This is a genomic window from Caulobacter ginsengisoli (genome assembly GCF_030814835.1).
Taxonomy (GTDB): domain Bacteria; phylum Pseudomonadota; class Alphaproteobacteria; order Caulobacterales; family Caulobacteraceae; genus Caulobacter; species Caulobacter ginsengisoli.
This window is the reverse complement of record NZ_JAUSVS010000012.1, coordinates 56,670-139,417: the sequence shown is the minus strand read 5'-3', so window position 1 is coordinate 139,417 and position 82,748 is coordinate 56,670. Positions and strand designations below refer to the sequence as shown.

At 68.5% G+C, this 82,748-nt stretch carries 86 protein-coding genes, 1 tRNA gene and 1 riboswitch (1 of these 88 only partly in view); of the genes, 43 read left to right on the top strand and 44 right to left on the bottom strand.

Annotated features, from left to right (window positions below; all coding sequences use genetic code 11):
• Positions 1–296: 296 nt before the first annotated feature.
• Positions 297–752 carry a GNAT family N-acetyltransferase gene (locus QO010_RS21980; protein ID WP_307352735.1) on the top strand — a complete coding sequence of 152 codons (456 nt, stop codon included), beginning with the start codon at positions 297–299 and terminating at the stop codon, positions 750–752.
• Here QO010_RS21980 and QO010_RS21975 read toward each other — a convergent pair.
• The 4 genes from QO010_RS21975 to QO010_RS21960 form a co-directional block, all read right to left on the bottom strand.
• Entirely contained in the window at positions 749–1,201 is a 453-nt protein-coding gene (locus tag QO010_RS21975; protein WP_307352734.1) for a VOC family protein, read from the bottom strand. The genes QO010_RS21980 and QO010_RS21975 overlap by 4 nt on opposite strands.
• A gap of 18 nt (positions 1,202–1,219) precedes the next feature.
• The gene (gene phoB, locus QO010_RS21970) at positions 1,220–1,906 is read right to left on the bottom strand and encodes a phosphate regulon transcriptional regulator PhoB (RefSeq protein WP_307352742.1); all 687 of its coding nucleotides are present in this window, start codon (positions 1,904–1,906) and stop codon (positions 1,220–1,222) included.
• 2 nt (positions 1,907–1,908) lie between these two features.
• Positions 1,909–2,598 carry a phosphate signaling complex protein PhoU gene (phoU, locus tag QO010_RS21965; RefSeq protein ID WP_307352733.1) on the bottom strand — a complete coding sequence of 230 codons (690 nt, stop codon included), beginning with the start codon at positions 2,596–2,598 and terminating at the stop codon, positions 1,909–1,911.
• A 133-nt stretch (positions 2,599–2,731) separates the two neighbouring features.
• The gene (locus QO010_RS21960) at positions 2,732–3,949 is read right to left on the bottom strand and encodes an ATP-binding protein (RefSeq protein ID WP_307352732.1); all 1,218 of its coding nucleotides are present in this window, start codon (positions 3,947–3,949) and stop codon (positions 2,732–2,734) included.
• 176 nt (positions 3,950–4,125) lie between these two features.
• On the opposite strand from QO010_RS21960, the gene QO010_RS21955 reads away from it, so the two are divergent.
• Positions 4,126–7,587, top strand: coding sequence for an autotransporter outer membrane beta-barrel domain-containing protein (locus tag QO010_RS21955; RefSeq protein WP_307352731.1), 3,462 nt, complete (start codon positions 4,126–4,128; stop codon positions 7,585–7,587).
• A 471-nt stretch (positions 7,588–8,058) separates the two neighbouring features.
• Positions 8,059–8,343, top strand: coding sequence for a SemiSWEET family sugar transporter (locus tag QO010_RS21950; RefSeq protein ID WP_307352740.1), 285 nt, complete (start codon positions 8,059–8,061; stop codon positions 8,341–8,343).
• Here QO010_RS21950 and QO010_RS21945 read toward each other — a convergent pair.
• Positions 8,315–8,788, bottom strand: a complete 474-nt coding sequence (locus QO010_RS21945) for a hypothetical protein (RefSeq protein ID WP_307352730.1) — start codon at positions 8,786–8,788, stop codon at positions 8,315–8,317. The genes QO010_RS21950 and QO010_RS21945 overlap by 29 nt on opposite strands.
• A gap of 158 nt (positions 8,789–8,946) precedes the next feature.
• Here QO010_RS21945 and QO010_RS21940 point away from each other — a divergent pair, with 158 nt between their 5' ends.
• On the top strand, positions 8,947–9,738 hold the full coding sequence (locus QO010_RS21940; protein WP_307352729.1) for a WecB/TagA/CpsF family glycosyltransferase: 792 nt from the start codon (positions 8,947–8,949) through the stop codon (positions 9,736–9,738).
• A gap of 48 nt (positions 9,739–9,786) precedes the next feature.
• On the opposite strand, the gene QO010_RS21935 is transcribed toward QO010_RS21940, so the two are convergent.
• On the bottom strand, positions 9,787–10,968 hold the full coding sequence (locus QO010_RS21935) for an elongation factor Tu (protein ID WP_307352727.1): 1,182 nt from the start codon (positions 10,966–10,968) through the stop codon (positions 9,787–9,789).
• A 570-nt stretch (positions 10,969–11,538) separates the two neighbouring features.
• Positions 11,539–12,696, bottom strand: coding sequence for an MFS transporter (locus tag QO010_RS21930; RefSeq protein WP_307352726.1), 1,158 nt, complete (start codon positions 12,694–12,696; stop codon positions 11,539–11,541).
• 187 nt (positions 12,697–12,883) lie between these two features.
• On the opposite strand from QO010_RS21930, the gene QO010_RS21925 reads away from it, so the two are divergent.
• Positions 12,884–13,705 carry a hypothetical protein gene (locus QO010_RS21925; RefSeq protein WP_307352725.1) on the top strand — a complete coding sequence of 274 codons (822 nt, stop codon included), beginning with the start codon at positions 12,884–12,886 and terminating at the stop codon, positions 13,703–13,705.
• Positions 13,706–13,752: 47 nt separating this feature from the next.
• Here the strand turns inward: QO010_RS21925 and QO010_RS21920 are convergent, their stop codons facing one another.
• Positions 13,753–14,721 carry an SDR family oxidoreductase gene (locus QO010_RS21920; protein WP_307352724.1) on the bottom strand — a complete coding sequence of 323 codons (969 nt, stop codon included), beginning with the start codon at positions 14,719–14,721 and terminating at the stop codon, positions 13,753–13,755.
• A gap of 52 nt (positions 14,722–14,773) precedes the next feature.
• Here QO010_RS21920 and QO010_RS21915 point away from each other — a divergent pair, with 52 nt between their 5' ends.
• A complete protein-coding gene (locus QO010_RS21915) occupies positions 14,774–14,989 on the top strand; it encodes a DUF5961 family protein (protein WP_307352723.1) in 216 nt (71 codons plus the stop codon).
• A 3-nt stretch (positions 14,990–14,992) separates the two neighbouring features.
• On the opposite strand, the gene QO010_RS21910 is transcribed toward QO010_RS21915, so the two are convergent.
• The 3 genes from QO010_RS21910 to QO010_RS21900 all read right to left on the bottom strand — a co-directional run bounded on the left by QO010_RS21910 (position 14,993) and on the right by QO010_RS21900 (position 16,877).
• On the bottom strand, positions 14,993–15,319 hold the full coding sequence (locus tag QO010_RS21910; protein ID WP_307352722.1) for a plasmid stabilization protein: 327 nt from the start codon (positions 15,317–15,319) through the stop codon (positions 14,993–14,995).
• A gap of 30 nt (positions 15,320–15,349) precedes the next feature.
• Positions 15,350–16,009, bottom strand: a complete 660-nt coding sequence (locus QO010_RS21905) for a BON domain-containing protein (protein WP_307352720.1) — start codon at positions 16,007–16,009, stop codon at positions 15,350–15,352.
• Positions 16,010–16,160: 151 nt separating this feature from the next.
• Positions 16,161–16,877 (bottom strand): Crp/Fnr family transcriptional regulator, encoded by a 717-nt coding sequence (locus tag QO010_RS21900; RefSeq protein ID WP_307352719.1) that lies wholly within the window; start codon positions 16,875–16,877, stop codon positions 16,161–16,163.
• A 473-nt stretch (positions 16,878–17,350) separates the two neighbouring features.
• Between QO010_RS21900 and QO010_RS21895 the strand changes: the two genes are divergently transcribed.
• The 6 genes from QO010_RS21895 (at position 17,351) to QO010_RS21870 (ending at position 19,444) form a co-directional block, all read left to right on the top strand.
• Positions 17,351–17,467 carry a hypothetical protein gene (locus QO010_RS21895; RefSeq protein WP_307352718.1) on the top strand — a complete coding sequence of 39 codons (117 nt, stop codon included), beginning with the start codon at positions 17,351–17,353 and terminating at the stop codon, positions 17,465–17,467.
• Positions 17,468–17,474: 7 nt separating this feature from the next.
• Positions 17,475–17,723, top strand: coding sequence for a hypothetical protein (locus QO010_RS21890; protein ID WP_307352716.1), 249 nt, complete (start codon positions 17,475–17,477; stop codon positions 17,721–17,723).
• A gap of 6 nt (positions 17,724–17,729) precedes the next feature.
• Positions 17,730–18,794, top strand: a complete 1,065-nt coding sequence (locus QO010_RS21885; protein ID WP_307352715.1) for a sensor histidine kinase — start codon at positions 17,730–17,732, stop codon at positions 18,792–18,794.
• A 117-nt stretch (positions 18,795–18,911) separates the two neighbouring features.
• Complete coding sequence (locus QO010_RS21880; RefSeq protein WP_307352714.1) at positions 18,912–19,049, top strand: hypothetical protein; 138 nt, start codon at positions 18,912–18,914, stop codon at positions 19,047–19,049.
• Complete coding sequence (locus tag QO010_RS21875; protein ID WP_307352713.1) at positions 19,046–19,249, top strand: hypothetical protein; 204 nt, start codon at positions 19,046–19,048, stop codon at positions 19,247–19,249. Before QO010_RS21880 ends, QO010_RS21875 begins: the two co-directional genes overlap by 4 nt.
• Positions 19,250–19,252: 3 nt before the next feature.
• Complete coding sequence (locus QO010_RS21870) at positions 19,253–19,444, top strand: hypothetical protein (RefSeq protein ID WP_307352711.1); 192 nt, start codon at positions 19,253–19,255, stop codon at positions 19,442–19,444.
• 191 nt (positions 19,445–19,635) lie between these two features.
• Here QO010_RS21870 and QO010_RS21865 read toward each other — a convergent pair whose 3' ends face one another.
• The 4 genes from QO010_RS21865 to QO010_RS21850 all read right to left on the bottom strand — a co-directional run bounded on the left by QO010_RS21865 (position 19,636) and on the right by QO010_RS21850 (position 23,748).
• Complete coding sequence (locus tag QO010_RS21865; RefSeq protein WP_307352709.1) at positions 19,636–20,040, bottom strand: VOC family protein; 405 nt, start codon at positions 20,038–20,040, stop codon at positions 19,636–19,638.
• Positions 20,041–20,143: 103 nt separating this feature from the next.
• Positions 20,144–22,066 (bottom strand): PAS domain-containing protein, encoded by a 1,923-nt coding sequence (locus tag QO010_RS21860; protein ID WP_307352707.1) that lies wholly within the window; start codon positions 22,064–22,066, stop codon positions 20,144–20,146.
• Positions 22,067–22,393: 327 nt separating this feature from the next.
• Positions 22,394–23,086 carry a VOC family protein gene (locus QO010_RS21855; protein WP_307352706.1) on the bottom strand — a complete coding sequence of 231 codons (693 nt, stop codon included), beginning with the start codon at positions 23,084–23,086 and terminating at the stop codon, positions 22,394–22,396.
• Positions 23,083–23,748, bottom strand: a complete 666-nt coding sequence (locus QO010_RS21850; RefSeq protein WP_307352704.1) for a TetR/AcrR family transcriptional regulator — start codon at positions 23,746–23,748, stop codon at positions 23,083–23,085. Before QO010_RS21850 ends, QO010_RS21855 begins: the two co-directional genes overlap by 4 nt.
• Before the next feature lie 48 nt (positions 23,749–23,796).
• On the opposite strand from QO010_RS21850, the gene QO010_RS21845 reads away from it, so the two are divergent.
• Positions 23,797–24,951, top strand: a complete 1,155-nt coding sequence (locus tag QO010_RS21845) for an alpha/beta hydrolase (protein ID WP_307352703.1) — start codon at positions 23,797–23,799, stop codon at positions 24,949–24,951.
• On the opposite strand, the gene QO010_RS21840 is transcribed toward QO010_RS21845, so the two are convergent.
• The 3 genes from QO010_RS21840 to QO010_RS21830 all read right to left on the bottom strand — a co-directional run bounded on the left by QO010_RS21840 (position 24,948) and on the right by QO010_RS21830 (position 27,458).
• Positions 24,948–26,390: an HWE histidine kinase domain-containing protein gene (locus tag QO010_RS21840; protein ID WP_307352701.1), complete on the bottom strand. Its 1,443-nt coding sequence runs from the start codon at positions 26,388–26,390 to the stop codon at positions 24,948–24,950. The genes QO010_RS21845 and QO010_RS21840 overlap by 4 nt on opposite strands.
• Positions 26,391–26,457: 67 nt before the next feature.
• Positions 26,458–27,048: a GNAT family N-acetyltransferase gene (locus QO010_RS21835; protein WP_307352700.1), complete on the bottom strand. Its 591-nt coding sequence runs from the start codon at positions 27,046–27,048 to the stop codon at positions 26,458–26,460.
• Positions 27,045–27,458 carry a VOC family protein gene (locus QO010_RS21830; RefSeq protein ID WP_307352699.1) on the bottom strand — a complete coding sequence of 138 codons (414 nt, stop codon included), beginning with the start codon at positions 27,456–27,458 and terminating at the stop codon, positions 27,045–27,047. The genes QO010_RS21835 and QO010_RS21830 overlap by 4 nt, the downstream gene beginning before the upstream one ends.
• 148 nt (positions 27,459–27,606) lie before the next feature.
• On the opposite strand from QO010_RS21830, the gene QO010_RS21825 reads away from it, so the two are divergent.
• Positions 27,607–28,212, top strand: a complete 606-nt coding sequence (locus QO010_RS21825; RefSeq protein ID WP_307352697.1) for a pyridoxamine 5'-phosphate oxidase family protein — start codon at positions 27,607–27,609, stop codon at positions 28,210–28,212.
• A 3-nt stretch (positions 28,213–28,215) separates the two neighbouring features.
• Here QO010_RS21825 and QO010_RS21820 read toward each other — a convergent pair whose 3' ends face one another.
• Both QO010_RS21820 and QO010_RS21815 read right to left on the bottom strand, forming a co-directional pair.
• The gene (locus tag QO010_RS21820; protein WP_307352695.1) at positions 28,216–30,264 is read right to left on the bottom strand and encodes a hybrid sensor histidine kinase/response regulator; all 2,049 of its coding nucleotides are present in this window, start codon (positions 30,262–30,264) and stop codon (positions 28,216–28,218) included.
• Positions 30,265–30,352: 88 nt separating this feature from the next.
• Complete coding sequence (locus tag QO010_RS21815) at positions 30,353–31,342, bottom strand: helix-turn-helix transcriptional regulator (protein ID WP_307352694.1); 990 nt, start codon at positions 31,340–31,342, stop codon at positions 30,353–30,355.
• 82 nt (positions 31,343–31,424) lie between these two features.
• Here QO010_RS21815 and QO010_RS21810 point away from each other — a divergent pair, with 82 nt between their 5' ends.
• From QO010_RS21810 to QO010_RS21795, 4 genes are all read left to right on the top strand, one after another.
• The gene (locus QO010_RS21810; RefSeq protein ID WP_307352693.1) at positions 31,425–31,916 is read left to right on the top strand and encodes a DUF1579 domain-containing protein; all 492 of its coding nucleotides are present in this window, start codon (positions 31,425–31,427) and stop codon (positions 31,914–31,916) included.
• The gene (locus QO010_RS21805; RefSeq protein ID WP_307352691.1) at positions 31,913–32,677 is read left to right on the top strand and encodes an NIPSNAP family protein; all 765 of its coding nucleotides are present in this window, start codon (positions 31,913–31,915) and stop codon (positions 32,675–32,677) included. The genes QO010_RS21810 and QO010_RS21805 overlap by 4 nt, the downstream gene beginning before the upstream one ends.
• Before the next feature lie 61 nt (positions 32,678–32,738).
• Positions 32,739–33,083, top strand: coding sequence for a c-type cytochrome (locus QO010_RS21800; protein ID WP_307352690.1), 345 nt, complete (start codon positions 32,739–32,741; stop codon positions 33,081–33,083).
• A 59-nt stretch (positions 33,084–33,142) separates the two neighbouring features.
• Positions 33,143–33,601, top strand: a complete 459-nt coding sequence (locus QO010_RS21795) for an SRPBCC family protein (protein WP_307352689.1) — start codon at positions 33,143–33,145, stop codon at positions 33,599–33,601.
• Here QO010_RS21795 and QO010_RS21790 read toward each other — a convergent pair.
• The 3 genes from QO010_RS21790 to QO010_RS21780 form a co-directional block, all read right to left on the bottom strand.
• Entirely contained in the window at positions 33,598–34,212 is a 615-nt protein-coding gene (locus tag QO010_RS21790; RefSeq protein ID WP_307352687.1) for a glutathione S-transferase family protein, read from the bottom strand. The genes QO010_RS21795 and QO010_RS21790 overlap by 4 nt on opposite strands.
• 262 nt (positions 34,213–34,474) lie before the next feature.
• Positions 34,475–35,287: a transglutaminase-like domain-containing protein gene (locus QO010_RS21785; protein ID WP_307352686.1), complete on the bottom strand. Its 813-nt coding sequence runs from the start codon at positions 35,285–35,287 to the stop codon at positions 34,475–34,477.
• 24 nt (positions 35,288–35,311) lie between these two features.
• On the bottom strand, positions 35,312–36,262 hold the full coding sequence (locus QO010_RS21780; RefSeq protein WP_307352685.1) for a transglutaminase family protein: 951 nt from the start codon (positions 36,260–36,262) through the stop codon (positions 35,312–35,314).
• 11 nt (positions 36,263–36,273) lie between these two features.
• Between QO010_RS21780 and QO010_RS21775 the strand changes: the two genes are divergently transcribed.
• A complete protein-coding gene (locus QO010_RS21775) occupies positions 36,274–37,053 on the top strand; it encodes an N-formylglutamate amidohydrolase (RefSeq protein WP_307352684.1) in 780 nt (259 codons plus the stop codon).
• 336 nt (positions 37,054–37,389) lie between these two features.
• Here QO010_RS21775 and QO010_RS21770 read toward each other — a convergent pair whose 3' ends face one another.
• Complete coding sequence (locus QO010_RS21770; protein WP_307352683.1) at positions 37,390–37,746, bottom strand: hypothetical protein; 357 nt, start codon at positions 37,744–37,746, stop codon at positions 37,390–37,392.
• 118 nt (positions 37,747–37,864) lie between these two features.
• Between QO010_RS21770 and QO010_RS21765 the strand changes: the two genes are divergently transcribed.
• Entirely contained in the window at positions 37,865–38,578 is a 714-nt protein-coding gene (locus QO010_RS21765) for a hypothetical protein (protein ID WP_307352682.1), read from the top strand.
• Positions 38,579–38,797: 219 nt separating this feature from the next.
• Here the strand turns inward: QO010_RS21765 and QO010_RS21760 are convergent, their stop codons facing one another.
• Together QO010_RS21760 and QO010_RS21755 are read right to left on the bottom strand one after the other, a co-directional pair.
• The gene (locus QO010_RS21760) at positions 38,798–39,172 is read right to left on the bottom strand and encodes a DUF427 domain-containing protein (protein ID WP_307352680.1); all 375 of its coding nucleotides are present in this window, start codon (positions 39,170–39,172) and stop codon (positions 38,798–38,800) included.
• Between the two features lie 48 nt (positions 39,173–39,220).
• Positions 39,221–39,610: a DoxX family protein gene (locus QO010_RS21755; RefSeq protein WP_307352679.1), complete on the bottom strand. Its 390-nt coding sequence runs from the start codon at positions 39,608–39,610 to the stop codon at positions 39,221–39,223.
• 129 nt (positions 39,611–39,739) lie between these two features.
• Between QO010_RS21755 and QO010_RS21750 the strand changes: the two genes are divergently transcribed.
• The 4 genes from QO010_RS21750 (at position 39,740) to QO010_RS21735 (ending at position 41,595) form a co-directional block, all read left to right on the top strand.
• Positions 39,740–40,162 (top strand): CBS domain-containing protein, encoded by a 423-nt coding sequence (locus QO010_RS21750; protein WP_307352678.1) that lies wholly within the window; start codon positions 39,740–39,742, stop codon positions 40,160–40,162.
• 36 nt (positions 40,163–40,198) lie between these two features.
• Positions 40,199–40,603 carry a PaaI family thioesterase gene (locus QO010_RS21745; protein WP_307352676.1) on the top strand — a complete coding sequence of 135 codons (405 nt, stop codon included), beginning with the start codon at positions 40,199–40,201 and terminating at the stop codon, positions 40,601–40,603.
• Positions 40,604–40,635: 32 nt separating this feature from the next.
• Positions 40,636–41,235, top strand: coding sequence for a hypothetical protein (locus QO010_RS21740; RefSeq protein ID WP_307352675.1), 600 nt, complete (start codon positions 40,636–40,638; stop codon positions 41,233–41,235).
• A 90-nt stretch (positions 41,236–41,325) separates the two neighbouring features.
• On the top strand, positions 41,326–41,595 hold the full coding sequence (locus tag QO010_RS21735; RefSeq protein WP_307352674.1) for a hypothetical protein: 270 nt from the start codon (positions 41,326–41,328) through the stop codon (positions 41,593–41,595).
• A gap of 4 nt (positions 41,596–41,599) precedes the next feature.
• On the opposite strand, the gene QO010_RS21730 is transcribed toward QO010_RS21735, so the two are convergent.
• Entirely contained in the window at positions 41,600–42,130 is a 531-nt protein-coding gene (locus QO010_RS21730) for a transporter family protein (RefSeq protein WP_307352673.1), read from the bottom strand.
• A gap of 118 nt (positions 42,131–42,248) precedes the next feature.
• Between QO010_RS21730 and QO010_RS21725 the strand changes: the two genes are divergently transcribed.
• Positions 42,249–42,848, top strand: coding sequence for an SRPBCC family protein (locus QO010_RS21725; protein WP_307352672.1), 600 nt, complete (start codon positions 42,249–42,251; stop codon positions 42,846–42,848).
• Here the strand turns inward: QO010_RS21725 and QO010_RS21720 are convergent.
• Positions 42,845–43,258 (bottom strand): DUF1801 domain-containing protein, encoded by a 414-nt coding sequence (locus QO010_RS21720; protein WP_307352670.1) that lies wholly within the window; start codon positions 43,256–43,258, stop codon positions 42,845–42,847. The genes QO010_RS21725 and QO010_RS21720 overlap by 4 nt on opposite strands.
• 55 nt (positions 43,259–43,313) lie before the next feature.
• Positions 43,314–43,865 (bottom strand): hypothetical protein, encoded by a 552-nt coding sequence (locus tag QO010_RS21715; protein WP_307352669.1) that lies wholly within the window; start codon positions 43,863–43,865, stop codon positions 43,314–43,316.
• A gap of 166 nt (positions 43,866–44,031) precedes the next feature.
• Here QO010_RS21715 and QO010_RS21710 point away from each other — a divergent pair, with 166 nt between their 5' ends.
• The 6 genes from QO010_RS21710 (at position 44,032) to QO010_RS21685 (ending at position 48,785) form a co-directional block, all read left to right on the top strand.
• A complete protein-coding gene (locus QO010_RS21710) occupies positions 44,032–44,442 on the top strand; it encodes an SRPBCC family protein (RefSeq protein WP_307352668.1) in 411 nt (136 codons plus the stop codon).
• 12 nt (positions 44,443–44,454) lie between these two features.
• Complete coding sequence (locus QO010_RS21705; RefSeq protein ID WP_307352667.1) at positions 44,455–44,673, top strand: hypothetical protein; 219 nt, start codon at positions 44,455–44,457, stop codon at positions 44,671–44,673.
• Between the two features lie 9 nt (positions 44,674–44,682).
• On the top strand, positions 44,683–45,096 hold the full coding sequence (locus tag QO010_RS21700) for a DUF1801 domain-containing protein (protein ID WP_307352666.1): 414 nt from the start codon (positions 44,683–44,685) through the stop codon (positions 45,094–45,096).
• 31 nt (positions 45,097–45,127) lie between these two features.
• A complete protein-coding gene (locus QO010_RS21695) occupies positions 45,128–45,556 on the top strand; it encodes a DUF1801 domain-containing protein (RefSeq protein ID WP_307352665.1) in 429 nt (142 codons plus the stop codon).
• Positions 45,557–45,591: 35 nt separating this feature from the next.
• Entirely contained in the window at positions 45,592–46,863 is a 1,272-nt protein-coding gene (gene cytX / locus QO010_RS21690) for a putative hydroxymethylpyrimidine transporter CytX (RefSeq protein WP_307352663.1), read from the top strand.
• Between the two features lie 263 nt (positions 46,864–47,126).
• Positions 47,127–48,785: an eCIS core domain-containing protein gene (locus QO010_RS21685; RefSeq protein ID WP_307352662.1), complete on the top strand. Its 1,659-nt coding sequence runs from the start codon at positions 47,127–47,129 to the stop codon at positions 48,783–48,785.
• Between the two features lie 13 nt (positions 48,786–48,798).
• On the opposite strand, the gene QO010_RS21680 is transcribed toward QO010_RS21685, so the two are convergent.
• From QO010_RS21680 to QO010_RS21655, 6 genes are all read right to left on the bottom strand, one after another.
• Positions 48,799–51,108 carry an alkaline phosphatase family protein gene (locus QO010_RS21680; protein WP_307352661.1) on the bottom strand — a complete coding sequence of 770 codons (2,310 nt, stop codon included), beginning with the start codon at positions 51,106–51,108 and terminating at the stop codon, positions 48,799–48,801.
• 247 nt (positions 51,109–51,355) lie between these two features.
• A complete protein-coding gene (locus QO010_RS21675) occupies positions 51,356–51,784 on the bottom strand; it encodes a PaaI family thioesterase (RefSeq protein WP_307352660.1) in 429 nt (142 codons plus the stop codon).
• 109 nt (positions 51,785–51,893) lie between these two features.
• Positions 51,894–53,498: an amidase gene (locus QO010_RS21670; protein ID WP_307352659.1), complete on the bottom strand. Its 1,605-nt coding sequence runs from the start codon at positions 53,496–53,498 to the stop codon at positions 51,894–51,896.
• Between the two features lie 171 nt (positions 53,499–53,669).
• Positions 53,670–53,746 (bottom strand) — tRNA-Arg (locus QO010_RS21665).
• 88 nt (positions 53,747–53,834) lie between these two features.
• Positions 53,835–54,851 (bottom strand): P1 family peptidase, encoded by a 1,017-nt coding sequence (locus QO010_RS21660; protein ID WP_307352657.1) that lies wholly within the window; start codon positions 54,849–54,851, stop codon positions 53,835–53,837.
• 10 nt (positions 54,852–54,861) lie between these two features.
• Complete coding sequence (locus QO010_RS21655; RefSeq protein ID WP_307352656.1) at positions 54,862–55,902, bottom strand: ribonucleotide-diphosphate reductase subunit beta; 1,041 nt, start codon at positions 55,900–55,902, stop codon at positions 54,862–54,864.
• Positions 55,903–56,038: 136 nt separating this feature from the next.
• On the opposite strand from QO010_RS21655, the gene QO010_RS21650 reads away from it, so the two are divergent.
• The 4 genes from QO010_RS21650 (at position 56,039) to QO010_RS21635 (ending at position 59,420) form a co-directional block, all read left to right on the top strand.
• A complete protein-coding gene (locus tag QO010_RS21650; RefSeq protein WP_307352655.1) occupies positions 56,039–56,689 on the top strand; it encodes a glutathione S-transferase family protein in 651 nt (216 codons plus the stop codon).
• A 266-nt stretch (positions 56,690–56,955) separates the two neighbouring features.
• Positions 56,956–57,372 (top strand): rubrerythrin family protein, encoded by a 417-nt coding sequence (locus tag QO010_RS21645; protein ID WP_307352654.1) that lies wholly within the window; start codon positions 56,956–56,958, stop codon positions 57,370–57,372.
• Between the two features lie 74 nt (positions 57,373–57,446).
• Positions 57,447–58,817: a (Fe-S)-binding protein gene (locus QO010_RS21640; RefSeq protein ID WP_307352653.1), complete on the top strand. Its 1,371-nt coding sequence runs from the start codon at positions 57,447–57,449 to the stop codon at positions 58,815–58,817.
• 9 nt (positions 58,818–58,826) lie between these two features.
• Positions 58,827–59,420, top strand: a complete 594-nt coding sequence (locus QO010_RS21635; protein WP_307352651.1) for a DUF3501 family protein — start codon at positions 58,827–58,829, stop codon at positions 59,418–59,420.
• 198 nt (positions 59,421–59,618) lie between these two features.
• Here QO010_RS21635 and QO010_RS21630 read toward each other — a convergent pair whose 3' ends face one another.
• Both QO010_RS21630 and QO010_RS21625 read right to left on the bottom strand, forming a co-directional pair.
• Positions 59,619–61,481 carry a ribonucleoside-diphosphate reductase subunit alpha gene (locus tag QO010_RS21630; protein WP_370873843.1) on the bottom strand — a complete coding sequence of 621 codons (1,863 nt, stop codon included), beginning with the start codon at positions 61,479–61,481 and terminating at the stop codon, positions 59,619–59,621.
• Positions 61,482–61,726: 245 nt separating this feature from the next.
• Positions 61,727–63,508, bottom strand: coding sequence for an SLC13 family permease (locus QO010_RS21625; protein WP_307352650.1), 1,782 nt, complete (start codon positions 63,506–63,508; stop codon positions 61,727–61,729).
• A 76-nt stretch (positions 63,509–63,584) separates the two neighbouring features.
• Positions 63,585–63,681: riboswitch (yybP-ykoY riboswitch) on the top strand.
• A 93-nt stretch (positions 63,682–63,774) separates the two neighbouring features.
• Here QO010_RS21625 and QO010_RS21620 point away from each other — a divergent pair.
• On the top strand, positions 63,775–64,335 hold the full coding sequence (locus QO010_RS21620; RefSeq protein WP_307352649.1) for a TMEM165/GDT1 family protein: 561 nt from the start codon (positions 63,775–63,777) through the stop codon (positions 64,333–64,335).
• Between the two features lie 178 nt (positions 64,336–64,513).
• Here the strand turns inward: QO010_RS21620 and QO010_RS21615 are convergent, their stop codons facing one another.
• Entirely contained in the window at positions 64,514–67,510 is a 2,997-nt protein-coding gene (locus QO010_RS21615) for an L-glutamate gamma-semialdehyde dehydrogenase (protein ID WP_307352648.1), read from the bottom strand.
• 110 nt (positions 67,511–67,620) lie between these two features.
• Between QO010_RS21615 and QO010_RS21610 the strand changes: the two genes are divergently transcribed.
• From QO010_RS21610 to QO010_RS21600, 3 genes are all read left to right on the top strand, one after another.
• On the top strand, positions 67,621–68,082 hold the full coding sequence (locus QO010_RS21610) for an Lrp/AsnC ligand binding domain-containing protein (protein WP_307352646.1): 462 nt from the start codon (positions 67,621–67,623) through the stop codon (positions 68,080–68,082).
• Positions 68,083–68,133: 51 nt separating this feature from the next.
• A complete protein-coding gene (locus QO010_RS21605) occupies positions 68,134–69,588 on the top strand; it encodes a sensor histidine kinase (RefSeq protein WP_307352644.1) in 1,455 nt (484 codons plus the stop codon).
• 81 nt (positions 69,589–69,669) lie between these two features.
• Complete coding sequence (locus tag QO010_RS21600; RefSeq protein WP_307352643.1) at positions 69,670–70,029, top strand: response regulator; 360 nt, start codon at positions 69,670–69,672, stop codon at positions 70,027–70,029.
• Positions 70,030–70,436: 407 nt separating this feature from the next.
• Here the strand turns inward: QO010_RS21600 and QO010_RS21595 are convergent, their stop codons facing one another.
• From QO010_RS21595 to QO010_RS21570, 6 genes are all read right to left on the bottom strand, one after another.
• A complete protein-coding gene (locus QO010_RS21595; RefSeq protein WP_307352642.1) occupies positions 70,437–71,489 on the bottom strand; it encodes an OmpA family protein in 1,053 nt (350 codons plus the stop codon).
• Between the two features lie 192 nt (positions 71,490–71,681).
• Complete coding sequence (locus tag QO010_RS21590) at positions 71,682–72,812, bottom strand: ABC transporter permease (protein WP_307352641.1); 1,131 nt, start codon at positions 72,810–72,812, stop codon at positions 71,682–71,684.
• The gene (locus QO010_RS21585; RefSeq protein ID WP_307352639.1) at positions 72,809–73,726 is read right to left on the bottom strand and encodes an ABC transporter ATP-binding protein; all 918 of its coding nucleotides are present in this window, start codon (positions 73,724–73,726) and stop codon (positions 72,809–72,811) included. The genes QO010_RS21590 and QO010_RS21585 overlap by 4 nt, the downstream gene beginning before the upstream one ends.
• Positions 73,723–74,694 (bottom strand): HlyD family secretion protein, encoded by a 972-nt coding sequence (locus tag QO010_RS21580; protein ID WP_307352638.1) that lies wholly within the window; start codon positions 74,692–74,694, stop codon positions 73,723–73,725. The genes QO010_RS21585 and QO010_RS21580 overlap by 4 nt, the downstream gene beginning before the upstream one ends.
• Positions 74,695–74,704: 10 nt before the next feature.
• Positions 74,705–75,346 carry a TetR/AcrR family transcriptional regulator gene (locus tag QO010_RS21575; protein ID WP_307352637.1) on the bottom strand — a complete coding sequence of 214 codons (642 nt, stop codon included), beginning with the start codon at positions 75,344–75,346 and terminating at the stop codon, positions 74,705–74,707.
• A gap of 244 nt (positions 75,347–75,590) precedes the next feature.
• Positions 75,591–77,369 (bottom strand): cation:proton antiporter domain-containing protein, encoded by a 1,779-nt coding sequence (locus QO010_RS21570; RefSeq protein ID WP_307352636.1) that lies wholly within the window; start codon positions 77,367–77,369, stop codon positions 75,591–75,593.
• A 48-nt stretch (positions 77,370–77,417) separates the two neighbouring features.
• Here QO010_RS21570 and QO010_RS21565 point away from each other — a divergent pair, with 48 nt between their 5' ends.
• From QO010_RS21565 to QO010_RS21550, 4 genes are all read left to right on the top strand, one after another.
• Entirely contained in the window at positions 77,418–77,960 is a 543-nt protein-coding gene (locus tag QO010_RS21565; RefSeq protein ID WP_307352635.1) for a copper chaperone PCu(A)C, read from the top strand.
• A gap of 272 nt (positions 77,961–78,232) precedes the next feature.
• The gene (locus QO010_RS21560) at positions 78,233–79,879 is read left to right on the top strand and encodes an AMP-binding protein (RefSeq protein WP_307352633.1); all 1,647 of its coding nucleotides are present in this window, start codon (positions 78,233–78,235) and stop codon (positions 79,877–79,879) included.
• A gap of 289 nt (positions 79,880–80,168) precedes the next feature.
• Positions 80,169–82,247, top strand: coding sequence for a M13 family metallopeptidase (locus tag QO010_RS21555; protein ID WP_307352632.1), 2,079 nt, complete (start codon positions 80,169–80,171; stop codon positions 82,245–82,247).
• A 169-nt stretch (positions 82,248–82,416) separates the two neighbouring features.
• On the top strand, positions 82,417–82,748 hold the start of the coding sequence (locus QO010_RS21550; RefSeq protein WP_307352631.1) for a M13 family metallopeptidase. 1,795 nt of this gene lie beyond the right edge of the window; only the first 332 of its 2,127 coding nucleotides appear in the window; the start codon lies at positions 82,417–82,419; the stop codon falls past the right edge of the window.

Here is an 82,748-nt window from a genome sequence, read left to right as displayed (position 1 = left end):
CTCCCGTGAACGGCATCCCCAGCCTCCTTCCGAAGGCCGGAAAACTGTCACGGATGTCCCCGAACGCTTGTCACGGATGTCTCCGGTCCAAACAGATGGAGGAGGGGCAGGGGTGGTGGTGTGCGCTCGGGATTTGGGGGAAGGGTGCGGGGTGGCGACCACGCCTCCCTGAGCGCTTCCAGAAACGCTGTGCCACCACCACCATCCCCGCCCTTCCTCCATCGAGGAGGAAGGGAGAAATAATCCGTCTTCCACTGTGACTCGCCGCCTGTACGTTAAGACCGTAGACAACCCTCATGCCCCTCACCATCCGCCCCGCCCGCTTCGCCGACCATGACCAGTGGCTGCCGCTGTGGGACGGCTACAACGCCTTCTACGGCCGCGCCGGCGAGACCGCCCTGCCCGCCGAGATCACCGCCACGACCTGGGCGCGGTTCTTCGACGAGGAGGAGCCGATGTGGTGCCTGGTCGCCGAGCAGGACGGCCGGCTGGTCGGGCTGGTCCACTACCTCTTCCACCGCAGCACGACGAAGATCGAGCCGACCTGCTACCTGCAGGACCTCTTCACCGACGCCGCCACGCGGGGCAAAGGTGTGGGCCGGGCGCTGATCGAGGGGGTCTATGCGCGGGCCTCGGAGGCCGGTCTTCGATCCGTCTACTGGCACACCCACGAGACTAACGAGACTGCCATGCGGCTCTACGACCAAGTGGCGGTGAACGGGCGGTTCTGGGTCTATCGGCAGGCCGTCTAGCGGCCGATCCAGCCTTTCACGGTCGCCATGGCCCCTTCGCTAGGCGTCGTCCCCGCCCCGGTCGGAGGGGTGGTGATTTCCAGGATCACCCCGGAGGGGTCGGCGAAATAGAGGCTGTGCTGGCCGCCGTGGTCCTCTTCCCAGAAGTCGTGGCCGGCCGCCTGCAGGCGCTCGCGCCAGCTGTCCTGCTCAGCCAGCGTGTCGACGGCCAGGGCGTAGTGGCGGGAATCGGCCGGCAGGCGGGTCTCATCCGGCGGCTGCGCGCCGCGCAGCACGACCAGCACGATCTCGCGGCCGTCCTGAAGCCCGAAGATCATCATCAGCCAGTCGAAGCCGCCCCAGTCGTCGCCCTCATGGGCGGCGATCAGCGGCAGGCCGAGCAGGCCGCCGTAGAAGTCCAGCGTGGCCTGGGCGTCGTAGGCCCGGATGACGACATGGTCGAGGCGCATGCCCCGAGCCTCGCGCCGTTAGCCCTCGAGGTCCAGCGCGTAGCCGGCCGAGCGCACCGTGCGGATCGGGTCGGGCAGCTTGTCGCCGTTCAGCGCCTTGCGCAGGCGCCCGATATGGACGTCGACCGTGCGGGCCTCGACATAGACGTCCGAGCCCCAGACCGCGTTGAGCAGCTGCTCGCGGGAAAACACCCGGCCGGGATGCTGGATCAGGTGGTCGAGCAGGCGAAACTCGGTCGGGCCCAGATGCACTTCCTGCCCAGCCCGGCGGACGCGGTGCGAGACCCGGTCGACCAGGATGTCGCCATGGTTCAGCCTGTCGTCCGCCAGGCCCGGCCGGATGCGGCGCAGCACCGCGCGGATGCGGGCCAAAAGCTCGGTCATCGAGAACGGCTTGACCACATAGTCGTCGGCGCCGGTGTCCAGGCCGCGGACCCGGTCGGTCTCTTCGCCCCGGGCGGTCAGCATCAGGATCGGCAGGTTGCGGGTCTCGGCCCGCTGGCGCAGGCGGCGGCAGACCTCGATGCCGCTGACCTTGGGCAGCATCCAGTCCAGCAGGATCAGGTCGGGGACCTCCTCGTCGGCGCGGATCAGCGCCTCCTCGCCGTCACCGGCCACGGCGACGCGGTAGCCTTCCTTCTCCAGATTGTACTGCAGCAGGGTGGCCAGGGAATCCTCGTCCTCGGCCACCAGGACATAAGGAATGCTCACGGCACGCCCTCAAGCTTGGGCCGCTGGTCGCCCAGCTGGGTCCCGGTGTACTCGTAATGGACGATCTCGGCGATGTTGGTGGCGTGGTCGCCGATCCGCTCGAGGTTCTTGGCCACGAACAGCAGGTGGGCGCCGCCGGTGATGGTGCGCGGATCGCCCATCATGTAGGTCAGCAGCTCGCGGAACAGGCTCTCATAGTGGCCGTCGATCTCGTCGTCGCGCGACCAGACCGAGACGGCGCCGGCCACCTCGCCCGAGGCATAGGCGTCGAGCACTTCCTTGAGGCGAGAGGCGACCAGCCGGCCCATCCGCTCGATGGAGCGGGCGAAGGGGGTGACCGGGTCGGATTCGGCCAGCACAAGCGAGCGCTTGGCGATGTTCTTGGCCAGGTCGCCGCAACGCTCGAGGTTGGCGGCGATCTTCATGGCTGAGACCACCCGGCGCAGGTCGTTGGCCAGAGGCTGGCGGCGGGCGATCAGGGCCACGGCGGCCCGCTCGATCTCGATTTCCAGGTCGTCCAGCACCTTGTCCCGGACGATCAGGGTCTGGGCCAGGGGCACGTCGCGGCGCACCACGCAGGTGACGGAGTCGCCGACCAGGGCCTCGGCCAGGCCGCCCAGCCGCGCCACGTCGGCGGTCAGGTGGTTCAGTTCCTCTTCGAAGGATCTGACGATGTGTTCGTTCATGTCTGCCCTGCCCGGCGATGCGGAAACGAATCAAGCCTTGCGACCCGACTGATCGACGTGTCCTGCCGGGCGTTGGCGGCCCCCATGCGACAAATCGATGACAGTTTTATAACACCGCCCGGCGCGGGCGCCCTCAGGGTTTGGACGTCAGACGGAAGCAGGCGGTGAAGGCCGTTCCATGCCCCTCGCGGCTCTCGACCATCAGGGCCCCGCGGTGGCGGTTGACGATGTGCTTGACGATGGCCAGGCCCAGGCCGGTGCCCGAGCGCTCGCCGCTCTTCTGGCCCTCGACCCGGTAGAAGCGTTCGGTCAGCCGCGGCAACCGGTCGCGGGGAATGCCGGGCCCATCGTCGGCGATGCGCAACGCCGCATAGCGGACCACATCCCCCCGCGCCGGTTCGACCAGCACGAAACGCACGGCCTTGGGATCGCGGGGCTTAAGGGCGGATTCGATCGACTCGGCGATCGAGACCTCGATCCGCACCGTCCCGCCGATGGGCGCGTATTTGACGGCGTTCTCGACCAGGTTCTGGGCCACCTGCACGATCTGGTCGCGGTCGCCCTCGACCACCGCCTGGCCGCGGGGCGGCAGGCTGGGGCTGAGCGTGACCGTCTTCTCGCGGACCAGCGGGACCAGGGCGTCGACGACGTCGGTGGCGGCCAGGGCTAGGTCGACCCGGCCGGCCGGGGCGATATGCTCGTTCAGCTCGATGCGCGAGAGCGAGAGCAGGTCGTCGATCAGCCGGGCCATGCGCTCGGCCTGGGCCTGCATGATCCCCAGGAACTTCTCGCGGGCGCCGGCGTCGTCGCGGGCATGGCCGCGCAGGGTCTCGATGAAGCCGCTCAGCGAGGCCAGCGGCGTGCGCAGCTCGTGGCTGGCGTTGGCCAGGAAGTCGGCGCGCGTGCGGTCGGCTGCGTGCAGCTCGGTCTCGTCGCGCATGGCGATCATGGCCAGGCGCTCGCCGCCGGGCAGTTCGCCGGCCGGCCGGGTTCGGACGCTCCACTGCCGCTCGCCGTCCTGGAAGGCGGCCTCGCCCGACGCCCCGAACAGCGATTCGTCGACCGCCTCGAGGATTTCCGGCCGGCGGATGGCGGCGGTCAGCCGCGCGCCCGGGGCCGCCGCCCGGAACAGGCGCTGGGCGGCGGCGTTGGCGAACACCACCCGCCGGGTCGAGCGCTGGTCCGGCAGCCCCGCCACCACGACCAGGGGATCGGGCAGGGCTTCGAGAATCGCCCGGAACGAGGCTTCGTCCGCCGAGGGGTCATTGGCTTCGGAGTCCGGCGCATCCGGCTGGATGGGCCCGAAAAGACTGCGCCACCGTGGCGGAGATGTCGCATCGGGCGGCGGCATGGCCCTCGATTCCTCTGAGTGGCGCGGCTAGAGTGGGTTCCATATGGCGCCCAAGGGGGCCTTGCGATAGACGGGTTTGACGGCCTCAAGGCCACCGAGCCTGCGGCCGACGCAATTTCGCCGCATCGCGAGGTGACGAGGGTGTCGCCGTTCAGGTTTCCGGGGTGTGTCTTCCCATGATCCGTTTGCGTCTGGCTGCTTCCGTCGCGGTCGCCCCTCTGTTGATGTTCGCCGGAGTCGCTCATGCGACGACCGACATCAGCGACACGCGCACCACCGGCGTGCAGACCGCCACGATCGGGACCGGCAACACGCCCGACAACATCAACGTCACGGCGAACGGCAAGTTCAAGCTGACCACGGACGTCGCGGCCATCACCCTGAACAGCAACAACACCGTCACCAACCTGGGTGACATCTCGACCAAGGCGGTCAACGGTTCGATCGGCATCCTGGTCCAGGGCGGCAACACCGGCAGCGTGTCCAACCAGAACACCATCACCATGGACGACGACTACACGCCGACCGACACCGACAGCGACGGTGACCTGGACGGCGTGTTCGCCCAGGGCACGGACCGCTACGGCATCAAGATCATCGGCCCGGGCGTCTTCACCGGCAACATCACCAACGCCCTGGGCGCCACCCTCACCATCACCGGCAACAGCTCCTACGGCATCTACCTGGACACCGGGCTGACGGGCGTCCTGGCCAACAACGGCTCGATCGTGATGACCGGCGACAAAAATGACGCCATCCGCATCACCCCCAATGGCGTGGTCAATGGCAACGTCAAGATCCAGGGCAGTATCGCCGTGGTCGGCGGCAATTCGCGCGGCGTGGCGATTGAGGGCGCGGTCAACGGCGGCGTGGCGCTGCAGGGCTCGGTCAGCGTGACCGGCCTGCGCTACACCACCCGCCCGACCCTGGCGACCGACCGGGCCAAGCTGGACGCCGACGACAAGCTGAGCAGCGGCCCGGCCGTGCAGATCTCGGCCAATGTCACCGGCGGCGTCATACTGGACGCCCCGCCGGCCAACCTGATCACCGACGTTTCCCCCGCCCCCACCCCCGAGGAGGGCCACCCTAACGCCAACGACGAGGATGGCGACGGCGTCCTGGACGCCAGCGAGGGCACGGGCAGCATTTCGATGTACGGCCGCAGGGAGGTCGCCGATCCCAACCATCCGGGCCAGGTCATCTACGTGCCCGGCGTGGCCCTGCTGATCGGTTCGACGACCCAGGCCGTCACCCTCGGCGTCGTGGGGCCCGACCTCACGGGCCCCTCCGACAACAACTACGGCCTGGTCATCAAGGGCGCGATAGGCGCGAGCGGCATCTATGACAACTTCGCCGCGACAGCCGTGCAGATCGGCGAGGACTTCGTCGTCCAGACCAACCTCAGCCTCCAGACCACCACCATCAACAACGGCATCCGCATCACCGGCGGCGTGGCCGCGTCGACTTACAGCGCCAATGCGACCGGCCTGCTGCTGAACGGCGGCGCCAGCACCCCGACCCTGTTCATCGACAAGGGCTTGATCAGCGCCAACACCATCGAGGCCTCGGCGCCCGGCCTGACCCCCGGCTATGACGCGACGGGCGTGCTGATCCGCGCGGGCGCCACCCTGACGAGCCTAACCAACGATGGCACGATCACGGCCAGCGCGCTCGGCGAGAACAGCGGCGCCTACGGGGTTCGCGATCAGTCGGGCGCCCTGGTCACCATCACCAACACCAGGACCATCCAGGCGGTCGCCGCCCGCACCGACGACGCTGACGACACCGACGACACCGACACCAGCGCCGACAACGAGGCGGTCGGCCCGGGCTTCGTGGCCGTGGCCATCGATGTCAGCGCCAACACCACCGGCGTCACCGTCACCCAGAAAGGCGTCGACGACGGGGACGACGCCGCCGACGGCGTCGCGGACGCCGACGCCGATGGTGATCATGTCGACGACACCGACGAGCCCAGCATCTTCGGCGATGTCCGCTTCGGCTCGGGCAATGACAGCTTCCTGGTCCAGAACGGCACCGTCGACGGGACCATCTCGTTCGGCAACGGCAACGACCAGCTGATCATCTCCGGCACCGGCGATGTGTTCGGCGACGTCACCCACGGGACCGGGACCTTCAAGATCGACGTCGACAACGGCGTCCTGACCCTGACCGGCACCTCGGTGATCGCCGGGACCGACTTCCACCTGGGCGGTTCGGACTCCCAGCTGGTGATCACCGCCGATCCCCAGGCGGTCGGCCAGAAGAACTCGCAGCTGAACTTCACGACCGCCACCCTCGACGCCCAGTCGAAGCTGGGGCTGCGGCTGACCAGCCTGATCACCAACTTCACCGACGCCGACCATGACGGCGTGGTCGACAATGCCGTCTTCACCGTCATCCATACCGCCACGCCCGGCGGGCTGACGGTCGGGGCCGGGGTCGATGGCGGGCTGGTGTCGGGCGACACCCCCTTCCTCTACAAGAGCGCCGTCAAGGTCGACGCCGCCGCCGGCGACGTGAACGTCCAGCTCACCCTGCGCACGACCGCGGAACTGGGCCTGAACGCCGAGGGCGCGGCCGCCTTCAACTCGTTCTACACCGCCCTGAACGGCGACTCCGGGGTGACCGACGCCATTCTGGAGCAGACCACCCAGAAGGACTTCCTCAAGCTCTACAACCAGTTCCTGCCCAACCCGGGCGAGGGCATCTTCGCGGCCCTGGACATGACCTCGCGCGCCGTCGGCCGGATCATCGCCGACCGGCCGGACCGGGCCGAGCGCTATGGGCCAGACAGCCTGTGGATCCAGGAGGTCAACGCCGACGTCATGCGCGACGCCGGGGTGGGCCTGGGTTCGGACACCAAGGCGTTCGGCTTCGTGGCCGGCTATGAGAGCATGGGCGATGACGGCGGGGCGCTGGGCGCCACCCTGGCCTATGTCACCGCCGAAGAGCATGACAAGGACGCCCAGGTCGGCGAACAGGTCTCGGTCTCCAACGTCGAGGCCAGCGTCTACTGGCGCAGGGCGATCGGCAACTGGGTGTTCGCGGCCCGCGGGGCCGGCGGCTATGTCTGGTTCGACGGCGACCGCCGCTTCGTCTATCCCAGCGCCGCCTCGACCACCTCGGTGCTGCGCGAGTATGACGCCGGCTGGACCGGCTACACCCTGGCCGCCAACGCCAGCGCCTCCTACGAGGCCCGGTTCGGCCGCTTCTACCTGCGGCCGCAGATCAACTTCGACTATTTCTACCTCAACGAAGAGGGCTACAGCGAGACCGGCGGCAGCAACAGCCAGCTGGGCCTGATCGTCAACAGCCGCACCTCCAACCGCTTCTCCGCCTCGGCCGAACTGGCCTTCGGCGCCACCTTCGGCCGCGACCTGTGGTGGCGTCCGGAAGTCCGCCTGGGCTATCGCCAGACGGTGAACGGCCAGATGGGCGACCTGACCGCCCAATTCCAGGGCGGCGGCGGCTCCTTCCTGCTGCCCGGCCAGGAGCCGGACGGCGGCGCGGCCATCCTGGCCCTGGCCCTGAAGGCCGGCACCGCGATGAGCTACGTGGCCGTGCAGGGCGAGGTCGAAGCCCTCGACAGCGAGACGCGCTACAACCTGCGCCTCGAAGGCCGGATGATGTTCTAAGGCGACGGCCCGGCCCTTCGGGGCGGGGCGTCTGCTGATCTGCTGGATCGCGCCGTGAGGCGGCGAAGCCGCAAAGAATTTGACCACGAACAACAAGGACGGGCGGGCCCGCGGGCCAGCGCCGTGGGATTCTGGCGGCCTTAAGGTTTAAACGCGAACAACGCGAACAGCGCGAACGGGCCCGCGCTGAAGGAGCCATCTCGTCCCCGCCGTCAGTTGAAGAACAGGGCTTCGCCCGAAGGGCTCTCATTGGGACCGCAGGTGGGAGACTGGCTCCCGTTCGCGCTGTTCGCGCTGTTCGCGTTTAACCCCTTGCGGGCAGCCAAGCCGCACCGACCTCACCAGGCCCACCCGTCCGTGTTGTCCGTGTTGTCCGTGGTTGAATCCCTACTCTCGGCGCAGCCCGCACAGCGCCCGACGCGAACCCCCTCCCCTTCCAGGCGTTGACGCCCAAGGCCCGGAGGATTTCCGCTGCAAACCCCATCCATCGTCGATCTGGTCGGATCGGCCGCCGCCCTGTGCTCGATGACCAGCTTCACGCCGCAGATCTTCAAGATCTGGCGCGAGAAGCACGCCGACGACGTGTCGCTGCGGATGTTCCTGCTGACCGTCACCGGCTTCGTGCTGTGGACGGTCTACGGACTGCTCAGCCACAGCTGGCCGGTGACGGCGAGCAACGCCGTCTGCCTGGGGCTCGCGGCGGTGATCCTGTTCCTGAAGCTGAAGTTCAGCCGGCGGAAGCGCGAGTCGGCCTGACCCAGAGCGACAGGACCAGGCCCAGGATCAGGGCCAGCAGGAAACCCAGATTGATCAGCAGGGCGACGCTGATCCCGCCCTCGCCCGACGTCGCCACCGGATGCAGCAGGAACAGCAGCTTGCGGCCGACCTGCTCGAGCAGCAGCAGCAGGAAGACGATCGGGACCATGGTCCGGTAGCGGACCAGCGCCAGGATCGCCAGCAGGGCCAGCAGGGCCTGGCCCAAACCCCAGACGGCGAAGAAGACGATCACGGTCTGGGCGGCCGCCGGGTCGTAGCTATCCAGCGGAATGTGATCGACGGTCGCGGCCACGAAGGCCGGCTGGATCATGCAGTTGACGCCCATGGCCAGCTTCATGGCGGCCAGCAGCCCTAGCAGCCAGAGGGCCGGGAGCCTGCCGCGATAGGCATTGTCGAGCCGGGCGGGAAACGGATTGGCGAACATGGCGTGCGGGCTCCCCGGACGATGAGGCCGGCAGCTTCCCATGCCCCATTCTCCACCGCCATGATCGCAGGACTCACCGGCGTGGCCTGAAAACCTTCATCCCCGCTTAACCACGCTCCTCAACCCCGCCGAAAGCGGCGCCGTGCCACGCTGACGGCATGACCAGCCAGACCGCCCAGAATTCGACCTCCGTTTCGACCGGCCGCCTGCGCCTTCTGGGTGGCGAGGTGGACGCGGTGACGCCGGCCGAGATGCTGACGGCGGCCGAGATCTTCCTGGAGGGCGGCGGCACGGCGGTGATCGCCAACCACAACGCCCACAGCCTGTTCCTGCTGCCGCGCGCGCCGGGCCTGAAGGCCTTTTTCGACGACGCCGAGCTGGTGCAGATCGACAGCCTGCCGATGATCCTCTGGGCCCGGCTGCTGGGCCTGCCGGTCAGCCGGGGGCACCGCTCCACCTATCTGGACTGGCGCGAGAGCTTCTGGGCCAAGGCCCGCGACAATAACTGGCGGGTCTTCCATCTGGGCGGGGCGCCGGGCGTCGGCGACAAGGCCTGGGCGGCCATCACCGACCGCTGGCCGGGGGTGAATCTCGCCGTCCATCACGGGTATTTTGATCAAAGTGGCGCGGAGAACGAGGCCGTCCTCAAGGCCATCGCCAAGTTCGACCCCGACATCATCCTGGTCGGCATGGGCATGCCGCTGCAGGAGGGCTGGATCGCCGCTAACCGCGACCGCGTCAGCCGGGGCGTATTCTTCCCGGTCGGCGCCGCCTTCGACTACGAGGCCGGCGTCCAGACCGCCGCCCCGCGCTGGACCGGCCGGCTGGGCGTCGAATGGCTCTACCGCCTGGCCTCGCAGCCCAAGCGCCTCGCCTGGCGCTACCTGGTCGAGCCCTGGTTCCTGGCCCCGGCCATGCTGGCCGACCTGAACGCGGCGATGAAGCGGTAAGCCCCCGACCCCGGTCGCCCGGGATCGGGAGCCTTTCTCACGACATACCTAGGCCACCTCGGTGACCAGGCCGGCGCCGACCGTCTTGCCGCCCTCGCGGATGGCGAAGCGGACGCCGGGCTCGATGCCGACGGGCTTGGTCAGCTCGAAGGCGATCTCGGCCTGGTCGCCGGGGCTGACGCTCTCGCCGTCCTGGGTGATCAGGACGCCGGTCACGTCGGTGACCCCGAAGTACAGCTGCGGCCGGTAGCCGGACGGGAACGGGGTATGGCGCCCGCCCTCGGCCTGGGTCAGGACGAAAATCTGCGCCCGGCCCCTGGTGCGGGCGGTGATCGCGCCCGGGGCGCTGAGCACCTGGCCACGGGTCACCTCGTCACGCTTCAGACCGCGGAGCAGCAGCCCCACGTTCATCCCCGCCCGGGCCTCCGGGACGTTCTTGCGGAACGCCTGGGTCCCGGTGACGATCACCTCGGCCCCGCCGTTGTCGAGACCGACGATCTCGACCGCGTCGCCGACCTTGAGCACCCCGCGATCGACCCGGCCGGAAACCACCGTGCCGCGGCCCGGGATGGTGTGCACCCCTTCGATGGGCATCAGGAAGGGCCCGTCGAAGTCGCGCACCGGGTCGGGGATGGACGTGTCCAGCGCCGCCACCAGCTCGCCGATGGCCCGGACGTCGGGGTCGTCCAGGTCGCCCCGGCGCACCGCGTCCAGCGCCTTCAGCGCGCTGCCGAACACGAAGACGGCGTTCTCGTAGCCCTGAGAGGCCAGCAGATCGCCGGTTTCGAGCTGGATGATCGCCTGCATGTCCTCGCGCTCGTCGGGCGCCAGCATGTCCATCTTGTTCACGAACACCACCATGTGGCGCACGTTCACCTGGCGGGCCAGAAGCACGTGCTCGATGGTCTGCCTGGCGGCGCCCTTGGTGGCGTCGACCAGCAGGATCGCCCCGTCCATCTGCGAGGCGCCGGTGATCATGTTCTTCACGTAGTCGGCGTGACCGGGGCAGTCGATGTGGGCGTAGTGCCGGGTTTCGGACTCGTATTCCACATGGGTGGTGTTGATGGTGATGCCGCGGGCGCGTTCCTCCGGGGCCTTGTCGATCTGGTCGAACGACAGGCCCTGGCCGCCGAAGCGGGCGGCCTGCACCTGGGTGATGGCCGCGGTCAGGGTGGTCTTGCCATGGTCGACGTGACCGATGGTGCCGACATTCACATGGGTCTTAGGCATGGTTCTCTCCTGCCTGTTGGGGTCGCCGCCGGGACTGACTGGCCAAGCCAGTCTCGGCGGCAGGGTTATTGGCGCGCGCCAATGGGGGGACGGGCCTTTGCGGGGCCCGGAAACGAAAAAGGCTCGCCGGTCCGGCGGGACCTGCGAGCCAATTTCGATTGGCCTGAAGTCCCGAGGGGCTCCAGGCGATGGGGCTGGAGCCTAGAAGGCGAGCGGCGCCTCGGCCGTAAACAGCGCGCAGGCGTCATCGCGCCGCGTGGCGTTGCCCAGGAAGAGGGGGGCGGGGGCGGTCGTGTTCAGCGCGAGACCCATCGGTCTGCTCCTTGGCTGGCGGGCGAACCCGAAAAGAAAAAACCCTGGAGGCGGGCGCCTTCCAGGGTCTTTCGAGCCGGGGGAGGCGACGCCTCCCGATGACCGGAGGCCTTAGATTTCCACGCCGTACAGCGCCTCGACGCCGGCTTGCGCCGTCGTGTCAAAGGCTGGGCATTGGATCGTCGAAGGCTTCATGGGTCTCGTCGGGTCGTTGAGGGGCGGGCTGGTAGCACCGGTGTTCGGTGAGCGCAAGCGCGGCTACCGCCGGCGCACCGCCAGGAACATCAGCCCCACCCCGCCCGCCACACAGACGATGGCCAGGGCCAGGGCGCCATGGGCGTGGCCGTCGCGGACCACCACCGAGGCGGCCAGCGGCCCGAGAGCCGCCCCGAGCAGCTGGGCCCCGCCGCTGAGCACCGCCGCCCGGCGCGTCGGGTCCGCCTCGATGATCATCGGGGCCAGATAGGGGGTCATCGCCATGCCGGCGAAGCCGCTGACCGCGAAACAGGCCACGAAGATGGCCGCGCCGGGATCGGTCGCCAGGACCGCGAAGCAGGCCAGGGCCAAGGTCCCGCCGATCGGGATGATGATCCGAAAACCCAGCCGGCCCGCCAGCAGGTTGGCGACCACGGCCCCGAACACCTGCCCGCCCAGCGAGGCGCCGACCGCTGTCCCGACCACGCCCTCGCCCAGCCCCGCCTGGGCCGCCAGCGGCTGAAGATAGATCCACACCGCCGTCCCACCGGCCACATAGACCAGGGTGGCCAGCAGGGCGACCCAGCCCTTGAGGTCGGGCAGGCGCTGGCCCTCGGCGTTGCGCGGCAGGGTGGGAAAGGCGTGGGGGATGAACAGGCCGGCCCCGACGGCCAGCAGGGCCGCCGCGACCAGCACGCCAAAGCCGCCGGCCAGCGATCCGCCGGGAATCCAGCCGGCGGTCAGGGCCGAGGCGACGGCGAGCTGCACGACGGTCTGGGCGGCGAAGAAGATGGCGGCCCAGCGCTCCGGGGTCGCCTGGCGCACGATCATGCCGATGGTCACCCACAGCAGCGCCCCCTCGGCCAGGCCGGCCAGGCCCCGGGCGATGACGGCCATCTCGCCGGCCAGCTTCAGCCCGGCCAGATCGAGGCCGGCCAGGGCCAGGCCCGAGGTCACGGCCACCCAGCGCAGATGCCGCCCGTCCAGCCAGGCGCCCAGGGCCACCGTCCCCAGGCCCATGGCCAGCAGCTCGGCCATGGCCGCGCGGCCGATCTGATGGACGTCCAGCCGGCCGGCTTCAGCCAGCGCGCCCAGCAGGATGGGCTGGATGCCGGTGACCAGCAGGGCGACGACGCCCAGCGTCAGAACCGCGACGCTCTGGCCCAGCGGCAGGTCGAGGGCGAAGGCCGGCGCGGTTGCTGTGGTCGAATCGTCGCTCAAGGCGCTGGGCCCTCCCCGACTCACCCTGGCCGATCCCCCGATGGAACGGAAGCGTTCCAAGGATCGTTGCGGGTGAAACCAAGGCTGTTCTGGAGGAAACCATGGGCCGTTCCATTCTGCTTCTGCTGCTGGGCGTTCCGCTGCCCATCATCATCCTGCTCGCCCTGATCTGGCACTGAGCCCGGCCATGAGCAGCACCGACCTCACCACCGACGACTTCGCCGACGGCGATTGGCCGGCGCCAACCGTCTCCTGGGCGGCCATCGCCGCCGGCACGGTCAGCGCCATCGCCGCCACCCTGATCCTGATGGCGCTGGGCGCCGGCCTGGGCTTCGCCGCCGCCTCACCCTGGGGAGATCCCGGCGAGCACGCCGGCGCCTTCGCGGTGATGACCGGCGTGTGGATCATCATCACCCAATGGCTGGCCTCGGGCCTGGGCGGCTACATCACCGGCCGGCTGCGCGAGCGCTGGGTCGGGACCCATACCCATGAGGTGTTCTTCCGCGACACCGCCCATGGCCTGGTGACCTGGGCGACCGCCACCGCCATCGTCGCGGCCCTGACCGTCTGGGCGGGAGTCGGCGGCGGCAGCGCCGCGGCCAAGGCGGCGGCCGCCGAGCTGGCGACGGCGCACCTGGCCTACGACGCCGACGCCATCTTCCGCTCGCCGACCGGCGACAGCGCCGCCCTGGTCGTGGCCCGCAATGAGGCCAGGACCATCCTGGCCACGGCGGCCAGCGACGGCCAGATGTCGCCTGTCGACCGCGACTACCTGATCGCCTCGGCCAGCGCCCGCGCCGGGATCGCCCCGGCCGACGCCGCGGTCCGGGTCGATGCGGCCCTGGCCCGCGAGCAGGCGGCGGCGGTCAAGGCCAGGGAAGCGGCCGACACCGCCCGCAAGGCTGCCTCGGCCCTGGGCTTCTTCACGGCTCTGTCGATGCTGATCGGCGCCTTCATCGCCTGCGTGGCGGCGGCGCTGGGCGGGCGTCAACGCGACGAGCACGTCTGACACAAGCGAGGGACATGATCGGCCGCAGGCCGCTCGTGTCCCTTGTCTCAGTAGCCGCCGACGATCGGCAGGATCTCGCCGGTGATGTAGCTGGAGAGCTGGGGCGAGGCGAGGAAGACATAGGCCGGCGCGATCTCTTCCGGTTGCGCCGGCCGCTTCATCTTCGACTGCGAGCCGAACTGGGCGACGTCCTCAGCCTCCTTGTCGGCGGGGTTGAGCGGGGTCCAGACCGGGCCGGGGGCGACGGCGTTGACCCGGATGCCCTTGGGAATCAGCTGGCCCGACAGCGAGCGGGCGAAGGCGTGGATCCCGCCCTTGGTCATCGCATAGTCCAGCAGATGCTTGCTGCCCTCCAGCCCGGTGACCGAGCCGGTCATGACGATGGCCGAGCCCGGCGGCATGTGCGGCACCGCCGCCTGGGCCATGTGGAAATAGCCGTAGAGGTTGGTCTTCAGGGTCTGGTCGAAATGCTCCTCGGTCAGGTCCGCCAGGTCCTTGGCGTGATTCTGGAAGGCGGCGTTGTTGACCAGCACATCCACCCGGCCGAAGCGGGTGACGACCCGCTCGACGGCCCCGAAGCACCAGTCGCGGTCGCGCACGTCGCCGGCCAGCAGCATGCATCTGCGGCCCTCGGCCTCGACCGCCCGGCGGGTCTCCTCGGCGTCCTCGTCGGCCGAGAGGTAGAAGACCGCGACGTCCGCGCCCTCCCTCGCGAACAGCACCGCCACGGCCCGGCCGATGCCGCTGTCGCCGCCGGTGACGATGGCCACCTTGTCCTGCAGCTTGCCCGAGCCCTTGTAGTAGGGGGCGTCGTACATCGGCTGGAGCTGGAGGTCCGCCTCGCTGCCGGGCTTGTCCTGATGCTGGGCCGGCAGGGGCGGTTCGGGATATTTCCGCGCCCCGGCCTGCATGGCGCCGAATGACTTTTCCTCGGGGGCCAGCCTGTCGGCGGCCTCGACCTGGTCCTGGATGGCGCGCTGCTGGCGGACGGTTTCTTCGGGGTTCGAATGGGTCATTTCTGAATCCGTTTGCGGGCTGGCGCGTTCCTCAAGGCTGAGGAGCCACGCCATGACCCAGTTCAATGTTCGCCCCCGCGACGACGGCCGCCACGGCCGCACCATCGAGGAGGAAAGCTTCGAGGCCGCCGCCCTCGCCTACGTCGAGGTCTGGCCGCTACCGGTGACCGACGCCGATCTGTCGGTGGTCGTCCGTGACCTGGAGAGCGGGCGCGAGCAGTGCTTCCGGGTCGACCTTGAGAGCGGCGACACCCAAGCCTGCGGCTAGTCTTCAGGCGTGGCTGGGATGGCCATGCTCGGCGTTGCGCTTGCGGGTCGCCGCGGCCTTCTTCGCGGAGGCCGAACGGTCGGCCGCCGAGCGTGAGGCCGAGGCCTTGCCGCCCTTCTCGCCGCCCTTGTGCGCGGCGGGATGACCGGTGTGCTTGCCCCGTCCCGAGCCGCCCGGCTGCTTGCCGCCGCCGTCGTCCTTGTTGACCGTCGCCCAGGCCCGGCTCTCGGCCTCCTTCCTGGAGACGCCCTTGGCCTCGTAGCCCTCGGCGATGTGGTCGGCCTTGCGCTCCTGCTTGTCGGTGTATTTCGATTTGTCTCCACGCGGCATGGCTTGCTCCTGTACTGAAAGCTGGAGGGTTCAGACCGTCGGGCCCGAGGGTGGCTGGCGGACCCGCAGGTTGTTCTGCACATGGCCGACGCCGCCGACCTCATCGGCGATGTCCTCGGCCCGGCGCTTGTCGGCCCGGCTGGCCACCGTGCCGCCCAGGGTGACCTCGCCGCCCGTGCAGGCGACCTCGATATCGCCGGCGTCGAGGTAGGGGTCCTCGGTCAGGCGATCGTTGAGATCCTCCATGATCCGCTCGTCGGTGCGGCGGAAATTCTTGGGGCCCTTGCCGCGATGCTCGCCGAACTCGCGGCGTCCGCCAGAGCCGAGCGGCGGCCCGTTGCGCTGGCCCTCGGCGCCGCGGCGATAGAGGTTGTTGAACGACTCGTCGCTGACCTGGCGGGGGAACCAGCTGCGGTCCTCGCCAGGGTCCGGGCGCCCGCGGCCGCGATAGCCCGCGCCGCCCCGACGGTCGTCGCCGAACCCCCGCGGGTCCTGGCCGTCGTCGTAGCCGCCGACCGGGGTGGCCGTGGGATGATGGCCGTAGCCCGGTCCATAGCCGCCCCGGTTCAGCGCCCTGCGGGAGGGCGGGCGTCCAGCCCGACCCAGCTCGTCGAGATCGTCGTCGCGCACATAGCGCCCATCATCGGGGCGCCCACCGTCGCGGTCATCGTCCATCCAGCGGTCCGACATGGCCTGGGTCCTTTCCCGGGATGACGGCCGGCCTCTTCCCACCGGCCCGATGCAGGCGAAAACCCGCGAACGCCGAGAGGGTTCCAGACACTAATACATTGATTTTATTGTTCTACAGCTGACGCGAACGCCCCCAGGACGAGGGTGTGGGCTAGCCGCCGCCCGGCCTGGCCGCGCCCGACGGGCGAAGGCCATCGAACAGGGTCCGGATTTCGCCATAGCATTCGCAGGCGCGGCGCTCGAGGCCCGCGCGGTCCAGGATGTTCACCTGCCCGCGGGTGTAGGCGACCAGACCGGCGGTCTTCAGCCGCGCCGCCGTGGCGCTGACGGTGGTGCGCTGGGCGCCGGTCATCACCGCCATATAGTCCTGGGTCAGCATGAAGCGGTCGCCCCCGACCCGGTCGGCGGTCATCAGCAGCCATTTGGCCAGCCGGCGATCCAGGTCGTGCAGCATGTTGCAGGCGACGTGCTGTTCGGTCTGCCGAGCGTTGGCCCGGGCGTGCCGCAGCGCCAGCCGCAGGAAGTTGGGGCTTTGCGTAAGGCGCTCGCGAAACACGGACGCCGGCAGGCGGATCGCGCTGCCGGTGATCTGGGTGAAGACGCGGCTTTTGACCGGTTCGTCGATGGCGGCGTCCAGCATGGCCACGCCGCTCTCGTGGCCGATCGTCGCGGTCTCCACGCAACGCCCATCCTCCATGACCGTAACCACGGAGATCACCGCGCTGCCGGGGAAGACCACGTGGGCTGGCATGTCGCCGACCTCGAGCACCGCGTCGCCGCGCTGAAGCGAGATTTCGAGCAGATGGGGTGAAATGACGCCCAGGTCGGCCACATCGACGGCCGCCAGGAAAGCGTTCCTGAAGTTCAAGGCGTGGCCACGTTAATCATCACGGTCCTGAATAAGCGCCTGCTCTAGACCAGTCCAATCATTTCAAGGGCACCTGATAATTAGCCACAATAAATCAGTCAACGAATTCAATAGGATGTCAGGTAGTCGACGTTATATGTTATTTATCGACATAGGATGTTTACTTCCAGACGTTGCCCACGCGCCCGGTCGATGGCCGGTGGAATAGTTCGCGAAGCTCATCCCTGGCCTGTTCCAGCAGCTTGCCGCGCCCGGCCGGCGGGGCTCAGGCCAGCAGGGTCAGGGCCCGCTCCACCGCCGACGATGGCGATGTCGAACTCGTCCTTCATGCCGATCCTTCGCCTTCGGTATCTGTCGGCTCGCAGACAAGGAATATCCTGGTCCGGGCTCTGGATGTGATAGAGCTACATACCGGCCCGCCCCCCAACACCTTCTTGGGGCTCGTCGCACCACCCGACAACGAGGAGACGGCCATGGCCAAAGGCCAGAAGAAGAGCAACAAGGAAGTCCGCAAACCCAAGGCGGCCAAGGCCGCTCCGGTCGCCGCCGCGCCCTCCTTCCTGGCGCCGCCGTCGAAGAAGAAGCCTTAGGGCCTGCATGGCCCGGGAAACCGTCCACCTGGTGCAGTGCTATGTCGCCGGCCGCGGCGCTTCATTGCGGGCGGAGCAGGCCATGGGCTGCCAGACCGCCGAGGACGCCCGCCGCAAGGCCGAGCGGCTGGCCCCGCTGCGGCTGGGGGTGGTCGCCTATTCCGCCTCGGCCGACGTCGAGATGGGCGATTATGACGAGAACCCGGTGATCCTGTTCAAGGCCGGACGGCTGCCGCCGCCCTTCGACGAGGCTTGAGCGGCGATGACTCTCAAGGCCGCCACCATCAGCCGTCTGCGCGGCATTGCCGAGGCCCAGACCCTGGCCGAGGCCATCGTCCACACCCTGCACGAGCCCTTCCTGGTGCTCGACGCTCAGCTTCGCGTGCTGGCCGCCAGCCGCGCCTTCCACGAGACCTTCCAGGTCGAGGCCGCCCAGACCGAGGGCCGGCTGCTCTATGACCTGGGCGACGGGCAGTGGAACATCCCGGCCCTGCGGCTGCTGCTGGAGACCATCATCCCCGAGCAGGCGGCCATGGACGGTTTCGAGGTCGACCATGAATTCCCGGGCCTGGGCCGGCGGATCATGATGCTGAACGCCCGCAAGGTGATCTACGAGACCATCGCCGACACCACCATCCTGCTGGCCTTCACCGACATCACCGACCGGCGCATCGTCGAACTGGAGAAGGACGAGCTGCTGGCCCGCACCGAGGACCTGCTGCGCCAGAAGCGGGTGCTGCTGCAGGAGATGGAGCACCGGGTCGCCAACAGCCTGCAGATCATCGCCAGTATCCTGATGCTCAAGGCCCGGGCGGTGAGTTCGGACGAGTCGCGCCAGCATCTGCGCGACGCCCATCAGCGGGTGATGTCGGTGGCCGCCGTGCAGTCGCATCTGCACGCCACCGAGGGGATCGACCTGATCGCGGTCGCCCCCTATCTGGAAAAGCTCTGCGCCAGCCTGGTCGCCTCGATGATCGGCGAGGACCGGCCGATCGCGATCAGGGTCATCGCCGACGACGGCAAGATCGGCTCGGCCCAGGCGATCAGCATCGGCCTGATCGTCACCGAGCTGGTGATCAACGCCATCAAATACGCCTTCCCGCAGGCGTCGCCGGATTCGGTCATCGAGGTCATCTACCGCAGCGAAGGCGACGACTGGGCGCTGGCCGTGGCCGACAACGGGGTGGGCCTGGCGGCGGTCGGCGCCGGCGGCGGCGGCCTGGGGACGGTCATCGTCCAGGCGCTGGTGAAACAGCTGGGCGCCCGGCTTGAGACCCGCAACGACGCGGCCGGCATGCAGGTTTCGATCACCCACGCCGCCGCCTAGATAATATCGTAAGCGCGGGCTTTTCGTCGCCGGAAGCGCTATGGTGCGGCGAGCCTGCCTTGACCCGCGACCTGCGGCGCCAGCCGGCCCGAAAGCCAATCGGCTTGAAAGGACTCCATGTCCGTCTTCCCGAGATTCAGCGCCGAACGCCCGCCGCCCCGGCCGGACGCCAGCCTCAACGACCCCCGCTCGACCGGCGCGGTCCGCCGTCTGCCGCCCAAGGATGTCCAGGGCCTGCGCGGGACCAAATCGTGAGCCTGCGCGCCCGCCTGATGAGCTTTCTGGGCTTCAACTCGATCACCCGGGCCGAGGTGCGGGCCGAGACCTGGGCGCTGGGCAGCCGGCACCTGGGCGAAGTGGTGGCCGGGGCGCGGCGCGAACTGCAGCTGCCCGGCCTCAGCCCGCGGCGGGGCGTGCTGCTGCGGGCGGTGATCCGCAGCCAGGGCGAATACTGACCCATGACCGCACTGAACGAGCGGCAGCGGACAGCGCTTGCCAACCTGGCCCGCAAGAAGGCCGGCGAACTGGTCGACTGGATCAACATCGCCGACGCCCGGGCCCTCACCGACCTGGGCTTCGCCGAGCGCAGCCAGGAGGGCTGGGACATCACCCCGGAAGGTGAAGCCGCCCTCAAGGCTGAACTGGGCTAGGCGCCTTCAGCCTTCACTTTTCAATGTCGTCATGGCCGGCCGAAGTGCCGGCCACCCATAGACTCGGCATGTGAGGAAGTTCTCGGCCAAACCCGCCGTCAACCGTCATCTCCGGTGTCTATGGGTGGCCGGGACAAGCCCGGCCATGACGACTTAGGAGTGGTGAGAACCCTTGGCGACCGAAACCTCGACTAGGCCTTCGGGGTCTGTCCCAGCGACCACATGAAGCCGAAGGGGTCCTTCAGCTGGCCGTAGCGGTCGCCCCAGAACATCAGCTCGACCGGCATGGCCACCGTGGCGCCCGCGTCGACCGCCCGCTTCCACCAGGCGTCGATGTCTTCGACCTGCAGGTGCAGCACCACCGCCTGGGGCGGCAGGGCCGGATGGCCGTGTTCCGGGAAGCCGTCGGACAGCATCAGGGAGGCGCCGTTCAGGCGCAGGTGGCAATGCATCAGCCGCTTGCCGTCCTGGGCCTTCATGCGGGCCAGTTCCTCGGCCCCGAACGCCTTGATGTAGAAGTCGGCGGCGGCGTTGGCGTCGCTGGGGGTCAGATAGGGGCTGATGCCGCCGGGGGGTGTGGGGGGCGGAATGTCCATGGCATGTCTCCATCATCGGCCGGGCGCTGAACGCCGGCTTCCATCTGGAAGACGATGTGGAGCAGCCGCGGCCGACAGGGCAACCCGGATTATTTTCGCGGGATCAGGCCGCGACCGCCTCATCGGCCTGGTCCAGCACCTCTTCCAGCACCGAGAGCAGTTTCTCGGCGTTGATCGGTTTGTCCAGGTGGCGGTCGGCGCCGCACTCGGCGCTGGCGGCGACGTGTTCGGGCAGGGCGTTGGCGGTCAGCATGATCACCGGGGTGCGGGCCGCGCCCAGGCCGAGTTCATGGCGGCGGATGGCGCGCACGGCGGAAAGCCCGTCCATGACCGGCATCTGCATGTCCATCAGCACGGCGTCGAACTGGCCGTCCTGGAAGGCCTGCACCGCCTCGGCGCCGTTCTCGACCGAGCAGATTTCGGCCACGCCCGCCAGCATCAGCTCGACGACCTTGCGGTTGATCGGGTGGTCGTCGGCCAGCAGGATTCTCAAGGGGCGGTCGAACTCCGCCTCCTGGGCCTCGACGGCGGCGGCGGCCTGGGCCGGACGGACCGGCATGGGCAGGTCGAACCAGAACTGGGCCCCTTCGCCCGGCTTCGAGGCGCAGTCCAGGGCGCCGCCCATCAGCTCGACCAGCTGACCGGAGATGGCCAAGCCCAGCCCGGCGCCGCCAAAGCGACGGGTGATAGAGGTGTCGGCCTGCTGGAAGCGGCCGAAGATGCGGCTCTTGTCGCTGTCGTCGAAGCCGATGCCGCTGTCGCGCACGGCGATGCGCACGGCGCCGTCGGCGACCAGGCCGGCGGTGACGACCACCTTGCCCGCGTCGGTGAACTTGACCGCGTTGCTGACCAGGTTGGTGATCACCTGACGCAGGCGGGTGGGATCGCCCTGGGCCTCGCCCTCCAGTTCCGGCGCGATCTGGACGGTGACCGACACGCCCTTCTCGTCGGCCTTCAGCCGGCCGAGCGCGGCGACCGAGCGGATCAGGTCGCCCAGGTGGAAGGGGGTATATTCCAGGCGAACGGCCCCGGCCTCGATACGGGCCAGGTCGAGGATGTCGGTCAGCAGGGTCTGCAAGGACCCGCTGGAACTGCGGATGATCTCGACCAGCTCGGCCATCTTCGGCGATAGCGGCTGGCGCGACAGCATGTCGGCCCCGGCGACGATGCCGTTCAGCGGCGTGCGGATTTCATGGCTCATATTGGCCAGGAAGGCGCTCTTGGCGCGGCTGGCCTGCTGCGCCTCCTCCAGCGCCGCCTGCAGCGACTGGGCGGCGGCCCGGCGGTTGGTGACGTCCTCGCCCATGGCCACCAGGTGGCGCGGGCCGTCGTCATCATAGGTGGCCAGCTTCTTGGTGGTGAAGTAGCGAAGTTCGCCGTCGACGCTGATCGGCTCCTCTTCCGAGATGCAGACGCTGCCGGCGGCGATCACCGCCTTGTCCTCGGCGGTGAACAGCTCGGCCTCGCTTTGCGGGAAGAGGTCGAAGGCGCTCTTGCCCAGGATGTCCTCGGCCGCCACGCCCAGCATGTCCTCGGCGGCGCGGTTGACCAGCACATAGCGGCCGTCGGCGGCCGACTTGACCAGCAGGGGGTTGGGCAACAGGTCGATGATGGTGTCGCAGAAGCTGCGGGTCTCGACCTCGGCGGTCACATCGCGCGAGGTGGCCAGCAGGCGGATGACCTGGCCATCGCCGTCGCGCACGGGCGTGACCACGGTGTCCCAGCATTTGCGCACCCCGCCCAGCGTGGGACAGATGGCGCGGAAGCTGGCCACCTTGCCGGCCCGGGCGTCGCGGACGGCGCGGTGCAGCATGTGGCGGGTCTCGGCCGGCCACAGCTCGCCCCAGATCTTGCCGCGGTGGCCCTCGTAGTCGGTGATCCCGAACAGCGCCTGGCCGCGGCGGTTCATGTATTCGATATGGCCGTCCAGGCTGAGCACACGGATGCAGTCCTGGCTGGCCTCCACGACCCCCAGGAAGTATGCGCCTACATGCTCAAGGCCCGCTTCGGACCCATGCTCTGACATGCCTTACTCCGCACCCCCGACCGCGCACAGTCGCAGGCCGTGTTGAACGAGGCGTAAACAACGGGCGCGGCACGACGACACGGTTGTGGACCATTCCGCCCCCGCCGGGGGCGGACGGCAGCACGAGGCGCGCCTGCAGCGCGCCCGATGCCCGGCCAGGTGAGGGTTTCAAAAGCCGTGCGCAGGCCTCTTCCGAGGCTCACCGGCTAACGTGGTAGGCGCCAAGCCCAAAAGCCGAAGCCAATCCCAACGACCAAACACGGCCCTGGAAACCCTCACCGGACCTCGCTCTGGCGAGGTCGTCCGCTCCCGCCGGGAGCGGGTTGCTTAAGCCGGAACCGGCGGCTCGGAATAGCTGGCCGAGGCGGTGATCATCTCGTCCGGGGCGCCCAGCATGCGCAGATAGACCTCCTTGGGATAGGCCATGTGCGGCTTGTCCGGGTCGTAGGGCGGCTGGGGGGCGGGGCTGGGGCCGGCATAGGGGGCGGGCGATTTGAAACGGGCGGCTTCCTCGTCGCTGATCCCGGCCTTGGCCAGGGTGGTCGGGTCGATCCAGCGGGCCGGGTCGATGGCGGCCTGCGAGGTGGCGACCTCCAGGGTCATCTGGTCGGGGCCGGCGAAGTAGATCGAGCGGCACATGCCGTGGTCGATGGGGCCGATGACGTTGACCCCGTGGCCGCGGATGCGGTCGCGCATCGCGATCAGGTCCGCGTCACTGTCCACCCCGAAGGCCAGGTGCTGCAGCGTGCCCGGCGCGCTGGGCAGGGCGCCGTTGCCGGCGTGGGTGGCGCCCAGCTGGATCGGGATCTTGTCGACGTCGGGCAGCTGGACGATCGAGAAATAGCTGTGGTCGTTCATCCGGAGGAAGGCGTGCAGTCCGCCCGGCACGCCGTGCATGTCGAACAGGGCCACCAGCGGGCAGCCCATGACCTCGGAGAAGAAGGCGATGTGTTTCTTGATGTCGCCGGCCATGAAGGCGAGGTGATGGATGCCGGTAGGCTGAACTTGGGTCGCGGTCATGGGCGGGTTTCCTCGGTCTTCCTGTTGACGAAGCCATCGAAGACGGCGGCCAGGATCATGTCCAGATGGGCGGCGCGGCCGGCGGCGGAATAGGCCAGCACCCCGAAATTGGCCCGCATCAGCGGCTGCAGGTTGATCAGGCCCGCGGCGGCGGCCTGCAGGGTGACGACGATCTGCTCGGGCGGAAAGGGCTTGAGGTCGCCCTCGGCGATGGCCCGGGCCGCCAGGTGCGCCAGCCGGCGGTTGCGGTCACCCAGCAGGTTTTCCACCAGCCAGGCCAGCCGCTCCCCCCCCGCCATACCTTCCAGCGCCACTATTCGCCCCAGGGCCGGGTGGCGCCAGGAGATCTCGACGAACAGCCGCATGGCCATGCGCAGCTGGTCGATGGCCCGGGCGTCGCGGGCCGCCGTGATGGCCCGCTCCTCCTCGGCGATGTGGGCGGCGAGATCCAGCATGGCGCTGCGCCACAGCTGGGCCTTGTCCTGGAAATGATAGTGCAGGGCAGCCTGGGACACGCCGGCCTCGCGGGCGATCTCGCCCATGGTCGTCCGCTCGAAGCCCTGTCGGGAAAACTGCTCCAGCGCCGCGGCGCGGATGCGGGCGGCGACGCGCTCGCCCTTGGTTCCGATCTGCAGAGCTGCTGTCAAGAAGTTGACTTTCAAATCAGCTTTCCTGATTTTGTAGTCAAGATTGGTGGGATGCACAAGACGATGAGAGTGGTCCGGGAACCCTATGGCTTCGTCCATGTCGACCCCAGCCCCCTGAAGGAGGTCTATGGCGGCCCCAGCGGCCAGGTCTTCGTCGAGTGCATGCGCATCAGGCCGGAAACCGGCGAATCCGGGACCGTGGTGATCTTCAGCCACCCGATCGGCGGCGGTTCGTTCCTGCCCCTGGTTACCGCCCTGGCGGCGGCCGGCCATCACGTCATCTACTGCAACCCGCGCTATCGCGGGAACGACACGGCGCTGATCCTGGAAAAATGCGTCCTGGATCTGGGGGCCTGCATCGCCGACGCCAGGAAGCGGTTCGGCTATGACAAGGTGCTGCTGGGCGGCTGGTCGGGCGGCGGCTCGCTGTCGCTGTTCTACCAGGACCAGGCCGAGCACCCGACCATCACCACCACGCCCTCCGGCGAGGCGCTGGACCTCAGGGGCGCGAACCTGCAGCCGGCCGACGGGATTCTGCTGCTGGCCGCCCATATCAGCCGCTCGGTCACCATGACCGAATGGCTGGACCCCTCGATCCTCGACGAGGACAGGCCCTACGAGCGGGACCGGGAGCTGAACATCTACGACCCCGACTGTCCCAACCAGCCGCCCTATTCGCCGGAGTTCGTTGCGAAGTTCCGCAAGGCCCAGATCGCCCGCAACCGCCGCATCACCGCCCGGGCCAAGGCGACGCTCGCCGAACTGAAGGCCCAGGGCCAGCCCAACGCCGAGCGCCCCTTCATCGTCGCCGGCACCATGTGCGATGTCCGCTGGACCGACCCGACCCAGGACCCCTCCGACCGCAGGCCGGGGACCTGCTACCTGGGCGATCCGAAGATCGCCAACGACGGCCCCGTGGGCCTGGGCCGCTTCACCACCCTGCGCTCTTGGCTGTCGCAATGGAGCTATGACGAGAGCCGCGCCAATGGCGTGATCAACGCCGGCGCCATCTCCTGCCCGGTGCTGGTTATCAACAACACCGCCGACCTGGCCTGCACCCCCAGCCACGCCCAGCGGCTGTTCGACGCCGTGGCCTCCCAGGACAAGACGCTGGTCCAGATCGAGGGCGCCGACCACTACTATGTGGAACGGCCCGACCTGCTGCCCACGGCGGTGACGACCTTGACGGTCTGGATGGCCGAGCGGGGGTTCGCCTAACCGGCCGGCGTCCGCAGGGTGCGGAGTTCGGCGTCGAGCAGCCGGGCGCTGACCGGCTTGCGCACCACCGGACAGTCGCCGTAGCGGGCGTCGATCTGCTCGTAGCCGGTGCAGAAGATCAGCGGCACGCCGCGCGAACGCAGCTGGTCGGCCAGGGGATAGACCAGCCGGCCGCGCAGATTGACGTCCAGGACCGCGATGTCCGGGGTCGGCGAGGCGGCCAGCAGCTGGGCGGCCTCCTCCAGGGTTGTCGCCGGGCCGATGATCTCCCAGCCCAGGGCGGCCAACTGTTCGCAGAGATCCATGGCGACCAGGGCGTCGTCCTCGACCACCAGCACCCGTCCGTTCTGAGCCGGGGTGGCGGCGGGTTCCGGCGACGCCGCATCGGCGAGGCGGTTCGGCGCGGATCCGGGACGATAGGCCGAGCGCGGCAGGACGGCGGTCAGGCGCAGGCCGCGGCTGAGCCAATCGACCTCGACGCTGCCGCCCAGCTGGCGGGTCACCAGGCGGGTCATCAGGGTGGAGCCAAACCCTGTCACGGCGGGCGGCTCGACGGGCGGACCGCCGGTTTCGGTCCACCGCAATTCCAGCGATTCGTCCGGTCGTATGGCGGTCTCGATATCCACCCGGCCCGTCTCGACCGAGAGGGCTCCGTACTTGGCGGCGTTGGTGGCCAGCTCGTGAACCAGCAGGCTGACCGGCTGCACGGAGTCGGGGCCCAGTACGACCGCTGGCCCGCGGATATGCACCTGGCCCTGCCGCTGGTAAGGCTCGGTCTCATCGGCGAGGATGCTGGCCAGATCGCCCCCCTTCCAGCGGTTCAGAGCCAGCAGCGAGTGGGCGCGGCCCAGGGCCGACACCCGGCCGCGGACGGCGTTGACGAACTCCTCCTGGGTCGAGGCTCGGGTCAGCGAGACCAGGGCCTGCACCACCGCCAGGGCGTTCTTGGCCCGATGGTCGACCTCGCGGGCCAGCAGTTCGCGAGCCTCCTCGTTGGCGATCCGCTCGGTGATGTCGCGGAGGATCACGGTGGCGAAGCGGGCGCCGCCGACCTCGACCTGGGAGATGGAGGCCTCGATCGGAAATTCCTCGCCGTCGGCCCGAAGGCCACTGATGGTGCGCGTGCCGAGCACCGTTCCGGCCGGCCCCATGGCCTGGTTGGCGGTGGCCGAACCGAGGAATCTCGCCACATGGTCGGCATGGACGGCCCGATAGCGCTCAGGAATGAAGCGCCAGAACGGCTGGCCCACGACCTGGTCGGCGGCGATCTGGAAGATGGCTTCGGCCGCGGGGTTGAACAGGACGATCCGCTGATCGGCGTCGACCGTGATGATGCCATCCATCGCCAAGGCGAAGATGCCTTCCATCAGGCGCAGGGCTTCGGCGTCGCTTCGAGTCCCAGGGCTCGGCGGGGCGCACGAAAGCACGCTGTCTGACATGGGAATGGTCTCGGACGCGGAGGACTCCCAGCCTAGCGGCGACAGCGGCGAGGCGGCTTGACCTGGATCAACCCGCCCGCGCCGGCCGCAGCATCGGGATCAGCCCCGGGAAGTCACCCGGCGCGATCCGGCCCAGCGCCTCGAAACCGAACCGCTCATAGAGCGGCACGTTCTTGGGGTTGGAGCTTTCCAGATAGGCGGGCAGGCCGTCGGCGTCGCAGCGGGCGAGGCCCGCCTTCAGCAGGGCCGAGCCCAGGCCGCGCCCCTGCCGGGCGGGATCGACGCCCAGCATCGACAGATACCAGTGCGGCTCGTGCGGGTGGAAGGTCCGCATCTCGGCCCCGATCTGCGCCCCGACCTCAGGCGTGGGGTGGTCGGCGGCGAACCGCTCGATGACCGCGCCGATGGCCTCGCCGTCCTGGTCCACCCCCGGCGGCAGCCACAGGGCGGCGGCCGCGCCGTCCTCGGCCAGATAGAGGCCCTCGTGCGTCATCCCCACGCCCATCTGGGTGACGAAGGGCTTGAAGGCGGCCAGGAAAACGTCCGGCCGGCGGAAGGTCCAGCGCATGCAGGGATCGCTCGCGAAGGCCAGCATCAGCGTATTGAGCACGCTGTCGCTCCGGTCGAACCCGACCGCCTCAATCCTGTAGGGGCTCACTTGAAGCGGACCATTTCGATCTCGTGGCCTTCCGGGTCGGCGACGAAGGCCACTCTCATGCCCGGTACATCGAAGGGCTCGCGCACCGCGACCGCCCCCTGCACGATGGCGTGGGCGAAGGCCCGGTCCACGTCCTCGACCGCCAGCCCGACCGGGCCATGGGCCGAGCCGACGGTCAGCGGCCGGCAGTCCTTGTGGAAATAGAGGATCAGGCTGGGGCCCTTGTCGTCGGCTGACCGTTGAAGAATCACCTCCTTGAGGTCGTCCATCTCGATGGTGCGCGTGGCCACCAGGCCAAAGGCGCGCTGGTAGAAATCGACCATGGCGTCCAGGTCGGCGACGACCAGCTTGAGGAAGATCATCTTGGCGGGACGCAGGGCGGATGGGGCCTGGACAGCGGCGTTGGTCATGGCGTTTCCCTTTATGTCGTTGACCTCAACCTAACTCGGCCCGGCGCGGCAGGCCCAGGAAGAAAAACTATGTCCGGCGGACCCTGCCAGTCCGTAGCCTTTCAGAACGGTCTTGGCCGCCCTATCTGCGGGGCCAAAGGAGGCGCCCATGCCCTACGGATTTCTCGACACCCTCGCCACGCCGTCGGTGCGGGCGGCCCAGGCGGCCAACGGCAGCGGCGGGCTGTTCGACGATCCGGGCATCGACCGGGCCTTCGACCGGTTCAGCGAGAACGAGGCCGCCTTCATCGCCGCGCGGGACAGCTTCTTCCTGGCCAGCGTCTCGGCCAGCGGCTGGCCCTATGTGCAGCATCGCGGCGGGCCGGCGGGTTTTCTGAAGGTGCTGGACGAGACGACGCTGGGCTTCGCCGACTATCGCGGCAACCGGCAATATATCAGCCTGGGCAATGTCGCCGACGACGACCGGGTGGCGCTGATCCTGATGGACTATCCGAACCGGGCGCGGATGAAGATCCTGGCCCATATGAGCGTTTCGGACGACCCGGCCGTGATCGAGGCGCTGACGGACCCCGGCTACAGGGCCCGGCCCGAGCGGGCCTATCGGCTCAGGCTGCACGCCTTCGACTGGAACTGCGCCCAGCACATCACCCCGCGCTTCACGGGACCGGAGATCGCCACGGTGGTGAACCCGCTGCGGGCCCGGGTCGCCGAGCTGGAGGCGGAGGTGGCGGCGCTAAGGGCGCGAGGAGCGTAGAGCTCAAACCGCCGCCAACAACCGCCCCTCCACCGCTTCCATCGCCCGATTGATGCCGCCGAGCAGGCTGTCCAGGGTCACCGGCTTGGCGATATGGACGTCGGCGCCGGCCTGCAGGGCGGCAACCTCATGCTCCTCGCCGACATTGGCGCTGAGCATGGCGATCGGCAGCCGGGGGCCCCGCTCGCCGGCCCGGATCAGCCGGATGGCGGTCAGGCCGTCCATGACCGGCATCTGCATGTCCATCAGCACCACATCGAAGGCCTCGCGACCCAGGCCTTCCAGCGCCTCCAGCGCTTCGCGGCCATTCTCGGTAAAGGTCAGGTCGAAGCCGAAGGGCTCGAGCATCAGCTGCAGGACGTGGCGATTGATCGGATGGTCCTCGACGACCAGGATGCGCAGCGTCGCGTCCATCGGCGTCGCGGCGGGCTGCGGGGCGCGGACCGGCTCGGCGGCGGGCCGCAGGGGCAGCTCGACCTGGAAGCGGGCGCCCCGGCCGGGCTCGGACTCCACGGTGATCTCGCCATCCATCAGCCCGATCAGCTCGCGGGTGATGGCCAGGCCCAGGCCTGTCCCACCGAAGCGGCGGGTGATCGAGCCGTCGGCCTGTTCGAAGCGCTCGAACAGCCGGCCGGCGATCTCGGGCGCGAAGCCCGGGCCGGTGTCGGCAACCGCGATCCGCACCGGGCGGCGGCCTTGCGGGTCCGGCGCGCCGGCCCTGGTCAGCGCCACCCGCACCCCGCCCTGGGCGGTGAACTTGACGGCGTTGGAGATCAGGTTGGCCATCACCTGGCGGATGCGAACCGCATCGCCCAGCACCGCCTCCTCCAGCCCCTCCCCGATCCAGACTTCGAAGGCCAGGCCCTTTTCCTCAGCCTTGAGGCGGAAGATATCGCAGAGGCTCAGCGTCACCTCGTCCAGCCGGATGGCCGTCTCCTCCAGGCTGAGCCGGCCGGCCTCGATGCGCGACAGGTCGAGGATGTCGGAGAGGATGCGCTCCAGCGAGCGGGCCGAGTCGGCGACCAGCCGGACCATCTCCTGCTGGCGGGGATCCAGCTCAGTCTGGGCCAGGGCGTCGACCACCCCGACCACCCCGTTCAGCGGCGTGCGCAGTTCGTGGCTCATATTGGCCAGGAAGGCGGTCTTGGCGCGGCTGTGGGTCTCGGCCGCCGCGAGCCCGGCGGCGGTGGCCCGGCGGGCGGCCTCCAGGTCGGCGATCAGGGCGGCCTGGCGGTCCTGGGCCTCGGTCTGGCTGGTGATGTCGGCGAAGGTGGCGACCACCTGGGTCGGCGGAGCGTCGGGGCCGTCGGCGAACAGGGGCTCGGCATTGACCCGCAGCCAGCGCCGGCCCTCGCCGGGCGCCTCGATGCTGACCACGAAGTCGCGGGCCGGCCGGCCGGTGCGGACCACCTGCATGGTCGGATGATTGTCGGCGGTCAGGTCCTCGCCCGACTGGGTGGTGGCCCGCCAGCGCGGATCGGCGGCCTTGCGGCCCAACAGCACGTCGCGGCTGACCCCCAGAATGCGGGCGGCGGCGGGATTGGCGTCGATCAGCTGACCGTCGGCGGCGTGCAGCACCACACCATCCGACAGCACCGCGATGATGTTGCTGTCGCGGGCGGCGTCGGCCAGCCGGTCCTGGGCGGCGCGGCGGCCGGTCTGCAGGCCGATGAGGCCGGCGGCCAGCCGTCCCTGGCGACCGAAGGCGGTGACGGCTTCCGCCGACCAGACGCGGGGGCGATAGTCGAAAACCATCAGGGCGCCCAGGACCTGGCCTTCCCAGACCAACGGCGCGCCCAGGAAGGCGCGGACGGTCGGCTGGCCGGCCTCCTGCCGCACCCCGCTGAACTGCCGGTCGGCCAGCAGGTCGCCGACGATGAAGTGCCTGTCGCGCCCGACGATCCGGTCGCGGAGATCACCAATCCAGCCAGCCCCGCCCGGATCGGTCCCGCAGACCCAGCGGCGGTCGTCGCCCAGGGCGATCAGGACCGATGGCGCGTCGCAGATCGTCCGAACGGTCTGGGCCAGGTCCTCGAAGCCCTCGGAGTCCATGCAACGCCTCCCGGTACGCCCATTCGTACGTTCGGCGGCGGAGTTTGACCGAAAAGGGATAATACAAGGCAAAAGCGAAGGGCGGGTCTCAGTCGCTTTCCCCAACGTCGCTTTGGGGGGCGGCGCCATAGAGACGCAGGACGTCGGCGGCCATCCGGGCCAGCTCGCGGCGCAGGGCCGGCGGCGAGACCACCTCGACGGCGTCGCCAAAGCCCAGCAGCAGGCCGGCGGCGTGGCCGGCGCTCTCGATGGGGACCTGGGCCTCGCGCCAACCCTGGCCGTCCGGGACGGCGGCGCGGATCGGCTCGGAGAAGTCGGCGCCCAGCCGGTCCAGCCGCGACAGGGCCCGGCTGTGGACCCGCAGCACGGCGGTGTCGCGGCGCAGGTCGGCCTCGAACCGCTGCACCTCGGCCCGCCAGTGTCTGGCCAGGTCGAAGCCGGCCGGCCGCTCGAAGGTTTCGTCCAGCACGGCGATATCGAGCACGTTCGAAAGCCGGTAGGTGCGCGGCTGCTGGCCGTAGCGGGCGACCAGGTACCAGGCGCCGGCCTTGACCACCAGGCCGAGCGGGTCGAGCCGGCGGCGGACGGTGGCCTTCCAGCTCTCATAGCCGATCTCGATGCGGCGGCCCTGCCAGACCGCCTGGGCGGCGGCGGTCAGGTTGGGCGGCGGGGTGGTGCGGCGGAACCATTCCAGCGGGTCGAGGTGAAAGCGGTCGGCGACCTTCAGCGCCCCGGCCCCCGCTCCGGCCGGCAGGGCCGCCAGCAGCTTCATCCGCGCCGCCGCCGCCGGCTCGGCCAGGCCCAGGTCGTCGGCCGGGCCCGGCAGGCCCATCAGCAGCAGGGCTTCGGCCTCGGGGGCCGACAGGCCGGTCAGCCGGGTGCGGTAGCCCTCCAGCAGCTGGAAGCCGCCGCCCGGTCCGCGGTCGGCATAGACCGGCACCCCGGCGGCGCTGAGCTCGTCGATGTCGCGGTAGATGGTGCGGATCGAGACCTCGAACTCTTCGGCCAGCGCATGGGCGGTGACCCGGCCACGGACCTGCAGGGTGATCAGGATGGAGAGCAGTCGGCTGGCGCGCATGAATCCACTCTAGCCGAAATATCCTGACAGTGGGTGTCAGCTATGGGGTCGTAGGACGGGGATCGACTTGACGGAGTTCCCGATGCTGCCCCTGCTTGAAACCCTGCCGCCCGGCGCGGACGCCTTCGACTTCTTCCCCGGCCATTGGACCGTGCGCCACCGTCGGCTGGACCGCCGCCTGGCCGGCTGCCAGGACTGGACCGAGTTTCCCGGGCGAACCGTCGTCGAGCGCATCCTCGGCGGTCTGGGCAATATCGACGACAACACCCTGGACATTCCCGGGCGCCCCTACCGCGCCGCCACGGTGCGCAAGTTCGATACCGCCAGCGGCCTGTGGTCGATCTGGTGGTACGACGCCCGCTATCCCGGGCTGGAGCCGCCGGTGCATGGCCGGTTCGAGAACGGGGTCGGGACCTTCCTGGGCGACGATGTCTTCGAGGGCCGGCCGATCAAGGTGCGCTTCATCTGGTCGGGGATCACGGCGAAAACGGCCCGCTGGGAGCAGGCCTTCTCCGAGGACGGCGGCGAAAGCTGGGAAACCAACTGGATCATGGATTTCGAGCGGACCGCATGAACCGCCGCGCCGTTCTCGCCGCCGCTCTCGGCGCCGCCCTGCCCCTCTCCGTGAAAGCCAAAGCCATGACCAGCTTCAATCCCATCGTCGAGCTCCGCCAATACACCCTGCGCGGCGGTCATCGGGACGGTTTCACCGACCGGTTCGAGGCCAGGTTCATCGAGTCGCAGGAGACCCTGGGCGCCCGCATCATCGGCATCTTCCGCGACCTGGACGATCCCGACCGCTTCGTCTGGATGCGCGGCTTCGAGGGCCTGGAAGCCCGCTACAAGGCCCTGGGCGGCTTCTACACAGGCCCCGTCTGGCAGGCGAACCGCGCGGCGGCCAATGCCGACATCGTCGATTCCGACAACGTTCTGCTGCTCCACCCCGCCGGGCCGGGCGAGCTGCCGGGGGCGGCCAAGGCGGGACTGATCGTCGCCAGCATCCAGTATCTGCCGGCCGCTCTGGCCGGGCTCTATCGCGACCTGTTCGAAACCACCCTCCGTCCCCGCATCGCCAGAGCCGGCGGCCAGGTGTTCGGGACGCTGGAGACCGACCCAGGCCCCAACAGCTACCCGCGCCTGCCGGTCCGTGAGGGCGAGAGCGTCCACATCTGGTTCGGCCGCTTCGAGGACGAGGCCGCCCATCGCGCCTTCGCCCAGCGGCTGGCCGACCAGGCCGGCTGGCAGGACGCGGCCCCCGAGGCGGTGCTGCCGGCCCTGATGCGCAAGCCGGAGGTCCTGCGCCTGGCCCCGACCGCCCGCTCGCGGCTGCGTTGACCTCGATCAAGGCCCGCCGGGGCTGACGGCCTATCCTGTGGGCCGGGTGAGGAAAACCGTCATGTCCCGCGAACTCCTGTCCTGGATAGCCGCCGGTCTGGCGGCCTGCCTGCTCTTCGTGGGCGCCGCCGCCAGCCAGGTCCCGCCCCCGAACCTTGCCAACGGCCAGGCGATCGCCCAGGCCAGGTGCGCGGCCTGCCATGCCATCGGCCCCAGCGGCGACAGCCCGCTGGCCGACGCGCCGAAGTTCCGCGACCTGCACAAGCATTTCGACGTGGCCGATCTCCAGGAGGCCCTGGCCGAGGGCATCATCGTCGGCCACGGCCCGATGCCGGCCTGGGCGCTCTCGGCCACCGATGTCCGCGACCTGGTCGGCTATCTGAAGAGCCTGGATCCCAAGGCCTGAGGAACCTGTTCGGCAACCGCGCGCTCCCACCGCGGAGGGGCCAGCCACGGGAGTAAGCCATGCCACAATCCGCCAGCCCTGAGCCGACCGCCCAGGTCTCCAGGACCGTCACCGCCTCGCCCGACGAGGTCTATGAGGCCCTGACCGACAAGGCCAAGCTCAAGCAGTTCTTCTTCGGCGCCGATGTCGACAGCGACTTCAAGGTCGGCAGCCCGGTGCGGATGACCGGCGAGTTCAACGGCAAGCCCTACGAGGACAAGGGCGAGGTTAAGGAAGCCGTGCCCGGCGAGCGCCTCAGCTTCTCGCACTGGAGCGGCGCGTCAGGCCAGCCCGATACGCCGGAGAACTATCACCTGGTCACCTTCAAGCTGGAACCGGCCGGCGAGGCGACCAAGGTCACCCTCAGCCAGGCCAACCTGACCGGCGGCGTCACCGCCTCGGATCGCGAACACCGGGCCGAGTACGAGAAGAACTGGCAGGGGGTGCTGGACGGCCTGGCCAAGACCGTCGGTCATTAACCTGTGACCGCCGCCCTGGCCCTCTGGTAGGCCGGCCGCTGGGCCAGGCGGTCCAGCCAGGCGGCGAGGTTGGGCGGCGCGGTCCTGTCCAAAGCGCCGCGCCAGACGCCCAGGATCGAGGCGATGCAGATATCGGCCAGGGTCAGGCTGTCGCCGACCAGGTAGTCGCGCTCGCCCAGGCGCGAGGCGATCAACTCGACCGCCTGATCGACGCGGCCGCCCGCCATGCGGGCTGACCAGTTTCCCTTGTCCGCCTCCGGGGCCCCGAAACGCTCGGCCAGCAGGGTGTTGACCCCCGAGCCCAGGGTCGCCTCGCTGAACACCGTCCACTCCAGCACCTTGGCCAGATCCGGATGGCCGGGCGCCGGCAGCAGCGGGGTGGGGCCGTGGGCCTGGGCGATATAGAGGCAGATGGCCGCCGACTCGCCGATCGCCGCGCCGGTGGCGTCGTCCTCGAGGAAGGGCACCGTGCCCATCGGATTGAGGGCCAGGTATTGCGGGCTGGGCGGATAGGTCACCGCCGCCATCCGGTATTCCAGGCCCATCTCCTCGCACAGCCAGGCGACCCGCTGGCCCCGGCCGCCGCGCGGGAAGTTGTGGATGGTCAGCATGGCGTCAACTCTCGGCTTCCCCGGACATAGGCCATGCTAACCGGATGCCGCCGTACGGCTAGGGGCTCGCACGGCGACGGCCCAATCCACACCGTCATCCTAGGCCTTGTGCCTAGGATCCCGCGTTCAGCCCGCTGCAAACCCTTGAAAATAAAGCCGAACCGCCGCCGCCCCACGACCCCGCTCCCGTGCGGCCGATGGCGGGATCCTAGGCACAAGGCCTAGGATGACGGTGGTTTGGGGTGGTGAGGCAGGTGGGCAATTACCCCTCGCCAATATCCTCGCTCACCACCTTGAACCCCACCAGCGCCGCCGGCCCGAAGCTGGTCGAAATCGCCGCGTCGGTGGCGTCGCGGCCGTGGGCCATGACGATGCGGCCGACGCGGGGCACATTGTGGCGGGCGTCCATGGCCCGCCAGCCGCCGTCCAGCCAGACCTCGAACCAGGCGCTGAAGTCCATCGGGCCGTCGGCCAGTGGCACGGGGATGTCGCCCAGATAGCCGGTGCAGTAGCGGGCCGGGATGTTCATGCAGCGGCACAGGGTAATGGCCAGGTGCGCATAGTCACGGCAGACGCCGTAGCCTTCCTCATGCGCGTCCCAGGCGGTCTTGGTCGGCGAGGTGCGCTGATAGTCGAAGCCGATGCGCTTGTGGCTGTAGGCCAGGATGGCCTGGATACGGGGCCAGCCCGGCTCGGTATTGCCGAACAGCGACCAGGCCAGGTCGCTCATCCGGTCGGTCTCGCAATAACGGCTGCCCAGCAGGTAGACGATGACCTCGTCGGGCAGGTCCTGGACCGGCGACATCTTCGCGCCGGGGAATTGCGGCTCGGGAACGCCGCTGTCGCGGATGACGAAGTCGGCGGAGAAGGTGGTGCGGCCGGGCGGCAGCAGCACGCGGCTGCAGATATTGCCCCAGCCGTCGAGATACTGGTGGATGTAGAGGTCGCGGTCGACCAGCAGCACGTCGGGGGTTTCCAGGTCGCCCCGCCGCTCGGGATGCACGTTCAGCATCAGCAGCATGGGCGCCTCGGCGGGGCAGTCGAAGGTGATTTCAAACCCGCACCGAATACGCATGACAGTTCCCGTTAGGTTAGCCCGTCACCCAACGCCCGTTCGCAGGTCCGGTTGCCGATCGGGAAGGAAGGTGGCGGAAAGCGCCGGTTCTTCCTCGCTTACCACGTCCACCTCGACATCCATGCCCAGATAGTCGTCGGATTCGCCCGACCAGCTGCCCCACAGCGGCAGGGCCTGGCGGGGATCGCGGGCGATGGCGACGCGGATCAGGTCCGCATTGCCGACAATGCCGTTGGTGGGATCGAACTCGACCCAGCCGCAGGCCGGCAGGAAGACCCGCAGCCAGGCATGGGTGTGGCCGCCGCCCAGCCGGCTGGTCCCGATCAGGCCCGTGACGGGACGCGGCGGCACATAGATGTAGCCGGAGACGAACTGGGCGGCCAAACCCAGGCTGCGGACCGCCTCCATCATCAGCACGGCGAAGTCGCGGCAGGCGCCGGTGCGGCTGGCCAGGGTCTCGGCCGGCGACTGCGCCCCGCCCTGCAGGCGGGTCCCATAGCGGAAGTCGCTATGGATGGCCTGGGTCATGTCGGCCAGCAGCCGCTGCAGGTTGGCCCCGCCGTCGCGGCGCAGGAAGCTGCGCGCCCAGCGCTCGACCGTGCCCTCGGGATCGGGGAAGGCCCGCTCCATCGAGCGCAGCAGGTCGGGCATGTCCTGGGCGCTGTAGGCGAAGGGCAGGCGCTCCTCATAGGAGTCCACCCCGTCGAAGGCCGGGACCGGGCGGTGATCCAGGGTCACCCGGCTCTCGAAGCAGAGCTCGGTCGTCCGTTCCAGGAAGCTGGCGACGCCCACCGCGTTGCCGAACACGTCATGGACGTGGCGCAGCAGGTGCGGCTCGGGCGAAATCGTCACCGACGCGCTCAGAACCCGCTGGTCATAGCTTTCCAGCGGCCGGAACATCATGCGGTGTTCGCCAAGCATGACCGGCTTGCGATAACGGTAGCGGGTCAGGTGGCGGATCGAAAGGATCGGCATTGCCCTCACGAGTGAGCAATTCGCGTGCCGCGTCCAGGGGCCTGCTCGCCGCAGGCGACCCGCAGGCGGTCGTTGTGGAGAATCCGGGCGGGATTTCGCCCCTGCTGTTGCTTGGAGACCATGCCGGACGGGCGATTCCGGCGGCGCTGGGCAATCTTGGCCTGGCGGAAAACGACCTGGAGCGCCACATCGCCTGGGATATCGGCGTCGCCGGGCTGGGCGTGGCCCTGGCCCGCAGGCTGGACGCGGTCTTCGTCCGCCAGAGCTATTCGCGGCTGGTCATCGACTGCAACCGCGATCCGGGCGTCTGGGACTCCATCGCCCCGGAAAGCGACAACTCCCCCATCCCCGGCAACCAGGACCTGACCGAGGCGGCCCGCGCGGCCCGGGTCGAGGCGATCTTCCGCCCGTACCACGCCGCCATCGCCGCCGAACTGGACAGGCGGGAAGGCCAACCGACCCTGTTGGTCTCGCTGCACAGCTTCACCCCGGAAATGGCCGGCGTCCCCCGGCCCTGGCGGTTCGGGGTGCTGCACCGGAACGATTCGCCGCTGTCGAAGTCCGTGCTGGCCCATCTGCGCCTGAGCTTTGGCGACGATGTCGGCGACAACCAGCCCTACGCCATGGACGGCATCGACTTCACCATCCCGCACCACGCCGACCCGCGCGGCCTGGACTATCTGGAACTGGAGGTGCGGCAGGACGAGATCGCCGACTTCGCCCGACAGGAGGCGATCGCCGACCGGCTGGTCCCGATCCTTCGCCATGCTCTCGAGGAAATCCTGCCATGAAGGCCCGCTGCGACTTGCCCGCCCATGGGTCGCTGGCTGGACGAACTAAGTCCGCCGCCTTGTGTCAGAGCCACGAGGCGCAATCGTCGGCGAACCGACCGCCCCCCTCACCGACGCAAGAAGGCTGTCGATCCCGCTGGCCTTAGCCAGTGGGTCGTCTCAATGCATCGCACAGAAGCGGGCGTACCCCAACCGTTGCCAACCGGGCCAAGTCGCCTGGGAAGAGGGGGAGAATGATTTGAAGATTTGGTGAGTTGGCGGGAACGCCAACCAGGTCAAATACGCTTGGGGGCGGCACAGTGGCCGCCCCCAAGCAAACACACCATTGAAGCGGCTTTAGGCCACCTCCGTTTTTAGCGTGCTCATTGGCGCGGTTTTTCGTTGAGCGAAATACTGAAGTTGCATTTCTCTCAATCGATTTACAATAACCCCACGGGCGTAGGTAGGGGGACAGCTTTTCCCAGATCTCCAGCGACTAACAGTTCCCACTGAAACCTTGAATTCAAGAGCGAGTTCTGTAGGTGTGAAGCGGTTATTCAACACCAAATCGATAACGTCAGCGAAGTCTTCTTCGCTTTTCGGATCGTAAGCCTCTAAGACGTCAACCAAAAGCTTGAGCCTTTGACGTTCAACATTGGCAAGCTTGGCGTGGAATACGGACCGCCCGTCAGTCGTTTCACGGGCATCTTCCATGGTTGCAACTCCTTCAATAGATAGTTAACCCTGCAACCTTCCGGCGACGGGGCATGTTGGGTCTATCGCATACTCCTTAACTCCATGCAAATATTTTGCATCTTGTGGGGGTATTTGCATGGGGATAACGTTCGTGAGGCGATTTTTGATCCGGGAAGCAACTATTGCAGAATTTGATGATTTGCGAGAATTTTATGAAAGAAATCCTGACGAGCACGTGATGTTCAGACATGACGACGCCGTAAAAAAAGCTATCTCGGATGGTATTTTTCTCATTGCTATTGACACCTCATTGGAAGATGGCGACCGCATATTCGGAGCAAGCGCCGTTTATACTGTAAACGCCCAGAGAGATAGTGGCGGCACTATTGTCTTGAAAGAAGCCGGCGGCTCAAACGTTAAAAAAGATTATAGGGGTTTTGGCGTACATAAGGTCTTCCACTGGGCAAGATCGTTACACAAGTTCATTCTCGATAGGGGTGGCTTCGAAGTTTATTTCGGGGCCATCATCTGCCCGAATGACCCCTCCGAAGCCAACATCGCCAAAGCGCACTTCCTTCCGTGGGACGATCCACCATCAAGCTTGGTGACCGAACGACAAGCCTATGCTGACCCGGAGAATGGCCAGTCCGTCAAATTCTATAGGTTGCCAAAAGAAGCGCTTGTGGAGCACGCGAAACAGTTACTCATGCAGGACAAACGAGAGATTCTTGAGCGGCGTGTAAACGATACCGTCGAGCAGGTCGAAACTCATTTGATGCTGGAAACCCTCCGATCCTACCGCCGCATTGTTGAGAATCTATCGCAGGGCGATCTTGGAGCTTTGGACTAGCCGGTAAATATCGATTGCTTGCCCGTAGTAGCTCCTTGAAGGTCCGGCGCGCGCCTTAGTTAGCGATCTAGTACTTAACTACAAAAATATGATTCTCAAGCCCATTCGTTTAGTGCGCTTGGGACTTGCTGGGCCACGGTACGCACCCCCTGCGGCCGCAGAACCTGTGGGACGGGATCGAGGTCTATGCCGGCCTGTTCGCCGATCTGACCTAGTAGCCTATCGCACCTCGATGGCGTCGACCCGGCTGGGATAGAAGGCCAGATGGTCCTTGATCGCCGCCACCGCGGGATAGGGCGCCTCATAGGTCCAGACCGCGTTGACCGACCGCTCGCCGCCCGACGGAATGCTGAAATAGCCGCAGTCGCCCTTGTAGGGACAGTAGGTGGCGTTGTCGGTGGGGGTCAGCAGGCTCATCTCGACATCGGCGCGCGGAACATACTGCACGGGCGGGTAGTTGGCCTCCTGCAGGGTCAGGGCGCGCCGGCTGTCGGCGATGACCTGGCCGCCCAGGGTCACCACCACCCGGCCTTCGGTCGGGGTGATGGTGATGGGGTGGTCGGGGCCGGGCTGTTTGATGGGCTTGTCGGTCATGGGGGATCTCCGTCCTCACCCCTCAGATGGGGACGGAGCGGCGAGTGTCTACCGCTTCAGCGGAAACACCGGCCTTAGCGAGGCGTCGCGCAGCCACAGGCCGCCCCAGGCGAACAGGGCCAGATAGACCCCGAACAGCACATGGCTGAACAGCGGATTGCCCACTCGCAGGTGGGTGGCGACCGTGGCGCCGAACAGGCCGGTGAGCAGCACCGCCCCCAGGAGAGCCGTGCGCGGGATCAGGTAGAGGACCAACAGGGCCAGCTCCAGGATCGCCAGGGGCATGCCCCAGCCAGACGGCCAGCCAAGCGCCGCCATGGTCTCGTCGACGATCGGCAACCCGCTCAGCTTGATGCCGATGTCGAAGAGCATGAAGAGGACGAACAGCGCGCTCAGCACGCGCCCGGTCCACAGCATGGGTTTGGTCGTTTCGGTCATGGTTGCCTCCCTGGGCGTTGATCCTGCTCCGGCCCCCAGGACGCGACAACCGTCGCCGATCCGACATCCTGTCGGAACAAGCCTCGCCGGGGTCCGTTAGATGGCCGTCGCTAACCAGTGAGATTCCCCATGCAAGCCTCCGACGTCATGACTGCCAACCCCCAGGTCGCCAAGCCCACCGACACCGTGGCCGATGTCGCCCGGCGCATGAGCAGGATCGAGGTCGGCGCCATTCCGGTCCTCGACGGCGACCAGATCGTCGGCCTGATCACCGACCGCGACATCGTCCTGCGGGTGGTCGGCGAGAAACGCAGCTTCGACACCCCGGTCAGCGAGGTGATGACCAGCCCCGTGGAAACCTGCCGCGACGACGCCAGCGTCGCCGACGTCATCTTCCAGATGTCCGACAAGCAGGTGCGCCGCATCCTGGTCGTCGACGCCAGCGGCAAGCTGGGCGGCATCGTCTCGCTGGGCGACGTCGCCAACGAGGCCTCGGCCCGCAAGGCCGGCGCGGTGCTGGACGAAATCTCCGAAGCGCCCGCCAACAACTAGGTGGCCTGGCGCGCCGGTCCGGGCTACCCGTGCCCGATGTCCGACGCGCCGCCGCCCCTAACCCCCGCCGCATCTCTGCTGGGCCGCGAGGTCCTGGAGATCGATCTGAAGGAACGTCTCGCCCGGGTGGCCTACCTGGCGCGCGATGAGTTCGCCAACCGCCACGGGACCGTCCAGGGCGGCTTCCTGGCCGCCATGCTGGATTCGGCCTGCGGGATCGCGGTGACGGCCGACCTGCCCGAGGGGATGACCGCCGTCACCCGCCGCCTGGACACCAGCTTCATCCGCCCCGCCCGCATCGGCCGGCTGATCGTCGAAGCCAGGGTCATCCGCCGCGAGGGCCGCGCCGCCGAGGTCGAGGCGCAGCTGATGGACGAGGCCGGGGTCGTGCTGGCCAAGGCCCGGGCCGAGCTGCGCACGATGGAACAGCGCGACAGCTAGCGTGGAGGGCAGGTCGGTTATACCGTCCCCGCATGACCAGACTGCCCGCCATCGCCCTCGCCCTGATCAGCCTGTCGCTCGCCGCCTGCGGCAAGGCCGCGCCTCCCGCTTCAGCCGAGCCCGCCGCCGAGCCGGCCGCAGCCCCGGCGCCCGCGCCACGCCGGGCCGCCCCGGTTGTGCAGGGGGTGCAGCTTCAGGATGGCGGTTTGAAGCTGATCGTCTATGCGGGCGATTCCGAGATCAAGTTCGGCCAATCGATGAAGGCGACCGTCACGGCCCTCGACGGCCAGCTGGGCCCGGGCGGCAAGCCCACGGTGAACAGCGAGTGCGGAGAGGGGCCCGTCACCTTCATCGACTGGCCGGACGGCCTGACCGGTCTCTTCCAGGACGGCAAGTTCACCGGCTGGAGCCTGGATCGCGACTCGCCCAAGGGCGTCTATGTCACCGACAAGCGGATCGGCGTGGGCTCGACCCGCGCCGAACTGTTGGCCGCCTATCCCGAGGCCAAGGTCGAGACCTCGACCCTGGGCGAGGAGTTCACCATCGGCGGCTATGACGGCATCCTCAGCGGCAAGGCCGCCGACGCCAAGGTCGAGACGCTATGGGCGGGAACCGCCTGCGTCTTCCGCTGAAGTCCTTGGTTAAGGCATTGTAAACCAACATTTTTTTGGAACCCCGGGTTGAGTAGGTCGTTCTGTCGAATAGCAGACAGGAGACTGCCCATGGCGTCGGCCGGCCCCCGCCTCAAACACGAGACCTTCGAGCGACTGCGCGAACAGATCGCCACCGCCTCGGCCCTGTGCTCGGAAGACCAGCTGCTGGAGCTGGCGGACGGCCTGCACGCCGCCATCCGCCGCCGGCATGGCGAGCGGGGACGCAGCTATGAAGCGCCGGCCCTGCAGCGATTGCGCGAGCGGTTGAGCCTGTCGGGAAACTGGCCCGAATGGCTGACCGGCGCCCCTTTTGGCGGCGGCTCGGAGGCGCGCGGCTAGAGGCTCAGAACCTGAAGGCGAATCCCGCCGCCACCGTGTCGCCATCGGCGCCGGGGGCGTCAATTTCCTTGTAATAGCGCAACGACAGCGTGGCCGGCTGGCCCAGCAGGCGGACATCGCGGCCGACCACCGGCCCGACCGCCGACCCCGTCCAGCGCAGCGCGCCCAGCCGCCGGGAAGGCCCGACCCCCTCGCCCGCCTGGCGCGCCGAATAGCCGACCATCCCGACCTGCACCTCGCCGAACCGCCGCACGACGGCGCCCTCGGCCTCGAACAGGCCGCCGGTCTGGAAGGGGGCGGCGTTCAGCCGGGTTTCCTCCAGGAGCCGCGTCGCCGCCGACACCGTCCAGCGGCGTTCGGGGTCCCGCCAGCGGATGACCAGGTCGGGGCCGGTCTCGCCCGGTCCATCGGCCAGCGAGAGCGGAACCGCCGGCCGCGCCAGGGGCGCCATGGCCTCTGGCGCCGCAGTCTGGGCGGCGACCGGGCCGGCCAGGGCCATCATCACCGGCAATGCTGTCCAGCCTGAACACCTCATGCAGAGGTAACGCGCCGAGGGGCGGGTGTTTCCCGTCAGAGCGAAGCCCACGCCAACCCCTTGCTTGAACAATCAATCAATGGCTCTATCAGCCGGTCGTCGAAGGGGAGAACTGGCCATGATCAGGCAGGCGGGACTGGCGTTCCTCGGCGCGGCCCTGGCGCTCCTGGGCGCCGGCCCGGCAGCGGCCGAGGGCAGCTGGCGCGACTTCGCCGGCGTCAGCAACACCGCCTATGTGGAGCCCAATGGCGACCGGGCGATCCAGCTCAGCATCGACGTGCCGGCCCCGCCCCAGGCGGTGTTCGACGCCTTTGCCACCGCCGAGGGCTTCAAGAGCTGGGCCGTGCCTTTCGCCCAGATCGACCTGCGGGTCGGCGGCATGATCGAGAGCAGCTACAATCCCGCCGCCAAACCCGGCGACCGCGACAACATCAAAAACCAGATCCTCGCCTACCTGCCGGGCCGGCTGCTGGTCATCCGCAACGTCCAGGCCCCGACGGACTTTCCCGACCCCGAGCTATTCGCCAAGACCGTAACCATCATCGCCCTGGCCCCGCTGGACGATGGCGCCACGCGGGTGACGATCACTCATGCCGGCTATGGCCCCGGCGAGGGGTTCGACCGGCTCTACAAGATGTTCGAATGGGGCGACGCCTACAGCCTGACGGGCCTGCGCCAACGCTTCGTCAGCGGGCCGAAGGACTGGAGCAAGCCCTAAGCCCTGCGACGCCGGTCCAAATGGTAGCGCAGCGCCATCGCCACGCAGGCCGCCAACGCATCCGATGGCGGAGGCCCGACGGGGAACAGCACCGCCCGATCGCCCTCGAACTCCAGCTCGCCGGTCAGCAGGGTGCGGAAACGATCGAGCAGGTCGGTCTTGCAGTTGAAATAGAGCACGCATCGGGCCGGCGCGCCGTCCCGCCAGCCCAGGCGGATGGTGCTGCCGCTCCGGCTGACCGGGGTCAGATAGGCCGGTTCGCCCCATTTCAGCGTCTCCTCCAGCGGCCCCACGCCCGGCGTGGCGGCGGCGGTCTGAAGGATCAGGGCGCGCACCCGCTCCAGCGTCTCGCGCACGGCCGGCGGATAGGCGGCGAACACCGCGGCAACGGCAGGCGGCGGCGTGGTCATGAACATCCCCGGGGCTGACGGCAAACTATCCGCGCGCCAGGGAGACTTCTCAAGATCAGGGCTTCAGATTGATCCGGTAGATATGCCAGAGCCTCTGCTCGGCGGTGGAGCCGGGCACATCGTTGACCCGCCGCAGGGTGACCGAGCCCAGCTGGTGGAACGGCGCCCCGGTCTTCAGCCGGCCATAGACCTGCACCGGCACATCGACGAAGAGCGAGCCGGCCGCCCCCTCGATCTCGCCGGGGGCGCCGATCTGGGCGTGGTATTCCGAAAAGCCGCCGAAGCTGGCCGCGAAGGCCGGCTCGCTCATGCCCGACGCCTCGCCGCCGCCCGACCACAGCCGCCAGGCCTCGGCATAATGGCCGCCTTCCAGCTGGGCGTAATAGGTCTGCACGACATTGGCGGCGCCCTGGGCGCTGGTCGCGGTGATGGGCCCCTCCGGGATCGGGGTGCGGTCATCGGGCAGGCCCCCCGGCTGGCCCGGCGGAATGGGCTCGACCGGGGTCGCGGGCGGGGCTGGCGCGGCGGGCGGGGCCGGCTTCTGCGCGGGACGGTCGCAGGCCGCCAGCAGCAGCAGAACGGCAAGGGTCGGAACGAGGGGTTTCATCGGGCTCATCGTGGTTCAACGCGCCGAAGCGGTTTCGGCGCCCGGGAGGATGGGCTTTTGCGACAGGGGCGAGGAGGTTCATTGTGGGGAGCCGCTTGACGGATACATATCTCCAGAGTTATACGTCAATCATAGCCCCAAAGTTATCGATCTCCGGAAGAACCCCATGACCGACCTGTCCACTGAGACCCGTTCCGTCGTTGTCGAACGCGAGATTTCCCACCCGCCGGAGAAGCTCTGGCGCGCCCTCACCCAACCGCATCTGATCGAGGAGTGGCTGATGAAGAACGACTTCAAGCCCGTCCCGGACCACCGCTTCACCCTTCGCGGCGACTGGGGCTCTGTGGAGTGCCAGATCACCGAGGTCGAGCCGCACAAAACCCTGTCCTACACCTGGGAGGCCATGGGCCTGGAAAGCGTCGTCACCTGGACCCTCACCCCCACGGCCACGGGGACCCAGCTGCGCATGGAGCAGTCCGGCTTCCGCCCGGATCAGGAACGGGCCTACCAGGGCGCCAAGTTCGGCTGGAACAAGTTCTTCGCCAGCCTGGAAGAAACCCTGGCGCGGATGGATTGAGGGAGGCCCCAAATGAACTTCAACGCTCTGATCCGCCAGATTCACCGCTGGCTTTCGATCCTCTTCACACTGGCCGTCATTCTCAACATCGTCGCCCTGGTGCTGAAGCATCAGGCCGTCTGGATCGGCCTGCTGGCGCTGTTCCCGTTGATCCTGCTGATGATCAGCGGTCTCTACATGTTCGTGCTGCCCTACGTCGCCAAAAGGCGTGGCGGGCCAGGCGCTGGATAGGAACCCCCGATGACCGGCAAGACAGCGCCAATCCTCCTGGCGGGCGGCAACCCGCAAATCGCCAAGGGCGAGGGCGACGCCCCCGTGCAGGCCTATATCGCCGCCATGCCGGGCTGGAAGCGCGCGGTCGGCGCCCGGCTGGACGCCCTGATCGAGGCCGCCGTCCCCGGCGTGCGCAAGGCGATGAAATGGAACTCGCCGCTGTATGGGCTGGAGGGCCAGGGCTGGTTTCTCAGCCTCCGTTGCTTCACCGGCTATGTGAAGGTGGCCTTCTTCCGCGGCGCGGCGCTCGATCCCGCGCCGCCCGGCGCATCCAAGAGCGGGGACACCCGCTATCTCGACATCCGTGAGGGCCAGCTCGACGAAGCCCAGCTGACCGACTGGGTGAAACAGGCCAGCCGGCTGCCCGGCGAGCGCCTGTAGGCGACAGCATCAAGACAGAGGCGACACCATCATGATCAAGAGCGACCTGCCGACCGACACCCAGACCCACTCGGCCGCCGAGCTGATCGATATGCGGATCAAGTCGCTGCCCGACTGGCGCGGCGAGACCCTCGCCAGGCTGCGGGCCCTGATCAAGGCCGCCGACCCCGAGGTGGTCGAGGAGTGGAAGTGGCGCGGCGTTCCCGTCTGGTCGCATGACGGCATCATCACCACCGGCGAGACCTATAAGGAGGTCGTCAAGCTGACCTTCGCCAAGGGCGCGGCGCTGGAGGATCCGGCGCGGCTGTTCAACTCCAGCCTCGAGGGCGCCACCCGCCGCGCCATCGATATCCGCCAGGGCGAGACGATCGACGAGGCGGCGCTGAAGGCCCTGATCCGCGCCGCCGTGGCGCTGAACACCGCCTCGAAGGCCGGCAAAAAGAAGCCCAAAAGCGCTTAGAGCGCGCCGGGAGGCGCGACCTGCTAGACTCGGGCATGGCTCAGCCCGACGAAACCTATGACCCCCTGACCCCGGTGCCGGCCGAGCGCCGGGTGTTCGGCGCCTTCGAGGCCTTTTCGCTGTGGTTCAGCCTGGGGATCGGCCTGCTGGTCCTCCAGGCCGGCGCCCTGCTGGTGCCGGGCCTCAGCCTGCCCGCCGCCCTGGCGGCCATCGTCACCGGCTCGGTGCTGGGCGCCCTGCTGCTGGCCGCCGCCGGGGTGGTGGGGGCCGACACGGGCTTGTCAGCCATGGGATCGCTGCGGGTGGCCCTGGGCAAACGGGGCGCGGCGATCCCGGCGGTGCTCAACGCCATCCAGCTGACCGGCTGGGGCGCCTTCGAGATCATCGCCATGCGCGATTCCGCCGACGCCCTGGCCAAGCAGACCTTCGGCTTTTCCAGCCCCCTGGCCTGGACCCTGCTGTTCGGCGCCCTGGCGACGGGCCTGGCCATCATGGGCCCGGTCTCCTTCGTCCGGCGCTTCCTGCGCGCCTGGGGCCTGTGGTTGCTCCTGGCCGGCGCCGGCTGGCTGACCTGGCGCCTGCTGGCCGACCATGACCTGGCCGCCCTGATGGGCCAGCCCGGAACCGGTGAGATGAGCTTTGGCGCCGGCGTCGACCTGGTGGTCGCCATGCCCCTCTCCTGGCTGCCCCTGATCGCCGACTACACCCGTTTCGGCCGCACCAGCCGCGGCATGTTCCGCGGCAGCTTCGCCGGCTATCTGCTGGCCAACATCTGGTTCATGGCGCTGGGCGCCGCCTATGCCCTGACCACCGGTGGCGGCGACCTGCTGCTGACCGCCCTGGCCGCCACCGGCGGCGGCGTCGCCCTGCTGCTCATCGTCATCGACGAGACCGACAACACCTTCGCCGACATCCACTCCGCGGCGGTTTCGACGGCCATCCTGCTGCCGCTGAAGCCGGCGGGACTGGCGCTGGGCTACGGCCTCCTCTGCACGGCCATCGCACTGTTGGCGCCGCTCGCCGAGTACGAGGCCTTCCTGCTGCTGATCGGCTCGGTGTTCGCCCCGCTGTTCGGCGTCCTGCTGACCGACCATTTCATCGTGCGCGAACGGGCCCGGGACGGCGAGCGCAGCCCACTGAACCTGTCCGGCTTCGCGGCCTGGATCATCGGCATCGCAACCTACCAAGCGCTCAGCCGCCTGGTCCCGGACCTCGGCGCGACCCTGCCTTCGGTGCTGGTCACCGCGATGGTCTATCTGGGGCTTTGCATTGCCGAGGGGCGCCCCGCGGGGTGGAAGGAGCGGTGAGGGGCCGGCTGGTCGCTTCTGAGTGACAGGGCGTGTTTCACTCTATTCACCCGGCTGCTTCGATAGTGTTACACTTCAGGGGTGAATTCCGGCCGCGCGTCGGTTAATGCGCTGCACGGATCGCTCTCGATTGCGAAGGATCGACGATGGCGAGCAGCGCGCGGGCACAGACGTCCTCCGAACAGACCCATGATTTGGCCGCCCCAGGCCTTCGGGCTCATGCCAGGCCGCCCGTCGCCCGGCCGGCGAGCAATCAGGCGCAGTTGCGTCAATTGCAGGCCAAGCTGAAGGTCGGCGAGGTCAACGACCCGCTCGAACATGAGGCCGACGCCGCGGCCGATCGGGTGATGGGGATGGCCGACGCGCCGGCTTCGCGTTCCGCCGCGCCGCCTTCCCTGCAGCGCCAGGCCGCCAATGCGACGACCGGCGGCGGCGTGGCGCCGGCGGCCGTCGACACCGTGTTGCAATCGCCCGGCGCCGCGCTCGATCCCGCGACCCATGATTTCATGGCGGACCGCTTCGGCGAGGATTTCAGCGACGTCCGCATTCACACCGATGCCCAGGCGGCGCGCTCGGCCGAGGCGGTCGAGGCGCGCGCCTATACGGTCGGGCGCGACATCGTGTTCGGCGCCGGACAGTATGACCCGGCCGGGGGCGCCGGCCGGCGGCTGCTCGCCCACGAACTGGCCCATGTGGTGCAGCAGGGCGCCGGCCCGCCGCTGCTGCAGCGCGACAAGGCCCCCCCCAAGCCGTTGGCCGGCGGCAACATCCTCTATATCGGCATGAACGCCTATCAGCTCGAGGTGCAGGCGCTCAAGAACCGCTACTTCAACAGGAAGGACGCCGTGACGACGGTGACGCGAACCACCGACACCGCCCACACCGCCGTCCGGGGCGGCACGTTCGACATGACGACGGATGCCGGGATCGACAGCTTTGCCGCCGGATTGGGGCTGAACCCGGCCGATACGACGGCGGTGGCGGCCTTGATAAAGAGCCAGCCCAGCGCCGATCGCGACGACCTGGCGCATGTGACCGACATCTATGCCCAGACCAACGCCGACGGTATCGACCGGATGAGCCGGGTGATCCTGTCGGGGCACAGCTATGGCTCGCTGATCTATGGCCATGCCGAGACCAAGAACGCCGAGACCTCGCACGTCCAGTTCGACGCGCTGATCAAGCTGGCCGGCCTGTTCCCCAAGGCGGCGGGCCAGACCAAGCACCTGATGGTGGCCGCCTGCCTGTCCGGCTCGGAAGGCAATCTGCGCAACATCTACCTCAAGGCCTATCCCAATCTGCAGACCTTCACCGGTGAGACCATGCTCGGCCCGAGTGGTCAGGGAGCGGCCGACGAAGTGGCCAACTGGGCGCGCAAGACCGACAGCAACCCGACGAAACTGGACAAGCCGAGGGGCAGTGGATCCAACTGGACGGCGGCGGAGGGCTATAAGGGCGACAGCCAGCTTTCCGGCGCCGAGACCATGACGGCCCTGCGCAATGACGAGGCCAAGTTCAACGAATATTTTGCCGGGACCAAGGCGGACGCCAACACCCATGCCGGCCCGCTCACAAGCTACTATATCCAGGCGCGCCTCGCCTCCCAGAACGCGGCGATCACCGGGGCCGATCACGACTATGCGCAGCTCCATGCCGATCAATCGTTCCGGCTGCGCTTCTGGAAAGCCCAGGTCGCGCATTTCTGGGTGGACAACGGCGCGGCGGTCCGCAGCGGCTATGGCAGCGCCGCGGCGCCGGACTACGGGACGATGTCGCGCGCCGACGCGCTGAAGGCGATCGCGGCCTTCCCGGGCGTGGCGGCGGGCGGGGCGGCCGAGATCACGGCGGCCAAGGCCTTGCTGGAGGCGCTGCGGACGCTGGACACGAAGGTGATGAGCGCCGATTGGCTCGAGATGCCGTGACGGCCGGTGCGGCTCAGCTGAACACCTTCTTCCGCGGCGGCGGCGGGATGGGCCCGCGCGCCTGTCGCGCCCGGTCCAGCACCTCATCGACATAGGCGTCCGCCTCACCCACCGTCTTGATCGCGGCCAGGCGCGCCTTGATCTCGGCGGCCTTGGCGGGATCGCCGCCGGCCAGCTCGATGTCGGTCTTGGCCACGATGGCCATGAAGCCCGGAGTGTTGCCGGTCTGGGGCAGGGGAAGGGCGGCGCGCGCGGCCTCCTCTTCCGGACTGGGCGGGTCGGGCGCGGACCAGGTGGCCCCCGTCGGCGCCGGCAGCACGGTCGGGCAGTCGGTGCGCATCGTGGGCAGGGACAGCATGCGAAGCACGGTGTTGGCGGCGGCGTCCCGCTTGGTCATCGGCTTGAGGCCGTAGAGCGCCTCGAGGGTCGCCGGGATCGAGGCGTGGTCGTACACGGCCTTGTCGATTCCGTATTGAACCCAGGGCGAGACGACGATCGCCGGCACCCGGACGCCGTAGTTGTCGAACAGGAAGCCGCCGGAATTGATCGACGAGTCCCGGGGGCTGCCGTCGTCCGGCGGCGGCGCGGGCCCCGGCTTTACGCTGTCGTAGAAGCCGCCATGTTCGTCATAGGTGACGATCAGCAGGCTGCGCGGCCACAGGGGCGAATTGCGGATCGCCTCGTAGGTCGCCTTGATGAGCGACTCGCCGGGCGACATCGAATCCATCGGATGCTGCGAGGAGCCGCCCTTGTAGGAGCCACTGGTGACGTCGCCGTAGTTGGGTTCGATGAAGGTGTAGGTGAAGGGATAGGGGCCCTGGAGGTCGGTGGCGAACATGCCGAAGCTGCGCGTATCCCCGTAGGTGACGCCCTTCAGCGCCGAGGCCTGGGCGACGCCGCCGAGATTGGGGCCGTTGGTGTCGACGAAGATCCGCCAGAGCAGGCCCGCCGAATTGAGCCGGTCGAAGATCGAGGCGCCCGAGGGATAGGTGAAGCCGAACCCCGGCGATTCCCAGGTGGAGAGGTTCGTGGGCCCCGGCGAATCCGCCCAGCCGCCGGACGAAGCGCCGTGGACGAAGAACCGGTTGGGCCAGGTCGGGCCGGGGAGCGACGAGAACCAGTGGTCGCAGAGGACGAAGGCGGCGGCCAGGTTCATGGTCACCGGAATCTGGTTGTAGGGCTCGAAGCAGCCCATGATCTGGCCCCACTGCTCCTCCGTCGGCAAGTTCGGGTTGCCCTTCTCGATCTCGGTCCGGCTGGTGGCGTAGTTGGCGACGAAGCCGGTGTTGTGGACCGGCGGGTAGGGCTGCCAGGGCGTGTGGGCCACCCCCTCGCCGCAGAGCTGCTCGACGACGTCGGCGAACTCGTGGCCCGGATCGGTGGGCATCGGATCGACGGCCGGCATCTGCGGGTAGAAGGTCAGGTCGTCGTAGGAATTGCCCACGTCGCGCTCGGCGACGTCCAAGCCCGGCATGTTGCAGAAGGCGAAGAGATTGTCGAAGGAGTGGTTCTCCAGCATCAGCACGAAGACGTTGTCGACCGCCGTGTAGGGACCGACCTTCTCCATGGCGATGGTCCTGCCGCCGGACGGGATGTCGATCTCGAATTGGCTCTGGCTGACCTCGAAGTGCAGGAACTGGTTCACGTCGGCGGCCTGCAGCTGGCACTCCTGCCAGTAGACGCCGCCCTTGAAGCCCGCATTGGCGTAGACGCCCGGACTGCCGCCGTCCTGGACGACCAGCTTGATGGCCCAGTAGTCCGCGACCAGGGCCGGCCCGACCCGGAAGTTGGCGAGCATCGGCCCGACCTCCACGCCCGGCCCGGCGACCCAGGTGGCGCTCTGCACCCCGTCGGTGCTGTTGCTGTGATAGAGGGTGACGATGGCGTTGCCGTCGGTGGTGTTGCGGACCATCACCGACGAGGTCACCACCTCGACCGGGTTCATGGGGGTCGAGGTGTCGCCGGAATCCAGGCTGATATAGAGGCTCTTGCTGTCCACCAGGAAGTTGTGGGTCTTGCCGGCGTCCTTGCGCTGGAGCTGGCACTCCTTCCAGTCGCTGTATTCGAACGTTCCGCTGCTCTCGTACACCCCCGGCGTCGTGCCGCCGGTCACCGTCATCTCGCAGGCCCAGAAATCCCGCACCGTCAGGGATCCAAGGCCGACATTGAAATGCACGGTCATGGGGCCGGCCGAGTAGCCCGGCCCCACGGTCCATTTGCCGCTTTCGGTCCCATAGTCGGCGTTGTTGTGGTGCAGCGAGATGGTCGCCGTCCCGTCCGTCTGGTTGGTGACATAGACCTGGGCGGTGCGGGGAGATGACATGGGCCGGCCTCCGGATGGCGTGAGACGCCGCCCGTCGAGGAAGACCGCCGGGTCTGGAAGTACGCCGACCGTCGGGCCTGCCTACGCGAGCGGAAACTGCAAAACGCTGGTCAAGCCATGGCCCCCCGGGCCCTGGCGCGCCCATGGATCGGGCGTTCGCAATGAAGCGCCTCAGAGGTTGGCGCCGGCCGGGACGGGCGTCAACGCAGGATAGCAATGCTAGTTTCCCGGCCGGTTGCCCGCGCCATCAACGCGGATAGAGGATGATCTGGGTGCAGCGGAAAGCGGCCATCAGCTTGCCGGTGGCGGCGTCCTCCATCCGGGCGTCCCACACCTGGGTGGTGCGCCCGCCATGCAGCAGGGTCGCGGTGCAGACCGCCTCGCCCTCGCGCAGCGTGCCGGTGAAGTTGCACTTCACCTCCGCGGTGGTGAAGCCGCTGGCCCCCTCCGGCCAGGACGTTGACACCCCATAGGCGCAGAGCAGGTCGGCCACCGACAGCACCGCCCCCGCCAGCAGGAACCCGGTATGGGCCACCAGATCCGGCCGCACCGGCAACCGGCCGACCACGCGGCCGTCGGCGACCTCGGTGATGGTCAGCCCCAGATGCTCGGCCAGCTTGCCGACATTGGCCCGGTTCAGGTCCTCGACGCTGGTGCGGTTGATCGTGGCGGGCATGGGCGGGTCCTTGTTCGGCCGTAGGGTAGCTTGTCGGACGCAGGGGGAGGAAGGCGGGAGGCGTGGGGGTCGGGGGACAGTTGCTCCTGTCTCCCTATTTCGCCCCCGCCTATCCAAGTCCTATGAGCGCCGGAGCGCGCCGCTTGAGGTCGGCAGGGGCCGCGGCTTCATAGCCTGCCGCGAGCTTCAGGCAGGCCAGGTCCTGGTGCTGCGGCGCGACGATCTGGAGCCCCATCGGCAGGCCGGCCGCACTGAACCCGGCCGGGACTGCAAGCGCCGGACAGCCGGCCATGGTGATCAGGCAGGCCGCCTGCATCCATTCGTGATAGGTCCGCATCGTGCGGCCCGCGACGGTTTTCGGCCAGTCCAGGTCGGAGGCGAATGGAAAGACCTGGGCCGTCGGCAGGACCAGGTAGTCGTAGCGCTCGAACAGCTTGGCCACCGCACGGGTCCATTCGCTGCGCACGACAGAGCTTGCCGTGACCTCGTACGCCGAGAGCTTCAGGCCGCCCTCGACCTCGTACACCGCCTCGGGCTTTAGCAGCGCGCGGGTCTTGGGATCGTTGTAGAACGTCAGCAGGCCGCCGCCCTGCTGCCATTGCCGCAGGCGGATGAAAGCCTGCCAGACGTTCTCGAGCGGATAGTCGGGGATGGCCTCCTCGACGACGCAACCGATGGCCTCGAAGGTCATCATCGCGCGGCGGCAGAGGTCCAGCACCTCAGGGTCGTAGGGAACCGCCCCGCCGAAATCGCCGACCCAGGCAATCCGCTTGCCCTTCAGGTCGCCCGCCAGCGGGGCGCGGAAGCGGTCGCCGTCGCCGTCGCCGTCCATGGACAGCGGCGCGCGGGGATCGAACCCCGCCTGCACCGAGAGCAGCAGCGCCAGGTCGGCGACGTTGCGCGCCATCGGCCCGTTGACGCCCATCGACGGCAGCCAGACCTCCCGCCCCACCGCCGGTACGCGGCCGATGGTGGTCCGAAATCCGTACACATTGTTCCAGCCTGCGGGATTGCGCAGGCTGCCGCCGAAGTCGCTACCGTCGGCGACCGGGACCATATGGAGCGCCAGCGCGACGGCCGCGCCCCCGCTGCTGCCGCCTGACGTGCGTGCGGTGTCGTAGGCGTTGAGCGTGGCGCCGTAGACGGGATTGAAGGTGTTTGAGCCGAGGCCGAACTCCGGCGTGTTGGTCTTGCCGATGAAGACGGCGCCCGCCGCCCGAACGCGCTCCACCGGGATGGAGTCGAACGTGGCCACGGTGTCGCGGAAGATCGGCGAGCCCTGGGTAAAACGGAGGCCCCTGGCCGGCTGCAGGTCCTTCACCGCGTGCGGGAAGCCGTGCAGCACACCCAGCGGACCGCCGCGGACCAATTGGGTGTCCTTCTCCGCGGCCTGCCTCAGAAGATCGGCGCGGTTCTCCAGCGCGACAATGGCGTTTGCCTTGGGATTCAACCGCTCGATGCGGTCGAGGTAGGCGGCCATCACCTCGACGCAGCTGACCTGCTTGCCGCGGATCGCCCGACCCAAGGCGACCGCCGTCATTTCGGGGATCTGCGTCGCCGCCCTGGCGCCGCCCGTGCTCAGCGCGGCGGCGGCCGCCAGCGCCAGCAACGTGCGCCGGTCGACGCCCTCGACCGACGGGTTCTGGGTGGCTCTGTGCATCAGCTCGACCTCTTTTTCGCAAGGCGAGGCTACAGTGAGGGCGCTATCGTTCAAGCCGCCATCCGCGCGAGCAGCCCGCGCGGCGAGGGCGAGCGCACGAGGGCCCAGGCGCCATCCCCCACGACCGCCTGGATGCCCAGCAGGACGGAAATTGCGATGACAGGAGCACCTGTCCCATCGGCAGCGCCTTTGGCGAAATCGTTATTCAAAAACCGGGAGGAGAAATGGCGCGCTCGGAGCGATTCGAACGCCCGACCCTCAGATTCGTAGTCTGATGCTCTATCCAGCTGAGCTACGAGCGCGCACTTCACGGAGGCCCGGCTAGGGGCTCGGCGAGGGCGCGGAACCTAGTCGCACATTCCCGCAAGCGCAACCCGGCCAATCACTTTTTTATCGCCGCCAGCAAACAGCGTCCGAGCCCGGCCAAGGGGTGGCTTCATAGACCCCTCTGGCGACCGCTCGGGCCAGGGTGTCTGCCGCCAATCCACCGATCCTCGCCAGGGTCAGCGGGCTGGGATCGAGGAGCGGGCGCCGGGCCGTCGAGAGCACGAACACCACGTCGCCGTCGGTCGGGGCGTGGACGGGGCGGATGGACCTCGCCAGGCCGTCCTGGGCCATGATGGCGATGCGGCGGGCCTGGGCGGGGGTCAGGGCCGCGTCTGTGGCGACGCAGGCGATGGTGGTGTTGGCTCTGGCCAGGGCCATGGTGAGGCGGGACTGGCCCCAGTCGTCGGGGGCGGCGGTGAGGCCTGCCGGGCCCAGGCCGCCGAACTCGCCGTCGATCTCGTAGGGGGTCGCCCAGAAGGTGCGGCCATCGCCCGCGACGACCGAGCCGAAGCTGTTGACGGCGACAATGGCCCCGACCGTGATGCCGTCGTCGGTGACGATGGAGGCCGAGCCCGTGCCGCCTTTCAGCATCCCGGCCATGGCCCCATAGCCGGCGCCGGCCGTGCCCAGGGCGAAGTCGGGGCCGGCGGCGTTGATGGCCTGCATCGCCAGGGCGCGGTAGGGCGGATCCTCGCCCCAGGCCTTGTCGCCGCCGTTGCTGAGGTCATAGAGGATGGCCGCCGGGACCATCGGCGAGGGCGGCACGCCCGGGCGGTTGGCGAAGGCAAAGCCCCTGCCCCGCGCTCCCAGCCAGGCGGCGGCCCCGTCGCCGGCCGCCAGGCCCCAGGAGGAGCCGCCGGACAGCACCACCGCGTCCACCGCGTCGACCAGGGTGTCGGCGGTCAGGGCGTCGGTCTCTCTCGTACCCGGCCCGCCGCCGCGCACGTCGCAGGCGCAGACGGCCGCCTGGTCGGGCAGGATGACGGTGACGCCGGTGCGGACGCGCTCGTCCTGCGCCTGCCCAACGGCCAGGCCAGGGACGTCGGTGATCAGGTTGCGGGGGCCGGGGCGGGCGCTCATGCCCGCCACCCTACTCCACCGACAGCAGGTTTTCCGAGCGCTTGGCCATCAACCGGTCGAACTCGCCCCAGACGCCGTTCTCGCCCTGCCACTGCCCCTTGGTCGCCGCCTTGGAATATTCCGTGGAGCGGGCCTCGAAGAAGTTGGCGTGCTCGACGCCGCTCAGCATGCTCTGCAGCCAGGGCAGCGGGTTTTCCTTCACGCCATAGACTTCCGGCAGCTTCAGCTGGCGCAGCCGCCAGTCGGCGACGAAGCGGATGTATTGCTTGATATCCTCGGGCGTCATGCCCTGCACCTCGCCGGCCTCGAAGGCCAGGTCGATGAAGCGGTCTTCCAGCCCCACCACCGTCTTGCAGCAGTCGACGATGTCGTCGGCCACGCTCTTGGTGACGCAGCCGGTCTCGGCGTTGAAGGCGTGGAACAGCTTGATCATGCCCTCGCAGTGCAGGCTCTCGTCGCGCACCGACCAGGAGACGATCTGGCCCATCCCCTTCATCTTGTTGAAGCGGGGGAAGTTCATCAGCATGGCGAAGCTGGCGAACAGCTGCAGCCCCTCGGTGAAGCCGCCGAACATGGCGACCGTGCGGGCGATGTCGGCGTTGGTCTCGACCCCGAACTGCTGCATGTAGTCGTGCTTGGCCTTCAGGGCCTCGTATTCCATGAAGGCCGAGAACTCGCTCTCCGGCATGCCGATCGTCTCGAGCAGCAGGGCGTAGGCGGCGATGTGGATGGTCTCCATGTTGGCGAAACTGGAGAGCATCATCTTCACCTCGGTCGGTTTGAACACCCGGCCGTAGCGCTCCATGTAGTTGTCGGCGACCTCGATGTCCGACTGGGTGAAGAAGCGGAAGATCTGCGTCAGCAGGTTGCGCTCCTTGTCGTTCAGGCGCGCCGCCCAGTCCTTGCAGTCCTCGCCCAGCGGGATTTCCTCGGGCATCCAGTGGACCTGCTGCTGCTTCTTCCAGAAGTCATAGGCCCAGGGATAGCGGAACGGCTTGTAGGCGTGGGAGGGGGTCAGCAGGCCCGGCAGGATAAGGCTGGAGGCGGTCACGGCGTCTTCACTTCCCTTGGCGTTCGGAATCGGCGAGGTGCGGATGGCGAACCACCACCCTACCAGTCAATCGGACAACATCTAGCGGCGAGTTAACGCACCCCCTCAAGATGTTGTGCATGTCATGGGGATAACCATGTCCGACCGTATCACTGTTTACGGCGCCCTGGGATCGGGCAGCGTGCCCGTCGAGGCGGCGCTGACCCTGTTGGGCGCGCCCTATGACGTCGTCGAGGGGGCCACCTGGGAGCACGATCCGGAGATCCTGGCGCGGGTCGAAAAGGTCAATCCGCTCAAGCAGATTCCAGCGCTGGTGCTGCCCGATGGTTCCATCATGACCGAGAGCGGCGCCATGCTGATCTGGCTGGCCGACAGCCATGGCCGGCTGGGTCCAGGGATCGACGATCCGGTCCGGGCGCAGTTCCTGCGCTGGATGGTCTACGTCCCGGCGGCCATCTATTCGCTGTTCTGGGTGCGCGACGATCCGTCCCGGCTGTCGCCCGATCCGGCGGCCGGCGAGGTGATCAAGGCGCGGACGGCCGAGCGGATTCTCGACTGCTGGCGGATGATGGACCAGCAGATCGAGCCGGGACGGTTCCTGCTCGGCGATTCGCTGAGCGTGCTGGACCTCTATGTGACCGTGGTCAGCCGCTGGGGCGCCGGCCGGCGGCGGTTCCGCGAGGTCGCGCCGAAGATGGCGCCGGTGGTGGCGCGGGTCGATGCGCTGCCGGAACTGGAGGCCTTCTGGGCGGCGCGGTTCCCGTTCGAGGCGGGGTGGGAGCGGTAATTCCTCGCCCCTTGGGCGAGGGGGACCACGAAGTGGTGGAGTGGGCTCTGGCGAGCACACGGAGTTTCAGGCACGCCCCCTCCGGCAGTGCTCAATCCGGACACACCGTGTGTTCCACGGCCCACTCCGTCGGCTTCGCCGCCACCTCGCCCAACGGGCGAGGAATAGACCCACTCTATCGAACCAATAGAATCTATTGATTGGATGCGACGCCCCGCCGCGGGCTACCCTGCACGCCGGGAAGAGACCTCATACGGGAGAAGACCATGTCGCTCGCCAACAGCAAGACGCTCGAAAACCTCAAGGCCGCCTTCGCCGGCGAGAGCCAGGCGAACCGGCGCTACCTCTACTTCGCCCAGAAGGCCGACGTGGAAGGCTACAACGACGTCGCCGCCGTGTTCCGCTCGACCGCCGAGGGCGAGACCGGCCACGCCCACGGCCACCTGGAATTCATGGAAAGCGTCGGCGACCCGGCCACCGGCCTGCCGATCGGCCCCACCGGCGACAACCTCAAGGCCGCCATCGCCGGCGAGACCCACGAATACACCGACATGTATCCCGGCATGGCCCGCACCGCCCGTGACGAGGGCCATGACGAGATCGCCGACTGGTTCGAGACCCTGGCCAAGGCCGAAAAGTCCCACGCGGGCCGCTTCCAGCGCGCCCTGGACACCATGGACTGACATCGACGGCTGAAGACTGAACTCGCCCCTCTTCCATCCGGGAGAGGGGTCGAGACCCCGCGCCAAGAGGGACCATGAGCGACAACCCCATCAAGCCGCCGCCGCCCAAGACCGAGGGCAGCCTGGACGCGCCGATGCGCCATCCCATCGCCTGGCGGGACGAGGCCTATTACGACCTGGCGGCGGTCGAGAAGGAGATGGAGCGGGTCTTCGACATCTGCCACGGCTGCCGGCGCTGCTTCAATCTGTGCGACAGCTTCCCCAAGCTGTTCGACATGGTCGACGAGAGCCCGACCGGCGAGCTGGATGGCGTTCCGAAAGAGAAATACGCCGAGGTGGCCGAGGCCTGCACCCTCTGCGACATGTGCTTTTTGACCAAGTGCCCCTATGTGCCGCCCCACCAGTTCGACCTGGACTTCCCGCACCTGATCCTGCGCTACCGGGCGGCCAAGCGGAAGGCGAACGGTGGGGAGTTCGTGCGCGAGCAGCTGGGCCGCACCGACCGCAACGGCAGGATGGCCAAGCCGGTGGCGGGGCTGGCCAACTGGGCCACGGCCCGCGAGAACACCCCCCTGCGCGGCTTCCTGGAAGCCATAGCCGGCATCGACGCCAAGGCCGAGCTGCCGCTGTTCCATTCGAAGACCGCCACCGACCGCGCCAGGACCGCCCCCAAGGCCGACGCCGTGGGCCCCTCGGCCGGTCGCAAGGTCGCCGTCTATGCGACCTGCTTCACCGAATACAACGACCCCAAGACGGCCGAAGCCGCCCTGGCCGTGCTGGCCAAGCAGGGGGTCGAGGCGAAACTGGTCTATCCCGAATGCTGCGGCATGCCCCAGCTGGAGTCTGGGGACCTGGCCGACGTCGCCGGTCGGGCTGACCGGGTCGCCAAAGTGTTCGCGCCCTATATCGCCGACGGCTACGAGGTGGTGGCCCTGACCGCCTCGTGCGGGCTGATGCTGAAGTTCGAATGGCCGCTGCTGGTCCCTGAGAACCAGGCGGTCAAGGCCCTGGCCGCCTCGACCCGCGACATCAGCGAATACATGGTCGGCCTTTCCAAGGCCAACGGCCTGGCCCCCGGCCTGACTCCCATCCCCGGCGGGGTGGCCATCCACCATGCCTGCCACGCCCGGGCCCAGAACATGGGCGCCAAGTCGGCCGAGATGCTGCGGTTGATCCCCGACACGAAGGTGGACCTGATCGAGCGCTGCTCGGGCCATGGCGGCACCTTCGGGGTGATGAAGGAAACCCGCCCCTCGGCGGTCAAGGTCGGCAAGCCCGCCGCCAAACAGGTCGCCCAGAAGGCCGACGAGACCCTGTGCTCCGACTGCCCGCTGGCCTGCAAGCACCTGGGCCAGCTCTTGATCGCCGAACTGCCCGACGGCAGCGCCCAGCCGGCCCAGGCCCACCCCATCGAGATCATCGCCCGGTCCTACGGACTGGTCTGAGGAAGCGTCATGCCCGCCCAAGCCCGCCGCATCGATCCGGCCGACCTCTTGCCCGACGCGCAGTTCTCACAGGTCCGCAAGGAACGCCGCGCGGCCCTGCTGCCGCTGAAGCGGTTGCGGCGGGTCTCGCTGGGGCCCGACTGCACCTTCCACTTCGAGACCTACGAGACCATGCTCTTCCAGGTCCAGGAGATGCTGCTGATCGAGAAGGGCGGCGCGCAGCAGGTCCCCGACGAACTGGCCGCCTACAACCCGCTGATCCCGCAGGGCTCGGAGCTGGTGGCGACCGTGCTGTTCGAGATCGACGACCCGGTGCGACGGGCCGCGACCCTGGCCCGGCTGGGCGGGGTGGAGGACCGGTTCTTCCTGCAGATCGGCGGGGAGAAGGCGGCCGGGGTTCCCGAGGGGGATATCGAGCGGACGCGGGAGGATGGGAAGACGAGTTCGGTGCACTTCCTGAAGTTCGCGCTGACGCCGGCGCAGAAGGCCGTGTTCGCCGATCCGGGGGCGAGTGCGATGCTGGGCTGCGATCACCCGAGTTACGGGCACCTGGCTATTCTCAGCGCCGAGACGCGGGCCGAGCTGGCGAAGGATTTCAACTAGCGCCAATCCTCACCCGGAGGGGGAGGGGGACCATGCGGAGCATGGTGGAGGGGGTCAGACGCTACATCCAGGTGTCAGGATAGGGCGCAGCCGATCAGCCGCGGATTTGCAGGCAGAAGTGGTTGTAGCTTCAACCCCCTCCACCACGCCTTCGGCGCGGTCCCCCTCCCCCTCCGGGTGAGGATTGGCGCTAAAGCCCTACTGACAGGCCAGGCATTCCTCGTAATCGGTCCGGGCGCTGTCCTGCACCACCACCGCCTCGGCGTCGCTGCCGGCGTGGCTGGCGCGTTGCACCGACTTGGAACGCAGGTAGTAGAGGCTTTTGACCCCCCGCTCCCAGGCCTGCCAGTGCAGCATGTGCAGGTCCCATTTGTCGATGTCGCCCGGCAGGAACAGGTTGACCGACTGGCTCTGGCAGATGTCCGGCGTGCGGTCGGCGGCGAGCTCCACGACCCAGCGCTGGTCCAGCTCGAAGGCGGTCTTGTAGACGTCCTTCTCGTCCTGGCTCAGGCAGTCCAGGTGCTGAACCGAGCCCTCGTTTTCCAGGATGGTGTCCCAGACGGCGGCGGTGTTCATGCCCTTGGTCTCGAGCAGGCGCTCCAGATAGGGGTTCTTGACCGCGAACGAGCCCGACAGGGTCTTGTGCGTATAGACATTGGCCGGGATCGGCTCGATGCCCGCCGAGGTGCCGCCGCAGATGATGCTGATCGAGGCGGTGGGGGCGATGGCCAGCTTGTGGCTGAACCGCTCCATGACGCCCCGTTCGGCCGCATCGGGGCAGGCGCCGCGCTCTTCGGCCAGGGTCTTGGAGGCGAGATCCACGCCGCGGCGCAGGTGCTTGAAGAGGCGCATGTTCCAGGACTTGGCCATGGCGCTCTCGAACGGCACATTCTGGGCCTGCAGGAAGCTGTGGAAGCCCATCAGGCCCAGCCCGACGGACCGCTCGCGCATGGCGGCGTAGACGGCCTTCTCGGCGTCGACCGGGGCGCGGTCGATGAAGTCCTGCAGCACGTTGTCCAGGAACCGCATGATGTCCTCGAGGAACATCGGCTCGTCGCGCCATTCCATGAAGGTCTCGGCGTTGACCGAGGACAGGCAGCAGACGGCGGTGCGGTCCTTGCCGAGGTGATCCTTGCCGGTGTGCAGCATGATCTCGCTGCAGAGGTTGGACTGGCGGACCTTCAGGCCCAGTTCCCGTTGGTGCGCCGGCATGGCGCGGTTCACCGTGTCGGAGAAGATCAGGTAGGGCTCGCCGGTCTGCAGGCGCAGCTCCAGGATCTTCTGCCACAGCGAGCGGGCGTCGACCTCACGCAGGACCTCGTCGTTCTTGGGCGAGCGCAGGCCGAACTTGGTCCCGTCGCGCACCGCTTCCATGAACTCGTCGGTGATCGAGATGCCGTGGTGCAGGTTCAGGGACTTGCGGTTGAAGTCGCCCGAGGGCTTGCGGATCTCGAGGAACTCCTCGATCTCGGGATGGTGGACGTCCAGATAGACGGCCGCCGAGCCTCGGCGCAGGCTGCCCTGGCTGATGGCCAGGGTCAGGCTGTCCATCACCCGGATGAAGGGGATGATGCCGCTGGTCTGGCCGGCGCCCTTGACCTTCTCGCCGATCGACCGGACGCCGCCCCAGTAGGTGCCGATGCCGCCACCGTTGGCGGCCAGCCAGACATTCTCGTTCCAGGTGCCGACGATGCTTTCCAGCGAATCGCCCACGGCGTTCAGGAAGCAGCTGATCGGCAGGCCGCGCTCGGCCCCGCCGTTCGACAGCACCGGGGTGGCCGGCATGAACCACAGCCGGCTCATGTAATCGTAGATGCGCTGGGCGTGCTCGGCGTCGTCGGCATAGGCCGTCGCAACGCGGGCGAACATGTCCTGATACGACTCGCCGGCCAGCAGATAGCGGTCCTCGAGAGTCGTCTTGCCAAAGTCGGTCAGCAGGGCGTCGCGACTGCGATCGACGACCACCTTCTGGACCAGGGACAGCGCCGGGCGCTCGGTGGTCCACGGCGTCGTGCCGGAGGCCTCGCCCAGGGGAATCTGTCTTGCCGCTTCACCCATCATTTGCCCAAAACCCGTAATCCAATCAGCCATTTCGCGCGAAGGTTCGCTTCGCCGAAACCCCATATGTAGTGGGCGAAGCGCCCCCATAACCCACTATATGGGGGCATGAGGATGAATGACTCGTCAATGAGGCGAACTCGCCGCATGGGTAGTTTTTCGTTAACAAGGTGTTAACAGCCTGTCTTCGAACTGTCGCGAACCTAGCAAAATCGGGGGGTTGCGTGACCCCAGCGGCGGATGGTCGCTCACCCCGCCAGAGGCCAAAAAAACGTGATCAAGGGAACGCCCAAAACCACCACGAGAACTGATAAGGGCGCCCCCAACCGGGGATAGTCGCCGAACCGGTAGCCGCCGGGCGCCATGATCAGGGTGTTGCACTGGTGGCCGATGGGGGTGAGGAAGTCGCAGGCCGCCCCGACCGCCACCGCCATCAGGAAGGGGTCGGGATTGAGATGCAGGCGCTGGGCCAGGTCCGCGCCGACCGGGGCGATGATCAGCACCGTGGCGGCATTGTTGAGGAAGGGCGTGGCGGCCATGGCCACGACCATGGTGGCGGCCAGGGCGGCCATCGGCGGCAGGCCGTGGAAGAGGTGGGCCAGGCCCTGGGCGATCAGGGCGGTGCCGCCGGTCGACTGCACCGTCTCGCTGACCGGAATCAGGGCGGCGACCAGAATCAGCACCGGGGCGTCCAGGGCCTGGTAGGCTTCGCGCATGGTCAGGGAGCGGCTGGCGATCATCAGCACCGCCGCCCCGAAGAAGGCGATGGCCACGGGCACGATCTTCATCGCCACCAGGATCATGGCCGCCGCCAGGATGATGATCGGCAGGAAGCGCCAGCGGGCGTCGCCCAGCCGCACCTCGCGCTGGGCCAGGGGCAGCAGGCCCAGATTGGTCAGCACCCCCGGCAGCACGCTCTCGGCCCCCTGCAGCATCAGGACGTCGCCGACATGGATCGGGGTGTCGTGCAGCCGGCGGGTCAGGCGCTGGCCGCTGCGGGCCACGGCCATCAGGGTGACGCCATGCTCGCTGTGGATGGCCAGCCTGCGGGCCGACTGGCCGGCCAGGCTTGAGCCGGCCTGAACCACGGCCTCGACCGCCAGGATGTCCTCGGACCGGCTCGGCCGGTGGGCGGGGCGGGTGTCGGAATGCAGGCTGAGGCGGGCGGCGGCGATCAGCTGGTTCAGCACCTCCTGCGGGCCGGAGAGGACCAGGCGATCGCCGGGCTCGACCTTGGAGTTGGCGTGGGGCGCGTCGCGGCGCTCGGTTCCCCGCTCCAGGGCCGTGACCTCGATATCGTCGCCCGCCAGCCGCCGCAGCTCGGCGATGGTCATCGGTCCGGCCGGCCAGGGGTCGGGGACCTCGGCCTCGGTGACATAGGTGCTGGCGGCCAGGGCGGCGTCCATGGTCTCGGCCCCCTTGCGCCCGGCCGGCAGCAGGCGGTAGCCGAACACCAGGAAGGCCAGGCCCGCGAAGGTGAGGATCAGTCCGACCGGGGCGTAGTCGTACATGCCGAACGGCTTGCCCAGGATGTCCTGGCGGATGCCCGAGACGATGATGTTGGGCGAGGTGCCGACCAGGGTGACCATGCCGCCCAGCAGGGCCGCGAAGGACATCGGCATCAACAGGCGCGAGGGGGCGCTGCCGGTCCGCCTGGCCAGCTGCAGGGCCGGTGGCATCAGGATAGCCAGGGCCCCGACATTCTTGGTGACCATCGACAGCAGGGCCGTCAGAGCGGCCAGCACCGGGGCCTGGGTCTTCTCGTTGGGCAGCCGGCCCAGCAGCGGCCGCAGGGCCACCTCCACCGCGCCGGAGCGGGCGACGGCGGCGCTGACGATCAGGGCCGAGGCGATGATGACGGTGATATCGTCCGACAGGCCGTCGAAGGCCTTCTTGGCTGGCACGATGCCCAGGGCCAGCCCGACCACCAGCGCGCCCAGGGCGACCAGGTCATAGCGGAACCGTCCCCAGGCGAAGACGGCGACGGTGCCCAGGATCAGGCCGAACGAGAGAATCTGCGGTGTGGTCATGGGCCCCCGGGATGTTCTTCCGGCTAACGGGTCGCAGGCCCTCGCGGTTGCATCCTTGGTCCCCCAGGCTTATCTGGCCCTCGTCACTGGGGAGTAGCCGCCCGCACCCAGCGGGGCCCGCGTCAACACAATCGGGGAGACCCGTGGCGCGGGCGACCTTCGCGAGAAGGCCTGGCGAGACCTTTGGCTTTCGGGTGCGGCCGCGGGGCCGTGGGCCCGAAACGCCAATGGTCCGTCCGATCGGCCCCGCAGGATGACAGTTTCAGATGGAAGCCTTCCTCGTCTCGACCGGCCTCGTGGCCCTGGCCGAAATCGGCGACAAGACCATGCTGCTGGCCCTCTGCCTGGCCGTGCGCTGGCGCAAGCCCGTCCCGATCCTGCTGGGGATTTTCGCCGCCACCATCGCCAACCACCTGCTGGCGGCGACCGTCGGGTCGCTGGCCGGCGGTTTCCTGCAGGGCTGGTGGGTCAAGTGGGTGCTGGGGATCGCCTTCATCGGCTTTGGCGCCTGGGCCCTGATCCCCGACAAGTTCGAGGACAGCGACCTTCCCCCGGAACGCTCGGGCCAGTCGGTCTTCGTGGCGACGCTGATCGCCTTCTTCTTCGTGGAGATGGGCGACAAGACCCAGGTGGCCACCATCGCCCTGGCGGCGCGGTTCCACGAGATCCTGTTCGTCGCCGCCGGGACGACAGTCGGCATGATGATCGCCAACACCCCGGCGGTGCTGATCGGCGAGGCGGCGGCCACGCGGTTGCCGCTGAAATACATCCGCTGGGCGGCCGCGGCGGCGTTCGCGGGGATCGGGGCGTGGGTGCTGTTGGGCTAGAGGCCAAAAGCCCTTCCCCCGCTGGCGGGGGAAGTGGCCTGAGGCGCGCAGCGACGAAGGTCGTTGGGGGTCCTTGCAGGAGAGTCCGGTGCGCCGGCCAGCGCCGCAAGGGCCCCCAACGAGCCTCCAGCTTCGCTGTCGGCCCACTTCCCCCGCCAGCGGGGGAAGGGCTTGGGGCCTAAAGGTTCAACAGCGCCGGGTCCCCGCCTTGCGCGGTGATGTTCACGCTCACCGCCCGCTCGAGCGCGTAGCGCGACAGGGCGTTCGGCCCACCCGCCTTCGGCCCCGTCCCCGACAGCCCCTCGCCGCCGAACGGCTGCACCCCGACCACCGCCCCGATGATCGAGCGGTTGACGTAGACATTGCCGGCCGGGACCAGTTCGGCCACTTCCTGCGCGAACGCCTCGATACGGCTGTGGACGCCGAGCGTCAGGCCATAGCGCCGCGACGCCAGCATTCCGGCCACGGACGATAGATCCTCCGGGTCATAACGCACGACGTGCAGGATCGGCCCGAACACCTCGCGCTCCAGGAAGTCCGCCGACGGAATTTCCGCCAGGACGGGGCCGAAGAAGGTCCCTTCCGCCGGAGCCGCCAGGCGGTGCAGCACGGTGGCTTCGGCGTTGAGGCGATGCAGGTGTTTCTCCAGCGCCTCCTTGGCCTCGGCGTCGATCACCGGCCCGACATCCGTGCCCGGATCGGCCGGGTCGCCGACCACCAGGCAGTCCATGGCGCCCTTCAGACCCGCCACCATGCCCTCGGCGGTGTCCTTGGGCAGGAACAGGATGCGCAGGGCCGAGCAGCGCTGGCCGGCGCTGCCGAAGGCGGAGAGGATGACATCGTCGATGACCTGCTCGCGCTGGGCGGTGGTGTCGACGAACATGCCGTTCAGGCCGCCGGTCTCGGCGATGAAGGGGACGATGGGACCCTCGCGCCCGGCCAGGCTGGTGTTGATCCGCCGGGCGGTTTCGGTGCCGCCGGTAAAGGCGACGCCGTCGCAGCCGGGATGGGCGACCAGCGCCGCGCCCACGGTCTCGCCCCGGCCGGGGGTGAGGGCCAGCAGGCGGGGGTCGAGGCCGGCAGCGTGATAGAGCTTCACCGCCTCGGCGGCGATGACCGGGGTCTGTTCGGCCGGCTTGGCGAGGACGGCGTTGCCGGCGGCGAGCGCCGCGCAGATCTGGCCGGTGAAGATGGCCAGCGGAAAGTTCCACGGACTGATGCAGACGAAGACCCCACGGCCGTGCAGGCTAAGCGTATTGACCTCGCCGACCGGGCCCTTGAGCAGTTCGGGCGCGGCGAACTTTTCCTCGGCCAGGTGGGCATAGTAGCGGCAGAAGTCGACGGCCTCGCGCACCTCGGCGACGCCATCGGCCAGGGTCTTGCCGGCCTCGCGGGCGCAGATGGCGATCAGCCGGTCCTGGTGGGCTTCGAGGGCGTCGCCCATGGCCCGCAGCACCTTGGCGCGGGCGGGACCGTCGGCGGCGTTCCAGGCGGGCTGGGCCAGACGCGCGGCCGCGAAGGCCTTGTCGATCTGCGCGCTCGTGGTTTCCGGTGGCGGGGTCAGCGTCCCCAGCGCGGCAACGGCGGCGGTCAGGCGGTCGCGTTCGGCGCCCACCGACAGGTCGACGCCGGAGGAGTTGACCCGTTCATCGCCATAGATGTCCGAGGGCTTGGCGATGCGCGGGTGCGGCCCCGGGCCGACCGCCTCGACGGCGCTGATCGGGTCGACGACCACGGCCTCGGCTGGCACCTTCTCGTCGAGCAGGCTGTGGACGAAGCTGGTGTTGGCCCCGTTCTCCAGCAACCGGCGGACCAGGTAGGGCAGCAGATCCTCATGCCCGCCAACCGGCGCATAGGCCCGCAGGGTGACCCCGTCATAGAGGTCGTCGGCGGCGCGGTAGAGGGCCTCGCCCATGCCGTGCAGCCGCTGGAACTCGATCTTCACCCCGGCCGTGTGGGCCATGCGGCGCACGGCGGCCAGGCTGTGGGCGTTGTGGGTGGCGAACTGGGCGTAGAGGTGCGGCGCCGCGCCGATCAGGGCTCGGGCGCAGACCAGGTAGGAAAGATCGGTGGCCGGCTTGGTGGTGTAGACCGGGTAGTCGGGCCGGCCATTGACCTGGCCGCGCTTGATCTCGCTGTCCCAGTAGGCCCCCTTGACCAGCCGCACCATCAGCCGCCGGCCGCTGTCGCGGGCCAGCTCGGCGACCTTGGCGATCACCCGGGGCGCCCGCTTCTGATAGGCCTGCACGGCCAGGCCCAGGCCGCGCCATTCGCCCAACGACGGCTCGCGGGCCAGGCGGTCGAGCAGCTTCAGCGACAGGGTGAGGCGATCGGCCTCCTCGGCGTCGATGGTGAAGTTGAGGTTGTGGCGGGCGGCGATCTCAGCCAGCCGCAGGGTGCGGGGATAGAGCTCGGCCCAGACCCGGCTCGCATGGGTGTCCTCGTAGCGCGGGCAGAGGGCCGAGAGCTTGACCGAGATGCCGTGGCCGGCCTCCGGTCCCGCCCCGTTCGACAGCTTGCCGACGGTCTCGATGGCCTGGGCGTAGCTGGCCTCGTAGCGCTCGGCGTCGGCGGCCGTCCGGGCCCCCTCGCCCAGCATGTCGAAGCTGCACATATAGCCTTCGCCGGCCGCGCGCTTGATGGCCGCCTCGATGGTGCGGCCCAGCACGAACTGCTCGCCCATGATGCGGATGGCGGCGGCGACGGCGCCGCGGATCACCGGCTCGCCCACCCGGCCCGCCACCTTCTTGAGGAAGCCCGGCAGGTCGGCGCGGGCCTCCTCGTCGACATCGACCAGCTTGCCGGTCAGCATCAGGCCCCAGGTCGAGGCGTTGACGAAGAGGTTGCCCGACTTGCCGAAATGGCTGGCCCAGTCGGCGCTGCTGATCTTCTCGGCGATCAGCCTGTCGCGGGTTTCCTCGTCGGGCGTGCGCAGCAGGGCCTCGGCCAGGCACATCAGGGCCAGGCCCTCCTTGGTGCCCAGCGAGAACTCCTGCAGGAAGCTCTCCACCACGCCCTGGCGGCGGGCCGAGCGGCGGGCGGTGCGGACCAGGGCCTCGGCCTCGGCGCGGACGGCGGCGCGTTCCTCCAACCCGAGGGGCGCCGCTTCCAAGAGCGCGGTCACGGCGGCGGTCTCGTCGCGGTACTTGCCCTCGTCCAGGTCGTCCCAGGTCATGGCGGCCTCCAATATACGAATGTCGTCGGTGTAACGCCGATCTGGCCGAATGTGCTTGGCATTTTCACCCTGATTGCCGAAGCTTGTTCGGCAAACCGAAGGGAAATGACATGTCCGCTCTGGACGACACAGACCGCCGCCTGCTGCGCATCCTGCAGGCCGACGGCCGGATCACCAATCAGGAGCTGGCCCGCCAGGCCAACCTGTCGCCGGCCGCCTGTTTCGACCGCATCAAGCGGCTGCGCGACCGGGGCGTCATCGTCGGCTACGCCGCCCTGCTCGACCCCGACAAGGTCGGCCTGCCGCTGCTGATCTTCGTCGAGGTGCTGCTGGAGCGGACCACCGGCGAGGTGTTCGAGCAGTTCGCCGCCACCGTGCGCCGCACGCCCGAGATCCTGGAATGCCACATGGTGGCCGGCGGCTTCGACTATCTGATCAAGGCCCGGGTGGCCGACATGGACGCCTATCGCCGCTTCCTGGGCGACATCCTGGTGCGCATGCCCGGCGTGCGCGAGACCCGCACCTATGCGGTGCTGGAAGAGGTCAAGCACAGCGTGCAGCTGGCCCTTTAGCCCCCTCTCTTTTGCGGACTATGCTGACTCTTCAGTCGAAAGGGCGCGCCGATGGACAGTTTCACCCGGCTTCTCGACACCCACGGCATGCTGCCGCACGGCTTCTGCCTGCTCTGGCAGCCAGGCTTGCTGGCCCTGCACGTCATCTCCGACCTGGTCATCGCGGCGGCCTATTTCAGCATTCCGCTGGCCATCCTGGCCTTCGTGCGGCGGCGCACCGACCTGATCGCCGAGCACAGGCGCATCGCCATCCTCTTCGTGCTGTTCATCCTGGGCTGCGGCCTGACCCATGTGATGGGGATCGTGGTGCTGTGGCGGCCGGCCTACTGGACGGACGGAGTCATCAAGGGCCTGACGGCGGCGGTGTCGCTGATCACCGCCATCGCGCTCTGGCCCGTAGTGCCCCGGCTGCTGGCCGTTCCTTCGCCCGAGCAGCTGGCCAACGTCAACGCCAGCCTGATGGCCGAGGTCGCCGCCCGCCGCACGGCCCTGGAAGAGCTGGGCGCCGTCCGCGCCAATCTGGAGGCGGAGATCCAGCACCGCACCGCCGAGGTCCAGGCCCTGGCGCGGCGGTTCCAGATCGCCACCGAGGGCTCGGTCGTCACCCTGTTCGAGCAGGACGAGGCGCTGCGCTTCACCTGGCTGCACAATCCCCGCCCGCCCTTCACCCGGGCGGTGCTGGGCCGCACGGGCGACGAATGCCTGTCGGCCGAGGCCCAGGCGGTGCTGCGGCCGCTGAAAGAGCAGGTGCTGGCCTCCGGCGAGCCGCTGCAGGCCGAGGTCGCCCTGCCGATGGACGACCACACCGGCCATTTCGAGATTCGCGTCACACCGGCCGCGGCGGCCGACGGTTCGACCGGCCTGCTCGTCGCCGCCGTCGACATCAGCGAGCAGAAGCGCCAGCAGGACCATCTGCAGGTGATCCTGCGCGAACTGGCCCACCGCTCGCGCAACCTGCTGTCGATGGTCGACGGCATCGCCCGCCAGACCGCCAAGGCCGAGGGCGTGCCCAAGGAGTTCAGCCAGCGGTTCGGGGCGCGGCTGACGGCGCTGGGCCAGGCCTATGACCTGCTGATCAGCCATGACTGGCGGGGGGTCGACCTGGACACCCTGGCCCGCAGCCAGCTGGCCCATCTGGCCCCCGAGGCCGGCGATCGGCTGCGGATCGAGGGGCCCTCCCTGGATGTGGGGCCGGAGACCGGCCAGTACCTGGCCCTGGCCATCCACGAACTGGCCACCAACGCGGCCAAGTATGGCGCGCTCAGCGAGTTGGGCGGCCAGATCACGTTGAGCTGGCGCAGGCTGGAGGGGCCGGACGGCGCCCCCCGGATCGAGGTGACCTGGGACGAGACGCTGGACCGGCCGATGAGCGAGGCGCCCGCGGGACGTCGGCGCGGCTTTGGCCGGCTGCTGCTGGAGCAGCTGACCCCCCGGGCGGTGAAGGGTCAGGCCAGCCTGGTCTTCGAACCCCAGGCGGTCCGCTGGCATGTGGGTTTTCCAGCATGATTGCGACATTCCGTCGCATTCTGTAGGGTCCCCGGCGTTGACTGGGCGTGGGCCCGGGTCCTTGAGTTTTGAGTAGCCGCGATGGCCCAGGTCCTCATCGCCGAAGACGAGTCGTTCACCGCCCTGGCGCTGGTCGATGCGCTCGAGGCCCAGGGCCATGAAGTGCGCGAGGCCGCCGACGGCGCCGAGGCCCTGGAGATCATGGGCGAGTTCCAGCCCGACGTGCTGGTCACCGACCTCAACATGCCGCGCATGGACGGTTTCGAACTGATCCGCCGCCTGAACGCCCGGCCGCAGGGGGCCCCGCCGGTCATCCTGATCACCGGCCTGCCGAGGTCCAAGCTGCCCGCGGACCTGATCTATCAGGCCTATCTGGGCAAGCCGGTGGACCACCAGGCGCTCTACGCCCTGGTCAACCGGCTGTCGGCGAAGGCGGGCTGACGGCCGGCGCTGCGGCGCAAGAAGATTTCACCACGAACAACACGAACCCCACGAACGGGTCCGAGCCGGCCTGGGGTCGATCTGAAAGGCCGTAAGGATTGACCACGAAAAACACGAAAAGCACGAAAAACACGAAAACGGCGGCGCTACCCTGAGCCTTCGCCCGAAGGGCTGTCGATCAGTTGAGGCGGCCTGCGGCCAGCATTGACCCGGCTCGGACCCGTTCGTGTTTTTCGTGTTTCCCTCTCGCGGCATCCAACGGCGGCCCTCAGGCCAGCGCAGGCCCGTTCGTGGGGTTCGTGTCGTTCGTGGTGAAGCCTTCGAGCCTTCCAAGCCGCACAGCCCACAAAGCAAAACCCCCGGCCTTTCGACCGGGGGTTCGCTTAGTTTTGTCGCTTTAGATCAGATCAGAAGTTGATCTGGATCGTCGAGCGGCGGTTCAGCGGTTCCTTGGTGCCGTCCGGAGTCGGGACGGCCAGTTCGGTTTCGCCCTTCCAGTCGACCGTCAGGCTCGACTGGTTGACACCCAGGCCCACCAGCGCATCGGCGACGGCCTTGGCGCGGCGTTCCGACAGGCGGACGTTATACTTGGCCGAACCCGAGGTGTCGGCATGGCCGACGACCTGGACCGAAGCAGCGCCACCGGCGGCCGCGTATTGAGCGGCTTCCTGGACCACCGCCTGGGCTTCCGGCGTCAGGATGTACTGATCGAACGGGAAGTAGACGATGAACTGCTTGGCCTCATACACCGGCGCCGGCGGCGGCGGGGGAGGAGGCGGGGGCGGCGGCGGCGGGGGGGGAGGCGGCGGAGGCGGGGGCGGCGGCGGCGGGGGCGGCGGCTCGGCGCCGAACGCGTAGCGGATGCCCACGGTCACCGACTGGTTGTTGTAGCTGCCCTCGAGCGGACCGGCCGAACCGTTGTTCTCGAAGCTGAAGTCACCCGTCTGGAAGTAGCGATAGGTGAAGTCGACATTCATCCGGTCGCTCGCCTTGGCGGTGAAGCCGGCGATGCCTTGCCAGGCCCAGGCGCTGTCGCTGTCATCGGCGACGACCAGGGTCGGGGTGGTGAGCATGTCGAAGTTGGAATAGGCGATACCGGCGCCAACGCCGATGAAGGGATGCAGGTCGCCGTCGGGAATGAAGTCGACGATGACGTTACCCATCAGCGACCACACTTCCATGTTGCCGCTGCTGACGAAGCCGTTGCTGTCCGGGATTTCGCCCGGACGATAGGCGCCTTCGAGTTCGACGCGCCAGTTCGGCGACAGCCGGTAGCCGAGACGGGCGACGCCCATCCAGCTGTCATCCGGGTCGACGGTGATGCCGTTGTCGAAGTTGACGTTGTCCGACCACTGGTAGCCCAGATCCAGCGCGCCGTACCAGCCGGTGTCCTGCGCGGACGCTCCGGAAGCCATGAGCGTGGCGGCTACAGCCGCTCCCGCCAGGAGTTTGAATTTCATAGTGAGAGCCCTCTCCTGCCCACATGCGACGAACAGCCGCTTGTATCCTGTTATAGCAAGGCTTCCGCCTCCGCAAAGTGTCAGTAGAGCCACACCGGAAGCAATTTTCCAGTCCAATGCGCCGCCAACGCGTTTTCCGACAAAAGGTTGCTCGCCTCAGGGGAGAATTACCCAAGGTAACAGACCGTTAACTCAGTCCAGCGTGGTCCGGTAGCGGGCCATGGCCAGGGCCGAAACGGCCAGGACAAAGACGGTCAAGGCCCCCAGGCTGGGCCACAGTTCGCCGATTCCCAGACCCTTCAGCAGGGCGCCCCGGACCACCCGCAGGAAGTGGGTCACCGGAATCACCGTGCCGATCGCCTGGGCCCAGCCGGGCATGCCGCGGAACGGGAACATGAAGCCCGACAGCAGGATCGAGGGCAGGATGTAGAAGAAGGACATCTGCATGGCCTGCAGCTGGCTGCGGGCCAGGGTGGAGATCAGGAAACCCAGGGCCAGGCTGCCTATGATAAAGAGCAGCACGCCCAGGGTCAGGGCGCCCCAGCCGCCGCTGACCGGCACGTCGAACAGCGCCCTCCCCAGGGTCAGGATCAGCGCCGTCTGCACCAGCCCGACCAGGACATAGGGCGCCAGCTTGCCGATCATCACCTCCAGCGGCCTCACCGGGGTGGCCAGCAGGCTCTCCATGGTGCCGCGCTCATATTCGCGGGTGACCCCCAGCGAGGTCATCATCACCAGGGTCAGGGACAGGATCACGCCCAGCAGGCCCGGCACGATGTTGTAGGCGCTGATGGCTTCGGGATTGTAGCGGCGGTGGACGACCACCTCGAACGGCGGCCCAGAGCCCGGCCGCGCCAGCGGCCCGACCAGGTCGCGCTTCAGCGCCTCGGCCGGCAGGCCGGCGGCGGCGGCCAGAGCGCCGCTGGTGGCGGTGGGATCGGCCGCATCGGCCTCGATCAGGATCTGGGGTCTGTCCTGGCGCACCACCCGGCGGCTGAAGTCGGCGGGGATGGTGATGGTGAACTGCACCCGGCCCAGCGCCAGGGCCTGGTCCAGCTCGGCGGGCGTGGCGGCTTCCTCGGTGATCTCGAAATAGCCGCTGCCGGCCAGGGCGGCGAGGGTCGAGCGGGCCATCGGGCCGTGGTCCTGGACCAGCACGGCGGTGGGCAGGTGGTGCGGATCGCTGTTGATGGCGTAGCCGAACAGCAAGAGCTGCACGAGCGGCATGGCCAGGATCATCGCATAGGTCAGCCGGTCGCGGGTGAGTTGGATGAACTCCTTGGTCAGCACCGCCCAGATGCGATTCAGCGACAGCCCGGTCATTGGAAATTATCCTGCGACTGGCCCATCAGGTGGATGAAGACATCCTCCAGCGTCGGCTGGCCCTCGCTCCAGCGGAACGGTTCCCGGCGATAGGGGGCGATGGCGGCCTCCAGCGCGGCGCGGTCCGTGCCGCTGACATGCAGGGCCGCGCCGAAGGGGGCGGCCATGACCACGCCGGGCTTGCCGGCCAGCTCCCGCGACAGCCGGTCGGCCCCCGGCCCCTCGGCGCGGTAGGTGATCAGGCCCGAGCGGTCGATGACCTCCTCGGCTGTCCCCCGCGCCATCAGCCGGCCATAGGCGATATAGGCGATGTCGTGGCAGCGTTCGGCCTCGTCCATGTAGTGGGTGGAGACCAGCACGGTCAGGCCCTCGGCCGACAGGGCGTGGATCTCGTCCCAGAACTCGCGGCGGGCCTTGGGATCGACCCCGGCGGTGGGTTCGTCGAGCAGCAGCAGCTTGGGCTCGTGCAGGATGCAGGCGGCCAGGGCCAGCCGCTGTTTCCAGCCGCCCGACAGGCTGCCGGCCAGCTGCCGGCGGCGGTTGCCCAGGCCCAGCCGCTCCAGCGCCTCGGCCACCCGGCGGCGGCGATTGTCCAGGCTGTAGACCTGGGCGATGAAGTCGAGGTTCTCCTCGATGGCCAGGTCCTCATAGAGCGAGAACTTCTGGGTCATGTAGCCGGTCTGGCGCTTCACCGCCTCGGCGTGACGACGGAAGTCCAGCCCCAGCACCTCGCCCTCGCCGCTGTCAGGAGTCAGCAGGCCGCAGAGCATGCGCAGGGTGGTGGTCTTGCCCGAGCCGTTGGGGCCCAGGAAGCCGGTGATCCTGCCGGTCCCCACCTGAATATCGACGTCCTGGACGACATGCTTGTCGCCGAACGACTTGTTCAGTCCACGGACGTCGACAGCGAGAGTCATTTCACGGGGACCACGTCGATGGGCTGGCCCGGGATCAGGCTGGCGCCATTATCGGGCCGCGCCTCGACCAGAAAGACCATGCGGTCGCGGCTCTCGCGGCTGTAGATCACCGGCGGGGTAAACTCCGGCCGGGGGCTGACATAGTTCACCACCGCCGACAGCCCGGCCCTGCAGCCGTCGCAGCTGAACTTCACCCGCGTCCCGACCGGATAGCGGGCGATGTCGCGCTCGGGGACATAGAAGCGCACCCGCACCCGGTCGTCGGGGATCAGGGCCACCACCGGCTGGTTGGCGGCGGCCCATTCGCCGGGCTGGAAATAGACGTCCTCGATGCGGCCGGCGGCGGGGGCGACCGGTCCGGCCTGGGCCAGCCGGCTCTGCGTCTCGGCCAGCACGCCGCGCGCCTGGGCCGCCTGGGCCTGGGCGGCCAGCACGGCGTCGGGGCGGCCCCCGAGTGTTCCGGAAGCGCGCCGGGCCTCGATGGCCCGGACATTGGCGGCTGCGGCGTCGTAGTTGGCCTTGACCTGGTCCAGGCGCGCCGGGGCGTAGATGCCCTTGGCGACCAGGGGGCGGATGCGGTTCAGCTCGGCCTGGGCCTGGCGCAGGGTCGCCTGGGCGGCGGCCCGCTCGGCGTCATAGACCGACAGCTCGGTAGGCCGCAGCCCCTTGGCGGCGTCGGCCACCCGCGCATCGGCGGCGGCCACCCCGGCCTGGGCCTGGGCCTGCTGGGCCGACAGCGGGCCGGTATCCAGCACGAACAGCGGCGCCCCGGCGGCGACCCGCTGCCCCCGGACCACCGACACCTGCCGCACCGCGCCCGGCTGGGACGAAGAGAGATAGAGCGCCTCACCCTCGACATAGCCCGACAGCCTTGCAGGCGCGCCCGGCCGGCCCCAGGCCCACCAGAACAGGGCGCCGATCGCGCTCAGCACGATCACGACGATGACGATACGCGGAACGGCCTTCATGGCTTAACCCTCATGACTGGGCCTCCGGCTGGACCAGCAGCCCGGCCAGGATGGTGTCGGCGTGCTGGTTGACGAGCTGGGCAAGGTCGATGGGCTGGGCGCCGACCGGGGTGAAGACCTCGGTCCACAGCACGCCCAGCAGGATGGGCCCGACGATGGAGAAGGCGTGCAGGCGCGGATCGCCGGGCCTGACCTCGCCGCGGGCCTGGGCCCTGGCGATGACGCCGCTCATCAGGGTCACGGCCCGGCTGACCAGTTCGTCATGCCAGACCTGGGCCAGGTCGGGGAAGTTGCGCGACTCGCCGATCACCATCTTGGCCACCGCCCCGATCCGGGTGGTGGTCAGCATGATCAGCATCCGGCCGTAGAAGCCGCGCAGCAGCAGGCCGAAGGGAATGTCGGCGGCCGCCACCGCGGCCTCGACCTGGTCGAGGTTGGGGCTGATCGCCTGGCGGACCACGGCCCGGAACAGGTCCTGCTTGGTCTCGAAGTAAAGATAGAGTGCGCCCTTGCTCACCCCGGCCTGGGCGGCGATGTCGTCCAGCCGCGCCGCGGCGAAGCCCTTCTCGGCGAACACCTCCAGCGCCGCCTCGACGATCTCGCTGGGGCGGGCCTCCTTGCGTCGGCGCCATTTGGGTTGGCCGGGGGTCATGGGTTTGGCTCGTTGATAACTGACCGGTCAGTTATTTACTTGCTCGTCATCGAAAATGCAAGAGCTCCGTCCGGAACCCTTCCTCCTCGATGGAGGAAGGGCAGGGTTGGTGGTGTGCGCTCGGTGTGTGGGCGACTGGCTCAGGGTGGCGACCACGCCTCCCCGCGTTCTTCCGGAAACGCACTGCCACCACCACCATCCCCGCCCTTCCTCCATCGAGGAGGAAGGGAGAAGAAAGAGGTGGCTACCGCGCGTCCCTAAGCCGCCGCCGCCCCGCCCCCAGCGAATCCGGCCGGTTCAGCTCCTTGCGGATCTCGTCGCGGCGTTCGTGGATCGAGGCGATGACCAGGCCCATGGGGATGCCGATATCGACCAGGGTGGCCTCGGAAAGCTGCAGCGAGGCCTCGATGGTCTCGGGCACCGCGTCGGTGGCGCCCAGTTCGTAGAGCCGCTTGGCGTGGCGGGCGTCGCGGGCCCGGGCCACGATCTTCAGGTCGGGATGCAGTTCGCGGGCGGCGGCGACCACGGCCTCGGCGCCCTCGGGGCTGTCCATGGTGACGACCAGGGCCCGGGCGGACTCCAGGCCGCAACGCTCGAGAAATTCATGCCGTGAGGCGTCGCCGAAGAAGATGGCGTGGCCGGCCCGGCGGCCGGGCTCGACCAGGGCCGGGTCGCGCTCGGCGGCCACCCAGGCCACCTCATGGCGGCTCAGCATATCGCCGACCAGCCGCCCGACCCGGCCATAGCCGACGACGATGACGGCCGGCCCGTCGATCCTGTCGGGGGGATCGGCCGCCAGGTTCAGCCCGGCGCTGGCCCCCGGCCGGCCGCCCAGCCTGGCGCCCAGCTGGGCCAGGAAGGGCAGCAGGAACATCGACAGGGTCGAGGCGACCAGGATCGGCTGGCTGATGGCCGTGGCCACCACCCCCTGGTCGACCGCCGAGGTCAGAATGACGAAGGCGAACTCGCCGCCCGCCGCCAGCAGCAGGGCGGTCTCGATGGCCTGGCGGCTGGTCAGCCTGAAGAGACGGGCCAGGCCGAACACCACGCTGGCGTTGAGGACCAGCACCCCGGCGGTCATGCCCAGGATGACCAGCGGCTCGGCGGCCAGCAGCCGCAGGTCCAGCCCGATGCCGACCGAGACGAAGAACAGGCCCAGCAAGAGGCCCTTGAACGGCTCGATGGTCACCTCGACCTCGTGGCGGTACTCGGTCTCGGCCAGCAGCAAGCCGGCGATGAAGGCGCCCAGCGCCATGGAAAGCCCGGTCAGGGCGCTGAGCAGCCCCGCCCCCAGCACCACCAGCAGCGAGGCGGCCATGAACATCTCGTGGCTCTTGGCCTTGGCCACCGAGCGCATCATCGGCCGCAGCAGCAGCCGGCCGAAGAACACCAGGGCCAGCATGCCCAGCACCGCCGGCGCGAAGGTCAGCAACACCTTGGGCGACAGGGTTTCGCCGCTGTGGCCGCCGATCAGGGTGATGGTGATCAGGATGGGGGCCACCGCCAGGTCCTGCAGCAGCAGCACGGCGAAGACGGCCCGGCCGGCCTGGCTGTGCTGGCGCTTTCGCTCGGTGAGGATGGGCATGACGATGGCGGTGGAGCTGAGCGCCAGGGCCGCCCCGATGGCCGCGGCCGAATGGATCGGCTGGCCCAGCAGCATCGCCCCCGCCGCGATGGCCGAGCCGCAGATCAGGACCTGCAAGCCTCCCAGGCCGAACACCAGCCGGCGCAGCAGCCGCAGCCGCTCCCAGGAAAGCTCCAGCCCGATCATGAACAGCAGGAAGACCACCCCGAACTCGGCCAGCTGGGCGATCTCGGCCGGATTGTCGACGGTGAAATAGGAGAGCCAGGGGAACCGGCCGGTCAGGCTGCCCAGGCCCGAGGGCCCCAGCAGCACCCCGGCCCCCAGGAAGCCGAGAATCGGACTGATGCGCCAGCGGCGGAACAGCGGGGCCACGATCCCGGCCGTGGCCAGGAACAGCAGGACGTCCTTATACTCCCCCGGTGAGACCTCGCCCGCCATGACGCTCCTTTGGCCGAATCCGCACTCATTATGGCGAGGCCTGCCCCCATGCCCAACCTTTCATCCGACCCAGGGGGCGACTATGTGGGCGCCATGATCACTCGCCGCCGCCTCGCCGCCGTCTCCGCCCTGTTTCTGACCAGCGCCGCCCTGCTGTTCGCCCACGGGGCGGCCGGCGCCGCCGCCAGCGCCCTGACCATCCAGCACCCCTGGTCGCGGCCGGCCACGGCCGGCGGGGTGGGCGTCGGCTATTTCACCATCCTCAATCCCGGCAAGACCCCCGACCGCCTGCTGCGCGTCGAGACCGCCGCGGCCCAGTGGGCCGGCCTGCATGTCTCGCAGATGCGGGACGGCATGATGACCATGGACGAGATCAAGGGCGGGGTGCGCATCGACGCTGGCGGCCGGGTCGACTTCCAGCCGGGCGGCCTGCACGTCATGTTCATCGGCCTGAAGAAGCCGCAGAAGGTCGGCGATGTCCTGCCCGCCACCCTGGTCTTCGAGAAGGCCGGCCGCATCAAGGTCGACTTCAAGGTCGAGACCGGCGCGCCGCCGAAGCCGATGGCGGATATGCCGGGGATGAAGCACTAGAAGCTCCCTTCCTCCTCGATGGAGGAAGGGTTGGGGATAGTGGTGGTGGCACAGCGTTTCCGGAAAAACGCGGGGAGGCGTGGTCGCCACCCCACGCCATTCACCCAAACTCCGCGGACACACCACCAACCCTGCCCTTCCTCCATCGAGGAGGAAGGGTGGCGGCTAGACTGGCTGACGCCGGGGCACTCATTGACAGCCGCTGACTGACCGCCGCTAACTTGGGCCAATCAAAAAATGCCCAAAATCGAGTGGTGCAGGGAGAAACGCGCATGTCCGGCTGGTGCTTCGCCGACGTCTGGGAAGAAGTGGCCGCCGCGGCGCCCGACCGGCCCGCCCAGATCCAGGGCCAGCGGGTCATTTCCTGGCGCGACTTCGACCGCCGGGCCAATGCGCTGGCCGCCCATCTGCTGGCCGCCGGGGTCAGCCAGCAGGGCAAGCTGGCCGCCTATCTCTTCAACTGCCCGGAATATCTCGAGAGCTATTACGCCGCCTTCAAGATCGGCCTGGTCCCGGTCAACGCCAACTACCGCTACGAGACCGAGGAACTCTTCTATCTCTTCGACAACGCCGATGCCGAGGTCATCGTCTTCCACGCCGGCTTCGCCCCCAAACTGGAGGCCATCAAGGACCGCCTGCCGGGCGTGAAGGCCTGGATCGCCGTCGAGGACGAGGGCGCGCCGATCCCGGACTGGGCGACCGAATACGAATCCATCGCCGCGAAGGGCGCCGACCGGGTCGTCGCCCCCTGGGGCCGCGGCGGCGATGACCTGCTGCTGCTCTATACCGGCGGCACCACCGGCATGCCCAAGGGGGTGATGTGGCGCCAGGACGACCTGTTCCAGGTGCTGGGGGCCGGCGGCAACGCCCTGGCCGGCATCCCGCCCTTCGACAGTCCCGCCGACGCGGGGACGCGTATCCGCACCGGCAAGGCCGGCGACCTGGAGCTGCCGCCGCCCTCCAGCCTGGTCGCCGCCTGCCCGCTGATGCACGGCACCGCCCAGTTCGGGGCGTTCGGGGCGATGAACACCGGCGGGGCGATCATCTCCCTGCCCTCGCGCCGCTTCGACGCCGAGGAGCTGTGGCGCGAGGTCGACCGTCTGAAGGCCCGCAGCGTCTCCATCGTCGGCAACGCCTTCGCCGCCCCGATGCTCGACGCGCTCGACAACAATCCCGGCCGCTGGGACATCTCCAGCCTGGTCCGCATCGGCTCCTCGGGCGTGGTCTGGAGCCATGAGAACAAGCAGGGCCTGCTGCGCCACCTGCCGCCGGGCTGCGTGCTGTTCGACAGCCTGGGCAGTTCGGAGGCCGTGGGCCTGGGTGTTTCCCAGTCCACCGCCGGGGCCGAGGCCAGCACCGCCCAGTTCATGGTCGGGCCCAACGCCGCCGTCTTCGACGAGGCCGGCCAGCGGGTCGAGCCCGGCTCGGGCCGCAAGGGCCTGGTCGCCGTCGGCGGCTTCATCCCGGTCGGCTACTATAAAGACCCGGAGAAGTCGGCCCGCACCTTCCAGACCTTCGAGGGCCGGCGCTGGTCGGTCCCCGGCGACTTCGCCGAGGTCAACGCCGACGGCTCCATCCGCCTGCTGGGCCGCGGCAGCCAGGTGATCAACACCGGCGGCGAAAAGGTCTTCCCCGAAGAGGTCGAGGAGGCGCTAAAGACCCACCCCGCCGTCCGCGACGCCGTGGTAGTCGGCATCCCCGACGCCCGCTTCAACGAGCGCATCTGCGCGGTGGTCGAGGCGTCCGGAGACCAGCCCAGCCTGGCGGAACTCTCGGCCCACGTGAAGGGAAGGCTGGCCGCCTACAAGGCCCCCCGCGACCTGGTCTTCCTGCCCATCAACCGGGCCGCCAACGGCAAGGTCGACTACAAGGGCGTGCGGCAAAGAGCCCTGGAAGCGCTGCAGATTCCGGTGACCTGATTCCTCGCCCGTTGGGCGAGGGGGACCACGAAGTGGTGGAGTGGGCTCTTGGGAGCACACGGCGTTTCAAGCACGTCCACTCTGACAAAGCGTCATCCTGACACACCGTGTGCTCCTAAGGACCCACTCCGTCGGCTTCGCCGCCACCTCGCCCAAGGGGCGAGGAATGCTGAGAGTCCGACCCCGGCTTGGGGACTCCGCCCGTCACGTGAACGAAATTTAACGCCCCGTACGCCGGGCGGGGGTGCATGAGTCCGGCCACCGTCAATTTCGGATGCCAAATCCCTCCATGAAACGCCTTCTGTTCAGCGCCGCCGCCGCGGCCATCCTGGCCTGCGCCGGCCTCTCGGCCGCCGCCGTGGCCGCCGACACCGCCGCCGCCTCGCCCGCCGCCATGCCGTCCGACCTGACCAAGGCCCCGCGCATGGGGACCTGGGGCTTCGACCTGGCCGGCCGCGATCTCTCCGTGAAGCCCGGCGACGACTTCTTCAAGTTCGCCAACGGGACCTACATGGACAAGCTGGTCATCCCGTCCGACCGCACCGGCTGGGGCAGCTTCAACGCCCTGCGGGAACTTTCCGACGCCCGCAGCCGCGCCCTGATCGAAAAGGCCGCCTCCGATCCCAAGGCCTCCGGCGAGGCCCGCCAGATCGGCGGCCTCTATGCCAGCTTCATGGATGAAAAGACCGTCGAGGCCCTGGGCGCCAAGCCGCTCGCCGCCCCGCTGGCCGCCATCAAGGCCGCCAAGACCCGCGACCAGATCGCCGAGCTGATGGGCCGCTCGCAAGGCAGCTTCGGCTACAGCTTCTTCGGCGGTGGCGTCGGCCAGGACGCCAAGGACACCACCAAATACAGCTTCTACCTCGGCTCCTCGGGCCTGGGCCTGCCCGACCGCGACTACTATCTGACCGAACAGTTCGCGGCCAAGAAGGCGGCCTATCACGCCTATGTCGCCCAGATGCTCAAGCTCGCCGGGTGGCCCGACGCCGACAAGCAGGCCGACGCCATCCTGGCCATGGAAGAATCCATCGCCAAGGTCAGCTGGACCAAGGTCGAGGAGCGCAACCCCGACAAGACCTACAACCCGATGACGGTCGCCCAGGTCGCCAAGCTGGCCCCCGGCTTCAACTGGACCGCCTTCATGAAGGGCGCCGGGGTTAGCGACATCACCAACGTGGTGGTGGCCGAACCGACCGCCTTCACCGCCATCGCCAAGATCTATGCCGAGACCCCGATCGAGACCCTGCAGGCCTGGCAGGCCTTCGGCGTCATCGACCAGTCCTCGCCCTTCCTGTCCAAGGCCTTCGTCGACGCCAATTTCGACTTCCGCGCCAAGACCCTGAACGGCCAGCCCGAGCAGCGGGTGCGCTGGAAGCGCGGCGTCGCCCTGGTCGGCAACCAGCTGGGCGAGGCGGTCGGCAAGGTCTATGTCGCCGACTACTTCCCGGCCGAGTCCAAGGCCCAGATGAAGACCCTGGTCGAGACCCTGCGCACGGCCATGAAGGGCCGTATCGAGCGGCTGGACTGGATGACCCCGGCGACCAAGGAAAAGGCCCTGGCCAAGCTGGCGGCCTTCAACGTCAAGATCGCCTATCCGGACAAGTGGCGCGACTATTCCAAGCTGGCCATCAAGGACGCCGACCTCTGGGGCAATGTCGACCGCGCCAACCGCTTCGAGTGGGACTACCAGATTCACAAGCTGCACGGCCCGGTGGACCGCCAGGAGTGGGGCATGTACCCGCAGACGGTGAACGCCTACTACGACCCGACGATGAACGAGATCGTCTTTCCGGCCGCCATCCTGCAGCCGCCGTTCTTCGATCCTGAGGCCGACCCGGCCGTCAATTTCGGCGGCATCGGCGCGGTGATCGGCCACGAGATGAGCCACGGCTTCGACGACGAAGGCCGCAAGTTCGCCGCCGACGGCTCCCTGACCGACTGGTGGCAGCCGGAAGACGCCGCCAAGTTCGAGCTTCAGACCAAGAAGCTGTCGGCCCTCTATTCCAGCTTCGAGCCCCTGCCCGGCGCCCATGTCAACGGCGACCTGACCATGGGCGAGAACATCGGTGACCTGGGCGGCATTCTCGTCGCCTATGACGCCTACAAGCTGTCCCTGGGCGGCAAGCAAGCTCCGGTGATCGACGGCCTGACCGGCGACCAGCGCTTCTTCCTGGCCTTCGCCCAGATCTGGCGCGCCAAGACCCGCGACGACGCCCTGCGCCAGCGCCTGGTCAGCGATCCCCACTCGCCCGACTACTACCGGGTGATCGGCACGTTGCGGAACGTCGACGCCTGGTACGCGGCCTGGAACATCCAGCCCGGCGACAAGATGTATGTCGCCCCGGCCGACCGGGTCCGCATCTGGTAAAGACTGACCCTGAGCCGGCCATAACAGTGGTCGGTTAGACCCTCCAAGGGGCGCCGTCTGGCAAGGCGGCGCCCCTTTTCTTTGGACCATGAACGAAAATTAACGCGCCGGGGCCGGAACCGCCGTGCAAAGTCCCGCCCGTTGCATTTCCGGCTGAGGATCGCCCCCCATGAAATCCATTCTGTTGCGCGCCGCCGCCGTGGCGGCCTTGTCGCTGGCCGCGTTCGGCCCGGTGGCCGCCCATGACAACCATGTCTGCCTGGACGACGCCTGCACCCTGCAGTCGCTGTTCAATCCGGCCGACACGCCCGCCGCCGGCGGCGGCGAGGTGGTTTCGCTGGAAAGCCCGCACTATGGAACCTGGGGCTTCGACCTCACCGGCATGGACCGCTCGGTGAAGCCCGGCGACGACTTCTACAAGTTCGCCAACGGCGCCTGGGACGCCCGCACCGAGATCCCGGCCGACCGCACCCGGTTCGGCAATTTCGACAAGCTGTCGAT

Coding starts and splice junctions, on each gene's coding strand:
- QO010_RS21620 (WP_307352649.1), top strand. CDS start 63,775: ATGGAAGCCTTCCTCGTCTCGACCGGCCTCGTGGCCCTGGCCGAAATC.
- QO010_RS21865 (WP_307352709.1), bottom strand. CDS start 20,040: ATGGACATTCCGCCCCCCACACCCCCCGGCGGCATCAGCCCCTATCTG.
- QO010_RS21915 (WP_307352723.1), top strand. CDS start 14,774: ATGACCCAGTTCAATGTTCGCCCCCGCGACGACGGCCGCCACGGCCGC.
- QO010_RS21700 (WP_307352666.1), top strand. CDS start 44,683: ATGACCGGCAAGACAGCGCCAATCCTCCTGGCGGGCGGCAACCCGCAA.
- QO010_RS21675 (WP_307352660.1), bottom strand. CDS start 51,784: ATGCCCGCCACGATCAACCGCACCAGCGTCGAGGACCTGAACCGGGCC.
- QO010_RS21825 (WP_307352697.1), top strand. CDS start 27,607: ATGCCCTACGGATTTCTCGACACCCTCGCCACGCCGTCGGTGCGGGCG.
- phoU (WP_307352733.1), bottom strand. CDS start 2,598: ATGAACGAACACATCGTCAGATCCTTCGAAGAGGAACTGAACCACCTG.
- QO010_RS21720 (WP_307352670.1), bottom strand. CDS start 43,258: ATGACCACGCCGCCGCCTGCCGTTGCCGCGGTGTTCGCCGCCTATCCG.
- QO010_RS21555 (WP_307352632.1), top strand. CDS start 80,169: ATGAAACGCCTTCTGTTCAGCGCCGCCGCCGCGGCCATCCTGGCCTGC.
- QO010_RS21735 (WP_307352674.1), top strand. CDS start 41,326: ATGGCGTCGGCCGGCCCCCGCCTCAAACACGAGACCTTCGAGCGACTG.
- QO010_RS21805 (WP_307352691.1), top strand. CDS start 31,913: ATGAACCGCCGCGCCGTTCTCGCCGCCGCTCTCGGCGCCGCCCTGCCC.
- QO010_RS21650 (WP_307352655.1), top strand. CDS start 56,039: ATGTCCGACCGTATCACTGTTTACGGCGCCCTGGGATCGGGCAGCGTG.
- QO010_RS21750 (WP_307352678.1), top strand. CDS start 39,740: ATGCAAGCCTCCGACGTCATGACTGCCAACCCCCAGGTCGCCAAGCCC.
- QO010_RS21830 (WP_307352699.1), bottom strand. CDS start 27,458: ATGACCAACGCCGCTGTCCAGGCCCCATCCGCCCTGCGTCCCGCCAAG.
- QO010_RS21870 (WP_307352711.1), top strand. CDS start 19,253: ATGACCGCACTGAACGAGCGGCAGCGGACAGCGCTTGCCAACCTGGCC.
- QO010_RS21890 (WP_307352716.1), top strand. CDS start 17,475: ATGGCCCGGGAAACCGTCCACCTGGTGCAGTGCTATGTCGCCGGCCGC.
- QO010_RS21910 (WP_307352722.1), bottom strand. CDS start 15,319: ATGCCGCGTGGAGACAAATCGAAATACACCGACAAGCAGGAGCGCAAG.
- QO010_RS21760 (WP_307352680.1), bottom strand. CDS start 39,172: ATGACCGACAAGCCCATCAAACAGCCCGGCCCCGACCACCCCATCACC.
- QO010_RS21980 (WP_307352735.1), top strand. CDS start 297: ATGCCCCTCACCATCCGCCCCGCCCGCTTCGCCGACCATGACCAGTGG.
- QO010_RS21795 (WP_307352689.1), top strand. CDS start 33,143: ATGCCACAATCCGCCAGCCCTGAGCCGACCGCCCAGGTCTCCAGGACC.
- QO010_RS21820 (WP_307352695.1), bottom strand. CDS start 30,264: ATGGACTCCGAGGGCTTCGAGGACCTGGCCCAGACCGTTCGGACGATC.
- QO010_RS21630 (WP_370873843.1), bottom strand. CDS start 61,481: ATGATGGGTGAAGCGGCAAGACAGATTCCCCTGGGCGAGGCCTCCGGC.
- QO010_RS21600 (WP_307352643.1), top strand. CDS start 69,670: ATGGCCCAGGTCCTCATCGCCGAAGACGAGTCGTTCACCGCCCTGGCG.
- QO010_RS21860 (WP_307352707.1), bottom strand. CDS start 22,066: ATGTCAGAGCATGGGTCCGAAGCGGGCCTTGAGCATGTAGGCGCATAC.
- QO010_RS21905 (WP_307352720.1), bottom strand. CDS start 16,009: ATGTCGGACCGCTGGATGGACGATGACCGCGACGGTGGGCGCCCCGAT.
- QO010_RS21705 (WP_307352667.1), top strand. CDS start 44,455: ATGAACTTCAACGCTCTGATCCGCCAGATTCACCGCTGGCTTTCGATC.
- QO010_RS21635 (WP_307352651.1), top strand. CDS start 58,827: ATGCCCGCCCAAGCCCGCCGCATCGATCCGGCCGACCTCTTGCCCGAC.
- QO010_RS21740 (WP_307352675.1), top strand. CDS start 40,636: ATGACCAGACTGCCCGCCATCGCCCTCGCCCTGATCAGCCTGTCGCTC.
- QO010_RS21755 (WP_307352679.1), bottom strand. CDS start 39,610: ATGACCGAAACGACCAAACCCATGCTGTGGACCGGGCGCGTGCTGAGC.
- QO010_RS21585 (WP_307352639.1), bottom strand. CDS start 73,726: ATGACTCTCGCTGTCGACGTCCGTGGACTGAACAAGTCGTTCGGCGAC.
- QO010_RS21845 (WP_307352703.1), top strand. CDS start 23,797: ATGAGAGTGGTCCGGGAACCCTATGGCTTCGTCCATGTCGACCCCAGC.
- QO010_RS21660 (WP_307352657.1), bottom strand. CDS start 54,851: ATGAGCGCCCGCCCCGGCCCCCGCAACCTGATCACCGACGTCCCTGGC.
- QO010_RS21710 (WP_307352668.1), top strand. CDS start 44,032: ATGACCGACCTGTCCACTGAGACCCGTTCCGTCGTTGTCGAACGCGAG.
- QO010_RS21790 (WP_307352687.1), bottom strand. CDS start 34,212: ATGCTGACCATCCACAACTTCCCGCGCGGCGGCCGGGGCCAGCGGGTC.
- QO010_RS21765 (WP_307352682.1), top strand. CDS start 37,865: ATGGGGATAACGTTCGTGAGGCGATTTTTGATCCGGGAAGCAACTATT.
- QO010_RS21575 (WP_307352637.1), bottom strand. CDS start 75,346: ATGACCCCCGGCCAACCCAAATGGCGCCGACGCAAGGAGGCCCGCCCC.
- QO010_RS21745 (WP_307352676.1), top strand. CDS start 40,199: ATGTCCGACGCGCCGCCGCCCCTAACCCCCGCCGCATCTCTGCTGGGC.
- QO010_RS21935 (WP_307352727.1), bottom strand. CDS start 10,968: ATGCCTAAGACCCATGTGAATGTCGGCACCATCGGTCACGTCGACCAT.
- QO010_RS21770 (WP_307352683.1), bottom strand. CDS start 37,746: ATGGAAGATGCCCGTGAAACGACTGACGGGCGGTCCGTATTCCACGCC.
- QO010_RS21715 (WP_307352669.1), bottom strand. CDS start 43,865: ATGAAACCCCTCGTTCCGACCCTTGCCGTTCTGCTGCTGCTGGCGGCC.
- QO010_RS21880 (WP_307352714.1), top strand. CDS start 18,912: ATGTCCGTCTTCCCGAGATTCAGCGCCGAACGCCCGCCGCCCCGGCCG.
- QO010_RS21940 (WP_307352729.1), top strand. CDS start 8,947: ATGACCAGCCAGACCGCCCAGAATTCGACCTCCGTTTCGACCGGCCGC.
- QO010_RS21645 (WP_307352654.1), top strand. CDS start 56,956: ATGTCGCTCGCCAACAGCAAGACGCTCGAAAACCTCAAGGCCGCCTTC.
- QO010_RS21920 (WP_307352724.1), bottom strand. CDS start 14,721: ATGACCCATTCGAACCCCGAAGAAACCGTCCGCCAGCAGCGCGCCATC.
- QO010_RS21810 (WP_307352693.1), top strand. CDS start 31,425: ATGCTGCCCCTGCTTGAAACCCTGCCGCCCGGCGCGGACGCCTTCGAC.
- QO010_RS21680 (WP_307352661.1), bottom strand. CDS start 51,108: ATGTCATCTCCCCGCACCGCCCAGGTCTATGTCACCAACCAGACGGAC.
- QO010_RS21625 (WP_307352650.1), bottom strand. CDS start 63,508: ATGACCACACCGCAGATTCTCTCGTTCGGCCTGATCCTGGGCACCGTC.
- QO010_RS21610 (WP_307352646.1), top strand. CDS start 67,621: ATGTCCGCTCTGGACGACACAGACCGCCGCCTGCTGCGCATCCTGCAG.
- QO010_RS21885 (WP_307352715.1), top strand. CDS start 17,730: ATGACTCTCAAGGCCGCCACCATCAGCCGTCTGCGCGGCATTGCCGAG.
- QO010_RS21640 (WP_307352653.1), top strand. CDS start 57,447: ATGAGCGACAACCCCATCAAGCCGCCGCCGCCCAAGACCGAGGGCAGC.
- QO010_RS21565 (WP_307352635.1), top strand. CDS start 77,418: ATGCCCAACCTTTCATCCGACCCAGGGGGCGACTATGTGGGCGCCATG.
- QO010_RS21730 (WP_307352673.1), bottom strand. CDS start 42,130: ATGAGGTGTTCAGGCTGGACAGCATTGCCGGTGATGATGGCCCTGGCC.
- QO010_RS21955 (WP_307352731.1), top strand. CDS start 4,126: ATGATCCGTTTGCGTCTGGCTGCTTCCGTCGCGGTCGCCCCTCTGTTG.
- QO010_RS21560 (WP_307352633.1), top strand. CDS start 78,233: ATGTCCGGCTGGTGCTTCGCCGACGTCTGGGAAGAAGTGGCCGCCGCG.
- QO010_RS21570 (WP_307352636.1), bottom strand. CDS start 77,369: ATGGCGGGCGAGGTCTCACCGGGGGAGTATAAGGACGTCCTGCTGTTC.
- QO010_RS21605 (WP_307352644.1), top strand. CDS start 68,134: ATGGACAGTTTCACCCGGCTTCTCGACACCCACGGCATGCTGCCGCAC.
- cytX (WP_307352663.1), top strand. CDS start 45,592: ATGGCTCAGCCCGACGAAACCTATGACCCCCTGACCCCGGTGCCGGCC.
- QO010_RS21840 (WP_307352701.1), bottom strand. CDS start 26,390: ATGTCAGACAGCGTGCTTTCGTGCGCCCCGCCGAGCCCTGGGACTCGA.
- QO010_RS21615 (WP_307352648.1), bottom strand. CDS start 67,510: ATGACCTGGGACGACCTGGACGAGGGCAAGTACCGCGACGAGACCGCC.
- QO010_RS21855 (WP_307352706.1), bottom strand. CDS start 23,086: ATGACCGCGACCCAAGTTCAGCCTACCGGCATCCATCACCTCGCCTTC.
- QO010_RS21580 (WP_307352638.1), bottom strand. CDS start 74,694: ATGAAGGCCGTTCCGCGTATCGTCATCGTCGTGATCGTGCTGAGCGCG.
- QO010_RS21945 (WP_307352730.1), bottom strand. CDS start 8,788: ATGTTCGCCAATCCGTTTCCCGCCCGGCTCGACAATGCCTATCGCGGC.
- QO010_RS21960 (WP_307352732.1), bottom strand. CDS start 3,949: ATGCCGCCGCCCGATGCGACATCTCCGCCACGGTGGCGCAGTCTTTTC.
- QO010_RS21815 (WP_307352694.1), bottom strand. CDS start 31,342: ATGCGCGCCAGCCGACTGCTCTCCATCCTGATCACCCTGCAGGTCCGT.
- QO010_RS21800 (WP_307352690.1), top strand. CDS start 32,739: ATGTCCCGCGAACTCCTGTCCTGGATAGCCGCCGGTCTGGCGGCCTGC.
- QO010_RS21925 (WP_307352725.1), top strand. CDS start 12,884: ATGAGCAGCACCGACCTCACCACCGACGACTTCGCCGACGGCGATTGG.
- QO010_RS21595 (WP_307352642.1), bottom strand. CDS start 71,489: ATGAAATTCAAACTCCTGGCGGGAGCGGCTGTAGCCGCCACGCTCATG.
- QO010_RS21725 (WP_307352672.1), top strand. CDS start 42,249: ATGATCAGGCAGGCGGGACTGGCGTTCCTCGGCGCGGCCCTGGCGCTC.
- QO010_RS21780 (WP_307352685.1), bottom strand. CDS start 36,262: ATGCCGATCCTTTCGATCCGCCACCTGACCCGCTACCGTTATCGCAAG.
- QO010_RS21695 (WP_307352665.1), top strand. CDS start 45,128: ATGATCAAGAGCGACCTGCCGACCGACACCCAGACCCACTCGGCCGCC.
- QO010_RS21785 (WP_307352686.1), bottom strand. CDS start 35,287: ATGCGTATTCGGTGCGGGTTTGAAATCACCTTCGACTGCCCCGCCGAG.
- QO010_RS21895 (WP_307352718.1), top strand. CDS start 17,351: ATGGCCAAAGGCCAGAAGAAGAGCAACAAGGAAGTCCGCAAACCCAAG.
- QO010_RS21975 (WP_307352734.1), bottom strand. CDS start 1,201: ATGCGCCTCGACCATGTCGTCATCCGGGCCTACGACGCCCAGGCCACG.
- QO010_RS21590 (WP_307352641.1), bottom strand. CDS start 72,812: ATGACCGGGCTGTCGCTGAATCGCATCTGGGCGGTGCTGACCAAGGAG.